Origin of the sequence: Cohnella pontilimi, from assembly GCF_005049045.1 — a bacterium.
Taxonomy (GTDB): domain Bacteria; phylum Bacillota; class Bacilli; order Paenibacillales; family Paenibacillaceae; genus Cohnella; species Cohnella pontilimi.
Genome location: NZ_SUPK01000001.1, coordinates 287966 through 403308, shown reverse-complemented (window position 1 = coordinate 403308; position 115343 = coordinate 287966). Strand labels below are relative to the sequence as shown.

Here is a 115343-nt window from a genome sequence, read left to right as displayed (position 1 = left end):
GACAGATGGGGGAAGGAAACATGTCCACACCGACCGGATTTATGGAATATAAAAGAGAACTTCCCAGCGACCGCGATCCGCTCGAGCGGATCAAGGACTGGAACGAGTTTCATAAAATGTTCTCGGACGAGCAGCTGCGAACGCAGGGCGCACGCTGCATGGATTGCGGCACCCCTTACTGCCATACGGGCATCGAGCTTTCGGGAGCCGCATCCGGCTGCCCGATTCATAACTTGATTCCGGAATGGAACAATCTCGTCTATCGCGGGCTTTGGAAGGAAGCCTACGAGCGTCTGATGAAGACGAACAATTTTCCGGAATTCACCGGCCGCGTATGCCCGGCGCCGTGCGAAGGCTCCTGCACCGTCGGACTGATCGGCGAGCCGGTCACGATCAAGACGATCGAGCAAGCGATCATTGACCGCGCATTCGAGGAAGGCTGGGTCGTTCCGCAGCCGCCGCAAAACCGCACAGGCAAAAAGGTTGCCGTCGTCGGATCCGGCCCTGCCGGACTCGCGGCCGCCGCTCAGCTTAACAAAGCCGGTCATACGGTAACGGTATTCGAGCGTTCGGACCGCGTCGGAGGCTTGTTGATGTACGGCATCCCGACGATGAAGCTGGAGAAACACATCGTACAACGACGCGTCGATTTGCTGGAAGCGGAAGGCGTTCGTTTCGTGACGAACACCGAAATCGGCAAAGACATTCCTGCGAAGCAGCTCACCGAAGAGTACGACGCAGTCGTACTTTGCGGCGGAGCGACGAAGCCCCGCCCGATCGGCAACGTGGAAGGCGCAAACCTGAAGGGGATTTATCCCGCGATGGATTTCCTGAACAGCACGATCAAAAGCTATTTGGACACAGGCTTGCAAGAGGGCACATACATTTCCGCGAAGGATCAGAACGTCATCGTCATTGGCGGCGGCGATACCGGAACGGACTGCGTGGCGACGGCATTGCGTCACGGATGCAAGACGGTCACCCAGTTCGGGACCCATGCCAAAGCGCCTCAGCAGCGCGATCCGATCAACAACCCGTGGCCGGAGTTCCCGAACGTGTACACGCTGGATTATGCGCACGAAGAAGCGAAAGCTTTGTACGGCGAAGATCCCCGCGCATTCTCCGTGCTGACGAAGAAGTTCGCAGGCGACGAGAACGGGCAATTGAAAGAGCTGCACACCGTTCAAATCCGTCGATATGTAGACGAGCAAGGCCGGAAAATCTATGAAGAGATTCCGGGTACCGAGAAAGTATGGCCGGCGGATTTGGTGCTGGTGGCCGTCGGATTCGAAGGTCCGGAGCAGACGCTCGTTGAGCAGCTTGGCCTCGAAACCGACCGCCGCACGAACGTCAAAGCACGTTACGGCAAGTACAACACCAACGTGGATAAAGTGTTCGCAGCCGGCGATATGCGCCGCGGACAAAGCCTCATCGTCTGGGCCATCAACGAAGGCCGCGAAGCTGCCCGCGAGGTCGACAAGTTTTTGATGGGAAGCAGCATGCTGCCCTAATAATCTTCATTGCAAAGGGTTGTTCCGCTCGCTCGGGGCAGCCCTTTTTTTGAGGTAAGAATGGAGTAAAGAGAGGTGAATGTCGATGATCCGATACGGCGATGAAACTTGGTGGGAGCTGACGTTCTCGGCTTTTTATCCGCGGGTGGAGAAACGGGACAACCAATGGATCGACGTCGAGCTGCGCGTCGAAACCGCCGCGGCTGCTCCGCTGCCGGACGATTTGATCGATTTCTCGATATTGGCGATCTGTACGCATAGCGGTTATCCCGTGCAACTCGTACCGATGGATGAAGGCTGCGACTGCGAGTACCAGCTCACCCAAGGCGAAAAGGATCAAGTGGAGGCCTACCTGCTGAGCGAACCGCTTCAACAATTGATACGGGAAGCTACGGAAAACACATGAAATAAGCCGTTGGACCTGCTTCCCCCAAAACTTTCCTGTATGTTACACTGATTGCGAAACGTACGTTCGGGCATGGAACGACCACAAACCGTGAATCGCAATCCGAAGGGCGGGTACTGGGGAAGTGGAAACCGCGGCGCTGCTCTCTCCGGCGGATGTCAACGTCATTCGCCGCTATGTGCAAACCAAATATGCTCCGCTTCCGAACGGCAAACGGGCCGAGATGGTAGCGGACGCCATTCGCCGTACGTTGGAACAGCGGCTCCCGGATTTGCCGGCGGAGATCAAGAGCAGAATGTCCACCGACTTGATTCGGCGGTGCTTACTGAGTGAGCGCAGGGAAGTAAAGCCCGACGACGTGCTCGATTTTTGCGCCGAGCTGGAGCTTCCCGAAGAAGAGTCGGAGAAACTGCTGGTTGAACCGATGCTCCGATGGATGAATGAAAGGACTCCGGGGCTCTGGAGTGCGGATCATGTCGCTTCACGCATTGTCCGGAGCAAAGTCATCCCCATTCCTACGCCGATGATGCTGCAGGAGGAATCGGTTGCCGACGTAGACGGGCCTGAGGCTGCCGAGGCCGAGCAAGCGGCCGCATTATCGGAACCGGCGGGCATCGCGGATCCGTTGCAGTCGCCGTTGAAGCGTCCCGGATTCGCCGAGAAGCTTACCCGTCTGCCCCGCAAAGCATGGGCTGCCGTTGCCGCTATTGCCGCGGCAGGGGCAATCACTGGGGTGATTGTGCTCTCGTCCTTCAATCAACCGAGTACCGAGGCGCCTCAACCTTCGCCGATCGCCGTCCCGATTGCGGACATCGGAATGCCGTCGCACCTCCAATACCGCGACATCAACGAAGAAGCGGTTAAAGCTTATATGCGGAGCCGTGACGGGTTAATGGCGGAGGAGCCTTATTTCAGCGCCGTCGTGGCAAGCGCCAAAAAACATGACGTCAACCCGCTGCTGTTGTTCGCGATCGTCGGGCAGGAGCAGGGCTTTGTTCCGAGATCAAACAAAAACGCCGAAAAAATCGCCAACAACCCTTTTAACGTGTTTCACAGCTGGCAGGAGTATAATACCGATATCCGGGATTCGTCGGACATCGCGGCCCGCACCATATCCAGACGGGGGAATGCACGTCCCGAAGGTCATGAACCGTTCGATTGGTTCAATAAAAAATATGCGGAAGATCCGAATTGGGGAGCCGGAGTGAAGCGGCTTTTTGATAAATTGTCCAGTTTGTCTCCCGCTCCGTAAGACCGCGAAGATGGCCGTCTTCCCGGTCTTTTTCGCTTTAATCGAAGGAGGAATTTAACGATGAACCATCAAACGATCAGCATTCAGAACTTGATCGATGGGATCCTTCAGGATATTCCCGGAGAACCGATTCACGGCACCGTGGACACGGTGAAAGCCGGAGATACGGTACAACCCGTAATGGGGGTCATCGTCACCTTTACCGTTACTTTCGAAGTCATGCGCCGTGCGGTGGAAACCGGAGCGAACTTCATCATTACGCATGAACCCACGTTTTATAACCATCGCGACGAAACGGAAAAATGGGAAGGAAACCCCGTTTATGAGGCCAAACTCCGTTATTTGCAGGGCCACGGATTGACGGTGTGGAGATTCCACGACTACGCGCATTATACGAAACCTGACTTGATCCTTGAGGGAGTCGCGAAGGATTTGGGATGGTCGGATTACCTCGATCCGGCAAGGCCGGCGATGGCTCATGTTCCCCCGGTCAGCCTGCAGGATCTTTTCCGTGAGTTGAAGCGCAAGCTCGGAGTGCCTCATCTTCGATACGTCGGTGATCCTTCCATGACGTGCCGAAACATCGGCATGATTCTCGGGGCCGCCGGCTCGGGCAAACAGATGGAATATTTGGCACGGGAAGATGTAGACACCGTCATTTGCGGAGAAACGAGCGAGTGGGACGCTTGCGAATATGTCCGGGATGCGATGTCGATCGGGCAATCGAAAGCGTTGATCGTACTCGGGCATTTGATCAGTGAGGAAGGCGGCATGCGGCATGTGGCCGATCTCGTCCAATCACGTTTGCCGGGCATTCCGGTGGAGTACGTTTCCGCCGGGGACCCCTATCGGTGGGAATAATCGTAAGGACGGATAAGAACGCATGAGCATCGAGTTAACGGAACAGACAATCCAATCCTATTGCGGCCGTTTCGCCTTTGAAAGAGGAGAAGCTTATTTCAGGGACGGCCGCGTCACCTTTACAAGCCATTACGAGGATGACGAAACGTTCCGATATGAAGCCCTTGTGGAAGGCAAACGCACTTATGAGGTAACGGTGCGAATGGAGCCGGACGGGCAGCTGCACGCGAACTGCAGCTGTCCGGCCTTTGACTCCTATGACGCATATTGTGAGCATATTGCAGCTGTTCTGCTCCATGTCCGGAATTACCAACGGGGCGGTGTGCTGCCGTTGCAGCCGGAAGAATCCGGCTTTTCGTTCGATCGTGAACTGGCTGACGGTTTGTTGGGATTGTTCACGGACCACCGGCCGGGCTTCAGCCGGGTTCGCATGCTGGCCGACGAACGTGCGAAGCTTGGTGCGGAATTCACCTGCCGGGCGGTCCGGTACGGCCTCAATCGATACATGTTCGGCATCGAGATGAAAATGGGTCCCAAAAAGCTATATGCGGTGCAAAACATCAGACAACTGCTAGAACACATCGAACGTGGCGAAGTTCACGTTTTTTCGAAGCAGTTTTCCTACATTCCGGAGCTGCACGGTTTTGAACGTTCCCATGAAGAGCTCATTCGGGAACTGATTCGTATTTATCGCCACGAGCAAATCTATCGCGAATCGGCCGGCGGCATCCGTCCGGCAAACCGGCTGATCGGCGAAAGAACCTTGCTGATTCCGCCTATGGCTTGGGAAAGCCTTGTTCCGTTATTGATCCGGGCTCCTTCCGTACGCACAGAGCTGGATACCGGCGTCTTCGACGGCATCCGTTTCTCGGACGAGCCGGTCCCGCTTCAGTTCGCGTTCGATCAACACGAGTCGGGCGATTACACGTTCGAGGTCCGTGGCCTGGAAAACCTGACGGTGATGGAACCTTACGGTCTTGTGTTATGGGAAGGGAAGATGTCCAGACTGGCGAGCGAATCCTGCAGCCGGTTGTCGGAGCTGAAACGATTGATGGAGTTGTCCCTCACGACTCAGGTTCGGATTCCGCCGGAACAGGTGGAGCCTTATATCGCCAAAGTGCTGCCGGGGTTGATGAAGCTCGGCCGGGTTCGAGTCGCGGACCGCGTGTCCGAACGAATGCTGCAAACGCCATTGAAAGCGAAGCTGTTTTTGGACCGGGTGAAAGACAGGCTGCTCGCCGGACTGGAGTTTCAATACGGAGACATCGTCATCAATCCGTTGGAAGATCAGGGCGCCGCACGCGGATCCGACCGCATTCTCGTCAGAGACGGGGAGAAGGAGCACCGCATTTTGGAGTTCATGGAACGGAGTGCGTTCGGCCGGACGGAAGCCGGGTACTTCATGGAAAACGAAGAGGCGGAATTTGATTTTCTTCATGACACCGTTCCTCAACTGGAGAAGCTGTTGACGGTTTATGCCACATCCGCCGTCAAAACAAGATTATACGTAGGAAATCCCCCGCTCACAGTGAAAGTGGATGTCGACGAACGAACCGACTGGCTCGAGTTCAAATTCGATATGACAGGCGTTGCGGAATCGGAAATTCGCAAGCTCCTTCAGACACTGGAGGATAAGCGAAAATATTACCGTCTTCCGAGCGGAGCTTTGCTGCCGCTGCAAAGCGAACAGATACAGCGAATGGCCCGGTTCTTCAATGAAGTCGGCGTCCGAAGCGCCGATCTGACGGGGACGAAAATCCGTCTTCCCGTCGCGCAGGCGCTTCATTTGACGGATTCCCGCGAAATCGGATCAACGGTGCAGCTCGGCAAGTCGTTCCGAATGCTGCTTGAACACATGAGAAACCCGGACCATCTGGATTATCCGGTGCCGGAGAAGCTCGCCCCCGTGCTCCGGGATTATCAAGCGTTCGGATTCCAGTGGCTGAAGACGCTTGCGCATTACCGGTTCGGCGGGATTTTAGCGGACGACATGGGACTGGGCAAAACGCTGCAAAGCATCGCTTTTCTCGTCTCTGTCCTGCCTGACATCCGAAGCCGCAATCAGCCTGCTCTGGTGGTTTGTCCTTCTTCTCTGATGTACAACTGGCTGCAGGAATTTCAGAAGTTCGCGCCGGAAATCAAAGCCGTCATCGCCGACGGCACCAAAACGGAACGGATCCGGATGCGAAACGGCAAAGGGCAGCCGGATGTGTGGATTACCTCTTATCCGCTTCTGAGAAGAGATTTAGATCTGTATGCGCCGCACCTGTTTCACACGTTGATTCTGGATGAAGCGCAGTCGTTTAAAAACCACGCCACCCAAACGGCCCAGGCGGTGAAGTCAATTCAAGCCGTTCATAGATTTGCGCTGACGGGAACGCCGGTCGAGAACCGGCTTGAGGAGCTGTGGTCGATCTATGATGTCGTGTTTCCCTCTTTGTTCCCCGGCAGAGCCGAGTTTCACAACTTGCCGAGGGAAATGGTGGCCAAGCGTGTTCGGCCGTTTTTGCTGCGGCGCGTCAAGTCGGACGTACTCCAAGAGCTGCCGGAGAAGATCGAGTCGATCCAAAGCTCGGTGCTGCTGCCGGAACAAAAAAAGCTGTATGCTGCATATTTAGCCAAACTCAAGCAGGAAACGCTGAAGCATTTGAACGAGGATACGCTTCACACAAACCGCATCAAAATATTGGCCGGCATTACACGGCTTCGGCAGCTTTGCTGTCATCCGGCCTTATTCGTCGATGGTTATACAGGCAGTTCGGCGAAATTCGAGCAGCTGATGGAGCTTGTGGACGAATGCCGCAGCGCGGGCAAGCGGGTGCTGATCTTCTCTCAGTTCACCGAAATGCTGGGCATGATCGGCCGGGAGCTTGGGTATCTAGGAGTGCCGTTCTTCTATTTGGACGGACAAACCCCGAACGCCGAACGTGTGCAGCTTTGCGGACGGTTTAACGAGGGGGAGAGAGACGTGTTCCTCATTTCCTTGAAAGCGGGAGGAACTGGACTTAACTTGACCGGCGCGGACACCGTCATTCTTTACGACCTATGGTGGAATCCCGCCGTGGAGCAGCAGGCCGCCGACCGGGCCCACCGCATCGGCCAGACGAACGTGGTCCAAGTGATCCGGCTTGTCAGCCAAGGAACGGTCGAGGACAAAATGTATGAGCTTCAGCAAAAAAAGAAGCAGCTTATCGACGAGGTGATCCAGCCCGGTCAGGAGACGTTGTCCGCGCTCACGGAACAGGATATTCGCGAGATATTGGCGCTGTAAAAGAAAAACCGTCCGAGGATATCCTCAGGACGGTTTTGTAATGGGAAGAGCATCGGAAGTTTGAAGCAGATACCGGTGGATGGCCGGCGGAACCTCCGACAGAGCATGAAGAGTGATGAACGCCCCGCGCGGCTGCGCTTCGATCGGAATCAAATTGTAATTCCACTCATTATCCTGCTTCAAATAGACGGAGTGAATACCGCATTGTAAGGCGGGCATCACATCCGTGCGAAGCGAATTGCCGATCATCCATGTCAGGTCCCGGTCAAATTCGCCTTTGCTCAGAATTTGCTCCAAGGCCTGAATGTTTTTGTGCTGACGGATATAAATGCGGTCTTCGAAATAGCGCTCCAGCTTCAATCGGTCGATTTTACGCTGTTGGATCGCCAGTTCTCCTCCGGTATAAAGATGCAGTTCGTGACCTTCCCGCCTCAACTGCTCCAGTGTTTCTTCCATGTAGGGATAAGGCTCGACCTCTTGCTCATAGACGCTGATGCCGAGCTTCCAGAGCTGTTCTTCTTCCTGCGGGGAAGGACGTCGTCCCGTTAAATCCGTGAAATACCGATATGTGTCGACGAACGATTGCGGGAAGTGCTCGCTTTTGAACCCAAGTTGGTTAACGCCGGCGATATCGATTTCCGTATGCTTGCTCATGATCTCCTTCGTCGGGATGCCGTAAGGACCGAACCAACCGGTCATTTCATCCGCAAATTGATCGACAATGAGATTGAAGTACTTGTTGCAGTGGATCAACGTGTCGTCCAAATCGAAGAGTAGGATTTGTTTCATCTCTGTAACTCCTTCTTGAATGGCGGCTGGTTATCCTAGCACATCTATTGTAAGCGAGGAATATTACGACTATATTACCCCAAATGAGTGATTTCATTATGGCCCGAAGGCCGATGTTTGTAAATGCCATGATTGAGAAAAACTACATACAAAAACCCTTCCCGGTAAAGGAAGGGCGGGAGGTGAACCGATGCCGCACAACAAAAGCACGAAAGCGGACGACCAGCGCAGGGAAGCCCGCTTCGGCGCCCGGCCGCTTACGCCAAAACTAGAAAAGATGGCGAGGCTGCCGGCGAGCTTGAACAACATTAACAAAAACTTGCCGTGATGTCGTGGCAGATAGCGATTAAGCGTACTTGGCGATCTTGGCATTCAAGTCCCGCTTGATGAAGGCGATTCTTTGCCGAACGTAGAAGTCATAGCTGCCCCCGCTTAATTCGCGGGGGTTTATTGTTGTCCCGGTGTCATTGTCGATGATCTCCAATTTGCCGTCGGTGAAAAATTTGAAGGTTAAGTCCCTTGGCGGCCTGGATCCCCTGGAAGGTTCCATATATCGGATATGTTCGCAGTTCACCATGCTTGATCCCACCTTGAGAAAATATGGTCGGAACGTATGTTCCCATTCCTATTATAGCAAACATTTGTTCGTATGGAAAGGTGTTCCTGAATGAAATAAACTAGAATCATCTTGTTTTGAAGGAGTTTTTGTCACTCGATGATCACCATACGCGGATTAACGCTTAAGCTTCCGGAAGGGAAAACGGTTTTGGACCGAATAGACGCGCATCTTCCGCAGGGACGGTTCGTCGCTGTGGTCGGCGCAAGCGGCAGCGGCAAATCGGCATTTCTACGCTGTTTGGCGATGAAGGATCGCTGGACCTCCGGTGAGTATTTGGTCGACGGCGAGGATATTTTGAAAGCCGGTGCGCTGACCCGGTTGAAATTCCGCCGCAAAATTTCGTACTTGGAGCAGCGCCCCATTTTATATGAAAAAAAATCGGCGCTCAAAAACGTCCTGATCGGCAACGTCGAGCAAACGCCTCTTTGGCGCAGAATCACCGGCATGGTGCGGAACGACGATTACATGGGTGCTATGGACATGCTGGAGCAGGTCGGATTGCTCGAACATGCACACAGGCAAGCCGAAAAATTGAGCGGGGGAGAGCGCCAGCGTGTGGCCATCGCACGTTCGCTCGTTCACGGCGCGCGGCTGTTGTTTGCGGATGAGCCGGTATCGGGTTTGGATCCGCATTCGGCTGAGGCGATGATGGCCACGATGAAAAAGCTGTGCGCGGATCATGGAACGACCATCGTTGCAGCCTTGCACAGGATCGAATTGGCGGAGAAGTTCGCGGACGAAATTTGGGGGCTCAAGGACGGAAGGCTTGCTATTCAAGTGAGCGGCCGGCGGCTTACCGCGGTGGAAAGAAACGGCTTGTCGTAACGGCTTTGAGGGGGAAATCGTTTGAGGGCAGATTTGACGGTATTGGATAAGATTCCTCTTTTATCATTGAATCGAGGGCGCGCACAGACTTCCTTCTTCAAAGGCAAAGAAGCGAAGTCGGCGATATTCAAAGAACCGGCGGATAGAGCGCTCGAGCTCGGATATGAAGGAATTGAAGGGGACGAGCAGGCGGACCGCGTTCATCACGGAGGACCGGATAAAGCGGTGTGTGTTTACAGCCTTGTGAATTATCCGCACTGGGAACAAGTGCTGGGGCGGCAGCTTCCCTTCGGAGCGTTCGGTGAAAATTTCACCATCGGTTCGTCGACGGAGGAGGATGTGTGCATAGGAGACGTGTTTCGCGTCGGAACAGCCGTCGTACAAATCAGTCAGCCCCGTGTTCCTTGCTGGAAGCTCGCGATGAAATGGGGCTTGGACGGATTGCCGAAACTCGTGGCGGACAGCGGAGCGACCGGTTATTATTACCGTGTACTTGAACCGGGTTCCGTACGGGCGGGAGATGTGCTCGTTCATGATAAAAGGCATTTCGCCGGCGTGACGGTTGCCGAGGTGAACCGGATTCTTCACCGGAACAAACAAGATATTGCCGGAATTGAGCAACTGCTTCGTTTGGACGATGTATTGGCACGTGTATTATTGGATATGCTTGAAAGTCGTTTGGCACGGCTAAAGACTGGAGAGTGATCGACTTGTTCGAAGGACAGACCGTCCTGATCACGGGCGCGGCAGGCGGGATCGGAAGTCACCTCGTGCGGGCCTATTCGGAGAAAGGCGCGAATGTTGTCGCGACGGACTTGCCGGAAAAGGGTGGAGAGCAATTCGCAGGCTGGTTGGTCGGAGAAGGCGGATCGGCTAGATTCAAGGCGGCTGATCTGAGGAAGCCTGAGGATATTGTCGCGTTGTTCGCATTTGCGGATGAATTATTCGGCGGCATAGACATTCTGATCAACAATGCGGGATACGGAGTCACGAAGTCTCCTCTTGATTTAACGGTAGAGGAATGGGACGGCGTGCTGGATTCCAACTTGCGCGGGACGTTCCTCTGTTCGCGTGAAGCGGCACGCAGGTGGAAGAATCGGGAAAAGCACGGTTCCATTGTGAATATTGCCTCGACGCGTGCGCTGCAGTCGGAAGCCAACACCGAAGCATACGCCGCTTCTAAAGGCGGGATCGTATCTCTTACGCATGCGATGGCCGTTTCGTTCGGTGAATTCGGCGTCCGGGTTAACGCGATCAGCCCCGGATGGATAGAATTCGGCGACTACACGAAGCTGCGCCCCGAAGACCATCGGCAGCACCCGGCCGGCCGGGTGGGCACACCGGAAGATATCGTGCGCGCATGCTTCTATTTAACCGATCCGGCGAACGACTTCGTCACCGGAATTAACCTCGTGGTCGACGGCGGCATGACGCGTAAAATGATCTATGTGCCGGACTAACGCTATCACGCTTAAACGTTCCTTCGGGAGCGTTTTTTATTTGCGCGACATGTACTCTTTACCTTCTAGCAATGCCGTGCCCTTGTGATCATATAATGATACGAAGGAGGCGCTGAGCCTGCACTCAACGAACGGACGAAGACGGCATAAACTGTGCGGACGAATGAGCCGATTTTTCCATGGTGTGGCAGGATTTTCATAAAAGATCTCGAAAATGTTAAATGATATCGTTTACAAAGTTCTCATTAATCTACGCTCATTTAACGCGAAAGGGGACGAATCTACAGCATGGTGCAGTTGCCCAAAGTGAACGAGCTAGGTTTTTTCGAAATCCGGCTGGAATCGATCGGCGGACTCGGCGCGAATCTTGCCGGTAAAATGTTGGCCGAGGCCGGCGTCATGGGTGTGGGATTGAACGGAGTCAGCTTCAGTTCGTACGGCTCCGAGAAGAAAGGCTCTCCCGTCAAGGCACATATCCGTTTTTGCGACATGGATGCCTTGATCCGGGACACTTCTCCCGTTGAACGTCCACATGTCATCGGCATTTTCCATGAGAACTTGTCGAAAACGAACAACGTCATTTCGGGGATGTACGAGGACAGCATCGTCCTGGTGAACTCCAAAAAAACGCCGGATCAGCTGAAGCAGCAGTTGAAACTGAAAGGCGGCACGATTGCGGTCGTCGACGCGACCGGCATTTCGATGCAAGAGAACAACCGCGTGAACATGGCCATGCTCGGCGGTTTGTTCCGGTTGTGCGGCTTTCTGGATCCGGAGTTCATGAAAGGCGTCATTCGCAAATCCCTTGAGAAAAAATACCCGGGCGCGGTACAGCCGGCGTTAAATACGTTTCAGCGCGGTTATGACGAAGTGAAGTTCCAGTTCTTCCAACTGGCGGAAGGCGACCGCATGCCCGATTACGTGCGGATGGACACGCCGGTTCTCGGCTACGAGACCCAGCCGATCGGCGGCACGATCACGAATCCGGGGAACAGCATTCTGAAGGACTTAAGCATCTCCAGAGCGGGCATGATGCCGCATTTTCTCGAGGACAAATGCATCCATTGCGCGGCTTGCGATAACGTGTGCCCGGATTTTTGCTTCGTGTGGGAGGAGCTGCCGGACAAGAAGGGGCGTCCTCAAATGTTCCTCCAAGGTATCGATTATCAATATTGCAAAGGCTGTCTGAAATGCGTGCAAGCCTGTCCGACGGACGCGCTCGAAAGCGAGATCGAGCAAGAAGGCTATGCGGAAGCCAACAGGGTCGCACATCGGTTCAAGCTGGCACTTTAATCCAGCAATCTTCCCAGGGAGAAGAGAGGCGAATAAGCAATGGCGATCGACATTCGCAAGGAAACGGGCCGCGCCGGTACCGTCGAACAACGCATCGTGTACGAATCGGGCAACGAAATGGCCGCTTATGCCGCACATCAGATTAACTACCACATCATGGGATACTTTCCGATTTCCCCATCCACCGAGGTGGCGCAGTTCCTTGATTTAATGAAAGCGAACGGGCAGCACGACATTGTATTGATTCCGGCCGACGGAGAACACGGCTCCGCAGGCGTCTGCTACGGCGCTTCCACCGCAGGCGGCCGCGTCTTTAACGCCACAAGCGCCAACGGTTATTTGTACATGTTGGAGCAGATGCCCGTTCAGTCCGGCACCCGCTTCCCGATGGTCATGAACCTGGTGTGCCGTTCGGTGTCGGGCCCGCTCGACATTCACGGCGACCATTCCGATTTGTATTTCGCGCTGAACACCGGCTGGCCGATCGTGCTGTGCCGGGATCCGCAAGCCGTCTACGACATGAACATCATCGCGCTGAAGCTGGCGGAAGATCCGGAAGTCCGGCTGCCCGTACTGGTGGCGTCGGACGGCTACTTCACGAGCCACCAGAAACGGCGAGTCATGACGTTCGCCGATCGGGAAGATGTGCTCAAGTTCGTCGGCGAGCGGCCACCGGAAGGCTTCGTACACGTGCTGGACCGCGAGAACCCGATTACCGTCGGACCTTACATGAACGAACCCGATTACATCAACAACTGCTATCAGCAATCGATGGCGATGTACAGAGCGGAAGCCGTGTTCGACCGGATTCGCAATGAATACGCCGAACTCACGGGACGCGATTATCCCGTTCTGGACCTGTACCGGATGGAAGACGCCGAAGTGGCGGTATTCCTGCTTAACTCGTCCGCAGAAATTATCAAGGACGTGGTCGACCAGCTTCGCGCTCAAGGCGTGAAGGCAGGATCGATTTCTCCGAACATGATTCGGCCATTCCCGGCGAAGGCGATCGCCGAAGCGCTTCAGAACGTGAAAGCCGTCACGGTCGGAGACCGTGCGGATTCATACGGCGGCCACGGCGGCAATATGGTGATGGAAATCAAAGCGGCTCTTCAAACGTACGGCAACCATAACACCATGGTGATCAGCCGGATTTACGGCTTGGGCGGCAAAGATTTTTATGCGGAAGACGGCCTCAAATTGTTCGAATACGCGATCGACGCGGTAGAGAAGGGGCACGTCGAGAAGCCGTTTGATTATCACGGTCATACGCCTGGCGACGCTGCGAAGGCGCCGAAGCGTGTGCTTGAGCCGATGAAATACGAGGATCTCAAGACCGGGTTGATTACGGTGACGCCGGATGAAGAGACCGGCAAACTCAATGTGCGCGTACCACCGCTGCGTTCCCTCACCAAGAAGCCGAAGCGCATTGCACCGGGACACGGCGCTTGTCCGGGCTGCGGCATTTTCTCGGGACTCGAGCTGTTTTTCAAAGGCATTGAAGGGGACATCGTCGCGTTGTTCCATACGGGCTGCGCGATGGTCGTAACGACCGGTTATCCGTACTCCGCCCACAAAGCCACCTACATTCACAACCTGTTCCAGAACGGAGCGGCCACCTTGTCCGGCGTCGTCGAAATGTTCCAAGAACGTAAACGCCGCGGAGAACTCGATCATCTCGGCTTGAAAGACGATTTCACCTTCGTCATGATTACCGGTGACGGCGGCATGGATATCGGGATGGGGCCAGCGATCGGCGCGGCTCTTCGGAATCACCGCATGATCATTCTGGAGTACGATAACGAAGGCTATATGAACACGGGCGCTCAGCTGTCCTACTCCACTCCGATGGGGCACCGTACCTCCACGTCGAACGTCGGCAAGGCACAGGGCGGCAAAGTGTTCCACCATAAGGATACGGCGCAAATTATGGCGGCCACGAATATTCCTTACGTGTTCACAGGCAGCGAAGCGAATCCGCAGGACTTGCTGCGCAAAGCGGCAAAGGCGCAGTGGTACGCGCAAAATGTCGGCATGGTGTACGGCAAAATACTGATTACCTGCCCGCTGAACTGGCTGTCCGACGACAAGGACGGCTCTACGATCATCGAACAGGCGGTGAACTCCTGCTTCTTCCCGCTCTATGAAGTGGAGAAAGGGGTCACCACGATCACGTATAACCCGGAAGAGAAGGGCAAGCGGGTGCCGGTGTCGGAATGGCTGCAGATGATGGGCAAAACGAAGCATCTGTCCAAACCGGAGTATGCCGAAACGCTGCGCGAATTCGAAGACGAGATCGAGCGCCGTTGGAGCCGGCTGAAGGCAAAGCACGAAAATCCGTATTTGTAAGGCGGGATGGCGGGCGATGCCCTATACATTGAAGCATTCGCAGACCGGGACGCTGCTGGCGGGGTTCCAGGTGAACGGGTATGAGCTGGCGTATTACGGCATTTATCTCTGGGATTCCGAGCCTGGTGCGGAACAAATCTCGGCAGCCTTGTCCCAAGCTGGCATCGACGCAGAAGATGCGGCCTTCCAACCGGAACAGTGGGAATCATTCGAATTATCGGAGCATGAGGCCAAGATGGCCAACGTGAAACTGCGCAACGATGCGGGCAGAATTGTGTATTATCGGGAAGGAGCGCTTCACGCGGTTTCGTTAGGATGACAAACGCGAAGAACCACCGGAGCTGAAAAAGCCCGGTGGTTCTTTATTTAATGACATAAAGTATTTTAAAACATCAGCTGACGAAACAGCCGGAGAGGCAGGAAAGTATCTTTGTATAAGGTACTGGCAAAGGTAACGACGATTCGGAGGTCAGGCACGACAAAGATGTATTGACCGCCATAGCCCATGGCAAAAAAGACGTAAGGATCGGTGACTTGGTCATTTTCTTGGGTCAACACCCACCAATGGTAGCCGTAGGAACCGACTTTATCATAGGTATGAAACCGCCGTTCGGTCGAGGAGGCGACCCAGTCCTCGGATACGATCCGGCGTCCGTTCCACACGCCTTGGTCCAGCATGAGCCGGCCGATCGTGAGCAGATGCTGCGCGGCAAACTCCAATCCGAAACCGCCGATGGTCGTTCCTTTCGGGTCGCTGTACCAACGATACGCGTCAATGCCCAGTGGGCCGAACAAATGCCGTTCCGCATATTTGTCCGCGGTCATGCCGGTCGCTTTCTGGAGGATCGCGCTGAGAAGCTGAGAACTGCCGGAATCGTACCGCATCCGCATGCCAGGCGGCTCCAGACGTTCCCGCGACATAATAAATCGAATCCAATTTTTGCTGTTCTGCATCGGCTGCGGCCGTCCGCCCCAATCGCCCCATTCCGGCCAGCTCCAGCCGGGCGTCATGGTCAGCAGATGGCCGACCGTAACGTCCATCGGGGCGTCCGGAAACCATAAGGAGAGCGGCGAATCCACGCCGTCCAGCTCTCGGCGGTCGATTGAAATGCCGATCAAGAGGGAGAGGACGCTTTTGGTTACCGAATTAAATTTATGCAGCCTGCGTTCCGTCACCGAGTTTCGGGCATGCGAAAAAACGACCCTATCCTGGTGAAACACCTGACAGTGGTCGATTTTATGCTTCTTCACCTGTACGGCAAAATGCTCGAGCTTGTCCGTATTCAGTACATTTTCCATAACCTTCATGTCGGTATCACCTGCTGTCCGGAGTCCGATTTCTCAATCCTCGGGCCAAATCGAAGCGTTTTTACTTCCCGACTTGCTCAGAAGCCGGGTCACTTTCTGCAGCCGAAGAATCTCGTTGGGCTTCAGATCCTTCTGAAAATAAGCGTACATATAAGCCGCTTCCGTGAAAGAGAGACCGGGATAACAGACCACCTGCTGAGGCAAATAAGGATTGTCCAGCAGCACTTGCCATTCACCCATGCGCTCGGCAGCCGTCACCGCGTTTAATGCTTCATTTTTGGCATGAAACAACTGATCCAGCTCTTCCCACAGCTTGTCCCAAGACGGACTGAACCGGCCGGGACTCGGAAAATCCGCTCGCGCTCGGGCGAGAAGACCGCCAATTTCTCCGATTTCTTCATCCGCGTATGCTTTCAATGTACCCCGTAAATCCTCGATAAACGCAAAAAAGGCGTAATAACCTGCCGCTTGCATTTCCTCCCGGAATGATGTGCGCTGCTCGGGAGTAGAAATCAATCGATAGGCTTCCAACGTCGGCTCCGTCATCCCCGCGATTCCGTCCTTTCGGTGTTCGTAGGCTGAAAAGAGGAAACAATCTCCGCTTATTATAACGTAAAGGGTGGCTTCACGTCCTTCGTTTTATGATATAATGGGAAACAATGCGCTACACGGTTCTAGAGCTTTGGGAGGGACTGACGAACAATGAGCCGGCGTTTTGTCATCGAGGCGGTTATGATCGCCATATATGGGCAACTGCTTCTGCCGAAACGTCCTGTCGAATACAGGATTCCTTACTCTACGGTAATGGAGCTTTACGACCTCAAAGAGAGCCAGGAGCCGATCATGCAGGACCCGGATGACGAACGTCATGTACGGATGAAAATCGGGGAAATGATCGCATTCTTTGAGGATCCGTTTAATAAAAAGAAGCTTGAGCGCGCGCTTGCGGCTCCGTGGCGGGAAAGTCCGCCGCTGCCGATTAATGAAAATGTGACGTTCGTTGTGGTAAATGCGGTAGAGAACATGCAGTATGGGGAAGCGTTCGATCCGATCGAGACGGAGATGATTTTGTCTTCGCTTCGGCTGCAAAGCCCAGTGCTTACCGACCATGTGGATTTCCAGGACAAAATCGTACAGAATGGCATGCCGATTCAATTGTATGATATCGATGATTTTGAATTTGCCGTAGAGCAAGGCATCGATACGACCGATGGTTATTCACAATAGCAAAGCTGCCGATCCCTCGGCAGCTTTTGTTGTCACCAGGGAGGGAAGAGCATGTTCCGTTATTGGGCCCGTTGGATGGCACATCGTTCTTGGCGGAAAGGGCAAAGGAATCGTGCCCTTCGTTGGTTCCGGCAAGCCGGTACGTCCATGCTGACGCCGCAGGATCAAGTCCGTTACGCCGGATTGCTGCACGAGAGCGGCGATTCGGACCAAGCTTTGCGTATTTTGAATGCCTTGCTGCTCCGAAATCCCGATCCCGCGGCGCATGAACGGCGCGCCCATATCTTCAGCGAGATGGGGCGCGATGCGGAGGCGATCGCCGATCTGAACGAAGCGATCCGGCTTGATCCGGAACCTTCCATGTACTGGTATGCGAGAGCGATCGCGCATAACGAGCAGGGAGCATACGAATTGGCGGCCCGCGATTTTACGGAAGCACTCAGCCGCAATGACGACACGAAGATTTCTACGTATTTCGAACTGGGCAGCGTCTATATGAAGCTCGGCAAAATCCCGGAAGCCGAAGCGTGCTACCGGTTGGCTGCGGAAGATCCCGAACTTGTGATTCCCCATTACCATCATCGTCATGCCATGGTGCTCGAAGCGATGAACCGGGATGAAGAAGCACTGGAAGCAGTGAGAAAAGCCGTCCGGCTGTATGACACTTGGAGAAACATGCCGGACCGGGGAGCGTCGGAAATCAAGCGGCGTACGAACTATTCGCCCGCGGGCGTCCGCAGTTTCCTGCAGGGAGCGGAAGAGGAATACGGTTTCCGCCTTTACGAATCGCGACTGCTTGAAAAAATGGAGTGCTGGGATGAGGCACTGGATGCGTTGGAAGCTGCGCTCAGCATCTATCCGGGTGCAGCCGAGCTGTTGTTGCGCAAAGGAATCATGCTCCGGCAAAGCGGACGTCCACAGGAAGCGGAGAAGCTGTTCCAAGACCTGAAGTTTCAAAACCCCGTCTGGCTGCCGGCTTATCTTGAGCTTTGCACCACTTATCGACAGCTGGAGCAAGCGGACGATGCGATCTCCATTCTGCATGAAGCGAAGGCGCATTTTCCGGACAATATGATTATCCGTTATTGGCTGGCCGACGCGCTTCGAGAGGCCGACCGGCTTGAAGAGGCGCGGATCGAGAACCGTTTTCTTACGGAACTTGAACCGGGTGATCCGCTGAATTGGAAGCAGAAAGCCGAGATCGCGATCGATTCCGACCGGTATGAGGAAGCGGTTGAGGCATATACCAAAGCGATCGAGCTGGACGATAAGGCCGATTATTACATGCGCCGCAGTTTCACCCGTTACATGATCGACCGGTATGAGGAAGCGATGATGGACATCCAGGCTGCCGTGGAGCGGGATGCCTCGCTGTTGTTGGACAGCAAGACATCGTACGCGATGGGGGAATTGTACACGGGCATGGAAAACTGGGAAATGGCGGAGGCGGAATATTCCCGCGCCATCGCCACCGAACCGGACAATCCGCAGCTGTACGAGCGCCGCGCCCGCTGCCGCAACGCCGCGGATAAACTCGCGGAAGCGATAGAGGACTGCAACAAAGGCTTGGCGCTGGACGCTTCGAACGCGCGGCTGTTATGGCTGAGGGGATATCTCTATTACCGGATGGACGAATATGAGGCGGCGTTAACGGATTCGTTGGCCTACTTGCTGCTTCGCCCGGTCGACCCGAAGGGCCATTACAATATGGGACTCATCTACAAGCAGTTGAGCCGGTGGGACGATGCGATCCGTTCGTTTACGAAGGTGCTCGAGCTGAATCCCTTCGAACCGCAAGCCTACCTGGAGAGAGCGAAAATCCGGTATCATCATTCGTTCGACCGGATCAACGCGGCCGACGATTTGGCGCAATGGCTCATTTACGCGGGGAGCACCGCGGGTCCTGCCGATAAGACCGGCCCCGACCTGCTCGCTGAATTGCCTGGGTTCGACGATGAAATGAGACAGCGCGCCATCGAACAATTCCGCAACGTATATGAATCCGGCCGTTACCTGTCCTGACCAAGGGCAGGTTTTTCATTGTTGCGCTTGTCGGCGCTGTGCTACACTAAGCTGGAAATCCAATTAGAGGAGGAAACGGCATGATTGTCACCACCACGCCGAGTATAGAAGGATACCGCATTACTTCGTATTTGGGGATTGTGAACGGAGAAACCATTATGGGCGCCAACATTTTTCGCGACTTCATGGCTTCGATAACCGATGTTATCGGAGGTCGTTCCGGTGCATACGAAAACAAACTGAAAGAAGCGCGCGACATCGCGATTTCCGAAATGACGTCGCAGGCCCAGCGGCTTGGAGCGACGGCCATCGTTGGAGTGGACGTGGATTACGAAGTCGTCCGCGAAGGCATGCTCATGGTCGCGGTCAGCGGCACCGCCGTTCGGATCGAGCCTTAACCCGCTATGACCGATCGAACGATTCCGGTATACGTGTTAACTGGATTTCTCGGCAGCGGCAAAACGACTTTGCTCAGACGCCTGCTGGATGATGCGAAGAGCAGGGGATGGAAACCCGCCGTGCTCATGAATGAGGTCGGCGAGGTCAATCTCGACGGCATCATGGTGGATGCCAGCGTGCCGATGGCCGAAATGCTGGGCGGATGCATTTGCTGTACGATTCGGGGCGATCTTGGGGTGGAGTTGACCAACCTGGCGAAAGAGCACAAGCCGGACGTGATCTGGATCGAGTCGACCGGCGTCGCTCAGCCTCTCGAAATCCTGGATGCCGTAACCGAGGCTTCGATGTACGGAAAGCTGGAGCTGCGGGGTGTCGTCACGTTGGTGGATGCGCGGCATTTGTTGGACCGGCTTCGCATCGGCTCCGGCAAAACGTTCCGCCTGATGCAGGATCAGATCCGGGTGGCGTCGCTTGTCGTGCTGAACAAGACCGACTTGGTGGGAGAACCGGAAAAGGCGGAACTTCAGGAGCGCATCGCCGAATGGAACCCGGCGGGGAACATCGTCTCTACAGTGAATGCGGAGCTTGATCCGCGTATCATTTACGATGAGCCGGCAGCGAATTTTGAGACCGGTCATCCGCACGGGCCACATGACCACATGGAAAGTCATCCTCACCATGATCACGATCATGTCCATGTGTTTACCCATTACCTCCATGGCGCTATGGACAGCCACGCATTCGAACGCTTTTTGCGTGAGCTGCCGGAAGGCGTGTATCGGGCAAAGGGCATCGTCACTTTCCGCGACACCGCCAACCGATATTTGTTCCAATACGCTTACCGGGAGACCGATTTTCTGCCCATCAGACCGCAAAAAACGGTCCACGATGTGGCCGTCTTTATCGGAGAGGATTTTTCCAAAGCGGATATAGGGTCCAAGCTCGAAAAACTATCAGGTAGAACCGAATAATACCAAACCCGTACCTCATTGGCTAATGAAGTACGGGTTTTCTTTACGCCTGGTTTGCGGCTTCCATACGATCGCAGTAAAGATGCATCGCTTCTTTCATGAATTGCGCCAAGCCGGGCTTGTATTTGTCGATGTTGGCCGTGAAGCGCTCATCGTCGACATACAGGCTGCCGAGCCCGCGAAAGATCTCCAGCGTGCAATCGTAAAAATGATCGGTGATATACTGCCGCCACTCCGCGACAGCCTGTTGAGCCTCCGAATCGGAAGGACCGTACGCCATACGGTCCGCAAGACGGTTGTAGATGCCGCCCATGACCCCATGCATCTCTTTCCATTTTTCCTCCGAATAGCCTTCCACTTTCCGCTCCGCCGCTTCCACGATCTCTTTGCCGTATAATCTCCGCGCTTCCTCACTGTATTTCGCTTGGTGCTCTTGGATTTTGTCCATGTCGAAGCCTTCGAACAACTCTTTGTCCGCCATTTGTGTTCCTCCTTCAATGGATTGCAGCGTGCGGTTCACCGTTTCCAGCATCCGGTCCATCCGTTCGCGCTTCTCGAGCAGCAGCTCCCGGTGGGCCGTCAACGCTTTGCGCCGGTCGAATCCCGGACTGTCCAAAATTTCTTTAATTTCCTTCAGACTGAAACCGAGCTCTTTGAAAAACAAAATTTGCTGCAGTCTCTCCAGGTCGGCGCCGCTGTAAAGCCGGTATCCCGCCGGTGTCACGGAGAAAGGAACGAGCAGGCCGATCTCGTCGTAATGGTGCAGCGTCCGGACACTGACACCCGCAAGTTCGGCCACTTCTTTCACTTGCAGAGCCATCGATTCCTCACCTCCCAAATTCATCCTAAAGCATCACGTAACGTGAGAGTCAATTCCTATTTTATCGCATATCGGACAAAGGGGAACGCATAGGTTGGGGCGAGGGGAGTGTGCGGACCGATGAATGGAAACCAGGCGAATGCCGTGTTATACGAACACCGGTTTTGGCTGCAAATTATGGGGGATCACGGGAGATTCATTCTGAATGCTCTGTCGCCAAGCGAGAAGGGGGCGATCGAAAGAGCGGAAGCGTTTATCCGGATCTTCGATCAGCTGCTCGGACAGGCGAGGGCCGCGGCCGCTGGATCCGATTTGTCGGCGTTGAATCGTGAGGCTATGAACCAGGTTACGGCTTTTCGCGCTTATAAACTGGACCTGCTGGCCAGACTTTTGGTCGGGAAATTGAAAATCATGCTGACGCCTACGTTCCTCAATCACATGGTCAATGAGTTGGAGGAATACGCGCGAGTTCTGCAAGCCGTGCTGGCTGGACAACCGGTTCCGGCATTTGATCCGCTTCATCATGATTTGTTATGGCTGCCGGACGCCGCGGGTCACGCCGGTGCGATAGCCGCCGACTTGGATATGGTGGAGAAGAAGCTGATTCACAAAAGCAAGGACTTCGAGAAACACTTTAATTCGTTTTATTTGAAAGCGATCGAAATGGGAGGCTACGTCCGGACGAATTTGACCGATTTTCCGGCTTTTCGGCGGTTCCATCGGGAGGTCGGCCTGGAGATACGGTTTTTCATGGCGTTTTTGGCGGAACTGTTGGATGCGGAAATCACGGCTGAAGTGCTGGGTCGGATTTCACCCTTGATTCCCGATCATATGATGCGGGAGGAATGTTATTATTTATCGAAGCTGTCCGCAAGCGGCTTGATCGCCGATCCGAGATGCGACCCGACTCGAACCCGGGTGGAGGCGTAGGTACGCTTGTTCGCCATTTATCCGTTGCGCGTGGCCTTGGTTTTTCGGTATATTGAGGTCATGTTGAGGACGGAAGGAAGATCATGATGGAATGTTATCGCATTACGACAGAGGAACAACTTCAGCAAGCGTTCGCCATACGCAAGGAAGTGTTTGTGGAGGAACAGAACGTTCCCGTGGAAGAGGAGATCGACGAATTTGACGCCTCTGTAGAGGCTTGCCGGCATTTCCTGGCCCTGGCTGACGACGGAACACCGATCGGGGCGTCGCGTTGGCGGGAGTATGAGCCCGGCACAGCCAAACTGCAGCGAATTGCGGTGCTCGAGCGCTATCGCGGCACAGGTGCGGGGAAACTGCTTGTCCTGTCGATGGAGAAGGACGCAGCCCAAATGGGTTATCACCGGTCCATATTGGATGCGCAGTGTTCGGCCGAACAATTTTATCGCAAGCTCGGTTACGCCACCATCTCCACCGAACCCTTCCTGGACGCCGGCATTGAGCACGTACGGATGAGCAAAGACATTACAGGGTAAAGTCGTATTGCACATGGATAGAGGGATCCGAAAAAGCTGATTCTCTATCCATTTTTTATGCCTGTGCTATAATCTTCTCAGTTTCTCATTTCATTCATCAGCATGAGGAGACAAGCACATGAAAGCTCGCAGTCGGATGATTCTCGGTTTTTCATTTTTTATAGGTATATATGCATTGATTAATGTTTTCATAGGTTGGCACGGATGGTTGTTTCTTCATCAATTGGCGCCATCTTTTCCGCAGGCTGCTTATTGGATCGTGTTTTCCATCGTCGTGTTTGCTTATTTGCTGGGCCGCGTACCTTTGCCGGGGCCTTTGCGTCCCGCGGCTCGGCTCCTTAAGGTCATCGGCTCGTATTATTTTGCGATAATGGAATTCGGCTTGCTGCTGATTCTGGCCGCGGATATAGTTGCATGGCTGCTCAGTCTGGCCGGCATGAAACCGTCCAACTATGTGCTGCTGGCCGGCTGGATTGCGATCGGCATCGTGGCGTGGCTGCTGCTATGGGGTTCGCGAAACGCTTGGAGCCCTGTTGTTCGCCAATATCCCGTCAGCGTTCACAAGCGGGTGGAGGGGATGGACAAGCTTCGGATCGTCGCCGCGTCCGATATCCACCTGGGCAACATCGTAGGAAAGCGGCATTTGCGGCGGCTGCTTAAGAAAATGAACGAGCTGCAGCCGGATCTCATCCTGCTTCCGGGCGATGTGATCGATGACAGCATTGAACCGTTCGTGCGCAACAACCTCAGTGACTTGCTCCGACTGCTCAGGGCGAAGTATGGAGTCTACGCCGTGCTCGGCAACCATGAGTATTACGGAGGACACGTCGAAGAATACGTGCGGCGAATGCGCGAGATTGGGGTCCCGGTGCTGCGGGACGAGCGGGTGGTGATTGCAGGGGGTATTGTGATCGCCGGCCGGAAAGACAAGCAAGCGGAATCGATGGATCCTGAAGGAAGAATCAGCCATGAGGCATTGCTGGAAGGCGTGGACCGTGCGAAGCCGATCATCATGATGGATCATCAGCCGTATCATTTTGATAAAGCAGCCGAAGCGGGCGTCGATTTGCTGCTCTGCGGGCACACCCATCGCGGTCAGTTCGCGCCGAACCACTGGTTCACCAAGCGCCTGTTCGAGCTCGATTGGGGTTATATGCGCAAGGGCAGCATGCATGTCGCGGTCTCGTCCGGTTTCGGCTCCTGGGGCCCGCCGATACGCATCGCAAGCCGGTCGGAAATCATGCTGATTGACATGACGTTCGAAGGTTAATAATAAATAAGAACCAGCCTGTGTAGAGAAGCCACTCTCTACCGGGCTGGTTCGTTGTTGTTCCTTAAAACACCTTCGTCGTCCAAGACTCGCAATTCCATACTTCGGTGGCGACATCGCGGTAAAATTCCGGTTCGTGGCTGATCAGCAAAATGCTGCCTTTGTATTCCTTCAAGGCGCGCTTCAGTTCATCTTTAGCGTCGACGTCCAGGTGATTGGTCGGCTCGTCAAGAACCAGAATGTTGGTCTCGCGGTTGATCAGCTTACAGAGACGTACTTTCGCTTTCTCGCCGCCGCTGAGCACCGACAACTTGCTTTCAATGTGCTTCGTCGTAAGGCCGCATTTGGCGAGTGCGGCGCGGACTTCAAACTGCGACATGGCGGGAAAGTCCTTCCACACTGTTTCAATGCAAGTCTCGTCCAAATCGCCCCTGGTTTCCTGTTCGAAGTAACCGACGAACTGATTGTCTCCGCGAGAGACGGTCCCGCCAAGCGGCTGGATTTCACCCAGAATGCTGCGCAACAGCGTCGTTTTACCGATGCCGTTCGCTCCGACCAAAGCAATTTTTTGGCCGCGTTCCATTTTCAGATCTAACGGTCGGGAGAGAGGCTCGTCGTACCCGATGACCAATTGCTGCGTTTCGAAAATCATTCGGCCTGATGTACGCGCTTCTTTAAATCGGAACTCCGGCTTCGGTTTTTCTTTGGCCAGCTCGATGACTTCCATGTTGTCGAGCTTTTTTTGACGGGACATGGCCATGTTGCGCGTCGATACGCGTGCCTTGTTGCGGGCGACGAAATCCTTCAATTCGGCGATTTCCTGCTGCTGCCGCTTATAAGCCGATTCCAGCTGCTGTTTCTTCGCTTCGTGCTGCTGAAGGAACGTGTCATAATCGCCGACGTAACGGTGCAGCTCCTGATTTTCGACATGGTAGATGAGGTTGACGACGCTGTTCAGGAACGGAATATCGTGAGATACGAGAATAAACGCATTCTCGTACTCTTGCAAATACCGCTTCAGCCACTCGATATGCGCCTCGTCCAAGTAGTTGGTAGGCTCGTCCAGCAGCAAAATGTCCGGTTTCTCCAGCAGCAGCTTGGCGAGAAGCAACTTCGTACGCTGACCGCCGCTGAGATCGGTCACGTCCCGCTCTAGCCCAATGTCGCCGAGACCGAGGCCGCGCGCGATTTCTTCCACTTTCGCATCGATCAAATAGAAGTCGTTGTTGTTCAGCGTATCTTGAATGGTGCCGACTTCTTCGAGCAAAGTTTCCAATTCTTCCGGCGTGGCGGAACCCATTTTCTCGTACATCTCGTTCATTTCGGCTTCGAGATCCGTCAAATAGCGGAAAGCGCTCTTGAGCACGTCACGAATGGTCATCCCTTTTTGCAAAACTGCATGCTGATCCAAATAACCGACCCGGACCTTTTTGGACCATTCGATTTGGCCGGCATCCGGTTCCAGGCTGCCCGTAATGATGCTCATGAAGGTGGACTTGCCTTCGCCGTTCGCCCCGATCAGCGCGACATGTTCGCCTTTCAGCAGCCGGAAAGAGACGTCCTGGAATATTCCTCGGTCCCCGAATCCGTGGCTCAAATTTTTAACCGTCAATATACTCATGGTTTAGCACCTTTTTCGTGAAATTGTAGGAAAGCACAACATTTTATATTATAGAGCGGTACCTGTAAAAAGGGAATTGAGAAATGAGGCTATCGGCCCCTGTGCTGCGGATGTATAATAATGGAATTGGGAGCGGGGAGGAGCAAGTATAGAATGACGAACGATATTGAGGTCATACGTGCAGGATTCGAACATATGGAGTTGGCCGCTCCTTTGTTCGATAGATACCGGCAATTTTATGGCCAAAGCTCGGATATTACGGGTGCCAGAGCATTCTTGGAAGAGAGACTGCGCCACGAACAATCGGTGATCTGCCTGGCGTTGGATCAGGCTTCGGGTAAAGGTGCCGGTTTCATGCAGCTTTATCCAACATTCTCCTCGGTTTCGATGAGGCATACCTGGATCTTGAACGATTTGTTCGTCCTGCCGGAGTTTCGCGGCCGGGGAGTTGGGAGAAAGCTGCTGGAAGCTGCTAGGAAGCATGCCATAGATACGGGAGCCAAAGGACTGTCGCTGTCGACTGCGGTTGATAATGTAACGGCGCAGAAGCTCTATGAGTCTTTCGGTTTTATTCGGGATCGCGAATTCTATCACTATGATTTATTGATTTAAAAGGTGGGATCGCGGATTCTCCTGTCCGGCCAAGCGGTAACGACGCTGGAAGGACAGTTCATTTCAAAATAAAGGAGTTTGGGAACATGACGGAAGATCTGCGTTATCCGGTGGGCAAATTCCATCACGAAGGAGATATCACGGCAGCGCACAGAGAGGCTTGGATGCGCGATATCGAGCAGCTGCCGGACAAACTGGCGGCCGCGATCCAAGGGCTTTCGCCGGAGCAATTAAACACCCCTTATCGGGATGGAGGCTGGACGGTAAGGCAGGTCGTTCATCACTTGGCGGACAGCCATATGAACGCCTTCATCCGCATGAAGCTGGCGCTGACGGAGGAGCGGCCGACAATCAAGCCATATGAGGAAGGAGATTGGGCGGCGCTTCCGGACAGCGTTTCCGCGGAACCGCAGCTTTCTTTGGACCTCCTGAAGGGGCTTCATGCGCGTTGGATCCTCCTGCTGCAGTCCATGTCCGATGCCGACTTTGCCAAAACATTTTTTCACCCCGGGTCCCAGCAGGTCCAACGATTGGATCGCACGCTTGGCTTATATGCCTGGCACAGCCGCCATCACGTGGCTCATATTACGTCGCTGCGCGAAAGAATGGGCTGGTGACGGCCGATGATGGCGGTAATTCTCTGGATTATCACCACCGGCATCACTTTAATGGTTTTGTATCTCATCATTCGTGCTGCCGTTAACCACTCCGTGTTGGCCGAATTGTACGGAGAAACAAGGCAGTTGTATGAACAGCAAAGCCGCAACGAGAAGGCGATCGCAAAATTAACCGATGAACTTGTGAAAATCCGACAATTCATGGAGCAAAGAGGGGATCAGGCGAAATGACGGATGTCATCAGTTTGAGGCAGCAGTTTGAAGGATGGGCAGATTATGTCCGCTCGCTCGATTCGCTCCCGGAATCGGACCAGTTGAAGGCGGTCGCAGAGGGCAAATGGGCTGTTAGAGACGTCATCGCCCATATGTGGAAATGGGACATTTTCTTTTGGGAGCATGCCGTCCGGCCCCTGATCGAAGGAACCCCGTTAACCTATCATAGTCTAGATTTCAACGCGTTCAACGAAAATGCCAAAAACGAATGCCGTCCTCTGTTTTGGTCGTACCTCATCGAACAAACCGCGAATACGCGTGATCAAATCGCAAATGCCGTTCGTCAGTTTCCCGAAAGCGAATATGAACGAACGGAGCGGGATGCCGACGGAAATCCATTCTCCATGAAGGCCTACCTGGAAGACTTCATTCATCATGACGCCCATCATCGCCTACAAATCGAATCTGTGCTAAGCGGAAAATGAACAGGCATCCTCCTCGGACGATAACCGGGGAGGTTTTTTATGACCATGGCCTTGAAATGGTACAATGGAATCGCGTTGTGAAAGGGGATGAGCGGAATGCCGGTTCAAAATGAAAAGGTTCGCGGGCGTTTCGCTCCGACACCTTCGGGACTGCTGCACTTGGGTAACGCGGGAACCGCACTGTTGGCCTGGCTCCAAGTCAGATCGTTGGGCGGCACCATGGTGTTGCGTATTGAGGATCTTGACCGGCCGCGCTGCAAACCCGAATGGACCGCCCGGTCTCTGGAAGACATGCGATGGCTCGGATTGGACTGGGATGAAGGGCCGGACTCCGAAGGCCCGTATGCTCCCTATGAGCAGAGCAAAAGAGGCGGCCTGTACACTGCGGCATTGGACCGGCTGGAACGAGAGAGCTTGCTATACCGTTGCTACTGCAGCAGGGCCGACTTATTGTCAATTGCGAATGCCCCGCATGGTTTGTCCGCGGAAGGACCGGCTTATCCCGGAACTTGCCGTGGATTATCAGATAAGGAAAGGGCGGAGCGCGAAGCGGGCAAAACGCCGTCTCTGCGGTTTGCCTTGCCGGACAAGCCGGTTCAATTCGAGGACGGGATTGCGGGGTTGGTACATTTTACTGCGGGGTCAGGAGGAGACTTCGTCGTAAAGCGTGCGGACGGGATCGTCGGCTATCAATTAGCTGTGGTGATAGATGATATGGCGATGGAGATTACCGATGTTTTACGAGGATGGGATTTGCTCGAATCGACGCCGCGGCAGTTGCTTTTGTATGAAGCGCTTGGCGGCGTGCCTCCCAGATTTGCCCATGCGCCTCTGATGAGAGGGCCGGATGGCAGCAGGCTGGCCAAACGACATGGCGACATTGCGTTGAACGCTCTGCGCGAATCGGGCGTTTCTCCCGAGCGGATTGTCGGTTTGATGGGATGGCTTTACGGCCTGCTGGATCTACCTCACGCCGTGAAAGCAAAGGACTTGATTCCGGCGTTCGATTTGAGTCGCATTCCGAAAGAATCGGTTGCGCTGCCGGCCGATTGGAGACGAATTGTTGGTTTGATATGATATAACGGCATTATAGACGTTGAAGGAGATGCCTACAGATGGAATCGTGGATGGATGAACGTTTAACCCGGCAAATCTCGTTTATCGCGGAGATCGACAAACTGAAAGGGGTACTGCGGCGCACGCGGATCATGGACGCCTCACGTTTCGAAAACACGGCCGAACATAGCTGGAACATTGCCGTCTTCGCCATGTTGATGCATGAATATGCGGAAGAACCTCGTCCGAACTTGGACCGGGTCGTTCGTATGCTGCTGATCCACGATATTGTGGAAATCGATGCGGGAGACACGTTTGCATACGACTCGGCCGGCTACGTGGATAAAGAAGAAAGAGAGCAAGCCGCTGCCCGGCGCATTTTCGGGCTGCTGCCCGACGATCAGCGCGACGAGTGGACGGAATTGTGGAAAGAATTCGAAGCTGTCGAGACGAAAGAATCCCGCTACGCGAACGCCATGGACCGCCTGCTCCCGTTAGTACACAACTATTACACCGGAGGCGCCAGCTGGGTGAAGCATGGAATCGTGCGGTCTCAGGTGGTTCGCCGGGTTGCGCCTGTAGAATCTATCTGTCCGCATTTGTGGCGTTTTGCGATGGAGCTTTTGGACCGGGCCGTTGGCAAGGGGATTTTAAAAGCGGATGCAGTGATGGACTAAGTTCGAGTTTCGCAAAGAATATACATAACATTCATTATGTTAACAACGACGGCGAGATCATACGAGAAGTGGGGGAAAATACATGCCAGCACCGCAGGTGAAGATTCAACCTTGGAGTGATGCTGATCTAGATTTGCTACGGCTTCTAAACACATCTGAGATGACAGAACACCTGGGTGGCCCGGAATCGGAAGAGCAGATCCTATCACGCCATAAGCGGTACTTAGAAGTCGGTGGAAGAGGTACTGGCCGTATGTTTACGATTGTGCTGCTTCAGAGTAATGAAACCGTCGGTAGTGTCGGCTATTGGGACAAAGTCTGGAATGGAGAGAACGTGTGCGAGACAGGATGGGGTGTCCTGCCCCGTTATCAGGGCAGGGGAATCGCAACCGAAGCTGTCGCGGAAGTTATTAAACTAGCAAGTGCCGAAAAAAAGCACAATTTTATACATGCCTTCCCATCCATGTATAACTCTGCCTCAAATGCAATATGCCGAAAGCTGAACTTCACGCTTTTGGGTGAGTGTGAATTTGAATACCCACCTGGCAGCATCATGCGATGCAATGATTGGCGGTTGGCATTGACTACAGCAAAATAACAATGAAAATGGCGTGTCTAATCGGCAGATCGATCGGACACGCCATTATTTTTAGTCCTTTATGCTTTCGACCGGGAGGAATCCTTTTGCTATAATACTATTAAATTTTACAACTTCTGCATGGGAGATTGAGAGAATGAACAAATGGGGAAAGTGGTTGGCCGCGGCTTCGCTTGCCGGCATAACCTTTACGTGCTCCGCAGGGAATATGGCGACAGCGGCTCCGAAGCCCGTCACCGTGCTGCTCGACGACGTTTCGTTGATCTTTACCGAAGCTGCTCCGCAAATTAACCACGATATCACGTTCGTTCCGTTCCGCGCGATCGCCGAACCGCTCGGGGTCGAGATTGAATGGGATCAATCGACCAAAACGATCACCGCGACCCAAAAGGTGGAAGGGGAAAGTAAAACCGTTGTTTTGCACCTCGGGAAACCGACTGCGGAAGTCAACGGGCAGCCTGCGAAGCTGGTCGCAGCACCTTTCACCTCGAACAATCGGACTTTAATCCCGCTCAACTTTTTCAGCACCCAGTTCGGCGCGAAAGTAGGCTGGAACGGCGCCACACGCACCGTCTCGATCGTTTCGCCGGTCCGGCAGATGCATCTGCGGGGCTTCTATGCCATCAGCTCTTATGCGGAGCGTGAGAGAATTCAGGATATGAACTCCGTTGCGTTCGGATGGATCCGGGTCGATCAGAACGGGGAGCTGACCACTTCGGGCAAAGATTTTTACTGGCCGCCCGCAGCCGGGTCCGACACGCCTGAAGCGATCGTATCGAATACCGCATCCCAAGGGAAGACGCCCTATTTAATGGTTTATGGCTCGGACGGCAATCTTGAATTGACGAAACTGTTAAGCGACGAGACGCTCCGTTCCCGCTCGATTGAAAAGATCGTATCGCTGGCTGCAGAAAAAGGATTCCAAGGCGTTATGCTCGATTTTGAAGGTCTAGGTTTCAAACTGAACGCGGCGGAGCAACAGAAGCTGCTGAACGACTACGCACGGTTGCTGGCAGAACAACTCTCGCCTCAGGGAATCAAGCTCTCACTCGCGGTACCGCCTCCGAACAGCAATTATAAAGGCTACGATTACCGTACGCTCGCGGATTTAGCCGACGATCTTGTCATTATGGCCTATGAGTATCATCCGATTGGAACGGTGAAGCACACGCCTCAACCGAACGCCAAAGTGGATGCCGCACTTACGGCGCTCCTTAAGGCGGGCGTTCCTGCGCAGAAACTGCTGCTCGGAGTCGACCTCAACAGCGAGACGCCGGCTTCCATCGATGATAAGCTTGGACTGGCCAAACGTTATCATCTGAAAGGTGCGGCTTTCTGGAGAATCGGTCTCTATTTCTACTACGGTCAAGAGTTCCTTGATGCGATTAACCGCTCTGCCGTGAAGGAAGAATAAGAACCGATAGGATACCCGAAAAGGAGCCGAAAGAGATGGCATTTGAAAGCGAACACGTCCTCGTTTCCGAAATCGCGCTTGCCGTACGTGACAGGATTCGGGCGATCACCCGCGGTCTGCCCGAGGCGGAAGAGAAGATCGACGGTTTCGGACACACGACTTTCAAGGTGCGAGACAAATCGTTCGTCATGATGGGAGAAGGAGAAAAGGGTGAAGGCGGCTCGCTCAGCTTTAAGAGCGACAAGGAGACCCAGCAGCTTCTGATCCAAAAAGGCCCCTATTACCGCACGGCATACATCGGTCAGCACGGCTGGGTTTCGATCAACTGCAAAGAAATCGAGGATTGGAACGAACTCAGCGAGCTGATTGTCGAAGCCTATTTGCGCGCCGCACCGAAACGCCTCGCTCAAGCATATCGTAATAAATAGCATTGGATTGCGGTACGATTAACATTCCGTGGTTCGTTTTCATTCCAATCGTCATTTTCGTTTTTTGGCTAGCCTCGAAACAGAGCAAAAAATGAGGAGACTCCACCGAGTCCCCTCATTTTTTTGTTCGGCCGCTTACCTGCGGTCAATCGCTTCTTCCATCGTTTTATCGGTCAAATGAGCGTAAATTTGTGTTGTTTCCGGTGATGCGTGGCCGAGCTGCTCTTGGGTTTTGTAAAGATCGTTGCGCAAGTAATAGTCTGTCGCGAACGAGTGACGAAGCTTGTGCACGGATAAGTAAGGCTTGCCGAACCTTTTGGCGTATTTCATCACCATTTCCTGAATGGCCCGCTTGGTCATGCGCGAGCCTTCTTTCCGGCCGTTGGCGATCGCCAGGAACAAGGCTTTTTCGCGTTTAGGCGCTTTATAGCGGGATTCCCGCTGCGCCAAATACTCCTCGATATCATCGACGGCATCCTGACGGAAGTATACGGGCGTTTTAAAAGAATCGTCGTTTTTCCCTTTGCGGTAGACGTATACCAGCTTTTTCTTCAAATCCAAATCGTCCAGATTGAGATTCACCAACTCGGAAACACGAAGTCCGGAATTGAGGATGAGGCTGACGATGCAGCAATCCCGTATATGGTTCAGCTCATGCGCGTAGGTCGCCTGCTTGTTCGCCGCCACATCATGCGCGTAATCGTGACGGATATAGTTGATAAACTCGATAATTTCCTGCTCCTGAAGCAGCTTTCCTTCGAGCTTGGCGGCCGTATCCTTCGGCTTGTGGGTTCGTTTCACTGACACCTTCGCCATAACATTCCGCTTTAACAGCGGATAAAAATTGTCATCCTCGGCAATTTGACTGAGATAGTGAAAGAGCGACCGAAGAGAAGAGAGCTTGCGCGAAATGGTGGTTTTGCCGTTCGTCTGTTCTTTGCGCGTTGCGAGAAACATTCGAAAATTGTCGACACTGTCCATGTGCAAATGTTCCAAATCTTCAATCGGTATGGCGCTGATGGAAGAGGCGGAGGTCAGCCCTTCCGCCAGCAGCCAGGAGAAAAACGTCTCATAATCCCTCACGTATTCAAGTAAAGAGGATGGGGAGAGGTCGGGCAGCTTATAGTTGATGAATTTTTCGACGTACCAGGGCATACCCGGAATGTGCTTTTCGAGCTCTTCCCGGTCTTTGATTTTCTGAATGTTCACGCGGGACTCGCCCCTTGTTTACATAATATAAATTATGTTCTTTATTCGTCGAGAACGCCTTACTCTTTTACTGTAACGTGTAGGGGATCTGCTGACAAGAAATAGTTAACCTCATTAATTAACTTTACTGCCGTATCATTTTTTCAGGTTTGACGATCTCATCGAATTGCTCCTCCGTCAACAAGCCGCTTTTCAATGCGGCCTGCTTCAACGTGAGGCCTTCTTTATGCGCAGTTTTGGCGATCATGGCCGCATTCTCGTAGCCGATCAGCGGATTCAGCGCGGTGACCAGCATGAGCGAACGCTCAAGGTGTCCCTGAATGACCGGCATATTCGGCTCTATTCCGACCGCGCAATGATCGTTGAAGGAGTGGATGGCGTCGGCGAGCAAGCGTGCGGACTGCAGGAACGTATGGGCGATGACCGGCTTGAACACATTGAGCTCGAAGTTTCCTTGACTTGCGGCGAATCCGATCGCAGCATCATTGCCCATGACCTGGCAGACGACCATCGTCATCGCTTCCGACTGCGTCGGATTCACTTTGCCCGGCATAATCGAGCTGCCCGGCTCGTTGGCAGGAATCGTAATTTCTCCTATGCCGCTGCGGGGACCGCTGGAGAGCCACCGGACGTCGTTGGCGATCTTCATGAGATCGGCCGCGAGAGCTTTCATGGCGCCATGAACAAACACGAGCTCATCGTGGCTTGTGAGCGCGTGGAATTTATTCTCGGCACTAACGAACTTTCGTCCTGTCTGCTTGCTGATTTCCGCGGCCACACGCTCCCCGAATTCCGGGTGGGCGTTAATGCCGGTGCCGACGGCGGTTCCGCCGATGGCGAGCTCACGCAGATTTTCGGATGAAGCGCGAATCATGGCTTCCGATTTGCCGAGCATGCGAACCCAGCCGCTGATTTCTTGGCCGAGGGTGAGTGGAGTGGCATCCTGCAAGTGGGTACGTCCGATTTTAATGATATCTGCGAAATGACGGCTTTTGTCCTCCAGCGTTTTTTTCAACACGGCAACGGCAGGGAGCACCCGGTCTTCAACGGCGGTGAGTGCCGCCATATGCATCGCGGTAGGGAAGGTGTCGTTGGAGCTTTGGGACATATTCACGTCGTCGTTGGGATGAACGTTAACGGCACCCTGCGGCGAGGCCAAATGGGCGATCACTTCATTCACATTCATATTCGACTGGGTCCCGCTGCCCGTTTGCCATACGGCGAGGGGGAATTGATCGTCCCACTTGCCCGAGATGATCTCGTCGGCCGCCCGAATGATCGCCGTTGCTTTGTCGTCGGCGAGCTTTCCGAGCTCAAGATTCACGACCGCTGCGCTTCTTTTTAATATCGCCAACGCGCGAATGAGCTCGATCGGCATTTTCTCGGTTCCGATGCGGAAGTTTTCCAAGCTGCGCTGCGTTTGGGCGCCCCACAGCTTGTCGGCAGGCACGGCGATTTCTCCCATCGTATCTTTTTCGATCCGGAATTCCATGTTTACATCCTCCTTGTTCTCGCATGACTTGATTATGTCTCATTACCGTATATAGTAACGCTCAAACGCTTCGGACACAAAAAGGGAGGGAGGGGGGGCTTCCCTCTGAGCAAGCCATGGACTTCCCTTTTCAAAACAAATTGAGAATAATGGCGAATTTTGCGCCAATATTTTTGTTAGATATTTGTTATTCTTCCGTTAGAAACCACGACAGGAATTAAGATAAATATTTACGAATACGTTTTCAATTGCTAAAAATTGCCCTTCCAAAGGAGGTCGCCTCGTAGAGAATGTTCTGGGTGATTAGCAATCAGCACGAGTGACACCAGCATTCGAGAACACGATGCACTAAGAATTGATCACATTGTTTAGGGAGGAAGCAAATTGAGACTTCGTAAAATGGCCATTGCATGCACGCTGTCAGCCGCACTAACGTTAGGCAGTTCTTCGGTTTTTGCCGCTTCTCTGGATGATACCGCCGGCTTGCCGGGAGAGGTATCGATGAACAAACTCGTATCGCTTCACGTGCTGCCCGCTTCAGGTACTTCTTACAATCCGGATGCTGCATTAACTCGCGGCGATTTTGTGTATGCGCTTACACAAGTTTTGAAGCTGAACGCGCCTAAAAGCGTGAAAATTAAAGATGTATCGAGCAATAGTAAAGATTATGCCTCGGTGGCCAAAGTTATCGGCAACGGTCTGCTGAAGCTGGACGCCAAAGGCAATTTTAACTCGAAAAAAGCGGTCACTTACGCGGAGTTCAGCCGGGCGCTTGCAGCAGGTCTCGGTTTGAAATTAAGCTGGTCGGACCGTCCGATCGATTATTTGTTCTATCTCGAGCGCAAAGGCGTCCTTGATATCGATACCGATCTGGACGCTGTCGTCACGAGAGGAGCCGCAGCGGTGGCCATCGATCAGGTTATCACGCTCAAAGGCACCTTTAAAAGCGACAGCGGTGTAGTCGTCGAATTGAAGGGCGACGATGCGGTCGTATTGAATAACGGTCGGGAGAACGTTACATACAAGCTCGACAAGGATGCGTCTTTGTTCCTCAGCGGGCAAAGCGACGATCTATCGTCCTTCGGGCCTGGTACGGCGGTTCAGGTCTTGCTCAACGCCAAGGGCGAGATCTCGTTCTTGTCGGGCCACAGCCTGTTACTTGAGGAAGGCAGCATCGTTTACAAATCCGGCAAGGTGAGCATCAACAGCACACTTCGCAACATCGATCTGAGAGCCGTTGTCAATCCGTTGCCGAATGATCCGAACGGAACGTTCACATTGAAAGGCTTCGGCAACTACAGCGGAGCAGGCGTGACCTTTGCCGGCGGTGCCTATGTGAACAACCAAAACGATGAGGTCACGCTGCTGGATCTTCGGGTAGCCAAGGCGGAAGAGAAACCGTTCACGGTTGGTTTCAACGGCTTGACGCTCGATTTCTCGGACGACGCACTTGCCAATCTGAGCTTCAAAGTTGCCGACGACGTAAAAATTACGTTGAAAGCGGCATCCGCAACGGACAAAGACCAAAAGCTGACCCTCACTGAACTGACCGCTCTCCAAACCGGCAACACGCTGACTGGAACGGTCGAAATCAACTCCGACGGATTCGTGACTTCGATCGTGGCCACGGCGGAGAAGAAAACGGAGAACAAATAATCATCATCACTCATAGGAGGATCAGTTCATGATCAAAAAACTGACAGCTGTCACAATTGCGGCAGTATTGCTAATATCGCTGCTCAGCGGCGTTTCCAGTGCTGCGAGATCCGGTTTCGATCCGAAAAAAGTGGGCGGAAAAGTGGTGCTCACCTCTTTCTCGGATGCGGTGACGCTCATTCCGCTTCGGGCCAACGACCAAGCTTCCAATGACATTATCGGCATGGTTTTCGACTCGCTCGTCCGTAAAGACTTTTACGGCCAGCCGATTCCCGGAATGGCCGAGCGTTGGACTTACGACGCGAAGACATTAAGCTACACGTTCTATCTCCGCAAGGGGATGAAATTCCACGACGGAAAACCGGTGACGGCCAACGACGTGAAGTTCTCATTCGATATGTATACGCATCCCAAAACGCTGAACACATATAAAGCGGATTTCACGGATATCCAGAGCGTCACCGTGGTGAACGATCTCACGGTAAAATTCACCCTCAAGAAAAAGAACGTTTTCTTCCTGACGAATGCCGCAAACTCGGGAGCCATTCTTCCGAAACACCTGTTCCCGAGAGGCATTGACGATTACAATGCCGACAACAGCTATTTCTCCCGTCATCCGGTCGGCACCGGCCCATTCAAGTTCAAAGAATGGAGAACCGACGAACGCGTTGTCGTGTCGGCATTCAACGATTACTGGAATGGACGTCCCTATCTGGACGAGGTTATTACCCGGATTCTCCCGGATAATAACGTAGAGTCCATCAATCTGATCAAAGGCGACGTTGATTTTGTGCAAGTTATTTCACCTAGAACCGTCGCAGATGTAGAGAAATCCTCGAATCTGAAAACGGTTGTTTACGACCGCGGACGTTTCGATTACATCGGCTGGAATAACGACAACCCGCTTTTCCAAGACAAGAAAGTTCGTCAAGCCATGAACTATGCGATGGACCGTCAAGCCGTCGTATCCAAAATCATGCTGGGCCGCGGTTATCTCGGCACCGGTCCGTTCCATCCGAAATTGCCTCAGGAAAACAAGAATGTTAAGCCTTACCCGCTGGATCTGAACAAAGCAGCCCAGCTGCTCGCGGAAGCCGGCTGGAAGAAAGGCTCTGACGGCATCCTGGAAAAAGACGGAAAGAAGTTCGAAATTGAAATTGCCTACAACAACGGCAACGTAACACGTCCGAAGGTTGCGCAAATTTTGGCGCAAAACCTGAAAAAGCTGGGCATCAAGGCATCGGTTCGCGGCTATGAATGGTCTCTGTTCCTGGATAAACAACAAAAAGGCACGCTGGATATGTACGTTTTAGCTTGGGGTGGGTATGACGGTAACGTCGAACACTACGGCATCCTGCATTCCTCCGCGATTCCGGACAAAAACGGTGACGGCGGCAACAATGCATGGCACGTTCATTACTCGAAGGTAGACCAGCTGCTGGAAGCTTACCTGCAAGAAGAGGATTCGTCGAAACGCAACAAAATTTATCAAGAGCTGCATGCGTTCCTGGCCGATGAAGCGATCGCCATCTTCACCCACCATCCGAAACTGACGGCCGGCATGAACAAAAATCTGTTGGGCGTACGGATTTCGTTGTCCAGCCCGTACTTCAATATCGAAGACTGGTATTGGAAGAAATAATCGGCGATCATCGTGACCGGTAGAACAGCCGCCGTCGACGACTTCGAATCGTCGCGGCGGCTGTCATTATGACAGGAAAGAAGGGTGTGCCCTGTTTCCCTATATTCTGCGAAGAATCGTACAAATGATCCCGTTGTTGTTCATTATTTCGATCGTATCTTTTCTCTTGATGACCATGGCCCCCGGCGATCCGACCGCCATGTTCGTCAATCCGGAGTCCTCCAAAGGTGCAGAGCAGGATTTATCCGCCATACGTGACAAACTTGGAGTCGACAAACCGATTTATGTTCAATACGCGAAATGGATCAAAATGATCGTCCTGGATGGCGATTTCGGCTATTCGTTCCAGGACGGCAGACCGGTGTTGGAAAAAATCGTGGAGAGAATCCCGGCAACGTTGCTTCTCATGGGGACCGCTATATTCATATCTTTTTTAATCGCGATACCGATCGGAATCTATTCCGCGGTCCGGCAATATTCTCCGCTTGATAATACGTTTACGTTTTTGTCGTTTTTGGGCATATCCATTCCGTCCTTTTTCTTTGCGATCATGATGATGCTCGTATTCTCGTTAAAACTCGGATGGTTCCCGGCGAGCAACATGCGGGGTGACGGGGGGAACCTGCCGACTGCTCTTGATATTTTATATCATTTGATTCTACCGGCATCCGTATTGGCGTTCGGCCTTGTCGCCCAGTACTCCCGGTTCATGCGGTCCAGCATGCTGGAGGTTATTCACCAAGATTATATTCGAACGGCTCGTGCCAAAGGGGTAACCGAAGGCAAGGTTGTATTCAAGCATGCGTTCCGCAACGCGCTGCTCCCGATCATTACACTCATCGGATTGCAGCTGCCCCATTTGTTCGGCGGGGCGCTGATCATTGAGCAAATATTCGCATGGCCGGGTATGGGCAGGCTGGCGATCGGTTCGATCTTTATCCGTGATTACCAGGTTATTATGGGCGTCACCATGGTTACAGCCGTGCTGGTCGTCATCGGAAACTTGCTTGCGGATATTCTATATGCTGTCGTTGACCCAAGGATCCAGTACGGGAAAACCTAAAACGAGGTGAACACGGAACGTGAGCCAGCAAAACGCGGTAATCGATCAAGGTCTGGCCGCCGAGCGGCAAACCGAGTGGTCCCAGCAAGGCAAAATGCAAACGAGAGCGGCAGCCGTTTGGAACAGGTATAAGCGAAACAAGTTCGCGGTTGCCGGATTTATTGTGTTCACGATCTATATTCTGGCAGCCATTTTTGCTCCACTATTCTCTCAATATGATCCGGAATCTTTCGATATAATGGACGCCGACCTCGCGCCGAGTTTAAGCCACCCGTTCGGCACCGATTCCATGGGGGCAGACGTGTTTATCCGCGCGCTGTTCGGCGCCCGCATTTCCTTATCCGTGGCCGTTATCGCAACCACCGTTACCGTTGCTTTCGGTGTGATCTATGGGGCGGTCTCCGGTTATTTCGGGCGAGCCGTCGATATGATCATGATGAGAATCGTCGACGCTTTACAGTCGATCCCGTCCTTCTTCTTGCTGCTCATCATCGCGGCGATAATGGTTCCCTCCATGTGGTCTACTATTATTGCGCTAAGCACTTTCGGTTGGCTCAATATGGCACGGATCGTGCGAGGGGAGATTCTGTCGCTTAAAGAGAGGGATTACGCCACTGCGGCGCTGGTGACCGGGGAGCCGAAGAGGGCGATCATTTTTTATCACATTCTCCCGAATGCTATTGCACCGATTATCGTCATCGCGACGCTGGATATCGCCAATAACATTATCGCCGAAGCGACGCTCAGTTTCTTAGGCTTGGGGATCCAGCCGCCGACGCCGAGCTGGGGAAACATGCTTTCTTCCGCCCAGGAGCTTGTTACGTTAACGACGTATCCTTGGACGGCGCTATTTCCAGGATTGTGCATCATGATTGCGGTTCTTGCCGTGAACTTCATCGGCGACGGTCTGCGGGACGCGCTCGATCCGAGACAAAAAAACAAGTAGGAGGGCCGCGATGATGACGAGGTTGCAGAGCCATCCGGATCCGATTGTTCAGGTCAAAGGGTTAAAGACGTATTTCTATACGGAAGAAGGCGTCGTTCCAGCCATTGATGGAGTCGACTTCGAGGTGCTGCGCGGGGAAACGCTGGCTATCGTGGGCGAGTCCGGCAGCGGTAAAAGCGTGACGTCATTGTCGATTATGAGATTGATCCCTTCCCCTCCAGGCAAGATCGTGGAAGGCGATATCACATTTAACGGAGAAAGTCTGCTCACCAAAACCAATGCGCAGATGAGACAAATCCGCGGAAATAAAATCTCGATGATTTTCCAAGAGCCAATGACTTCGCTAAATCCGGTCTACCGGGTAGGAGACCAAATCGCAGAGTCACTGAAGCTTCACCAAGGCATGAAGAAGAAGCAAGCGTTAAAAGAGGCCGTGCGATTGTTGGAGCTTGTCGGCATTCCCGAGGCGGAGCGGCGTGTCAGCCAATATCCCCACGAGCTCAGCGGAGGCATGAGGCAGCGGGTGATGATCGCCATCGCACTCGCCTGCAATCCCGAATTGCTCATCGCCGACGAGCCGACAACGGCGCTGGACGTCACGATTCAAAATCAAATTCTGCATCTCATGAAGCAATTAAAAGAAAAAACAAACACATCTATTATTCTGATCACGCACGATCTCGGTGTCGTGGCCGAAGTCGCCGACCGGGTTGTCGTTATGTACGCCGGACAGGTGGTGGAACAGGGAGATGTTTACACGATTTTCGAAAATCCTAAGCATCCTTATACCATCGGCTTGCTGGAATCGATGCCGAGCCACAAGAAAAGAACCGGCAAACTGAAAACGATCGAAGGCGTTGTTCCGAATCCGCTTCACCTTCCGCCGGGCTGCCGGTTCGCGCCACGCTGTGAATTTGCGACGGACTTATGCCGGTCCGAAGTACCCGCAGTCATTACCGTCGGCCAAGAAGAGACGGTTCGCTGCTGGAAGTACACCGAGCGTTGGGAGGGCAATCTTAATGAGCATAGCGCTGTTTGAAGCCCAAAAGGAACAAGAAACGAAGACAGATGAAGTCCTTCTGAGTGTTCGAAACGTCAAGAAGTATTTTCCCGTAAAGGGCGGGTTATTCGACCGCGTCTTAGCGCATGTGAAAGCGGTCGATGATGTCAGCTTCGACATCCACCGAGGCGAAACGCTTGGTTTAGTAGGGGAAAGCGGCTGCGGCAAATCGACGATCGGCAAAACAATGCTGCGCATTCTTAATGCGTCAAGCGGAACCGTGGAATTTGAAGGGCGCAACATTTTCTCGCTGTCCGAGAAAGATATGCGCGGCTTGCGCAGAGATATGCAGTACATTTTCCAGGATCCGTTCTCTTCCTTGAATCCCCGGTTAAGTGTGGGGGAATCGATCGCGCGGGTGCTGCGCATTCATGGAATGAGCCGGAAATCCGAGCGTGAGCATCGTGTTCAGGAGCTTCTTGAGATGGTGGGATTAAGCCCTTACCACATTCGCCGATACCCGCACGAATTCAGCGGCGGACAGCGTCAAAGGATCGGAATCGCAAGAGCGCTCGCTCTGAATCCGAAGCTAATCGTATTGGATGAGCCGGTGTCCGCCCTCGACGTATCGATCCAGTCGCAAATCATTAACTTACTTGAGGATCTGCAGAAACAATTTAACCTTACGTATTTGTTCGTTTCGCACGGCCTTAACGTCGTTCGGCATATCAGCAGCCGGGTGGGCGTCATGTATCTCGGTAAACTTGTCGAGCTTGCGGAAACGGATACGCTGTTCGCTAAGCCCCAGCATCCTTATACGCAGGCGTTGTTATCGGCCAATCCGGTGGCGGATCCGAGGCAAAGAGACGAGAAGAAAATGGTGCTGGAAGGCGATGTGCCCAGTCCCATCAATCCGCCGTCCGGCTGCCGTTTCAGGACACGTTGCCCGTTTGCCACACAGAAGTGCGCCGAGGTAGAACCGGCGTTCGCGAAAGTTGCAGATAACCATTTCGTCGCCTGTCATTATCCATTGAACTAAAAGTGAGAAAAATTTCATAAACCCGGCTGATCCAGAAGGAGTATCGAATGTATAAAGCGAATAATTATGGAATTGTAACCGCTTTCTAAAGGAGTCGGAGGGACAATGTCCGAGCAGGAAACGCCGGCGGGGGAGCGCAACCATTTGAAAACGATGCTTGTCATCGATGATGACGAACATTTTTTGGAGCATACCAGCCGTTACTTTCGTAACTGGATCCGCGTGGAGTGCGTCCCGGATGGGCTTAGCGGGCTGGTTCAGACGATCAAGCTGGAGCCGGACATTATTCTCCTTAACTTTCGTGCGGCCAAAGTGAACTGTGCGGAACTGTGCAGGAAGATTCGCGATATCTCCAGCGGGCTTTTATTTGTCCTTGCAGACGAGGGAATGGGGGGAGAGGAGCGCATCGCTTGCTTTGAAGCCGGTGCGGACGATGTGATGTCCAGCTCGTTCAACTGGAAGGAACTGATGCTGCGCATTCAAGTGCTGCTGCGTCGAGGCTCATCGATGGATGCCAAACAGGATGCCGCTTCCGTGCTTCATTTCGGACCGCTGCGCATGGATCGAACGACCTTTCGGGCATTTGTGTTAGATCAAGATTTGATTTTGACCCGCAAAGAGTTTTCCATTCTATGGGCCATGGCGGCCAAACCCGGCGAGATCGTGAGCAGACAAGAGCTTCTTCGCCGGGTTTGGAATTACAATCCCACGGACGACGATCGAATGATCGATACCCATCTGAACCGGCTCCGTAAAAAGCTGCATCGTGCATCCGAGCGTATCCGGATTAAAACGGCCTGGGGAATCGGTTATAAACTGGAGTCGTTGAGTATTGCGGCTATGCTGATCCTCATGCTTCAATGGTGTGCCGACATGCTTTAATCATGTAATGCGTTTAATCCCTGACGTAATTCGTCAGGGATTTTTGTTTGCAGGCGATGAGGGTAAAGACAATAAGATAAAGGAGAGGAGGGATCGCCATGCATACCGGCGCCGGTTATGTGGTTTTATGGATCGTATTGACGTTTTTTCCGATCATGACGGCTTGGAAAAGGAAATGGGCAGCGTTCACCGTGTATTTGGCGGGTTGGATCCTTTTCCTGTTTTCCGTATTGGACCGTAAGGACGGCTGGGACGATTTGGCGGGTATCGCAACTTTCATCGTGGTGATTTTACCGATCTATTTGGCAGCGTCCATCATCTGGCTGTTGAGTTTACGGGATCACCGAAGAATGAATAAATAATTTGTCACATAGTTTACATAATTAAAATTATGTTCATTTGTTTACGAAGCGAGATTCAACGAATTGGCTGCTGCCGCTTCCTTGTTGCGGTATTTTCCAGATACAATGGTAAATCCCATTGCCCCATATGCAAGCCCCCAGAAAAGTGCGAACCAGCTCTCCAATCCCGGAACGCCGAACGATACCAGCATCACCACAAATAAAAGCACGTTCCAGAGTGGGAACACTTTGGCGCGAAACGTAACAAAAGCCAGCAAAATCGTCCCCAGCATCATCCCGATCCCCACAAGCATGCCGGTAATGTCTACGAACAATCCCTCTTTCGCATAAGCGCCGTAAGCCCAAATCCCGTACTGCTGTCCGGAAATGATGATGTTGCCGGCTGCCGTAATGAATACCGCGGCGAAGCCGAGCTTTCCGGTTTCCTTCATCTGAGGTAAATACGAAGCGATCGAACTGAAAGCCATCAGGATAGCGGCAATATATCCGCACAACAGTTCCTGATGAGTGTCACCTCCCCAAATTAGCGCTGCCGGAGTCATCCCCATCCTCGCGATACCGGCCAAAATCACCGGAGGAATCGGCATTCATTCCATTCGGGAACGGGCTGCAGAGTTGGGAGGTTATTGCACCGTAGAATCGCCGGACATCGGAGGGACCGTTATTAAGGCTGTGATCCCATTAGCCGCCAAGGGAGAGGAAAAGGATATTGCTGGCCGACGATCACCCGCTTTTTCGAAGCGGCGTTCGAAATTTGCTTCAAATGACGGATGATCTGGAAGTGGCAGGGGAAGCCGCAACAGGGGAAGAGGCGGTAGATCTTGCCGTCCGACTTGAACCTGACGTGATTGTGATGGACATCCGGATGCCTGGCATTAACGGTATTGAAGCGACACGCCAAATTAAATTGAAGAAACCAGGTATAAAGATCTTAATCGTAACCATGCTGAATAACGACAAGTCGGTGTTTACAGCCATGCAAAACGGAGCACGAGGTTACGTATTGAAGGATTCCGGCGAACTGGAACTGCTACAGTCGATTCGTACGGTAGGTCACGGCGGAGCTGTGTTGAGCAGCGACATTGCCGCCAGGATGATGGATTATTTTACGGTGACACAGCCGAATGCCGTTCGAAATCCGGCATTAGCTGAACTCACGGCAAGGGAAATGGAAATTTTGGAACTCATTCAGCAGGATTACACAAATGCACGGATTGCCGCACAGCTTCACTTGAGTCCCAAAACGGTTGCGAACCATATATCTAACATCCTGAATAAACCGCAAGTATCCGATCGACATGAGGCAAGCAAGCTATATAAATCCGTGGACGATCTGTTAAATCATGACGGTGAAGACAACTGGGAGACATACACATGAATATCGCAAGATAAGTAATTGCATTGCACCAATCTGCTAATTTGCGTATTCTTTTTCACAAAACCCGTATTTTGTACAGATGTCTTCATTGAAGTGTAAGCATCAAGGTTCCTTATATCTTGTTGCTCGAACCCGGTCTCGTAGCGATACAAATGTTAATGTCTCGGGACCCAAAGCATGATGGATACGCCTAGCAAGCAAACTGTGGCACCGATCAAGTCGTACAAGTCAGGCGTCTTGCGATCGATCAGCCAGCCCCATAACACTGCTAACACGATAAACCCTCCACCGTATGCCGCATATACCCGGCCAAAGTTTGGGAATTTCTGAATCGTCGGAATGATTCCATATAGTGCCAGCACGATTGCACCAACCGTGCCATACCAGAGCGGACGTTCCTCCCGAAGCCAAAGCCAAATAAGATAACCCCCGCCGATTTCAGCGATACCTGCGAGAAAAAACAACAGGATGGCGGTCAGCACCCTTTTCCCCTCCCCTGTCGCATGTCCCATCCAAACTCACATTCAGAAAACACTCGTCCCACGACAGGCAAGTACATCGCAGTCCTCGGTCGAGCACCTCCTGCATCAGAACGAGCTCCCTTTGCTTTTCTTCGAGCTCCATACGCTTCTTCTGTGCCATTTCCCGCCAACGTTCGGACGGTGGAACGTTTGAATCGAAACCCTCTAAGAGCGTCAAAATTTCGTTCACCTGGAAACCAGCCTGCTGGGCCATTTTGATGACCCTGATCCGAAACAGGATGTCGGGCGAGTACCGCCGCTGCCCGCCCTTTCGCTCTGCAGGCGGAAGCAGTCCCTCCTTTTCGTAATACCGCAGGGCACTTGCCGGAACACCACTCTGATCCGCCACATCACCGATTGACAGCATATAATCACCCCTTGACTTAAAGTGAACTTTAAGTTTTATGCTTGCACTATACACGAAACGGAGGTGATTTGGCAATGAAAAAATGGCTCGCCGGCTTCGGGCTGATCGCTGCTTGCAGTCTGTGTTGTGCCTTTCCTTTTCTATTCGTGGGGGCAACGGGAATAATCAGTGCAAGCGCTGGGTATTTGGTGATCGGGGGAATTCTACTGCTTGCGGCTTTTGTTTACTACCACCGCTCCAGGCAGAAACATGCATGTTCGATTGACTGCAGTTGTCAAACCGTACAAAAGAGGTGATTTCACTTGACCGAGTCCTGCTCCATAGCCTGCCACAAGCTATCCTTCTCTCCAGATGAAAGTAAAACGTACGAAACGCTTCGTGAAGCGTTATTCCGTGATCTCATCAACATTAGCGAGCAGATCGACGGCTATGCCTTCCTCTTCCCCTTCGATGCTCAAATTCTAAAGTGCATCGCCGACTGGATCCCACTGGAGTTGAAGTGTTGCCCGTTTCTTAGAGTGGCAATCTCCATTACTAACGATAGCGGGATCACACTCAAGCTATCAGGGCCGGCGGAGGTAAAGACGTTCCTGCTTCAGGAATTGAAATTGGCGGAAAGCGATCTCTAGGGGCTGATGACCATCATTAAAATCCAATCTAAGGATTGCATGCAGTTCGTTCCCTAACAAGTTTTGATATATAAACTTAATGGGTAACAGTACGGCGAAGCCATCGGTTTATGGCTCACGCCGCCATATCTCCGCCACATGCTCCCCTCGATTGCTTCAACGCCATGCCCATGCGGACCGGTCGCTATAATGCTCACCGCACTTGGCGCGTCAGGAGCGGCACCCGGTTTTCACGTTTCGCCCGTAACGCGGCAAACAATGCAAATTCTTGTCCTCAATCGGGAAACGATGTAAGTTCTTGTCCCGGCACAAGGACAAGAACTTACATCGATAAAATGAAAAAGCCGCGCTGCGCGCGGATTTGAATGAATGTATGTTCTTGTCTCCCGACAGGTTTTTATACGTTCAAGGTTTTGTATTAGGTGTCGGCCGTTTTTTTCATCGTGGTATCCGCGGACTTCAAATCAAATTGGCATTGACCGCTTTTTTGTTCAAACAGTGGATAACGTGCATACTCGGCCATGCTGCGGTACAGTTCGGACTTCTCGCCTATCCCTTTAGAGAGCTGGCGGAAAGCAACCGGACCAGCTTCACGTATGAATATATGGCTCATCCGGTGGCATGCGCTGTTTTTATCGTTTACTATCCGAGCCATCGGAGCCGTTGGATTCAAATAGGTTACTACGTATTATTCTGCACCGTTTTAACCGTCGTGGAGATCGTAATCCAACGTTATACGGACCTGATTCGTTACATTCGTTGGAATTGGTTTTGGTCGTGGGGATCGCTCTTTCTCACCTTCATGGTGACCCGAGTGTTTTGTGTCCTCTATTTTAGGACGATGAATCAACAAAAAAACGCGGCTACTGTGCCGCGTTCCTAAATGCATCACCAATTTACGCATCACTATAAAGTGAATTATTAATCAAAAGGTAGGAGCAGGAAATTCATCAATTTTTATGCGAAGTAAACTATAAGGTTTTTGCCGCAGGTCTTTTCCATAATGGAATCTTGCCTGCCGATGCAGTTGGTTCACGATAAAATATAAATATTGGTCCGGACCAATAGAAAAAGTATCCGGCCATAAAATTCTCGGATCATGTGCGATGGTTGCCATTATTCCATTCGGCAATATCTTTCGAATACTATTGTGTTCATAGTCTCCGGCGTAAACGTTTCCTTTTGCATCGGTTATCATTCCGTCAGACGCGCCTTTTTCTCCCCAATATCGCACATAATCATGTAAATTGGAATCCGGTATCCTTATGTCTCTTAGGGCTTCTGTTGAGATCGAGTATAGATGACGACTGCTGAGCGGACAAAAAAATAAAATCCTTCCATCGGGGGAAATCGCTATACCATCAGAGGCCAATCTAAAAGGTGAAGTGGTGCCGTAAGGGATTCGATTCAACAAAATTTTACCTTCCACTTTCGGTAAAAAAAATGGATCGGGTGAAGTGGAATTTGCTCCATGCAACCGTCTAAACGCATTTCCATTTTCCAAATTTACGACTATGATCGCGCCTGGACCTCTAGAAGATGAATCCGTTATATATGCGTAACCTGATTGACCAACCCGAAAATCAAATCGGACATCATTCAGATACGTTGTCGGCAAGACTACATTTTCTGCAAACGTATATACTTTTCTTATCGTATTTGTTTTTAAATCTACAGCGACTAATTTTGCCCCTCCTTTAATGGGTTCGGAAAAATTCGGTGCCGCCGTATCCAGTACCCAGAGGGTTCCCCTTCCATCCGCAATTACACTTTGGACACTGATGAAAGACATCGTGATATTCGAAGGGTTCATTAAATTCGTTTCCAAATTTGGATAAGGCTTCAACTGTCCCCCAACAATTTCCGCTACCGTAAATTTAACGTCATCTCCCCATCTCGGAAAGCAAACGAAGATACGCCCGGTTTCTGATACACTAACGCCAGTAGGCATAGCCCCAAAAAATGAATAAACGAGTTCTAACTTGCCGAAGTATTCTTCAGTAGGTAACATGGGTTTTATGATATCCTCCCCAACATTTTGAACGGATATCACCTATATATGTTGAAATTTTTATGCTAATGCCTGGTCCTCCTACAAGTTATATTGATCTACTACTAGGGTTCGGGAATCCGTGTGATCGCCGCGGCAGCAGGACGACCGTTAGGATTCCCCCTCGCTCGCTCCGCATCCTTCGACGTCCCGCCCCCGAGCTCCCTCTCTCCATACGTATCCGCACGATCGCCGTAGTGCTTGCTGCCGAAGCCCAGGGTCTGGGCTCAACTAGATCAGGCTATAAGTTCCACTTTATATTACCTTGCGACAATGTCCCCAATTTTGTGTCGTTAGCCTACAATGTCAGTACATTTGTGTCGTCACTCCGCGACACAAATGTACTGACATAAAAACAAAAAAGCTTGATTTCTCAAGCTTTCGGGTGATCAGTTATGTCGCTGGTTTTGTGTCGTTAGACACATCGGGTCTTTTGGCAGTACCGTTATTTTTATCGATGTTGATCGAAAAGAATTTGATTACCGTCCGGATCCTCAATGATAAAATGTGCTGGCCCTTCACTTGCTTCATCTGCTTCAGTCAGCATTTTCATTCCTTTTGCTTTAAGTTGCTTTTGTATTTCTCGTATATCCGTAAACTGTTCGAGATTTTCATTATCTTGGGTCCACCCTGGATTAAAGGTGAGAATGTTCTTTTGTATTATTCCTTGAAATATTCCAATTTCGCAATTTTCATTCTTCATAACAAGCCAATTCTGTTTAATGTCACCGGCCCAAATTTGAAATCCGAGGTTCTCGTAAAAAGATTTTGATACATGAATGTCTTTTACGCTTAAACATACAGAAAATGCACCTAGATTCATATTTTCTTCTCCCTTACTGTTATATTCCATGTCATTAATATAACCTTAATCGCAGTTCGTTTCTTTGTCCATTTTCATAAATTGAAAAAACCGCGCAGAGCGCGGATTCCAATGGCTGTACAGTAAGCTGCGTTATGATTGAGCTGTTGCCCCAAAAAAACGCCCATACATATCAGCATGGGCGTTTTGCTTCGGTCGCTAGATTTTGTTCCAGGCTTTATCATCTTCGGTCCGCTCGTATTCCTCGTGCAACTCTGGACTCTCGCGCTCGGCATCGTTTTGTTGCGCAGTCGAACTGTAGTCACCTCAATGCAGTGAGGATTAAAAAGAAAACGAACAGAGAGATTACTTAATCATATAAAAAAAGCTTGGTTATCCAAGCTTTTTCTCATCATCGCCCGCAAGTTAAGCCTGCGTTTGTGTTGTTGGCTGTGTCATATTGTTGACGGGCTGGCTTCTAAATATCACTTGCCCTGTTTGCTGGCCGACTGCCCGCCCTACCTTGTCACCGAGTACGCCCCCGATAACAGCACCAACCACGGTACCTAAGCCGGGCAGCATCGAGGTTCCAAGCAAAGCTCCGTATTCCACACCCGCCATGACGCCAACGGCCCCGGTTGCATTTTCTGCCGTATGGACGGCGTACTCCCTGCCGCTCATCAAGCCTTTATTGTAGTTCTTCGTATGCTGAAACTGTGACATCACCCCGCTGACGACCCCCGCCCATAGAGAACCTCCTTGAAACATCACACTCTCTCCCCCTTTCTTATTTGCATTGCTTATTTTTTGTCCGTTGTCGTTGTAAACAAGTCCTGAGAAACGGATTGTATTCTGTTTCGAGCTTCTCCGCCTGCCTCTTTCGCTTGCTCACTTAGATCCAGTACATATTCCGTTGCTTTGACTGCCCACTTTCGAGCTGTTTTTCTAGCATCCGGCGACAACGCCAATAATAATCCCACCGCGCCTAAAGCCACGCCCCAAGGCGATTTCAGCATGGCTAATTCCTCCTAGACCAATTTAATTCACAGCGTTAATATGGGTACCAAACTTAAGAAATATGCATGTCAAAAAGCGCCGCGTTGAGCGAATAGATATCACCTGCAAGCAAATACTACCCGACATGACAAAAAGACCGCGCATTGGATACAAGGAGAGTATGGTCATGAGTGCTGCCGTGAAAGGTGAAAGGTTCCTGCGCGCTTGGCCCGGAAGGATCAGGATCGAAGTATCCGGTCTTATGGGCAGCCAATCGACAGCAGCGACGATCCGGACAACTTTCAGCGCCTTAAAAGGCGTATTGAATGTGCATCCCTGCACCGACACGGGCAGAGTGCTGGTCATATTCGACGAAAAGCAACTCTGCGTGAATGACATCTTTCACATGATCCTGAACGTGGAGCGGCAGACTTCACCGATTTCACATCCGGAAAAAGCCGATGAACAGCACTCGTCGTGTAACCGAAGCTCGATTCCGGTTGGTGCTTATCAAGAAGCCGCAGTAACACAAGACCTCCTTATAACACGAACAGAGGAACAAGAGCATGATCCTCCGGATGTTTCTCCTAATGGAGATGTGACGAAGCATATCAGAATGCTTCCACCGGCGAACGGGGCTAGAGCGTCACCGCCCTCTCCCATTCCGCTTCCGCTAAGTTTGGCCATGGGGGGACTCGCGTTTCTAGGAGCTAAGCAGCTGATATTCGGAAAATCAGCATTGGCAAGAAGTCCCGTTCCCTTTTACCTGTCAGGCTTGGTTTCTGTCGTTACCGGATATCCCTTTATCAAACGCGGTGTGACGGAGTTCGGTAAGGAGAGAAAAATCAACACGGATTTAGTGCTTGGCGCCGGCGCTCTCGCGCTGGCTTTGGTCCGGGAAAACTTGGTCGTTCTTGCGGGTCTCAGCATCTTACAATACGTCAACTGGAGGCGAAGCGGGCAGTTCCAAGCCGAACACCCTGTCGAATTGTCCCCGGAAATCAGGCGGTACAGCGAGAAGGCAGGCAAACTTGGTATCGCAGCAGCCGGTCTAACCTGGGCATTGACACGGGACCCTCTTCGAGGCATCGCCGTCCTGCTTGCCGCGAACCCTCGGCCGGCCTCCATTCCTGCCGAAGCTGCCTGGAAGCAGGCGGAGGTGGAGTTCAGAGAACAGTGTGCGGACACCCCTTATCATGCGTCGCTGTCCCGGCTTCCACGAACACGTACTTTGCTGCTTGAAGACACCTCTTTGATGTTTGGTGCAGAACGTAATGAGTTAGATTGTGTTTCTCATGAAGATGAACCGGACAGGGTACTCTGCAGCGCCGCTTCCCTCATGGAAAAGACGGAACACCCGTGGAAGGAGGCGGTGTGGCGGAAAGCCAAAGAGAGCTGTCGAACGATCCGCACCGCGTTTCATGTAACAGCAGAAGAAGACGGGATTACAGGTACCGTCCAGAATACGCGTTACAGGTTGGGTACTCTTGCTTATTGCCAAAAGCATGAGGCCGCCATCGGAAATTATTATTTGGAAGCAAAGCGATTACAGAAAAAAGGCTTTGACGTGCTGTTTGTTGCCAAACACACGAATAAAGGGCTTATTTGTGTTGGCCTTATCTACAGACAGCAAGAAATTGACCCGGAAGTGCGACTTTATGTGGAACGGCTTCGTGATCAGGGATTTACATTGGCCCCCCTTAAGCACAGCGCAAATGTACGACCAGAGCTCGTAGCTGAGTTAGGCATGGACCCCAGTTGGCTTGATCTGTCCGAAGGAGATGTGATTGAAAGGAGTGCCGAGCTTCATCAAAGGGATGAGCACGTTCTTCTTGTGACCGGGAAGGAACCGGATCACTGCGCCTCTTATTTGAAGGAAGCTGGCGTTGCCTCGTCGTCTTTGGATCAACTGGATTCCGTTCTTGCTGCTATTGAGGGTGCCCGAAAGATGGAGAGCACGGTACAGGAGCATCTGCAAATTACTAAGAAATGGAATGTGCTGGGAACCGCATTAGCCACATTAGGCGTTATAACGGCTCCTCTCGTTAATCTTGCATCCGATGCGCTGTCGCTGCTCTTTTTGTCGCGCTCACAAAAAACGGCTGTTGCCGCATTTCCCCCGGTTAACGTCGCAGCAAGCGAGATGGCAACCGCTGCGGAAGCTTTAATATGGCATTCCGCTCCGTGGTCTGATATCTCAGGAAAGTTTAACGTGAACGAAAGCAGCGGACTTTCCCTCGAGCAAGTACGAACGAGAAAACGACAATTCGGCCCGAACGAATTGGAACGAAAGCAGCCTGTGCCATGGATCAAGTCTTACTTAGGTCAATTTAAAGAATTTACAACACTCGTGCTCGTCGGTACCTCCCTGCTCGCTTTTGTGACAGGCGGTATGTTCGATGGCTTGGCAATGGGCGCCGTTCTGCTTGCGAATGCAGCCATTAGCACCTACCAGGAACGCAAAGCTGAAAAGGTTCTTGAAGACCTGAATCGGTTTCAACCTTCAGAATGCACTGTACTTCGAGGCGGACATCAGGAACGCATTTCGGCAGTCGGCCTTGTTCCGGGAGATCTCGTCATGCTGGAAGCGGGTGACCGAGTCCCAGCCGATCTGCGGATTGTCCGTGCCTGGAACCTTGAAGTCAACGAAGCGGCTCTAACCGGTGAATCACTTCCCATTGCGAAGAATGAATCGGTTGTGAATGAGGATCGTCCATTATCAGAACGATCCAACATGCTCTATATGGGGACCGATATCAGCCGCGGCAAAGCATTAGGAGTCGTCGTAGCAACCGGTATGGGTACCGAGATCGGTCATCTCATGTCCCTGTTGAAAACAGAGGACAAGGAAGTCACACCTCTGCAATCGAAAGTGACTTCCATCAGCAAAACGTTCATCAAATGGGCATTCCTTGCGGGAAGTCTAGTGTTCGTCACCGGATTGTTACGAGGCATTCCTTTGACACAGATGATTTCAACTTCCATCACTCTTGCAGCCTCGGCGATTCCTGAAGGTCTTCCGGTGACCATCACGATCGCATTAAGTGCCGGAATTTTCCGGATGGCCAAGAAAAATGTGCATGTCCGCAAGCTCTCCGCTCTCGAAACGTTGGGTCGAACAACTGTCATCTGTTCCGATAAGACAGGTACTTTAACCAAGAACGAAATGACGGTAAAAGAGATCGCCGCCATCGGGCATACCTGGTCCGTCGCTGGTAATGGTTATAGTCCTGAAGGAACGATTTACGATAAAGCAGACAAACAAGAAACGCCCTCCCATTCTGACTCACAGCCGGAATTGAGGCGGATTATGCAAATAGCCGTCCTTTGTAATAACAGTGCGATGGAGATGCAGGATCAGAGTTGGACTGTGCGCGGAGACCCGACAGAAGCAGCCCTTCTGTTCATGGCCGCCAAAGCCGGTATCCGAGCCGAAAATATGAAGGATTGGCATAGATGCCAAGAGATTCCGTTCGACTCGGGAACCGGCAGAATGAGTGTCGTCTGCAAACACGCCGCATTCGAACGGGAATGTTACCTCTTCTCTAAAGGAGCGGTGGAAAATATTCTGGAGCACTGTTCTATGTACCAGGTGGACGGTGCAGTTATGCCGATTACGGATGACATCCGCAGTCGGATTATTAAACAAAACGAGACGTTGGCGGGCGATGCCCTTCGTGTTCTCGGCTTCGCCTATTGTTCCGTTGATCCGACCAATATCCCCGGCCCCGACGTGGTTCACAAGCAGATGATCTATGTAGGGATGGCCGGAATGATCGATCCTCCCAAAGCTGGAGTCGAACAGTCCATCAAAGAAGCACGTTCTATCGGGGTTAAACCGGTCATGATTACCGGTGACCATCCGATTACGGCTGTCGCCATTGCGAAGCAGATCGGTATTGATGACGAGAACTGTAAGGTGCTTTCAGGCTATGAGCTGGACCGTTTGACCGACGAGGAGCTGCAGCAAAGAGTTGAAGAAATTACCATCTTTGCTCGGGTAACGCCTGAGCAAAAGCTCCGCATCGTGACCGCATACCAGCAGCTGGGGCATACGGTGGCCATGACTGGAGACGGCGTTAACGACAGTCCTGCCATTAAAAAGGCGGATGTCGGTATTGCCATGGGCAAAACGGGAACGGATGTGACGAAAGAAACGGCGGATATCGTGCTGCAGGAAGATCATTTCGGCTCTATTGTGGAGGGAGTCAAAGAAGGCCGCAAAATTATTGGCAATATCCGCAAAGCGCTAGGTTGTCTGCTAACCGGAAATTTAGCCGAAATTCTTGTGACGAGTGCAGCAGTCATGGTAGGCCTGCCCATCCCTCTCGTTCCGATCCAAATCCTGCTGATGAATTTGCTCACCGACACCCTGCCGGCGATGGTTCTAGCCATCAATCCCGGCAATAAAGCCAACCAGGAGAAACGGATCGACATCGTTGACAAACCGCTGTATCAAAAGGTGATCACAAGAGGCGTTCTGCTGGGCGCCGGCTCTCTTGGCCTGTTCACTCTGACTCTTGCCGGCGGTGCTTCCGTACAGGTTGCACAGAGCGTTGCTTTCGCGACACTCGTTGCGGGGCAGCTGATCCAGACGATGAACTGGCGCAAGGAAGGATCGAAAGAAACGGTGAGGGACATAAGCAAAGACCGCTTTATGCTGGGAGCGCTTGGAGCTTCTTGGCTCGCTTTGTTAGCCGCTCTGTATGTACCGCCGGTCGCCCGGTTTTTTCACACTGCCCCCCTTTCGTTCAGCCACTGGACACTGATTCTTTCGGTTGCCGCATCCGTCTCCATGCTGTCTAAACCGGTGCTGACTTATTTCTCTAAGTCCACATCAGCCGATGCGGCAGCTCCTGTTACAGCCTATGCCGCAGCTTGATTGCGGCATAGGATTTTATGAATCCACATCAGAGGGAGGTGAAATGCACAATATGGAACGTAACGTGGAAAGACTAATTGTCGGCGCTGCATTAGGACTGGCAGCCTCTACTCTCCTTCCCATCCTAAAGCCTCTAGCCTCTGAAGGGATTCAAGCATTTGCGGGATTGGCAGGCCGTGTCAAGTACGCGGCACAAATCATTCGTGAGGAAGCAGAGGACATTGTCGCGGAAGCGCAGTTCGAACGAATGAGAAAAAAGCTGGACCGTGAAATCATGTCCGAACCCTGATAGTCCATTACCACAATTGGAGCTGATCATAAAGTGCACGAGGAAAGTATCGACCATCATTTAAGACAAGCGTTAAGCCATCTTGAAATCGCGTTAAATCAAAGCATACATGCTGTCTTGGAAAATCAGGATGCCAAAAAGGAAGTCGCTCCGAAGTGGGAATCTTTCCTCGGGCAATTTATGCATTTACTCAGGGAAAAAGGCAAAAAATCTAGGACGAACCCTCTCAGCTGGATCTCTTTTGCAAAACTGCGCTAATCTCGACACGGGGGGAACGTGTAATGTCGGACATGCAAAGTCCAGAAAATAACGATAATTGTATACCTATTAAATACAGTATCACATGGGGGCTGATTCAGCGTGTTTCCCGTTTCTTAGCAAACCGAATGCCGTCACGCCGACGGGAAAGCTGACCTAGATCCGACCGTAACTAGGTTTTCCAAGTATCAAGATCCATGGCCAGCAATTGGCTGCGCACAGACGTCACAGAATCCGTCACTCGCCTATAACCGCCTTTGGCCAGCAGCTGCCTGGCCTTTACATTGTCATGCAGCATAATGTCGAGCAACCTGATCAGCATCCTCCGCAGTCGCGGATCATAGACAGGACATAACAATTCCACCCTACGGACTAAATTCCGCGTCATCCAATCCGCACTGGATAAATATACTTCTTCCTCGCCGTGCCCCGATACCACAAGCAATCGCGAGTGCTCCAAAAAACGGTCCACAATGCTGATCACCCGAATATTGTCGCTCAATCCTGGAACGCCCGGCCGCAGACAGCAAATTCCTCGAACGATGAGCTCGATTTGCACACCCGCTTGTGAAGCTTCATATAATTTGTCGACCATCTCCTTGTGGGACAAAGAATTCATTTTCGCGGTGATACGTGCAGGCTTACCGGCCAAAGCATGCTGGATTTCACGATCGATAAGCTGAAACAGCTTTGGCTTCAACCCTGTCGGTGCAACGGCAAACGAACGCCAATCATGAGGTGTCGAATATCCGGTCATCTCGTTGAAAAGCGCGGTCGCGTCGGCTCCAATATCCTCGTTGGATGTAAACAGCCCGGCATCGGTATAAACCTTGGCCGTATTTTCGTTATAATTGCCCGTTCCGACATGAACGTAGCGCCGGAGCCTGCCACCTTCCTTGCGGACAACCAGCGTGATTTTCGCATGCGTTTTTAACCCGACCAAACCGTAGACGACGTGACAACCGGCTTTCTCCAGTTGACGCGCCCAGGCAATGTTCCGCGCCTCGTCAAATCTGGCCTTAATCTCTACGACAGCAGTTACCTGTTTCCCTGACTCCGCGGCTTTCGCCAAAGCCAGAAGAAGCTCGGAATTGACATTTACCCGATACAACGTCATTTTGATCGCAAGCACATCCGGGTCCTCAGCAGCTTCCCATATAAAATCATTTACAACCTCGAAGGATTCGTACGGATGGTAAACCAGCACATCCCGCTTCCTAACCACAGAAAGTACGTCCTCTCCCCTTTTGAATTCCGCAGGGTATACCGGCTCTATAGGGCGATAGCGCAATGGATCGAAATTCAGAAGACTGCCCGCTAATTTTGAAAGAAAGGTCAAGTCAAGCGGACCGTCATTGAAGAAAACATCCCCCTCAACTTCCAATTCATCCATGAGCCGCGTCATAGCGTGGCGGGGCATTCCAATCTCAACTTCCAGGCGGACCGGAAACCCTCTCCGGCGGCGGCGCAGTTCTTTTTCCAACTCTTCAAGCAAATCCTCGGCACCCTCTTCATTCAGGTCCAGATCGGCATTGCGGGTTACCCGAAAAGCGTGGACGCTATCGGTTGAGTAACCGCTGAATAACAGGCCTATTTGCTCCTTAATAAGATCTTCCAAGAGAAGGAAATGGTGCTTCCGGCTGCTCAGAATCCCAGGTACCGGAATGGTTCGCGGAAGAATCGAGGGGACCTGGACAATGGCGAATACCGAATCTTCCTCCGTAACCTCTTGCCGCTCGGAATGACAAAGTATAACCGCCAGGTAGAGCTCTCTATTATGTACGAGAGGAAATGGACGGCTTACATCAACCGCCATAGGTGTCAATACAGGATAGACGATTTCCTGAAAATAGTCTTCCATCCATCTCTTCTGATCGCCGGTAAGTTCGCTCCATGAAACCTGCACAATACCTTCATTGGACAGCTCGCCCATCAGGTCACGGTAGATCTTATATTGACTGTGTACCAGACGGGAGGTGCGCCTCATTATTCTTTTTAACAGTCCATGCGGCGTATATCCTGTAAAATCGGGTGTCTTGTATCCCGCCTTTATTTGATCTTTAATACCCGCCACTCGCACACTCATGAACTCATCAAGATTGCTGGACACAATAGATAAAAACTGGAGCCTGTCCAATAAAGGAGTTGTAGGATCCTCAGCTTCCTCCAACACCCTCTTGTTAAATTCGATCCAGCTTAATTCACGGTTAATATATTTTTTCATGGGTTCCACTGCCGGCAGCCACCGTCAATTATTCTCCCTTCAAGTTTGTATGCTTTAACTAACAAACGCGGACACTTATTAGCATATACGATTTGTTCGTCGGCTAAACTGCTTGTGGAGGGATCCACATACATGTCAACCAGCGAAGTGACAGGAATAATTGATATCGGCTCCAATACCGTTCGACTTACCGTTTACAAAATCAATGATAAAGGCGCCTATAAGGCGATCGATCAAGGCCGGTGGCCGGCAAGGCTGAGCCAGCGCCTATCAGCAACAGGCAACCTCAGCCAGGACGCAATAATGGAGCTCTCACAGGTACTCTTGAATTTTATTAGAATATGCGAAAAGCACAGGGCAGCCACCATTCGTGCGGTAGCTACCGCTGCAATTCGGCAATCCGTGAACAGGGATGATATCGTTAAATATTTGTTTGATACTACCGGAATCCAAGTAGAAATATTAAGCGGAGCGGATGAGGCGCGCATCGGAAGCATTGCCATGCTGGGCTCGCTGCCTATATCCGATGGATATGTCGTGGATATCGGAGGAGGAAGCACGGAGGTCAGTCTGTTGCACAATAGACGGCTCAGTTCCGTAATATCGCTTCCAATAGGCTCCGTGAACACTTCTGTCCGGTTTGCCGCCGGTGAAAATCCTGTGTCTCCCTCGGTGCTCTCCAACATTCAATCCGAGATCCGCCGCCTTCTGAGCAAACAGAAATGGATCCGCATGAACCCCGATTTGCCTCTCATCGGATTGGGAGGCACCGTACGGGCTCTTGCCAAAGTTCATAAAAGCCAATCCGGGTACCCTTTTCCTCTCTTGCACGGTTATCAGTTAAGCGAATCGCAGATATCCGATACACTGGAACAACTGGCCCGCATACCTGCGGAAAAGCGGCGGAAACTATCCGGTATTTCCAAGGACAGAGCCGATGTTATTGTCCCGGGTTTAGCGTTGCTTCTCGGTGTGTTCCGCCAAACCTCCGCTTCTCAATTAACTGTATGCGGCGCAGGCTTGCGCGACGGTTTATTCTATGAGACATGCCTCCCCCATCTGCGATGGGATTCCGAAGACCAAGTACTTGAAGAAAGTCTGCGGAATTTAAAGGCGTTATACCAGACCGCACCCGAAGATCATCTTCGCCAAGTAAGCAAGTTGTCATTGGTACTTTTTGACCGTCTAGTCGCTCTACATCAACTGCCCGCCTTCTCCCGGCAAATGTTGGATGCCGCAGCTCAACTATATCGAATCGGCGGCGTCATTGATTTCAACAACATCGCCGATCATACATTCTACATTCTTCTTCATAACAATTTGAAGGGACTCTCGCATCGGCACATGCTGATAACAGCGGGAATTGCCTCATTCCGTGGAACAAATCAATTACGGCAAAAGCTTAAACCCTATCGTTCTTTGTTGTTGGATGGGGATTATGAACTGATCACGAAACTCGGCGCATTGCTTCAACTTTCTTCCGCTTTAGACCGCAGTGAATCGCAAGCAATCACGAAGATGGACGTAGCGGTAGCCGGCCGTCGCCTGGAAATGACGGTTGAAGCACAGCATCCCTTGCCTCTTGAACAAATGGAGGTCAAAGCACTTATGAAAGACTTTAAAAAGATATGGGGATTGGATCCGATCCTTAAGTTAGAGATCTGACCTTTCCGTCAGGTCCGATCAACTTCAGATCAATTTGACGGCTTCGAGCAATTTCTCTGCATCGGCGCTCTTTTTCATGCCAAGCGAGCGCAACTCGCAACAATGTCCTTACTTTTGTGTCGTTTGATTACAATGTCCCAACATTTGTGTCGTCTGTCCGCGACACAAACGTTAGGACATAAAAACAAAAAAGCTTGATTTCTCAAGCTTTAGAGCGTTCAGTTATGTCCCCACTTTTGTGTCGTTAGACATGAAACGGTTCTCAAGAAAATGATCTGTTAAATCGCAAGAACTTGTTCTATTTTCTTATTTGTCTCCACATCGTCCACGGTCTGTTAGTCAACAAGCAGTGTTTTGAAAAATGAATTGTACATAATACATGCCTTTGATAACTCAATTAAATTAATATCTCTCTCAGAGAATCCCCAGTACTTAACTCAAGTACCGATTTCGGATGACCCCCATGTGATGAAGTTCGTGTCCCGCGATGCCGTACGCGAGGGCGCGCGCCGTAATGCTTACGTTGTTGGCTGTGCCCTTGCGGGACCACGCCTCCGCCGGCAACCCGCGCAGCAGCGTGATCGTCGATTGCCGTACGGCCCGGTAGTCTTCGGCCAATTGCGCGATTGTCCAGCTTTCGAAAGGAGGCATGAACAATTCCTGGTCGAAACCGGACAGAGGCGTCTGATCCCCTCTTGCGAACCGGAGTAGGCGGTAGGTCATAACGCGTTCCCCGTCCGCGATGTGGCCCACGACTTCTTTCACCGTCCATTTTCCTTCCGCATACCGATACGCGCCCTTGCTTTCGGTCAACGATGCCAGCAGCTCGGTCGTTTGCTTTTCCTGGGTGAGCAGAATGTCGATGATGTTGCCTTCCGGCACCAACCGGATATACTCGCCGAAGTCCCCGGCGTATTCTTCTTCTGACGGTCTTTGGTTCATGCGTGGTCCCCTCTCTATGGAGATATAGAAAATTATAGCACACGCGTGGGCTCAACTAGCGACAATGTCCCTGCTTTTGTGTCGTCAAACATCAATCAGATCGTGAAATTGAATTAGACAAAATTGGCCCATCACCTATCGTGTAATGGGCATTTCTTTACATATAATTAGTTTTATCACTGTAATTCTTTCCGGTAGCGTCAAATCCTACAATTAGCGACTAGCGACGTACCGGCTCCCTTTTTTACGTTTTTGCACGTGCATCATCCGTGAATAAGAATCTGATGCAGTACAACCCGCTAAGTCCGACTAAGATATAAACAATTCGACTGAACCAAGAGGATTCCCGATGAGAATCTCCTCCGAGCAACGCTGAGACCAGGTCCCACTCAAACAAACCGACGAGAAGCCAATTCAGTGCCCCGACGATCACTAGTGTCAACGCGACTTTACCCATACTTTATCACCTTCTGTGGAAATTTGCTTACTATTGACAATATGCGTTTTTTTTCCGAATTCCATACCTTAAAGCTTATGACGTTGAATGATTCGCTTAGAGCTCGAATTGATGCGTTCGCTGAATAAAAGCTGCTGATCGCCTTGGTCAGCAGCTTTTATTGTTCAATGTGTGATAGTATCCTGGAGGCCACGACCGCCAGCGCCTATCCCGCTTGGAAAGCTTCGAAACTGCTGACCCTCGTTCTTCCGAATACGCAAGATCGTGATCTCGTCGTATCGGTCTATCGAAGCATGCATATCCTGGCTGCGGGACCGCTCAGAACGACGACGTTAGTCGCGATTTTGTCGGGAGGAGTATTGGCCGTCCTGACCCGCTGGGGGTTGTTTCGATTTAACTGGATCATCGCTAAGCAGCTGCTCTCGATCGTGGTGATCGGAATCGGATTGATCGCGATTTATCAATTGACTTTGAAAGGCGTAACGATCGTAGAAGGAGACATTGCGGATGGAGGTTCCCGGCTTGACGTGAACAACCACCGTTTGTTAGTGGGAGCCGTGTTGCAAATGATCTCGCTATTTGCCCTTTATGTGATCTCCGTTTTCAAACCCTGGGGCGAGCGAGGAAAAAAGAAAGCAGCCTAAGGTCAGTCGGGAAACAATGCAAGTTCATGTCCTGGCTGAATGGCATGAACTTGCATTCATAAAACAAAAAACCGCGCAACAGCGCGGATCATACTGAGCCATGCTTATATTTTCTTTGGATTTCCGACCAATATTATGATCCCTGCGATAATAAAGAATATATTTGGTATGGCAGCGAACAACGAAATAAAACAGCTGACGACTGATAATATTATTAGCATCCATCCTACAAGCTTCTGATTCCGATTGCTTTTCAACAAATAAATAGCCAGTATCCCTAGTATAAGGCCAATGATTCCAGGGAGAACAAACATCATCCCTGCTTGACTCAACTGATCAAGTGTATAATCATTTTGGCTTTTACTCCAACTTTCATCCAAATATTTCAGAAAATCTGCATTATCTTCGAGGTATAAAAAAACAAGCCCTGTTCCTATCATGAGAACATTTCCTATAACTCCAATAATATTTAATATATTTATTACAATTCGTTTCATACGCCTATCCCCTTTTGATAACAGACTTGTTGCATGAGTTCTATATCGAAAATATATCGGAGAAAATTGAGGGTCAGCCGGTACGACGCGAACCGGCCAGCGTTATCCCAGCGATGAACATGCTAATCAGCCCCAACACTATGGCAAAGATGGCCCCGACTCGCCCGTCACCGGTGCCGGGACCACCAGGAAATAAGGTCACATGCACCCCAGCGTAGACAATGACGATCAGCCCCACCACCATGGCCACGACGGCCCCGCGTCGCCCGCTGCCGGTACCGAAACGACCAGCGGAACGGGCCAGAGACAGCCCAGCGAGGATCGCGCTGATCAGCCCTATAACCGCGTCCATTGTGGCCCAGAATCGCCCGGTGGTAAATCCGTATCCGACATTACCGTCGGTCACTTCAGCAGAGGCAATAGTTGGCGCAAGTATAAATGAACAAAATATTACGAATGAAACCAGCTTCATCTTCATTAGTTAATACCTCCTCTATTTCACACCTTTCACAGCCAGTTTACACTGCAAATGTCGAGAACTTATGCAGATCTTCCACACTTTTCGTGGAGTCTTTCAAATACGGAGCACAATCATCAACACCGCTGCAGATATGGCAATCGCGCTGCTAGTACTAAAAGCAACCACAGGACCGAACGTTTCCCATAAGTATCCTGCCATAACACTGGCCGGCAATGTGGCGATACCGATCATCGCATTATAAGTTCCCATGGCCATTCCTCGCTGCCCTTGCGGTACAATGTCAGCGATATATGCCTTTTGGATCCCCTCGGTAAAAGCATAATAAAGGCCGTACAAAATGAACAAAATCCAGATCCATTTCACGCTGTTTGCCCTGCCAAATCCAAAATAAATTAACGCAAAAATCGCAAACCCCGAAATAAGTACCGGTCTCCGGCCAATACGATCCGACAACATCCCGATCGGCATCGAAAAAATACTGCTGGTCATGTTAAAAGCAAAAAAAGCAAGTGGCACGAGCGCCGCATTCATTCCCGTATCTTGCGCACGCAGCGCTAAGAAAGCATCGGAGAAATTTCCGACCGTAAACAAAGTTGAAATCAAAGTAAACCATATAAACCGTCGACTCATATTCCGAAAACGAATCCGGGGGATGCTCGCGTGATTTCCATTGCCTTCTTGTTTTTTGTCTTTTAAAAAAATGAGGATAAGCGCCACGGCGATCACTCCCGGAATCACGGACAGCCAAAAAACAAGCCGATAATTGTTCGTAAATACCGCCAGTACACCAAAAGCCGCCAAAGGACCGAGGGCAGCTCCTAACGCATCCATCGAACGCCGAAACCCGAATGCCTTTCCCCTCTCCTCTTTCGTGGTGGAATCGGCAAGTAATGCATCCCGTGGCGATGTTCGGATTCCTTTCCCAAACCGATCTGCAAATCGAATGAGCAACACCTGACTCCAGGTGCCGCTCATCGCAAAAAATGGTTTGGTTAAGTTGGACAATCCGTATCCCATCAACATTAAAAGCTTGTGCTTTCGCGTGCGATCTGTTATCCAACCGGACAACAACTTCAATATGCTTGCGGTACTTTCGGCAATTCCTTCAATAATGCCAATGGATCCAATCTGCACATGCAAAACAGTCGTCAGATAGATCGGCAGAATCGGTACGATCATATTGCTGGAAAGATCGGTAAACAAACTCACGAGGCCAAGCACTAGAATAACCGGATTCATCTTCCGCTTTTTCTTATTCGATGGTTCTTCCAATCAGTACTTCCTCCCACTGTTCAGCTTTTCAAAAGCTTCCCGAATGCATCGATGAAGTTCTTCATCCACCCATTAAAACAGCCCGCCTGCAGCGGGCTTCAGCAGCTTATTATGCCTTTTCCTTACACTTTGAGACGGTATCCTACTCCCCATACAGTCTCAATATATTGCGGATTGGAAGGGTCCGGCTCAATCTTTTCTCGAAGCCTGCTTATATGCACAGTGACGGTGGCGATATCGCCCAGCGAGTCCATTCCCCATATTTTCATGAACAATTCGTCTTTACTGAATACATGATTGGGGTTTTGCATCAAAAATAGAAGGAGATCATACTCCTTGGAGGTTAAAAACACTTCGGTTCCATTAACGGTCACTTGTCTGGAGCGTTTGTCAATGTGAATCGCCTTGGTTCGAAGTTCGTCCTTTTTGGGGGCATCGGATTGAGTCAACCGTTCGTAACGGGCAAGATGCGCCTTTACTCTTGCCACCAGTTCACCCATATTAAACGGTTTGGTCACATAATCGTCCGCGCCGAGCCCGAAACCCCGAATTTTATCGATTTCTTCTATTTTGGAGGATACGATGAGCACCGGTATGTTTTTGCTTTGGCGAACTTGCTTGCAAATTTCGAATCCATCGGTTTCCGGAAGCAATAAATCCAGAATGATCAAATCATATTCTTCGTTAATGGCTTTCTGCAAACCGATGTCACCGCTTTGCGCGATATCAACCGAATATCCGCTTGCCTCCAAATAATCTTTTTCCACTTCTGCAATGATGTCCTCATCCTCGATAATCAGGATCCGCTTCATGACCGTCCCCGCTCCCTTTGGGTAATGTGAAGAAAATGGCGGTTCCTTCCCCTAACGCGCTTTGCGCCCACACTTTTCCCCCATGCTCCTCCACGATTTGTTTCACGATCGCAAGTCCCAAACCGCTGCCTCCGGTCTTTCTGTTTCTTGAATGTTCTATTCTGTAAAACCGATCAAAGACGTGGGCAAGCGCGTCCTCGGCAATTCCTGTCCCGTTGTCTCGTACGCTCACCGTCACTTCATGTTCTTGATCCACAAGTTCGATCCGGATTTCTTTAGGCTCTCTGACCGTATATTTCATGCTGTTATCCACAATATTCACCATAACTCTGCGCAGCTTCTCCAAGTCAACCATCACATAAACCGGATGACTTCCGTCGTGTTGAAAGTCAATCAACACCCCCTGCTTCTGCGGGTCATGCCTCAGATCGTCCGCAAAGTCACGCAAATAATCCAAAATATCAATTTTCACAAAATGAAACGGCAATCGTTTCAGATCAAGTTTGGAAAACAAAAATAACTCATCGATTAATTGGTCCATTTCCGTCGCTTTTTTGTAGGCCATCTTCATATACTTATTGCGCTTTTCATCCGTATCCGCGATGCCGTCGAAAATACCGTCAATACAAGCCTTAATGCCGGTGATCGGCGTTTTTAAATCATGCGAGATATTTGAAATCAATAGTTTGCGATTTTCTTCGTACTGAAGCTGTAGATGGATGGATGTCTTTAACCTGCGTCTCATCTCTTCGAATGCTGCGCCCAGCTTACCGATTTCATCTTTTCTTCTCACATTCACCTCAAGCTCTAGATCTCCGTTCTGAATATGTTCAGCCGCCTTTTTCAACGCATATAACGGTTTGATAATGCTCCGGGAAACAAGGAACGTCAGCAGGCCGTTCGTGAGCGTGATCGCGACAAGCAGAGACAGTAGAATAGCAGGGAAAAATTTCGAAATAAATCCGAAAAACTGTTTATAATCCGCCAAGACATAGACAGTTCCGGGACGATGATCGCTGAAATTGAAATCAATCCGATCCACTGAATAGGTGTTCTTTATATTTTGTCCCCAGCGATTCGTATCTGGTTGCTGAAGCTCATCATTCAGATTGATTCCATCCGCTAGATTGGAGGCAAACGTTACACGATCATCGGTTACGACGACAAGCCCTGCTCGCAGATTCCTCAATTGTTCGTCCGTTTTCGTTAAAAACAAGTAGTCCGCCAATCGGTCGGGATCGTATTTTGCCAAAAATCGGATTCCCCCGACCAACTCATTCTTTTTATTGAAATAATTGCTGACGATTTGAAACCAGGGCTTTCCGGTGTTATCGGATGAGGCATCCTCAAGTGACTTGATGTCTTTGTAAAAAACAGCAAGAAGCAAAGCGGCGAACAGCACGAAAATCATGACAGGGACCAGAAACATGGCGATGTAGGAGAGCAAAAGTCTCAATCTTATGGACATCGTGTATTCTCCTTGCATGTGGTTGATTGCTGCCGGATGTTCCTTAGCATAATCATCCAAAAGATACACTACAGCCTCGAATACGGCAACCAAAAAGCGGATAGTCGGGAACCTTTTTATACTTTTGTAACAATTGATTTAGAAAGGGTTTAGACATGGAATTTATGATGAATCCATGAAAGCAACGTAGTCGTCCAACAATAAACTGAAGAGGTGAATTTCAATGAAAGATTTGTTTAATGAGGAGAACCAGCAGGATCTTAATCGAAAGTTACGAAGGATTGCCGCATTTTTTCTGATTGTCGGCAGTATGGTCATCCTGATATTCCGCGGAATGCATGGAGATCTTCCAGCCGGTGATGCTCATGCTTCCATGCTATTCATCGGGGAGCATTCGTTCTATAAGGGTGTCCATTTGGGTGGAGTTATCGGTGCCGTTCTTACATCTGTTGGATTCGTCGCGCTTACCGGCTCGTTCACAAGCCGAATCGCCGAAACGATAAGCCGACTGGGTGTAGCTGTGGTCCTGGTGGGTGCAGCTGTACACATCTTCGAGCACTCCACCGATGGCCATGCCGGTCAAACGCTCGCTGACGCTTGGAAAGCCGCATCGGTGACGGATAAGCTCAATATCGAGCATTCGGCCACCACTGTATTCACGGCGCTTCACGGCCCGTCGCTTTTCTCGATCAGCTTGCTTTGGGGTCTCGGCATTTTCCTGTTTGCACGTGCATTGAAGCTTGAGAAATTCCCTTCATGGCTATTTTGGATAGGATCGATTGTGGGCGCTTTGACGTTCATCGCTGCCAATTTGCAATTCCTTTACCCGGATCTTGTTCCTGGTTTTATCATCTTCGGGCCGCTCGTGTTCCTCGTGCAGCTCTGGACCCTCGCGCTCGGCATCGTTTTGTTGCGCAATCCCAGGAACAATTAATAGAAAAACGAGTCCTCATCGTCGGAGGACTCGTTTTTTTATGTGTACTTGAAATGTGATTGTCTCATAATCGTTTGTTACGCGGCTGTATGCATTCTTCTGCACGCTTCAGCACATCGGAAACAGGCTTCCGCGCATTGTTGGCAATGTGAAGAGTCGTGTTTTTTACATTCGTTGCCGCAAGCTTCGCAAACTTTCGCGCACAACTGGCAAAGTTCATGGGCATTTGCGGACATGTTCAGCCATTACAATATTTCTATATACCCTTCTGTTCCGTGCACGCGAATTCGTTGCCCATCTTTTATCAGTTTGGTGGCATTATCCACCCCGACAACTGCTGGCAAGCCATATTCACGTGCGATAACTGCTCCATGGGTCATCAGTCCGCCAACTTCGGTGACCAAGCCTTTTATGGATACAAACAATGGCGTCCAGCTAGGGTCTGTAAAGGTGGTGACTAATATATCTCCATCTTCCAGATCAGCATCTTTCATGTTTAAAATGACACGTGCTCGTCCCTCTATAACTCCGGAAGAAACAGGCAGACCTACAATAGCTTCAGCTGGGAGATTTTCTCGTTTGTACTCACCTGCAATAATTTCACCATCAGACGTGATAACACGCGGTGGAGTTAGTTTTTCATATAATTTGTACTCGTCTTTTCGTTTGCTGATGATCTGGTAATCCAGTTTCTTAGTGCGCACGACTTCGTGAAGCTCTTCAAACGTGAGATAGTAAATATCTTCTTTTTCATGAATAACGTTGGCTTGTTCGAGTTGTTCGGCTTCTTTCAGTAAAGCCTGTTTATAAACGAAGTAGCGATTAATCATCCCGTATTTTGGATATTCTCGATAACCGATGAAATTCCGGATGAAGTCGATCATTCGTTTTGTTTCTTTGGCTTTTTGTTCACCATCCGGTAATTGCTTCAATCGATCTAATAACTCTTGTTCTTTTTTCAAAGCTTCCTGTCGCCCTTGCTCAAATTTCCGATGGCTGGCATTAGGCTCAAAGTTTTTGATGTTACCCAGAATCATGGGGACAAGTGTAATTGGTTTTTCTCTCCATCGAGTTCTAGTAATATCGATTTCTCCGGAACATCGCATTCCGTATTTGTTGAGAAAAGCATAGATAGCGTCTTGTGTTTCCTGTCCACCATCAAACTTAACCAGTTCATCCCAAAAGTTATCATCTTTTACATGTTGTAAATAATTAATGACTTCCGGATAAGGACGAATCGCATCTGCGACATCCAATAGCGCCAGACCCATTTCCGAAGTAATATTGTTTTGCACAGATTGGGAAAGCGTGTCTGCTGCGTTTTTTTCACCTAACCACTCGTTCATTTTTTCATTGATCCATGATGAAGCATCCATAGCAGCCGTAATCAAACTCAAACTTTGTGGGTCAAATAAAATCTTCTTTAATTGCTGGATATCTTCCAGGATAAAATCAAATAAATCCGATCCTGATTTCGTTTGGATGTTTTGTTTTAAAACTTCTATCGATGTTTGACTACGCTTAATCAAATCAAAAACGATTGTCGGATCGTTTTCGATTTGTGCTTGAAAACCGGCAGACGACATACCATTATTGCTTTTACCGGAACTCGGTTCTTTTTTATCATCTGGTAACGATTTAATAAAATCTCCTCGCTCAATGATGGTCATAAGTGCATCTTTTATGAGCGGATCGGATTTTCCCAGGGCATCCAATGTCATCTTTCTGCCGACAGGTGAAGCCAAATGATTTGTAACATCAACAAACAGCCTTCCACCAGCTTTCCGCATGGGTGAAGTAGTCGTTAACAGGAAAAAAGACAGTCCCAATGGTTTCATGAGGTCGGTCATCATTTGTTGGTGACCGACGGATACATAAACGTGATTTTCTTGATCATTCGCTTCAGGGATTGGGTATAAAGTCGTGATTGGCCGACTCTGGACAATGTAAAATGTATCATCAACCAAACACCATTCGATATCTTGCGGCTGGTCGAAATAGGCTTCGATCTGTCTTCCGATGCGTGCCAGTTGTAAAATTTGTTCATCAGTAAGTGTTTGAGTTTTTTGCTGATCAGGATCGATCTGCTTTGTCTCTGTTCCGCCTTCTTTTCGTCCATAGATAGCCAGTTTTTTGGTTGCTACCCTCTTATCGACGATTTCCCCATTCCGTACTTTATAACAATCGGCAGATACCAAGCCAGAGACCAGCGCTTCTCCAAGTCCAAAACTGGCATCGATTGATAGCAACTTTCGGTTGGAGGTAATGGGATCAGCGGTAAATAAAATCCCTGAAGCCTGTGGGAAAACCATCCTTTGAACGATTACGGATAAATAAACTTGACTGTGGTCAAATCCATTTTGCATACGATAGATTACCGCGCGATCCGTAAATAAGGAAGCCCAACATTTGCTGATATGCTGCAAGATTGCTTCTTTGCCGATGATATTTAAATAGGTGTCTTGTTGACCGGCAAAAGAGGCATGTGGTAAATCTTCAGCAGTCGCACTAGAACGCACTGCATAAGCATGTTCATCACCGAACTGGGAGAGATAGTGAGTAACTGCTTTCACAACATCGGAAGGAATTTCTGCTTCCATAATGATTTGTCGAATCTTCCTGCTGATTTCACCAATTTGATCTCGCTGTTCTACTTTTAGCATTGTGAGTCGATCCAACAAAGCATGATACATTTCGTTGTGTTCGATGGCCTTTTGATATCCCACTGTTGTAACACAAAATCCTTCTGGTACGTGCATTCCTTCCATTTTTGATAATTCTCCTAAATTTAACCCTTTTCCGCCAACGAGCAAAAGCTGCGTTTTTTCCATCTCCTGGAAGCCGAGAACCAAAGAACTCATTCAATATCTCTCCTTTGTATAAACTGATCGTCAAGATCAGAAGGACGTGTTGGACCGGCTTTTGCGGAACCAGCAGGACATAGGCAATTTGATCAAACCTTATTACGGGGAAGCCGCCGGCAATAAGCTGGCTGATCTTCTGAGAGAGCATATTCTGATCGCAGAGAAAATAGTAGCGGCTGCCAAAGTGGGCAATTCGGCGGGTGTGAAAAAGTTAAAGATTGTAGACCCTAGGTTTCTGCCAGCCACTCCTGTAAACGTGACTGGACAAACTCATCATCGTTTAGATGTGGATAATCTTGACAAACTCGGGTGATTTCCTCCGCCTGGCCGGAGGACAATGTTTCCTCCGCTTTTAAACACCAAGTCCCTTGTAGCAGGCCTTGCCGGCGAAGGACTTCATGGATTCCTGGAATGCACCCGGCATATTGATGCACAGGGTCGAAAATAGCAGCATTGCTGTCTGTAATTTGCGCGTTCAGAGTCAGCCACTCTGCATCCAGGAGGCTGTTTCTTCGGCATTGCTTGATCCGTTCCAGCAACTCCACCGCTTTTCGGGTCCAGACCGCCCAATGACCCAAAAGACCGCCGACGATGCGTTTCTCCACTTCCACACCTTCCACAATAAACCTATATGTTGTAAGCAAATCGTTCACGATATTATCGTCATTGCCCGTGTATAACGCAATATCATCACGCCTGACAGAATAACAAACAGCCCGGACCACGTCGATGGTTTGATAACGATTGAAAGGCGCGATTTTGATCGCCACGACGTTCGGAATGTCTGCGAATGCCCGCCAAAAGTCGAAGCTGAAGATTCGGCCTCCTACAGAAGGTTGCAAATAGAAGCCGATCACCGGCATGAATTCCGCAATCGTTTGGGCCCGTTTCAGAATCTCTGTTTCCGACCAATCAGTCAAACCGCCCATGCTGAGCAAAACGGCATCATACCCGAGTGCGGCCGCGATTTCAGCTTCTTCCAAAGCTTGTTCAGTCGGACCGCATACACCGGCCACCCGGATGAACGGCTTTTGCAGCCCGGCGTTATCCACCTCTTCAGCCGCCAGCCTAAGAACAGGTTCGAACAGACGAATGCCCGGATCGCGAATCTCAAATTGCGTTGAATGCACGCCAACCGCTATTCCTCCGGCGCCTGAAGCAATATAGTACCGGGTTAGAGCTCTCTGATGCCGAACGTCCAACTTGCGGTTCTCATCCAGCGCCAACGGGTGCGCTGGTATAACCAGGCCGTCATGAAGGGCTGTGATTTGCTCGGAAGTAAGCGTTTTCCTAGTCTCGGACACTAAAACTTCCCCTCTCGTTCTTGGAAGTGCGTAGGTTTGTTCCAGATAACACCTCCGGCTTGCACCCAATCCGACACCCATTCGATCATTTTCAAAAGTGAGACTCTCGGATACCCAAACCATTGATGTGATCTGGATGCGTTACTCAGAAGCGCGGTTTCGGATTCCAGTCCATGAAATATAACTTCTTTCCCCATTCGTCTCGCAAATTCACCCGCGGCAAAGCGAATCGACAAGGTCTCTGGACCGGTCACATTGATCACCGAAGGTGGGTTTGTACATTTTGTTAGACATCGTAACGCCATTTCGTTGGCATCCCCCTGCCAAATGACGTTCGCATGTCCCATAGTCAAATCAACAGGTCGTCCCTCCCATACGGACTTTGCCAGTTCGAGAAGCACTCCGTAACGCATATCAATCGCATAATTCAGTCGAAACATGACCATTGGGGTGCCATGCAGGCGAGCAAAGTATTCAAACACACGCTCCCGGCCAAGGCAGGACTGCGCATATTCTCCAACCGGCGCCGGCGCTATTCCTTCGTGAGCGCCGCCGCTTCCTACCGGGGATAACGGGTACACGTTTCCGGATGAAAACACGACAATGCGGGAGTTCCGGTATTTCTCGGCCACCCTGCCCGGCAAATAAGCATTCATTGCCCAGATAAAGTGTTCCCGGCCTGTGGTTCCGAATTTATTGCCGGCCATATACATGATATTTCGGGATTCGGGCAGATTTTGTAGTTCCCGGTCATTCAGTAAGTCACAAGAAATGGTCTCGACACCTGCGCCTTCCAAATCGCGTCTGGTCCCTTCATCCGAAAATCTTGAAACTCCAATTACGCGTTTATTCAACCCACCTTCCCGAATCGCGTTGATAGCAAGCTTTGCGAGGCTCGGTCCCATTTTCCCGCCGACACCCAAAATGAGGATATCTCCGTCTACTGATTTTAAATCGTGAATCAAATCAGCCGAGGGCTCGGCTAATTTGGCCTCCAACTCAGCAATCGTTTTCATTCGTCCGTCCTCCTACAAAGTTATTTGGGTTCCTGAGGCCGATGATTGATACACAGCTTCTATAAATGCAATGGCCCGAAGTCCGTCAACGCCTGTGACGTAAGGTTTTACCCCCGTTTCAAGTGCGTGAATGACGTCCATGAATTGCTTTTGATGATAGGTATGTGAAATGCTTTTAGGATCGGATACACCAACTTCGGAAGCCGATGTTTCATATCTTGGAATCTCCATGCCGGGCACAGTCCAATGCTTGATTTCCTGACCTTCGATTTTGATCGTTCCGAGTTCACCGTACAAATTGATCGTCGGTAAAAAGCCGGGTTTCGTGCTGGTTGAGGCCATTAAAGTGCCGTAAGCGCCGTTCCTGAAATGGATGAGTGCGAGTCCAAGGTCCTCCGCTTCCATCCGATGTGCTTGAGTGGCTGTTTTGGCAACTACGTGATTCACTTCTCCGGCAAGCCAAAGCATGACATCGATGATGTGGATGCCCTGATTCATTAGCGCTCCGCCATCCTGCGAGATTGTCCCCCGCCATTCCGCAGAGTCATAATAAGCCTGTGTGCGATAATACGGGCTCGTCACTTCCACGAGCAGCAATTTTCCCAGTCTGCCGTCCTGCAGGGTCAGTTTGACGATTTGAAAGGGTTCTTCGAACCGCCGCTGTGAGATGACGGATAACAGGAGTCTTTTGTCTTCGGCGAGCCGGATCAATTCCCGCGCTTCGTCACCGGTCATCGCCATCGGCTTTTCGATGACCAAATGCTTACCGGCCCGGAGTGCGTCGAAACCGATCGAAGCATGAGAGCCGCTTGAGGTGGCTACGATTACGATATCAACTTCCGGATTCGCAAGCAGCTCATGATAGTTTGTCGTCCAACTGCACTGCTCTCTTTCCCCTATGGTTTTCGCCTTCTGTTCCTGCCTGCTCGACACGGCAACCAGTTTTGTATTCGGAATGTCATTCAGAGCGCGAATATGAAATTCAGCGATCATCCCGCAGCCGATAATCGCAAAACCCCAAGTTCTCATGTCTCTCGCCTCCCCTTTCACGCTTGATAAACTAGCTTTCCGTCTTTATACGTTTCCTTGATGCATAGGTTATCGCTGTCTTGTTTCATAATCACCACATCGGCGTTCGCGCCTTCCGTCAGCCCCGTTGGATCGGCTACGCCCAAAAACCGTGCGGGAGTGATGGATGCCAAGTTCCATGCCTCCGAGAGGCTGCATAATCCTGCATTCACCAGATGGTTGATTCCCCAGGGAAGCATTTGGGCCGAGCCCGCCAGCAGCTTCGGATGTTCGGCTACATGAAGTCTTCCTTCCGGAGTGAAAACCACTTTTCCGCCAATCGGAGTTTCATACTCGCCAGGCTCCATGCCGGACAACGCCACGGCGTCGCTTACCAGAATCGCACGCGCCCCTTTTACTTTAAGAATGACTTTTAACACCGAATCGGGTAGATGAAAACCGTCCGCTATGAAACCGGCCCACAACTCATCCTCAGCCAACTGGTCCCAGATATAGTTGGGATGACGAGGCAGCATCGGATGCGAACCGTTGCCGAGATGGGTGGACATTCTGGCGCCTGCATCGACCGCTTCCCGGAGTTGAGCCGTTGTCGCGTTCGTATGACCGATGGACACCTGTACACCGCTTCTCACACAACTTGAGATGAAGTCTGCCGCTTCCGGCCATTCGGGCGACAGGGTGATCAGTCGTATTTTTCCTCGCGCCGCTTCTTGCCAACGTTGAAACAGCCCCCAATCCGGAGCGGTGACGTAAGCTTTGTTATGAGCGCCGCGCGGGCCGTCCTCCGGTGAAATGAACGGTCCTTCCAGATGGATACCGGCTGCGCACCTCGATACCATTTCATCGGACAAGCACGCTTCCGCAATGACGCGCACGCTGTTCTCAATAACTTCACGCGATTGGGTGATGACCGTAGGCAAATAACGGGTTACCCCTTCTTTCCACAACGCTCGCGTTAGTCGGACGACCGATTCCGTGGAAAGAGGCGGATCATTCAAATCCATGCCCATATAGCCGTTTATCTGAAAATCAAACAAGCCAGGCGCAACGATTCCGAGCCCCACCTTATCGTCGTCTGGCTGTAATGGCCGGGATTCGATGCGCGCGATCCTCCCATCCTGGATATGAAGTTGGATGAAATCTCCCGTTTCATAATGGATGCCTGTAATCGATGAGTTCATAAAATGACCCCGTCCTTAAAGATGGCGATTTCGCGGAATCCGTTCTCTTCGTTGTGGGTCCATTGCGTTCCTGAAGCCAATTGAATGACGTAGTCCAGCAGTTCGTTCGTCAGAGCATTCATGCTCCTGCCTTCTAAGAGTCGGCCAGCGTTAAAATCGATCCAATTACGTTTCTTGAGCGCCAGTTCCGAGTTGGTCGACAGCTTGACGGTGGGGACGGGACCGCCGAACGGCGTGCCTCGGCCGGTGGTGAACAGCACGAGGTGCGCGCCGGCCGCCGCCAATGCGGTGACGGATACCAAATCGTTGCCGGGGCTCTGGATGAGATTCAAACCGGGCGTCACGGAACGGACAGCATACGGAAGAACGTCCGTTACGATGGCCTGTCCGCCTTTCTGCGTACAGCCAAGCGATTTTTCTTCCAAGGTGGTAATTCCGCCTGACTTGTTGCCCGGAGAAGGATTTTCGTAAATTTCCTGATTGTGGCGAATAAAATACTGCTTGAAATCGTTGATCAGCCCGACCACTTTCCGGAATACCGCTTCATCCTGCGCGCGATTCATCAAGATCGTTTCGGCGCCGAACATCTCCGGCACTTCCGTGAGCAGAGCGGTTCCTCCTTCCGCAACGATCGCATCCGCAATTGTGCCGACCAGCGGGTTGGCCGTAATGCCGGAAAACCCGTCGGATCCCCCGCATTTGAGGCCGATTTTGAGTTTGGACATCGGCATTGTTTTACGCTCGAACGTTTCCGCGTAAATTACCAATTCCTCAAGCAGTATGAGTCCGGTTTCCAGTTCATCTGCTTCCTCCTGGCATTTTAAAAACCGAATCCTTTTACCGGATGGATCGTCGATCAGCCCCTTCATCGCGTCGATCTGATTGTTCTCGCATCCCAAGCCTACGATCAGAACGCCGGCCGCATTGCCGTGCTCGGCAAGCGACGTCAGCAGGCGCTGCGTGAACGCCAAGTCGTCTCCCAATTGGGAGCAGCCGAACGGATGGGCAAAGTGGAACACGCCATCGATGCCTCGTCCATGAAACTGGTTGGATGCCAACCTGGCCAGTTGCTCACACGTTTTATTAATGCATCCTACTGTGTTGAGAATCCAGATTTCGTTTCGGATCCCGGCTTCCCCGTTTGCTCTTTCATAACCTTCAAATGTAAGCGACTTGGAAGGAAGCGTTCCCGGTACGATCGGCTCGTACTGATAGTCCAGCAGCCCGGATAATCCGGTGCGTAAATTATGGGTATGAACCCACTCGCCTGCCGCGATATCCTTTTGAGCCAAGCCGATGGAATATCCGAACTTATGCACATGCCGACCCGCACTGATCGCGCGAATGGCCACCTTATGTCCTTTGGGTATATCATTCGATAGATGCAATACCAACTCTTTGCCTTCTACATCCACGCTCACCGTATCTCCGCCCGCTAGGTCACAAAGCGCAATGGCCACATCGTCCTTGGGGCTTAAAATCAAGGTGCCGCTCATCCCGCAACTTCCTCCCAACCCATCCAATGTCGAACGACGTTTTCAACCAACCCGGGGATTTGCGTCAAATCCTCTCCCCAAAGCTTCGCTTCACTCAAAATGCATGACAGCGACATCTCGAGGGCAGGTTCTTCCCCATCGACTCTCGGTTGCCACAGGCCGCCTATCAAGAGCAGCAGTTCCGGGTCGTCCCGAAGCGGAAACAAATTTCCATTCAGCAACATTCCGGCGGGCTCTTCTGTAACAGAAACCGGTTTATACAACCTCAGCAGTGAAGCCAGCGATTCGGTCAGCAGCGGGGGCAACTGCCCCGTTCGAGTCACAAACGCCTTCAAAGAGGGAAGCAGCCGAACTTTCCACTTGGACAGGCTGTTCATCGCAATATCGGACAAGCGGTGACGGATGAATGGATTTCGGAATCTCTCCAACGTCTCCTCTACGTAATGCGTTATTTCGCTTCGATCCAACGGTACGCCCGGAACAATTTCATCAAAAACGGCTTGAACGAATTTGGGCCCCCATGTCGGATGTTCCAATGCTTCCCGCACTTCCAGCAACCCGTGCAACAAGCCGATGGAAGCCAACATCGTATGTGTGCCGTTCAAAATACGAACTTTGCGAAGCTGATAGGGAGCCAAATCATTCACCCAATGCACGTTGAGACCCGCTTTACGCAGCGGCAGCCGGGCATCCAGCTCTGCCTCTCCTTCAATCGCCCACAAATAATAGGGTTCCGCCGTCGTGAGGAGCGGATCGGAATAGCCCCATCTTCTAAATAATTGTTCCGCTTCCTCTGCCGGAAAGCCGGTTACGATCCGGTCGACAAGGCTGTTGAGAAACCGGTTGCAGGAACGAACCCATTCTATGAACTCCTGTGGAAGCTTCCAATCCCTCGCATGAAGCCATACGATTTCTCGCAGCCTATCTCCGTTACGCTCCAACAATTCGCAAGGAAGATGAATCAAGCCCTTGTCGGGATCGCCCGAAAATCGCATGAAACGGCGGTACAGAAAGACCGTAAGCTTAGCCGGAAAAGTAGCTGCCGGCTCGTGCGGCGACCAATCACAAGGTGTATAGGTTAACCCGGCTTCCGTCGTGTTCGACACGATCAATTCGAGATCCGGGTTATCGGCCAGCTCCAGAAACTGATCCCATTCCCCGTAAGGATCCACCGTACGCGAGATGACGGAAACCGTCTCTCGTTGTTCGACGCGTTCTCCATTTATCAACCCGCGGATGAGCAGCGTATAGAGACCCTCCTGCTGCCTCAGCTTGCGCAGATTCCTGCTGCCGGACGGCCGCGGTTGAGAGACCGCCACAGAGCCGTTAAACAGCCCTTGCTTGTTGCTGCAGTGAAGCATCCAATCCGCAAACCCTCGTAAAAAATTGCCTTCACCGATTTGTAATACTTTGACCGGCAGCTCTTTCAGCCGGTGACAATACCCCGCATCTTCCGGGGAAAGAAGATGGGATCCGATTAACGGTAAGTCCCTTATCGAAAAATGGCCCTCCGGCATATCGAATCCGCTCCTTCGCTTCAACTGACTGGGACGTTTCTCACTTGTTGAACAAACTGATCCATATTCACGGTTTGACCGGTTATGCGCGATTGTTCGGCTGCAAACACAATCAAGTGACTCAGCGCGGATTCCACACCGGAAGTAATTCCGCCGCTCACATCTCCGCTCTCGACTTGGCGGATGAAATTTTGCATAATGATGGCGTCGGCCCCGCCGTGGCTTCCTTCATGCTCTTCCGGTCGAACGATTTCCGTTTTCCCGCTGAAGTGGCGGATTTCGATTTCGTTTGTTTTGGAATGACCGAGAAGCTCTCCAGTTGTGCCCATGATTTTGAACGATCTGCTGACATCGCGGGTGAAGGCGGTCATCGTGAACGCGACCGTCACTTCGTTAGCAAATTGTAAATTGACCACCTGATGATCAACCACATCGTTATCGCAACGATACACACAGCGTCCGTAGGGGCCTTCTTTCAATGCTTTCATGCGCGCTTCCAGCGTCGGTTCCAGCGACACGACCCGCTGCGGCCAGTCCTCTTTGTCGTTCAAATACAATTTGATCGCCGAGTATACACATTCATGCTCCACTTTGCAGCCATCCGTGCATCGCGCGGTAGAGCCTTCCGGTGCTTGATCTTCACGAAAGTGAGACAGCGTGCCGAATGAGGATACATTTTCACATTTGGAATTCACGATCCATTTGAGATAGTCCATGTCATGGCAGCATTTTTGAAGCAGCATCGGGCTGGATAAGCCGCTGTTTCGCCAGTTCCCCCGGACGAAGCTGTGAGCCTGATGCCAATATCCCACATTCTCGGTCCACTGGATGGTCATCATCCGGCCGATCGCCCCTTGATCCAGCAGTTTCTTCACGTTGCTGAAATAGGTGGAATAGCGCATTCCATGGCAAATCGTTAAAATGCGGTTTCTCATTTCCGCTTCCTCGGCCATCAACAACGTCTCGCGTGGATTCGGAGACATCGGTTTTTCAAGGAGAATGTGATAACCCGCCTCCAGCGCTTTCATCGTCGGTGCGAAATGGTCTTTGTCCATGGTCGTGATGACCAGCGCCTCACAAAGCTTGGGCTGGGCAAGAAGCTGCTCCCATCCGGCAAACTGCATATGTTCCGGGATGTCGTACATTTCCGAAAATTTGCGTCTGCGTTCCTCATTCGGTTCGGCGACGGCGATAAACTTCAGTTCGTGCGGCTTTCTAAGCGCGTAGGATCCCAGGTCGAACATACCTCTGGATCCGGCGCCGATGACGGCTGCGTGAATCATGGAAAACCCTCCTTATCCTATTGACTCGCGTTTGTTGAGTTGTTCGAGGCAAAGCATGCTGTAAGAACGGCTCTTTTCCGTGCTGCCGATCTCTTCCCGATATAGCTCGTGGTATCCTTCGCGGAATTGCTCCAAAGCGGCGTGTTCTTGTCCCAGGCCGGCTAAGACCAACCCTTTGTAATATTTGATGTCCGACAAAGGGGTGCCCGAGTGCGGTCCGTAATGGAGTCCTTCCGGGTATACATCCGCTCGATCTATCCAATAACGGGCGCGCTCGTAGTCACCCTGCTCCATTTCTTTACGGACCCTATGAAGAATGGCGTTACGATAAGTCGCGCCGCTCGTTTCCCGCCCCTCCCAATTCTCAAACTCTTCGTTCTCGAGAATATGAAACGCTTTATCCTCTTGGCCTGTCTGCATATAAATTTCGACGAGCCGCTCAAGAACGAGCGCACGGTTCCTTGCCTGCTCCATCAAGGGCACAAGCTCCGTCCTTTTGTACAGGTCACCGGCTGCAGCGAACAGTTTATCTAAGTATACGAGCGTCTCCGTGTTAGCCGTTCCGTTGACGGCCGCATCCTCCGACAAATATTTCTCAGCAGTGCTCGGTTCTTGCAGCACATTAAGATAGATATAACCAAGGCTATGCAGTAATGCGGTATATCTCAATCCTTTGTCGTAGGAGGATCGATACCGAGCTAGCCCAGCTTCCCTGTCGCCAGCTGCATACAGAAACATCCCCAGCAAATAATCGGCTCGGCCGGAGCCATCGGCTGACTCCAATTCCATCAGCAGCCGCATCGTTCTCGGATCTTGAGGAAACACGTAATCGAGAGATTGCTGCTGAAGAACGGTTAACATGTTTGTGATCCGCTCATTACCATCGGCTTGGCACGAAGCGAAAATCAATTGTGCCTGTAAACCCGGTGTGCGAATCAACTGGAGGAGTTCCGAGGCATCATCGCGGAGACCCATCTCCAAATACTCCAAAGCTACAGCCACGATGACCGACTCATCACCGCCTGTAAATGCGACGAATGTCTCCTTGGCTTCATTGGATCGCTGTTGAAGATACTGTTCGGCGAGTCCATATTCATCGGACATCCATTCGTCTGACTGATTATCATGGTGTAAATGTGCGCGCAAGTCTTTTCGTCTGCTTATCGAGCCCAGAAAACGTGCGTACGCATCCGCCGGTCCCAGTTGTTCGCACAGCAGCCGCGCTTCACGCCCATAACCGAACAGCAAATTGAGCTTAATCAACTCGATGAGGGATGCACGGTAATACTCCGCATCGGCCGCGATATCTATAAACAAACGACGGGCGGTTTGAGGATGTCCCCTTTCTTTCTCTGTGACGCCTAAATAAAAGCGAGCCTGAGAATTGCGATTATCGTAAGCGAGTACTTTACGGAAACAATCCGCCGCACGTTCGTATTGCATGCTCTTCAAGTAAAGATTTCCAAGACGGTTCATGGTCAAGGTGCAAGTTGGGTGTTCCTGAAGATTGACGCGATATAAATCGAACGCCTCCGCCGTCAGTCCGAGCGATTCGCGCCACTGGACATGCTTAAGCGTCTTGTCCGGATCCTGATTCAGCATGTTCACTCTGGAGTCTTCATAGATGTCGGTGTCCGGATACTCGTCGGTATACTCGTTACGTTCTCCGATGGCCGCAATGTGGCGATCACCGCAATACACATCGAGCTTGATTTCATGCAGATGAAATGAACCTTCCACTTCAAATTCCATAACGGAAAGCTGAAGCGGGCTGAAATCCGCTTTCCGCCGCTCTGTTGCACCATTCACCGTGAAAATCAATTCGCAATCCCGTAAATTTTCTGTCGCGCTTAAACAGAAGGACACGCCTTCTGTGCTGCGCTTGAAGTTGACGGCAAGCTCCTTGGACGCATACTTGAAACCGCCGCCCATTCCGGAGACCGGGTACCAATATTCGCTCCAGGCGAGCTCCTGATGAGGCTTGAGAAACTTGTATACCATTTGGCTCTCGAACGGTCCGCTTTGAATTTCGATATATTGGGAATCGCCCTCGGTCAAACAACGGTTCCAGGCTTCGGCATTCGAATCGTTGCCCCAGATGAAAAACTTGGCCCCTTTTACTTTTTTCCGATCCGCGTGGTGTACGATGCCGTGGTCTTGGTCCACGTTGTAGGCGCCGAAAAAATCTTGGGTCAACAGTTTACCGAACGTTTCATAGGCATAGGGGATTTCTTTGGGATTGCGGCAGTCCATCTGCTTGTAATAAGGCCATTTGACATACTGCGTATCGAAGTTGATGCACCAGTCGAACGGATAGATGAGCTTTACACTCTTGTCGTACTCCACCGCAGTGTTCGTCCAGAAATAAAACCTGCTTTCCCGCGGGGCCGGGTTGTAAAGGCTTACCTTTTGCTCCATGTAGGTTTTTCCCGGGTACAGCTTCAGTTCTACCTTCCAATTCATGCCCGAGATCCGCTCGATATTGCCGAACGTGACGGAAGCACTTCCGTCGGGGCCATGATGGATTCGATAATTGACGCGGTCCATTGTGGTCGGAGAATGGCTGATCGGAAAATTAAATTCCATGCCTCCGGCAAACCATGCGCCTCTTGTGCCGATCATGCGGGGTCTGATCACGGGGTTGCGATAAAGAAATTCCCGGCCGATTCTCTTGTCGACCGCACTGTACAGCCTCCCTCCGAGCGATGGAATGACGGTGAGTCTGATATATTCGTTTTCCAGCACGACCGCTTCGTACTCTTTCTCCACTCTGACACCGGTTTTATGGTTTTGTTGCGTATAAGGGTAAGGATTCAGCCGTCTATCCAAAATCGGATTGATATCGTCCGTTCCGAGCTCGTAAGTGGGGATGGTCACCGTTCCGATTCGCGCTGATGCATCCGGCATCACTGCATCACTCCTTCCAACACTTGTATCAGCTGACTTCCAGTATAAATGCGGTTCTTGCCCTAAAATACGAACGATTTTTTCACTCATTCACTCTTTTCTAACAAAAAAGTAAAGGACACCCATTTAACAGAAGGAATATGCGACGCTACCGTTGAAATTGACAGTAAAAGTCTTTGCGTTAAGGCAGGTGCTCGATCCATGAAATTGACAGGAAACATGAAAGCGTTATCAACATGGAGAGCGAAAACGCCCCCGTCTCTGTTTATCTGGCTGTTAACCTGCTTTTTGGCGATCGTGCTGCTGCTCACCTCCTTTCTCCTATATTCGCTTTTCTTTTTTCGCGGCCATATCAAGGAGGAAATCATCCGATATAACGAAGTCAATTTGAAAAACACGACGGGTAGCTACGAACACCAATTAGAACTCATCAAAAACGCCGTGCTCACCTTCTCGATGATCGACCGGCTGTCCAAACTCGACAACCCGGATTTTGATTATGCAGAAGCTCATTTGCTGATGGAGGACATCGATAATTTGGTCGTGAATCCGTCTCTTTACCTGAACAATTTGATCATCCATTTTGAAACGAATGGGATGATGCTGGAGAGATCCCGCGGCTCCGATGCCGAGAAAATGATTGCCCGTTATTTGAACAGCCCGGGTTATCCGGATGGGTTCAGGAAATCCGAGCTTGATCAGCCACCGCATTTGCGGGTTTTACCGAGCTCCGAATTTGCTGAAGTGGATTATAACAATCGAAGATCCAATTCGAAGCAGCTGATGCCTGTAATCATCAAAAATCATAATCATCCTTCGGTCAGCTTGATTGCCATGGCGGATACGGAAAAAATGTATCAAGCCTTTCACCGCTCCATTAACGACAACTTTTACATTCTCGATGCGGCCGGGCGCCAGCTTTACGACAATAAGAGCATGGATTCCGTTACGTTCCCCGCATTCTCCGACGTTCAAGGTTACGTCAAACAAGGAAAGTACTACTTTTTTTATAAAAAAGGGGAAATTTCCGGCCTTACTTACGTGAACATCATTCAAGACGATAACATCGCATCGCAGATGAAGTGGAACGTCACTTTTGTCGTTCTGTTAATCCTATCGATTTTGATTGCCGTTGCAGCTTCCTTCATGTTCAGCGTGAAATTGAACAAACCGGTTCGCAAAATAGTCGATTCCATTGCGAGGCTCCAATTCAGTGTTCCGGACAGAAGCCATATCAAGGAATATAAATTGATCCAAGAGAAAATCGAGCATATTTTACAAACCAATCGCGATATCAGCCACAATTTACAGATCAACCACTCCCTGCTGCGTCATTATGCGTATATCACCAAGCTTAAAAAAATCCGGGGCAACGTGAACTTCCTTTCGGATCTCATCGATGCGAACAAGCCGTACCGATTCGTATTATTTCAATTGACATTTAAGCCTGGCCAACTGGAAGAGATCGAGGTAGATGAAGAACGTGCCGCTTCGTATATCAGTGAATATATCAATCAAGTCATGTCCGAATATTGTCCGAGCTCTCTTACGTTTCAGATGGAGAACGACCAGATTTTATCCGTTGTTTACGAGGAACAGCCGCAAAGAAGCTTGCTCGACGCATTGAAAGAAATTGGGCACGTGTTGAAGCTGGACTATGCCTACTGTTTTGTGACGATGGCCGTGGGCTGCCGGCGTGAAGCACAGGAGGCGTTCGACCTGTCTTACCATCAAGTAAAAGACCTGCTGCTGTGCAGAAAGTTTGATGACGATGTCCAGTTGTTGTTCCAAAACGAGACCAAGCCGGCACATATTCATTTTCTTCTGCCTGTCCAAGAAGAAGAAATCGATCTCGGATTCCGTAACGGCAACGAGGCTCACTTGCTGCAAATCGTGAAGAAGGAACTCGCGGACTTAAAGAAAAAAGCGGCGACCGAATTCGAAGTGAGGTCCTTTGTCGGAGGCTTGATGCTCAAAGCCAAAAAGGCTTACATGCTCCATCGCTTGGACGGAGATTCTCTGGATGTGGCACATGACCTTCTGAAGCATTGTTATACGTTCGAAGAACTGGAGTCGCTGCTGGAAATCTGGATGTCGAAGCTCTCGGAACCGATCCGATCCAAAAAGGAAAAGCGGGATCATATTACCAGCTTCGTCTTCGAGTATATAGAGAAACACTATCAGCAAGATGTTTCTTTGGATACGTTGGCTGATAAGCTGGGCATAACACGCAGTTACCTATCGACTTATTTCAAGGAAAAAACCGGAATCTATTTCGTGGATTACGTCAATAGGGTAAGAATCAATCTGGCCAAGGAGCTGCTCATGAACACGGACATCAAGATCCAGGAAGCGGCGGCCCGGGTCGGTTATCAAAACATCAATTCCTTTAACCGGATGTTCAAAAAGTTCACGGGCGTAACGCCGAGCGAATATCGCAAAACGGAACTTACCGGCTGATTGTGAATCCGTCACTTTGGAGCAATGTCCGCAATCCGTTCAAACACAAAGCAGCACCTTCCCGAGCCGTGCCGCCCTGCGGAATGTAATGGGGCTCAATGATAAATAAGCCGGGATAACCATCCTCTAGAATTCGGGCCAACTGTTCTCGGTAGGCAACAACCCCCGAACCGATCGGAACGCATTCCGGCAATCCGTTCGAGCCGGGTCGGACATCCTTCAGGTGAACGTGCGCGACGATATTTTTGACCTGTTCGTACCCGTCCGGATAAGCGGCTCGTCCAGCAAATTGTTCGTTGCCGGGATCCCATACCACACGTAATGCGGATGAATTTACACGGTTGACGAAATAAGCGGTTTCCGGTGCCGTGCCGCCGTTGCAAGACGGTTCGTTCTCAAGCAGAAGCAGCATATTCTCGGCTTCGGCCAGATCCGCGGCACGGCGCAAATGTTGAATAATCTTTTTACCCACCGGCGCCGGATCGGATTCCCGCCAGAACGAAAATATCCGTATCATCCGCGTATCCAGCATTTTCGCGATTTCCATGGCCCGCTTTAGTTTCTCAAAATGAGCAGAGACGCTTTCTTCCTTGTGACCGAACGTATCCCCGACAGCCACAGGACGCAGCGGATCCAATGCGCATTTAAAAACGGGTGAAGCGACCGCCGAGACGGATAAGCCTCTTCGATCCAACTGTTCTTTTACGTTAATAATTTCTGAATCCGACAGTTCCATGATGTTACGGCCGTCGACCATACGGATTTCGGCATACCTCAAGCCGTGCTCCACCATCCAGTCGAGTGATTGTTGCAGACTTGCCGAGACTTCATCGGTGATGATGCCGAGCCGTTCCCAGATCGTCAAAGCGATGCCCTCCCTTTCAAGGCCGATGCCGATTCGGTATCCAGATAAAGCGTCCAATCGGGGTGAGATCTCAAAGCGGTCGAGGGAATCGCTGGGCTGACAGGCTGTTCCACAGTAGCTCGAACCGCTTCCGCCTTCACTTTTTGAGGCACGCATGAGATGATGCAATCACTTTGAAGGATCTGATGAACACTCATCGTGATCGCCTGGCTCGGGACTGCAGCAACCGAGTCGAACCAGCCTTCCCGTACTTGCTGTCTTTTGCAGGCTTCGTCGAGTTCGACCACGATGTATGGCTGGTCGGTTTCGAAATCTGCCGGCGGGTCGTTAAACGCAATGTGGGCATTTTCACCGATGCCGATCATCGCGAGGTCGACGCGCTTTTTGCTGATTTCCGAATTCAGCAGCCTAATTTGCTCGGCGATGTCGCCTTCTCCATCGATATAATGGGCCTTCTTCAAATTCGCTTCATCGATGAATCGTGTCTTAAGATAAGCGCGAAAGCTGGCCGGATGGCTCTCCGGCAAACTGACGTACTCATCCAGATGAAACATCTCTACCTTGCTCCAGTCCACTTCCATGGTCACGAACGACTTGAAAAATTCGAATTGGGAGGCGCCGGTCGACAGTACGAGCCGGGCTTCCCCGTTCTCTAAAATCCTTTGCTGCAGAAATCGAGAAGCGTGCAGAGCCGCCACCTGGCCCAACTGTTCGGCGCTTTCCAGTACTTGAATACGCATCATCCATTCCTCCTTTAAAACATATCGGTGAGAAAGGGTACGGCTCCGGGTATCCATCGCTCTAAACGTTCGACACCGCTTTCACCTCCGCCCAGACAGCCAAGCTGATGAAGTTTCGATGGTCGTACGCGGCCGATCATCATGCTGGAGAACGTTTGAATATCGCAGCTGACATCAGCCGTGTCAGCGTCGAAGCTTCGTTGGATGTTTGCGATGCCATCCTGTTTTCTGCTTATTTCCCAGACGCCTCTGTTCCAGGCGGCATGCTCATCCGACAATGAAACGCGTATCGTCTCCTCCTGCGAAGCTGGCAATAATCGGCATTGCCGGAGAAACGAGCCGACGTCCACGATACGAAACATGAAGTTGGGATGGACTCTTTGACCTTCCCCCGGTTCGTACAGCGTGTAAGCAAACGGATCGTCAATCGGCGTCTGGAACGACAGCTGCCGGACCTTCGAATCGTGATTGCCGATAAACTGCCAAAGACCTCTCCTCGATTCCTCGTCCGTATAGACGAACTCATGGATTTTCATGAAATCATCCGTTACCGTATACAGCATGTACCCCGCCGGCACGTCATCTCTTTTATAGTAGACCGCCAAATTCCCGAGCTTTCTCGGAAATACGCTGTCAAGCCAGTGGTCGCGGCTGCGGATGAGCATGCCGTTGTATCGGATGGCAAATGTATCGTAAAGCTTATGAACCAATTCCCAGTCCTGCGTTTTTTTCCGGAGGATGTATCCGTCGCAATCCCGATAACGGGGGACACTGCTCATTTTCAGCTGAAACGATTGGATTTCGGAAAAATATTCCCAACCGTATTTGCGATAAAAAGAAAAGCTGAAAGGATTGAGCAGCGACACGGTTTGACCGTTCCGCTTCATCACTTCAAGCGCGTTGACCATCAGTTTGCCGACCATGCCCTGCCTCCGAAGCTCCGGATACGAAGCCACGTGCGCGATTCCGCCCATCTCGAAAGGAATTCCCTGTATGTAGATACGCAGCGGAAGAATCGCCAGTTGGGCGGCAAGGCGATTTTCAATAAAGTAGCCCCAGAAGTGTTCGGGGACGATCATCTTCCGCCTTTCCTCCAGCTGCGATTCGGTGAATGTGACGAAGAAAGCGGCTTGCGTCAATGCGAGATGCTGGTCGATATCATTTTGCGTCAGTTGTCTGATCATCGTCGCGTCTTCCCCTCGTCGTTACTTTGGGATAAACCGATAATTGTTGTTACTATCGAAAAATATGATCATTGAAGCTCCCGAAACCGGCATGTTTAAATGATGGCGTAAGGTCATTTCGGGAAGGGAGCGGATGCAATTGCAATCAACAATTGCGGGCATTTGGGCAGTGAACGATGGAGAGAAAATCCGGCGCGAGGATACCGGAAACCCGAACAAAATCGGCAACAGCGTCTGGGACGGACAACGAATCCGAATTTTCGGCGGAAGGAACGAAACCATCGCGTTTCAACTGATTGTAGCAGCCGGCGCATCCGGAATACGGCAGCTGCAGGTCGATATGTCCGGGCTGACGAACCGGGGCAGCTCCTCTGCAAGGATCGTGAACGAGGAGCCGTATCCGGACGATCCGAACCATTACGTCGGCAGGCGAATCGAAGTGTTTGCCGAGCATTATTTGTTTGTTCCGCCGGAGCTGAGTACCAAGCCTCAATGGTTTTACGCCCCATCCGCCCCGCCTCTTGCCCGTTCCGGCTGGATTCCGGACGCCTTGATCCCTCACCGAATCGGCCGAAAGGGCGGAATACCGGATATGAATGTTCTGCCCGGGATGAACCAAGGCTTCTGGGTCGATCTTTACATTCCGGACGATGGATCGCTGCCCCCTGGTTACTATGATGGATACATTACGGTAAGCGCCGAGGGGGAGCAGGCTGCACAAATTCCGGTGGAGCTGCTTCTGTACGACTTTACCCTGCCGCACGAAAACCATAGCACCTCGATGGTATATGCGGCCGACTATGCCAGCTACTTTCCCGGACTGGACAACTGCGATGATGCGCTTCGCAAGATGGCCCACAGACACCGGTTCGATCTGGTGGGTTTCCCCATACACACAAAGCCTTTTGACAAAGAACATTTAGAGCGTAATAAGCCCTACCTCAACGGAGACTTCTACTCGCGGGACAACGGCTATGAAGGCCCGGGAATCGGCCAAGGCGACCGTGTGTTCCCGATCGGCATGTACGGCGCGCGCGTGCTGGGCAACGATCCTGCACAAATGCAGGCGGAGGCCGACAAATGGGTCGATTGGTTTGAACAATCAGCATGGAACGGCCGCTACTTCCTTTATCTCATCGACGAACCGAGAGCGAGCAAGTTCGACTGGATTAACGAACAAGTCGCGATCATTAAAGGTTCAGCCGGTGCCGGTCGACGTTTGCCGTTCTTTACAACCCGCACCTATACGGCCGAAATCGAGCATGCCATCGATATTTGGTGCGCGGGCATGTTCAATCGCGAGGAAAAGTCAAAATGCGATGAAACGGGCAAACAGATGTGGTTTTACAACGGTTATCGTCCTTCTCACGGCTCGGTGATATTGGAGGGGGACGCCGTCGATATGCGTGTCAACGCCTGGATCCAGTGGCAGCATCGGATCGACTTGTATTTCTTATGGCACGCCACCCACTGGCAGCATAATTCTCAAGGTCCCCGCGGCAGATGGCACCAGAACGTATTCGCGTATCCGGTAACGTTTATGCATGTGTCCGACCGGGAAGACCCGTTTTATGGAGATCATGGTGTCCATTGGGGGAACGGGGACGGCATTCTCTTCTATCCCGGAAGAGAACCGTATTTCCGGGAACAGGACCGCGGCATCGACGGGCCGATCAGCTCGATCCGGATGAAAAACATGCGCCGGGGCATTCAGGATTACGAATACTTGTGGCTCTTGTCCCAAGGGGGCCGAACATCTGAAGCGGACGCCGTCGCCCGACAAGCGATTCCCAAGTCGCTGCATGAAGTGTCAATGGAAGAACAAGTTTCCTGGTCAACCAATGGAAGCGATTGGGATGCGTACCGGAAAACGCTTGCCGTATCTCTAGCTCAGTAACTCCGGCTCTTCAGCGTTTCCTCCAGTCCAAGATGACGCCGAGCGCCTCCTCTTTGCGGTTCAGCAGCATGTCATAGGCGCCCGGCGCTTCATCGGCCGAAAGCTCGTGAGTAATGAGCGGTTCCACCGAGAGCTGGCGATTGGCGATCAAACTCAGAGCATACCGCCACATTTCGGCTGATGAAGGAATTCCGTCGATGGCTTTGACGTTGGCATGCGCACCGATCAGCGAAACTCCCTTGCTGTGAATGTGCCGATAAATATCGATTTCCGCCGTCCCTCTGGGAGATCCGAGCAAGATCACTTGTCCGTGCCGTCGCACCAGATTCAGGGATACGTTCACCAGTGACGGAGTTCCCGTCGCTTCGACGACGATATCCGGCAGACGTCCGCCCGTCGCCTCTTTCACCTGTTCTTTCAGATCCATATCTTGTGCGGGACATATCGTATTTGTAATGTTCGAGGCTTTGGCCATGTTCAGCCTTTGTTCGATCAAGTCTATAGCGATGACACGAGCTCCTTGCAGCGCGAAGAGCTGCGCCGCCAAATTGCCGATCAGTCCCATCCCGATCACGGCAACCACATCGCCGGGCCTGAATCTCGCGCATTGAAGAATCGCGCTGGACGAGATCTCAGCAAGTCTGGCGAACAGCGCATGCCGCGGATCTAACTGCTCCGGAAACGGCAGAATGAATTCCTCCGAATAAGGGATGAAGTCGTAGTCCGCATGATGACCGAGCGCAAGCACCTGGTCGCCGGCACGTACTTGATGTACCGATCGGCCGATTGCGATCACTTCTCCGACAGAAGCGTAGCCGGGATAAAACGGCAACTTGGCCCATGTGTTGAGCAGATTGTCGATATCGATATGCGTGCCGGTGTATAAGGCGAGTTCCGTGCCGGGACTGATCAAACTGAAGTCGTTCCGGATCAGGACGCTGTCGTCCGGCACGGCTGAAGGCATCCATTCCGAAGATTCGAACGTGCACTGGAAGGCTTCGGGAAACACCAATCTCCTGCCCATCAACTTCGCATCAGTACCATTCATACGCTCCCTCCTTTTTCATATGGTCCAGGACACCGTGCACTTTCACTCGATCTTTCGGCAGAGCGGAAATCACATCGCCGATATCCATACGCTCCGGCAGACCAAGCACGAAAATCGCCGGTCCCCAAGCATGCTCACCATGCTCGGCTATGAGTCGGAAGCTGTATAGTAAACGGTCAAGCACAACTCCATCGGCGTCGCCTAGTGCGGCGGCATATAAGGCTGTTAAGGCGTGTTCTTCCTTGCCGTATAGTGAAATTTCCGCGTTCTCATAGCCGGGAATCGTTTTCGCTAGCCGCATGGCCGCCAATACATCCGTGACCCGCATTCCTTGCAGCGTTTGACCCAACATGCGCATATTATAGTTGCTAGCAGTCTCGGGATCGAATATGCCAAAGCTGCTGCGTGCGTTGGGCTTGGACGGTCCGGTTCCGCGGGGATGGACCGTCATCACCGCCGAGAAACCGGCGGAAACTTCCGCCGCGCGTAATTCATCCGGTTCGCCGACGATAAGCAAAATGTTTTGCCCAATCTCCGCCTTCTTCTTCCACGATGCGACGATGTTCAGTCCTGGTTCCGGTGAAAGGATGATTTCCTTCTCCCCTTCGGCATCCGTCAGTTGCGTCTGTACCACCGGCTGATGAAGAGTGATATTTAACCGTTCTGTGAGCGTCTTTCGGATTTGTTCCCGTGTAGGATTTTCCTCCAGGTGTGATTTTCCTCGTTCGGTTGACCGGCTGCGAATCCAATCCTGCAGAGCTTTCTCCGCTTCCGGAACGGCCGATTGATCCGTTCGGCAGAGCAATTGCTCCTCGCCGGGCAGCCGGGCATAGTCAATCTCAACGCCCGGGAACTCCGAATGGAAGTGATGCAGCACGAAGCGGATCACCTTTTCTCTCATGTCTCTCCACATCCCGTGCCCCGCAATCGACACGTGCAGATCAAGCCGGTCCGCGGCGCCAAGCAGTCTGTACATCTTTTGTGCTTCTATGAAGGCATCACGGGTTCCGTCGATCGGAAAAAAGTCGAACATGGCCGAGCCGATCAAATAAGGCTTAGGAGCCGCAGCCGTCACCAGATCGCTGTGATCCAGCCCTTCCAGCATGAAAGACGGAAGGCACTGCTCTGCATCCTGCGCCAAAATCCGGTACAGCAACGCACGAAGTTCGGTGATATAGCAGCAAGGCGCCACAACCTGGATTCGATCGTCATAAGCGCCCATGTAGGCGGCCATCGTACCGCCCCCTGAGTTGCCTGTCACCGCCACCTTCGCCGGATCCACCTCGCTTCTCGACAGAAGATAATCCAGCGCTTTGACGTTGTCCTTCATCATCAATTGAGCCAGATGCCCGCCCGACAAACTGAGCTGCCGGTCCAGCTTGCAGTGGGCTTCCACCGGATCCAAAAAGTCTTCAGCCCCCGTGCCTTCTCCCGTATTGCGGAGACGCCGTTCTCCTTGACCCACCGGATCGAAAATGAGCACGCAGCAGCCGTTCATCGCCGCTTCCACGCAAAAGGAAACATAAGGCACTGCAGCCTTGCCCTCAGACGCGTGACCGCAAAGAAACAAGAAAGCAGGCAGCGGAGCCTTTACCCCTTTGGGGTAATAGAAATTGGCCGTCAAGAATTGCTCCGGAATACTTTCAATATAAACGGTGTCGATCATGTAGCCGCCCTGATCCAGCGTTTTCGTCACGTATACGCGGTCGGCCCGCCCGCCGGGCAGCGAACCGAGGCAGCGTCTGAACCGTTCGCGAACGTCAGCCGCGTAAGCTTGCGCTTTCTCGGCTGTATCGATGGACTTGGTCATTCGTTTGCGGGCGACCAAGTACTCCGTATTTCTGCGGTCCAAGTACTTTAACAATTCGTTCTGGTGATACTCCTCTATTTCCGGGTACGCGTCGATGTATGACATCTCTCTCGCTTTGGTTGCCGATTCCTCCCAATCCGATACTTTGAACATCGTATCACCCCCTCCTCGCGGTTCACACGATTTCATATTCGGACTCAGCCGTCACTCCGGTTGCCACATCTTTGACGCGAATTTTCCATTTGCCCGTTGTTTCATTAAAGGGAATCGCAAGCGTGATATAGCATTCATCTCCAGTCACAGCGCGGTTCTCGGAATAGATCCATTCATACTCTCCAAGCGGGTTATAAACATTGACGCTGATTACGTGCCGGTGATTCTCCTCCGGATGATCCGACGCGATGCGGATGAACGTATCAACCGTTTGTCCTCGGTTGATCGTATGCGGAACGCCCAGTTCAATCCCGGTCACGCGATAGGGCAATACGGCAAAAATGCAGGTGTCTCCTGCCGTGATCTCCGTGCGGATACTGTTCGTATATCCGAGATAGGTCTTCCGCCGCACATCGTAAACATTTCCCGCCGCGGCAAATTCTACGGTTAGCGTCTCCGAGCGCTCCACGGAATCCCGTCCGGCCCCGACAGCGAGGCCGTCATGACCCAGCGCCTGCTCCTCTAGCCGGCTCTGGATACATACATACCTCACATCGCCGTCGCGGTAATAGACCGATTCGTAACCTTGCTCAACCGGCGAGCCGTCCGCCCGCTTCAGGCTCGAGGGTTTTTCGACACCGGCGAGTCCAAGAACATGCTTCAGCAGTTCACGAAGAGCGAAGCCTCCTCTGCTGCGAAGCGCCGGATAGCGGTCTACCGCCAGGTTCAAATATACCCCCTTACCTCGCCCGTACTCCCTGACGACCACGGAAGCGACGGTTCGCATAAAATCGTCGAAGTACGCGGCTTTCCCTTCCTTCGCCCGGGTGCCGAATTCCGCCATCTTCAAATCGGAATCCTCGTCTTCTCTTCCCGGAATATGCGCCAAGTTGAATTCAAAATACGGGAAATCGGCGTTCGTGCAAAAGCCTTCATTGATGTAGAACGGCCCTGCTTTCGTTGACAGCCGCTCAATACCGAACAAATCATCGAGTTTCCCCATCTCTGACTGTACGCAATGCTCGTCCATGATGCCGGTTTGAAAATCCCCCACCACGAGGCCTCCATGATTCGCAAACCGCTTGATCTCCTCCGCTTCGCGGTCGCTAAGCGCAATGGAGTAAGGCAAAATGAGCAGCCGGTATCCGTCAGCGATCAAGTCTCCGGCTTCGATCTGCTGCGTGGCAACGAAATTATACTGAAAGCCCAAATCCTCCAGGACATCGATCCATCCCTGGCGGTTCGATTCGAAACGCGTCGTATCTTCTTTGATGCGGGAACCGTGTATGGAAGGCATGGAATAATGGACCGCGATGCCGAGGGAATCTCTTTGGGCCCCATACAGCAGAAGCTTCCCGATTCCTTCCCGCTTGATTTCAAGGAACGCTTCGCTCATATCCCTCGCACTTCGGCTAAATGTAAAATCAGGATTCAGGCAGCTATATTCCCAAAAAATACTGATCAGCGTGAGATTGTGGTAGACGGCGTTCCAAATCCGGTTCTGGACCGCCTTCCCCTCAGCTCCATAGCCAAACCAGCCCCCGATGATGGTGCCGGGATTGGCAAACGACCGGTGGAATTCAAACTGGTTGCCGACGCCGTAAGCTTCAAAATAGCCGACATGACGGTGCAACTGGTAATAGTCATAGCCTGAATAAGCGGTGGATGCTTGGCAACCCGACATGCGGATGACGCCTGACGGATCGGCTTCCCGGATGAAAGCGAGTATTTTGCGGTAAGCCTCGGCGAAGGTGTGCTCCATGAACCGCCTGTGGTCCCCCCAGGGAGCGAACCGGCCGGAATTTTGCGCTTCTTCCAGCGTGTAAGGAACGACGTCCTCCCAACCGGTGAAGCCGGTTCCCCAGACGCCGTTCAATTCGTTCAAATCCTCGTATTGTTCCCGCAGCCAAGTCCTCATCTCTTTCATGCAGTGCGGACAAAAGCACAAATCCAATTCATCCACGTAGCAAGTCAGCGATCCCTCATCATTGGCGAAATAGGAGACGGGGCCGTATTTCCTGTATTTGCGAATCGTCTCTGTAATCCGAACCTGCATTTCGCTCCAAAACTCCGGGTCATTCAAACACGGAATCCGATGCAGGAACAATTTGTCCTTGGTCCGCCAATACGATTCTTTTCGCTGTACATAGGCATGCCGATGGTACCAGTACACACCTAGTCCCCGAGCCCCGGACATGGTCAACGTTTTGGAGCTGCCCGGGAACAGCCCGGTTACCCCCATCTCGCGAAATAACTGCCCGACGAGCGGCAGCCATTCTCCCTGACCCCGATTCTGCGGGCTCATGAACACCTCGAAGTCGTCGAGAGAGCGCTTTGCCGGTGTAACCACGACCGGCTGCGATTCCACCCTATGAATCATATGGCCGTCAACGAACAGTTCAACCCGGACACGAACATGAAGGGATTTCACATGCGTTGCGGTATAGCTGAATGGAAGACGTGTTTCGCCATCCACACTAAACCATTGCTGTGCGGCGATGCGCTCGAAGTCATCGACCACCGATAATTTACATTCGCTCTTCGCGCCGGTCACGTATACTTCTGCTTCCAATGTATCACCGGCACGAATAGAATCCGCACCGACTGAAACTGCCGCAATGGATGCGGTCAGCGGATATTGTACCGGTACCGTGGCCCAATCCGACAAGCAGTCCCCGTCCATCAGAGACAGCTCCACCCGGTACGATCCTCCGAGCGCGCAGGCCTCCGGCAGCGTAAATGAGTTGGAAGAGACTTCACCCTCGGCCATGACCGAATCGTATAAATCTTTGATCGTGTAACGTATGGACAATCCGGTGTTCTCGGACGGTTCAATCGTAACCTTGCCGCCGGTCACCGCAGCCTCAGCAATCAGACGCTCCGGTGTTCTGCGAGTCGTCCAGATGATGCTTCTGTATAGGAGTTCATAGAAGTATTCAAGATACGGAAAAGATCCGCTGTGTTTCGCTCCGCTCCATCCGTCGATGATGGCGTCGTAGGTTGATTCTTTGCCGGTAAACGCGCTGTGCTGCGGGAGAATGTCACGTGGATTATAACCGAACGCGGCAACCCTTCCTTTGCCGTACTCTTTCACAGCGGCGATCGGATCACCTGACTCACTGCGGATAATGACTTCTCCGGACGAATCATACGGATAATAAGCGATTTCCTGGTAGGGAAAAATTTCGAACGGAATCCCGTCGGTTATATAATGTTTCTCCGGCTTCCAATTGCTGGTCTTCAGCAATTCGAACGCGATGCGGGGATATCCGCCGCCCGCGTTCGAGTCCTCGCCAAATCCCTCTTCGAACCGGTTGATGAGCGGCGACAGAAGCTCGAGTTCCTCCGCCTTCTCCATCCCGCTCCCATGAAACGGCTTGACCAAAACTAATCCGGCTCCCGCTTCCACACGCCGCAGAATCGCCTGCCGGGTTGGCTCGGTGAAATAAGACCAACCGTTGATCCCGGGTATGACAAGCGCGTCAAAATGTTCGTCTGAAGTGAGGAGCCGCTCCAGATTGGCCAGAATGACACGGAAATCGCCGATTGCGGCTCTGATGTCGTAAAAATCGCCGATTCCCCATTTATTTAAATCCCATGCCCGGTCATAGGTCACGGTGTCGTAGCCGAGTCCTGTTCGTTGAATAAGCTCCACAACTTCCCGGCCATAATGGACGCTCGGCACGAAAAACACTTTCATATCCGCGTTCAAGAAGCTCTTCAACTTGTCTGAATGCCCGGTTTCAACCCGGGTCGAATAGTCGATGTCATAAGTTTTTTCCGCCATCTCCCCACCTCCAGAACATCAAGCTTTCCATTGGAAAAAGGGGAGTTGCCTCCCCTTGATCGACCCTTACTTCCATTCCCCGGTCACGCCAGCTTCTTGCATTTTCCGATTGACGTCGTCAATGATATCCTGGCCGCCTTTTCTCAAATATTCCTGAACCATGTCATCCCATTTGTCTAAGGACTCTTGTCCTACGATCATCCTCGTTTGGTGGTCGTTCACCGCTTTGTCGAGTTCGGAGACTTTGGCGTCCAATACTTCGGAGTGGATGCGGTCGATCGGGTTGAGATAAAATTTCGACGTTTTGAGCAAATCCACTGCACCTTGTATGAAGCTCTTCGTGAACGGATCCTGAATGACCGCAGCCGGTTCATTCGACTCATCATCCGGAGCCCATCCGCGATCGATAATGTAAGATTTGGGCTGGAGATCGGTGACGTTTTCCTTATCCACGGCGATCCCGTTTACCATTGTATAGGCTTTGTCGACAAATCCGTTCATCCAGTCAAAATCGGCGTTTTGCGGATTTCTGTCGGCCGGCGGGATGAACGTTCTGAAATAGTCTTCCATCTGCAAAATCCGGTCGATCTTATCCGGATCGTCTTTCAGGTTTGCGTTCAGGCTCATTAATTGATAGTAGCCGGAAAGCCCCGGATATCCCTGCTCGCCGTCCTCCTGAGCGAAAGCCGGGATGACCGCGAGTTCAGCGGTCGGATTTATCTTTTTGAGATCCTTAAACCGGGTTTCCGAAATATCGTATGGCTGCTCGTACCAAATCCCGAATTTGCCGGCAAAAAAGTCTTTGCGCATGTCCCCTACCTTGGTTACCGCCCAATCCTTATTAATGGCGCCGGCTTTGTAGAGATCACGAAGCACGGTGATTTGTTTCTTGAAGCCTTCCGAGATGTTGCCCGGAATGTACTGGCCTTTGTCATTTTTGTAATACCAGACGTTGTCGTAACCGGCTCCCATCCAGCCGCCATAGACGATCAATTTCCCCATTCCGAGTCCGTAAGTGTCTTTTTTGCCGTTCTTGTCCGGATCGTCATTCGTGAAGGCGATGGCTGCCTTTTTCAGTTCCTCGTAGTTGGTGGGCATGGGAAGACCGAGATTATCGAGCCAATCCTTGCGAATAATCGGCTTTTTTCCGTATTTTACAGGGAAATACTGCGGAATCGCATAAATCTTGCCATCGACAGTTACCGCATCCCATACGCTCTTCGGCACCGCCTTTAGCGTCGGGTATTTATCGATGTAGTCGTTAAGCGGCAGGAAAGCTCCCTGCTTGGCCCATTTCACAAAATTCGCGTCCACACTCTCCATGCCGATCATATCCGGTAAATCGCCGGCAGCCATAATCACCGGAAGCTTGTTGGTCAATTCGTCATAAGGGATGAATTGAGGCTTCAAATTGATGTTGAACTTCTCGTTGATCATGTTCACTCCTTCTCCGGTTGGAGACGGAAGCGGGCTGGCCCATGAACCGTTGATCATCGAGATGGTCAGTTTCTTAGACTCCGGCGGCTGCGATGCTGTCTGGGTGGATGTCGCTGCTGAGTCTGCCGGCGATTTCGAAACCGTGTTCGTATTCGTATCCGTATTTTTCGATGAGCTGCAGCCAATGACGACAAAGATCAAAACCGCGATCGTCGAACTTTTAATCCAATTTTTCGAATGCATGTTTTCCCCTCCCATATTGATTCCAATCCATCAATCAAGCGGTAGATCGTCTATGCGAGGTCACGAGGTCCGACAGACGGTCAGCCTTTGACGGAACCGAGCATCACTCCCTTGGCAAAATGCTTTTGCAGAAACGGATAAACGACAAGAATTGGTACCGTGGCGAGCAGGATGGCAGCCATGCCCACCGTTTCTGGCGGCGGCAAGTGAGCGGACCGCGCCGCTTCCCTAGTAGCGGAAGCAAGTGTGTTGGTTGCGTCGTTGAGAATAACGATTTGTCTCAGCACCACTTGAACCGTCCACTTCGTCGGATCGTTTAAGTAAAGAATCGCGGAAAAATAAGCGTTCCAATGTCCAACCGCGTAGAACAAGCCGAAAGCGGCTAATGCCGGCTTGGACAGCGGAACGATAATCCTCGTGAATATTTGTAATTCGTTCCCTCCGTCGATATAGGCGGCTTCGATCAACTCTTCTGGAATGCTTAGGAAAAATTGCCGCATCACGATCAGAATGAACGAACTAATTGCGCCGGGGATGATCAGCGACCAATAACTGTCGATCAGCCCGGTCGCTTTCACGACGAGGTAGGTCGGGATCAGTCCGGCGCCGAATATGAATGTGAACAGTACCAGAAAGAGATAAAACCGCTGCCCCCAAATCCGGCGGGTAAGGGAATAGGCCATCGTGGAGGTCATCAACAGATTGAACAGTGTCCCGACGATCGTCACATACACCGTAACACCGATCGAGCGGATGAATTCCTTGGAGTTGAAGATGAACTGGTAGGCGTCCAGAACCCATGTTTTAGGCCACAAGATAAGGTCGGACTGCACAAATTCCTCATAGGACGTGAACGAAACCGCTACGATGTAATAAAAGGGGAAAAACATGACCAGCCCGATAATCGCCAGCATACTGATGTTGACCGTGTCAAAGACCCGTTCCCCAAACGTTCTGCTCTTGAGCATGACCGTCCCTCCTCCCCTTTTAGAAGATACCGTCTTCACCGATTTTTTTGGCCAGCCAGTTTGCGGAAACGATGAGAATGAGACCCACAACGCCTTTGAATAAGCCAACCGCGGTGCCGAAGCTGAAATCGGACTGCTGAATCCCTTTGTAATAGACGAACGTATCCAGTACGTTGCCGACTTCCATCGTGAACGGATTGAGCATCAGGAAAATTTGTTCGAAGCCCGAATCCAGCACGCTTCCAAGGGTGAGGATGAGCAAAATGACGGTTGTTCCCCGAATCGCCGGCAGCGTGATGTGCCAAATTTTCCTCCAACGGTTGGCGCCGTCCATGATCGCGGCCTCGTACAGGTTGGGATTGATACCGGCCAGTGCCGCAAGGAAAATGATCGTCCCCCAGCCGGAATCCTTCCAAATGCCCTCCAACACGATGAGAGGCATAAACCAATGCGGCTCCTGCAGGTAGGAAATGGGCTCCATTCCGAACAACGTAAAAAGCACCTTATTTGCCAAGCCTTCCGTCTTGAGGAAAATGGTGACGATGCCGATCACGACGACCCAGGAGAGGAAATGAGGCAAGTATACGATGGATTGAACGGTTCGTTTGTAGCGCTCGCTTCTGATTTCGTTCAACATCAGGGAGAGCACAATCGGAACCGGAAAAGCGAACACCGTTTGAAGGAAAAACAAGAGGAGCGTATTGCCAATGACGCGTACGACTTCCGCATCTTCGAAGATGCGCTGGAAATGCTTCATGCCGACCCAGGGGCTGTGAAGGAAACCCTGAAACGGGCTGTAGTCTTCAAAAGCGATAATATTGCCCAGCATCGGAACGTATCGGTACACGATAAAGTAGAGGAGTCCTGGCAGCAGCAGCAAAAAGCAATACCGTTCCTTCCACAATCGGGAACCCAGGCTCCGCTTTGGGACGGTTAACGCCGCACGGGATACGACTTCGGTGTTCAGAGTTGCGTTCTCCATCCGCGCTCCTCCTCTTCCTGTGACAGTAGATTAAAAGTTTTGACGCCGGGTAAATTCCGGATTTTGGCGAAAGCATTCTTCGATGACGGCGATTTGCTGTCTGACTTCCGGAACGGTGATTTCAAGCGGCGTTCCTTCGGTCAAAGAGAGGTGAAGCATGCGGTAATAACACGCGGCCATATACGGGTACATCTGTTGCGCCTCTTCCCCCGACGCTTCCCAGCTCTGCTCATGCCACACGAGCTCTTCCCGGCAGTACGCCGGCGTGCCGTCCGCTCTGGACAATGGTTCGACCACCAGCTGCTGCTCCGGCGCCTCCTCGGGAAGGAAGTATTTCCATTGCAGACGGCTGACGGAACCGCTGATCCCGCCCCGCGTCCCCTGAACCAGAAAGGCAGGCTTGGGAAAGGCGTCGCAGGAGGAAATTTCAAGATCGATAACTGGCCTGCCTTCTCCATGCAGAAACACCTTGACGTAATCCTCCGCGTCTCCGAAAGAGTTGGCACGGTCCATCCTGCAAAACACATTCGGCATCGCATCCGTTCCGAATAGCTGAAGAGCCTGGTCAAGCGGATGGGATCCGTTGTTTAGCAGGTTGCCTCCGTTTTTGTCCTGCAGCGTCTGCCAATCCCATCTCCGTGAAAATCCGCTTGTGGTGAAAGAGGCTTGCACGACACGTCCGATTTGACCGGAAGAAATGATCTCGCGGATTTTTACAAACGCAGGCGAGTAGCGGGACTGTTGGAAAACCGCCAGTGTTTTTCCTGCGGCACTCGAAGCTTCCATCAATCGGTCGACTTCTGCGGCTCGTCTCGCCAGCGGTTTCTCGCACAACACATGGAATCCGCGTTCCAAGCATTCCAGCGATACGGGGACGTGCAGGTTGCTGGGCGTGGAGTTCACGATCAGATCCACATCGTCCCTTTCGAACAGCTCGGCATAATCGGCTACCGCGGCACATCCCAATTCGCGTTCCGCCTTGATCCGGCGTTCTTCCAGCTGATCGCTGACTGCGACGATCTTGTACAATTCAGGCAGCCTAATCAGCGCATCCGCGTGAATATCTCTTCCGCTTCTTCCTTGGCCGATGATGGCTACATTGATCTGCTTAGCCATTCCCGCTCGCCTCCTTATGGCATGCTTTTCATATGCCGGATGAATTGCGGGAGGGCAACCTCCGGTTCCTCAATATCCGGATGCCACCTTTTCTCCCACTCGAACGAGAGCCATCCTTCATAGCCGTTGTTCCGCAGAATGGATACGCATTCCGAGATGGGAACATCACCTTCGCCGGCAAGCATTATTTTGGCCGCCGGACCTCTTCCGAGCGTATCCTTGATATGTGTGTGTTTAATATGGCGGCCCAGTTTGTCGTAGGTTTCAATCATCGTTTCTCCAGGCTCGTATTTGTAAGGATTGTTGATATCCCACAAAACACCGAATGCTTCGCTGTCCACGGCGTCAATGACGGCGAGCATCGCATTCGAGTCGGCGAAGTCTCCGTGCGTTTCCAACAGTACCTGAACGCTTTTGCCTTCCGCATAGCGGCTCAGTTCCGCCGCCCCGCGAGCCACTTGCGCGATGGTCTGCTCCCTTCGATCCGAATACGGAATCGCGTCTCCGAATATCCGGATATAAGGAACGCCAAGCGACTGGGCCAAATCGATCGTCGCTTTCCCTTCTTCCACAGATGCGTTGAAATTTTGTTCGTTGTGAAACACGCAGGACGTATCCAGGCAGCATATTTCCAATCCTTTGGATTCCAGTTCCTTCATCGTGCGGGTCCGATTCTCGGGAAGAAACGGCGCGCACTTAGGCAGGAACATTTCCTTTCCGATCCCACGGACTTCAATTCCGTCGTAACCGAGACGCGCGGCTTCCTCGACGATTTTTTCCCATGACCAATCGGGACAAGCCAATGTAGTAAACGAGATTTTCATGAACGTTCCCCTTTCGCCAACCGAAAAGAATGCGCTTTCATAATTTTGTTAATCAGGCGTTTATGTCCGTAGTTTACGAAGAATGAACAGATAAAGAAATGACCGATTTTCTCGTTATTTCATCGTTTTTGCGTTGGCTTAACATTTAGGTGAACTTCCATAACAATGACTATCAAAATTAGGGAGACAACAACTCCTTGATCGTAACGGGTTTCTTGGTGTCGATGGACAAATTCGCGGCAGCTCCGATGAGAAGCGACATCGCTCCAGCCCAAGATCCTGCTTGCTGGCCCAAGGAATCGGAATCGTCCCCTGCAAATATCGCTCTTCGCAATTTCTCGTCGCTTCCTCCATGATCACCTTCCGCACTGTTCACCGGTATCGTTTGTAATCCGCCCTTTCCGTCGTACAGCCGAATCTCCTGAACGGTCTCGCCGCTGTGAACTCCGCTAAAATACTCTTCCGCTTCCAACCGGCCTTCCGTGCCGATGAGCACCGCCTTCCAACCCTCGTATGGACTGTAAGCGGCAAGAGAGTAAGTAAAAAGCGCGCCGCCGGAATAGCGAACGTTGACCGACATCGTATCGTAAATGTCAATGTCCTCGCTGAATACGCAGCCATCCCGCATGTAGCCGTCATGATGCTCAGCCTGTAAATAGTAAGTATCCGTGAAGGCGTTCGCAGTGATATCAAAGTAAAACTCGCATGAGGCTTGATAGCGGCAGTTCAAGCAGCGGATTCCCCGCTCGTCTCTGGTTGGGCCATAGAACTTCCTTGCACCGAATGCGAATACTTCCTCCGGTTCATCGTTCAGCCACCAGTTCACCATGTCGAAGTGATGCGTGGATTTGTGTACGAGCAAGCCTCCGCTGTTATCGAGCTTACGATGCCATCTCCGGAAATAATCGGCTCCATGCGACTGATCCAGCGACCAATCCAGCTGTATGCTTAAGATGTCGCCGATCACATTTTCATCGAGCAGGCGTTTGATCTGGGCTACGTAGGGAACAAACCGCATATTGAAGGTGACGACAACCTTTTTTCCCGTCTTCCTCTCGGCGTCGAGAATCGCTCTGCACTTCTCTGCATCGATGGTCATCGGCTTCTCCGTGATGACGTCGCAGCCGGCTTCAAGGGCACGGATGATGTAAGCATGATGAGTGCTGTCTATGGAGGCAACAATGACGACTTCGGGCTTAACGGCTTCGAGCATCCGGTCAAAATCGTCAAAAGCAGGAATGCCTCCGCACTGTGTGCTCATCGCTTCCGCCCGGTGCCGATTGATATCGTAAATACCGGCCAACTCGGCGCAGTCCTTCAATTCCGAAACAAGCGGGCGCGCAAACATGCTCAGCGCCCTTGAACCAGCGCCTACGATCGCGTATCGTTTCAAAGACTCTCATCTCCATAATTGGATTTTAGATAGAAAAAAACCCGAGATTTAGGAATGATCCTAACCGGGTCTCATCATGATGACATTATTGCGAAACCAATTCGAATCTATTTCATCTCCGCATAACCCCTCTATGGCCGTAAAACCGTGATCATAACCTTCCAGTTTTATCCTCATTTTATCATGAATGAGTAGTGTTCCTCTTGATTGCCGGTCAGAAATAGGAAAAGAAATTTAACTCTCAATGCACCCCCCGGAAACAGAGGAAGCGTACCGCAGCCTTGGTAGGCGGGGTTGGAGTCAACAACATGGGATTGGTACACAACGGGAATTATCTCTATTAAACAAAAAAACCGCGCTGTGCGCGGCCCTTAGGATATATGTTCTTATCATTTCAATAATGGATAACCGAGCAGACTCGATATTTGGGCCGCCACTTGCTTAACTGCCTCTCCGTATCGAATGTTTGCTTCTTCCGTAAATTCCTGAGAAAAGCCTAGGATCGTAATGCTTCCGATCACCCTGCCGAACCGGTCGAAACACGGCGCCGCGACGGCGCTGACGCCCGGGTCCAATTCTTCGTGCGACTCGGAATACCCTTTGGTGCGGGTGATGGCCAGCTCCTTCTCCAGCACGTCACGGTCCGTAATCGTATGCTCCGTATACGCCTTTAAAGGCTGGGCATTCAAATGCTTCTCCCGCTCCTTCGGTTCCATAAACGCCAGAATGGCTTTTCCGGAAGATCCTGCATGCAATGGGCTTAGCCGCCCCAGTAAATGCGTCACGTGAACTGCGGCGGTACTGTCCACTTTGTCCATGCATTGAACCTGCCCATTCGTGAGAATGGAAATCGTGACCGTTTCATTCACGTTGGAAGCCAGCCGCTCCAGCTCGCCGCGGGCAATCCGCTGAAGATTTATTCTTCCGGACAAGCGATCCAAAATGAACTGGAAGGTTTCCACGCGCACCTCGTACTTGCCGTCCGGAAGCTGGGAAACGAAACCGCGCCGCTGAAGCGTACGGAGAATCCGGAAGGTGGTGGATTTATTGATGCCGGAGGCAGCCGACAACTCGGCGACTCCGCAAGCCCCATTGGAATCGACCATCCTCATGAGAATGTCCAGCCCGCGATCCAAGGTTTGCAGCAAATCGGCATCCGTTTCCGACATGACTTACCCTCCTTCCGTACAACCGCTGTAACCACGATTTCGATTATTTCAGCAGGCCTTGCTCCGTCAGGAATTGCTTGGCGACATCCTCTGCTTTTTGTTTTTCGTTATCGACTTTTCCGTTGAGCACTTGCATTTGATCATCGGTTATTTTGCCTGCGAGTTTATTCAGGACGTCCTTCAGCTCCGGATGCTTTTCCAGAACGGAATCCTTAATGATCGGAACCGCATCGTACGGAAGGAACAAATGCTTGTCATCTTCTAGCACCTTGATCTTGTTCGCGGGAATTCGGCCGTCCGTCGTATAGACGATGATGGCATCCACTTGTTTTTGCGACAGAGCCTGGTAATCCAACTGAGCGCCGAAAGCCTTCACGTCTTTGAACTTCATGTTGTACTTCTCTTTAATCGCAGGCAGTCCGTCCGGACGGTTCAGGAATTCTTGTGCGCTTCCGAATACGAATTTGTCCGACTGCTCGGCCAACTGAGAGGTGGTGGTTATACCGTATTTGTCGGCGTCCTCCTGGCGGATGGCCAATGCGTAAGTATCGTTGAAGCCGATCGGCTCGAGCCAAGTCCATTTGTATTGCTCTTTATAAGCCTTGTAAACTTCGTCATATACTTGCTTATCATCATAGAGCGGGTCTTTCTTCAGATATTGCAGCAGCGCGGTGCCGGTATATTCGACATACGCGTCAATGTCGCCTTTCTTGAAAGCTTCGAACAAAACATTATCGGACAGGTTGTTTTTCAGGTTGACCTTGATGTCTGTGTTGTTTTCCACGAGCAGCTTGACCATATTGGCCAGGATATCCTGCTCCGAGAACCCCTTGCTGCTAATCGTGATCGAATTTCCTTTACCGCCTCCGCAAGCCGTTAAGAGCAGCATCAAGACTGCGATAACAGCTGCGATCAACCCTTTTTTCTTTAATCCAACCATGTTGTTCATCTCCCTATAGGAATAAGTTCTTGAAACCGGATTAACGCTTGCGGAGGCCTTTCGGCATCAGCAACTTGCCCAGGCCCAGAAGCAGCAAGTTGACAACAAGGACGAGAACGCAAACCGGTATGGCTCCCTCCAGGATCGATACCGTATCGATCATCGCTATGCCGCGCGTGATGATATCTCCTAGCCCCCCTGCCGCGATATAAGTGGCAATGGTGGCGCCGCTAATCGTTTGAACGGCAACCAAACGCACGCCGGACATGATAAAACCCGTGGCGATCGGCAATTGAACCATCCGGAGCACCTGCCATTTCGTCATGCCCATCCCGCGGCCCGATTCAATCAAGGCGGGGTCGACTTCATTGATCCCGACATAGGTGTTCTGAAGGACGGGCAGCAGGGCATACAGAGTTAGCGCGACCGCGGCCGGCAGCGTTCCGATCCCGAACAGCGGGATCATGAACCCGAACATGGCTAAGCTGGGGATCGTCTGTATGACGGATACCACGCCGAGAATAGGCTGAGCCAACCTTTTGTGGCGGGTCAAGTAGATCCCCATCGGGATGGCGATGATGCATGCCGCCGCCACGGCAATGAACGAGAGGATGATGTGCTCCTGCGTTCGGGCGAGAATATTCTCCCAATCGATTGCAAACGCGTGCCATAAACGATTCATTCTTCCACATCCTCTTGCGACGTAGGCTCAGCCGGCTTCTTACGGACTTGCCATTCTGCTTCCCGAAAACGCTCTTCTCCGACGAACTGGCGGATGAAGTCGTCCACTGGCTCGGCCAAAAATTGCTGCGGCGCGGAGGACCGGACAATTCGGCCGTCCTTCAGAAGCACGATCTGATCGGCGATCTTCAAAGCTTCGTCGATATCGTGTGTGACGAAAACAATCGTTTTCTTCACGGTCTGGTTCAACCTCATGAGTTCATTTTGCAGCTGTACCCGGCTGATCGGATCGAGCGCGCTGAACGGCTCGTCCATTAGGATGATGGAGGGCTCCGCCGCTAATGCCCGGGCGACTCCGATTCTCTGCTGCTGACCTCCGCTTAACTCATGCGGATACCGGTGCCGGAACGAATCGAAATCCAACCCGATCATTTCCATCAATTGCGCCGCGCGGCCAATTAGGCTTTTCTTGCTTTCTCCCTTTAACCGGGGGACTACGGTGACGTTATCCTCGATTGTCATATGCGGGAACAGCCCGATTTGCTGAATGACATACCCGATTTTTCTTCTTAGGGCGACTGGATCGATCCGGCTGTTGTCGGCGCCTTCCACCAGAATCGTACCCTCGTCCGGCTCCACGAGCCGGTTGATCATCTTCAGAAGCGTCGTCTTTCCACAACCCGATGGTCCGATCAGTGTGACAATCCGGCCGCTGGGAATGGAAAGATTGAAATTGTTCAATACTTGGCCGGAACCGTAGTTTTTGCCGATCCCTATGAATTCCACAGCAGACGCTGCGCTCAACCGATCCGCCTCCAATCCTACAAATTCCCATTACTTTTCCAGCCTTTTATAAGGAAGCCGCTGATTAGACGGCAAAGACCACTTCTGGCCGTCTACGTACAAAGCATCCATTTCTTCACTGTAGAAGCAGACGAGCCCCGCGATCTCTTCCACGGCTCCGACCGGCTTCTGATAGCTCCAAACCGCGTCCTTGTACACCTTGTCTCCTACCTTGACATCCCAATAAGTCGCTATGCCTTTGTAGGGGCAGCGCGTCGTTTTTTCGGACGGAATGAGCACGCCGGGACGGACATCTTCAATCGGAAGATAGTAACGCGTAACCAATCCCGTTTCGAAAACGATGACCGGCCGTTTACTGTCGGCGATCGTTTCTCCGCCGGCCACGACCTGAATATGCCGCGAGCTCGGAATCGCGTCCACTCGGGTATACGGATCGCGCGCGTGTACGAATACCTCGGTTTCCTCCTCGAACCAAGCGTCTGTACGGCTCCAATAGAAGGAGATATAGCCCTCGATTTCCTTCGCGGCAGGATTAGGTGTCAAATAGCTCCATGCTGCGTTCTCCGAGACCCGATCTTTCACGCGAATGGACCAGTAACTGGCGATTCCTTTGTGCGAACATGCGTATTGATAATCGGAAGGAACAAGCAGATCCATCCGGACGTCTTCCTTCGGGAAATAATAGACCGGAAGCGATCCCGTTTCGAAAGCCAGCAGCACGCGTTTACTGTCCGCAATTGTTTCCCCGCCGAATTTCACGCGCACCCATCTAGGGGAAGGTTCTGTACGAAAGCTCCATGGCGCTCCGGTATCCGGGAGCTCGCATGCTGAAAGGTCGTTATTATCCATCAATCTATATTCCTCCCTTAGGTTTCTGTGTTTCTATAATAGAAATGCATGTTTCTATTATAGATTCGTTTATTAGCATATTAGAGGATAGGTCGTTTTATGTCAATAAATACTATGAGTTTACTGGGGATTAAATTAGAATCGGCACATGCATGAAATAAAAAATCCGCGCACTGCGCGGAAGTCAAAAAAAGTTATATCAGATTTTTGATCATTATATAATCAAAATCTTCACGGCCGCACTTTATTATTTTTACAAGTATACTAATCATTTAATCCCTTTCCATTGAGAATTTGCGGAATATATTTTTCAACCCTTGACTCCCGAGTCTTGGATTGTTTGGGCCCGGAAAAATGAAGAATGTACGCTCTTTGCCGTCCCGGCGTCAAGGCTTCAAAAGCCGTTTTCAAGTCAGGGATCTCAACGAATTTATTTTCTAATTCTTCAGGAACGATGTATTCCGCATGCTTTTTAAAGTCCACCTGCAAACCGGCATTTTCAACTTCAATGGCTTCATCAATATAAGTTTTCAAAATAAGCTGCATCTCATCTATTTCTTGAACATTGGTGAACCGAATCTGGCGCGCCGACTGTACATTCTCCGTTTGTTGGATAAGGATTCCATGGGGATCTTTTAATAAGGCGCCTTTGTGAAACAGAAGCGCGCAGTACTCTTTAAATCCATGGATTAAAACGATGTTTTTATTCTGAAACGTGTAGCAAGGATGCATCCACTTAAATTCTTCGGTCAGTTCGCAGTCAAGAACGATATCTCTCAACTTCGCAAATTCTTCCTTCCACTTTTGCGCCTTGTTAAAAAATGGATCAATTTTAGGATTCCTTTTCCCTTTTGTCATTTAGGAACCCCCCTTTTCAATTTTTCAAGTATCTTCCCGTAATCGACTGCTTTGCACGGATGATCTGCGCAGGGGTGCCCTCGAACACCACTTGACCGCCCTTGCTGCCTCCGTCAGGTCCCATATCGATGATCCAATCCGCTTGGCTGATTACATCGAGGTTGTGCTCGATGACGATCACCGTATTACCGGCATCCACGAGGCGGTTCATGATCCCCAGAAGGTGACCGATGTCTGACATATGCAGGCCGGTCGTCGGCTCGTCCATCACATAGATGCTGCCCTTCTTATGCAGTTCGCTTGCCAGCTTGATGCGCTGGCATTCCCCGCCCGAGAGCGTGCTGAGCGGCTGGCCGAGTGTAATATAATTCAGCCCCACGTCACTCATCGCCTGGAGCTTGCGCACAACCTCTTTTAGCTGAAAAAAATCCAATGCCTGCTCCACCGTCATCTCCAGTACTTCTGCAATGGATTTACCATTCAGCTTGTACGCGAGCACCTCATCCTTGAACCGTCTGCCTCCGCATACTTCGCACGGCAGTTTCACGCTGTCGAGGTATGCAAGGTCCGTATACACAACACCCAGCCCTTGGCAGTTCTCGCAAGCCCCCTTGGAGTTGAAGCTGAACAAGCTTTGATTAACCTTGTTTACGGAAGCAAACGCCTTGCGAACATCATCCATAATGCCTGTATAGGTCGCGGGATTCGAGCGTGTTGACACGCCTACCGCCGATTGGTCGATGACGATCGCGTCCGGATGCTGGCTGAGGAATATATCGTTAATCAGCGTACTCTTGCCTGAGCCGGCGACACCCGTAACGACTGTCAATACTCCGGTTGGAATATCTACACTCACGTTCCGCAGGTTATGCAGTGTAGCATCCTTGATGGACTGCTTGCCGGACGGCTTCCTGCAATCATGCTTCAGTTGGAGCGGCCGCTTCATATGGGTGCCTGTCAGTGTACCAGCCTCCAGCAGACCTTGGAAGCTTCCTTCATACACGATGGTACCACCGTGGCTGCCGGCGTGAGGCCCGACGTCGACAATATGATCCGCCACCTTGATCACATCGGGATCATGCTCGACGACAATCACGGTATTACCCTTGTCGCGCAGCTTCTGGAGCAATTCATTCAACCGGTGTACATCACGGGGGTGCAAGCCAACGCTGGGCTCATCGAAAATGTAAGTGACATCCACCAGACTGCCGCTCAGGTGCTTTACCATCTTGACGCGCTGAGACTCGCCGCCAGACAACGTGTCCGTCTCACGGTCCAGCGTCAAGTAGTCAAGTCCGATATCCACCAGATGCTGCAGCCGCTCCGTCAGCGACTTGACGACCGGCGCGGCGACGGGATCGTCAATCTCCCGAATGACGCGGATGAGCTGTCCAGTCTCCATGGAGGACATCTCCGCAATGCCCAGTCCATTGATTCTGCAATTGAGCGCGGCCTGACTGAGTCTAGCTCCGTGACAGCTGGAGCAGCTACCCTCGGTGATGTACGGCGCAACAGCTTGTTGTGTGCGCTCAGACATCGTCTTCAGATCCCGCTTGATGTACTTGTTGGTGAACTTCTCGATGAAGCCTTCCACCGTAATGTTCACTGTCTTCCCGCCGAACTGCGTCGCCACTTTCCTGGCCTTGCCGTACAGCAGTTGTTCCAGTTCCTCCTCCGAGTAATCGCTCAGCTTCTTATCGGGATCGAAAGACCCCGACTGTAAGAGCATTGTCCAATCGAAGCTGTTCACCGTGTAGCCCGGCAGCAAGATTGCCCCTTCATTCAACGACTTTGATTTGTCCAGCGCCTTGCTCATGTCGACGCACAGGCTGCGACCAATCCCGTTGCACTCGGGACACATGCCTTGCGGATCGTTAAACGAGAACATGTGCGCTGGCCCAACATAGGGCTGACCCACTCGGGAGAAGAGAAGGCGGAGAATGGGTGAGATATCGGTAATCGTGCCCATCGTGGAATGGGAACCGCCGCCCAGACGCTTCTGATCCACAATAACAGCCATGCTCAAGTTCTCGATCGCGTCTGCATCCGGTTGTGGAACACGCGGCAGAAAGTTGCGGACGAACGTGCTGAAGTTCTCATTCAGCAATCGTGTGGATTCTGCGGCGATCGTATCGAACACGATTGACGATTTGCCGGAACCGGATACCCCGGTAAAAATGGTAATTTTGCGCTTGGGAATGCGCAAAGATACATCTTTAAGGTTATTTTCCCGGGCGCCGCGGAGTTCTATATATTCTTGCGTCATCAGATATCATCCTTATCCGGTTATTGTTACAACACCTTTTCAAACTCGCCGCACCATTTACTCCAGCCATACTTAGCTACATTGAGTGCTTGTGCATTTGAGAGTCCGGTTTGTTCGAGTTGAAGGTAACCTTTCTTTGGTGTCGTGTCAACAACAAAAAAAACCCGCGTGGCGCGGGCGATTACTACTGCGAGGCGGTTTTGCATTATGGAACGACTTCAAATACAGTACCTTGATTAAAATCGGTCACTTTCATAGAGCCGTAAACCCCTAAATATAGTCTGGTTTGGTCCAAATTCGTTCCCAAACTGACATAATAAGCGGATTGAGATCCGAAATCATAATCGGTTTCAATAACACGAAAATCATGGAGTTTACCATCTGTTCTTACCCTGGTATAAGCTAAAACCCCTCTAACCGGAGGCCCGGATTGTTCATCCCTGGCAAGATCAGTAAAGACAACGCTTCCCGTTAACTCGGGGATTCCATTCCCCATATACGCCTGTACTCCTGTAAGTGCAGTTCCTCCAAATTTATCGGGCCGGGGATCTTTTTGAAAATAACTCGTTAAAGGCTGAAGACGCCTCACTGATGTTTTTACTGCTTCATTGTAATAAACAATTGTTTTCTCGTCCAAGGTCGGATTTGCAGAGCAGCCCCTTATAATCGAAGTAGGAAAAGCACCTTCCCACCCTCGCCAGCCAAAGTTTATAAATCCATCTTGATCAGGTTCAGTGTTCATTAAAAAAGCTTGAATCAGTTGAGTAACCGGTATGGGTTTATAATGAACGAATGAAAAAACCGACTCTGCCAAATCCTGTCCGACATTCCCCACATATTTGATATAGTGATGATTAAAACTTTGAAATGAGATGCCTGGAATATTGCGAACCCCTTTGGCAATTACCGTTAGCGTTTCCTGAATAGGTACGGGAAGTTCATGAAAACGTGTGACGACCGGCGGATTATTTATAAATGTATTTTTCGCTACATCAATTTCGATGATTTTACCCGCTATTTCCATATCGTCCTGGCTTAAATTAAATGGATCATAGCCTGAGCCGCCATCTCCGGTTGTTAACACAAGTTTTCCTGATTCAGGTGAAAAGTTTAAGCTGTTGACACCATTATGATTGAAAAACGGTCTTCTTAAGTTTAGTAATGTCCGTCGTATTTGCGGTTGACCATTCGATTGTAAAATCCATTCTTCAACTGTATCAATATGATCATATTGCGCTTCTCTATTTAACCACCTTAAATTTAACGTTTCGGGATCACAAGGGTTTGGCTGAAAACGTTCAGAAAGAGCACCCGGGCCTTCTGTTCCAACCATTGAATAATGAAGATAAAACAGACCGTTATAATAAAAATCCGGATGAAACGCCAGCCCCAGCAAACCCCGTTCATCATACCCACCCCTGGCAGCACCTAGTTTTATGATTCTCGGGCGGATATCTAACAAAGTCCTGATCACTCCGTCTCCTATGTAAAAGATCTCTCCTGCCTGGGTTGCAATAAATAATCTTTCAATGGAGTCACCCGGGAGTCTGGTCGTTTTCATAACAGTGGGTAGATTGATCCTACTGACCATGGGCCGTAAACTAACCTTAACTTTTATCAAATTAATTTAAGCCCCTTCTTATTGATTTCTTTGATCAGATTATGATTGGAACTGTTCTATTAGTACCAACCAAAGCAAAATCCGGCTCTAATTGTGAGCCGGATTTATTCCTTAATGAAATAAATTCAATTCGTGAACTCCTCAATTCGAAGATGTCTTAACTTCTCCGGATTCGCAACGCTGTAGATAGCTTGGATTTTTTGATCTTGATAGGCAAAAGAATAAACGTATTGAATCCCATCATCCATTTGAATTCGGATCCCAGGGAGTCTATTGACCATGAGGAAAGAAAGCGTAAATTGGCCCGCATACATGTTGAGTAGATTTTGATGCAATTTCATGACTTGCTGGAAACCGACAACCGGGAGAAGTGCCGCTCTCACTTTGCCGCCGCCGTCCGCGTAGTAAACAACATTTTCACTGACCAGTTCAAGAAGCTTCGCTGTATTTCCTTGCACCAGCAATTTCACGAAATCGTTAATCTTCTCCTCCGCAACGGAAATCGACGGGAGTTGGTCCGGATCGAAGTGAATGCTTTTTTGGGCGCGATGGAAAATTTGCCGGCAATTTGCATTGCTTTTCCCGACCATATCAGCAATTTCTTCGAACGTATAGTCGAATATTTCGCGAAGAAGAAAAACCGCCCTTTCCATCGCATTGAGTTGCTGCAGAAGCAAAAGGTACGCCGTCGAAATGGACTCTGACCGTAAATAAGCATCGGACGGGTCGCCATCCGGAGCTCCTTTCTCCACGAGGGGCTCCGGGAGCCAAGGTCCGACATATAATTCCCGTTTTTTGGCGGACGATCGTAAAAGATCAAGACAACGATTCGTTACCATTTTGTATAAATAGGCCCTTTCATTTCGAATGGCACCGAGATCGGAGAGCTGGTCATAGGTCAAGAAGACATCGTGTACGATATCCTCAGCATCCATAACACTTCCCAACATTCGATAAGCCAACGAAAAAAGCGGCGTTTTATAATCCTTATATAATTCCTCTATGCTCATCAAGAATGTTCCTCCCCTTGCCCTCAAGATGGAGCATGTGCTGTATGGCTCTTTTGGCGCTTGCCGTCGCGGCATCCACTAATAGTTCACCATGCGACGCCCATTCCCCTGCTACATATAAACCTTGAATTTCCGGAACAGCAGGTCCGGGATTTTCACGGCGATTGATATGCATGAAATCGTGGGAAACGGTTATTTTGGGCAAGTATTGTTTGACCATTAATTGTTCCCGCCATCCCGGCTGCGCCAAATCCAACATGCCTTCAAGCTCACGCAACTCTTCGTCCGGGTCGTTTTCTTTTCCTTGGTACTTGATGAGAGATATGACTTGCGCCCCATCGTCGCTTAGATAAGCCGCCCGCGATTGATTGGTAAGGAAAATCGTTTGGTCGATCCCGTATATAAACTGTTGTTTCGGCTTCGGAAGACGACGCAAGGCAACGTCCAAGCAGGCGGCCGTAATTTCGATCGCTTGTTCTTTCCACGTTTGAAGGGCGGTTTTTTCTGAAAAAGGCACCAGCTGGTGAGCGATAGAAGGCGATGTGGCCAGAATGACATTGCGCGCGGCAATTCTCGTTCCATCCTCACAAACGACCTGCTGCACAATGCCGTTGCGGATCTCGACAGTCATCACCTTGTTATGGGTTATAAACCTCACTCCGAGTTCGGATGCAATTTTTCGTAATTCTTCGACCAACTCGCCCCAGCCGCGATCCAGATATTTCACGCCGTTAAGTGCGTTTTGAAGCTGTCTGAGAACAGGACCCGCAGCCGGCAAGTCCGGCCCAACCACATAACTGGCGGTTCGTAATAAAGAATAAAAAAGATGACGCACCATCGGATCACGCACATTCCCTTCCATCCATTCGCGGAGACTGATTCGATCGTAGCCGTGAGTATCCATTTTTGTGAATTTCATAAGCCAGGAAGCAAGCTCCATTTTCCCTTTCCAAGATAGGAGCTGGGTTGTGAACAGAGATTTCAAATCCGTCGGCAACGTAATCAATTTCCCTTTCCACAGGCCATAACCGTTAGCCGAGGGTTGATTGCCCCTCACGTTCACACCCAATTCCATGAAAGTTTCGTGCGCATGCCCCTTATATAAGGCATGCCCGCCCAAATTGAAGTAAGCTCCGTTTTTCTTATTCGAAATAGCCCGCCCGCCTAAACGATCCTGTTTTTCAATAACGATTGTTTGCTTTCCTGCCTTTGCTGCATAAATGGCAGCTGTCAATCCCGCAATCCCTCCACCAACAACCGCTGCATCATACTTTTGCATCGTTCATCATCCTTTCGAATTTTACCTGTATGACGGGGAAGGGTCTCGAGATGTGACAGAACAGAAAAGATCGTACCTCCAAATAAAAAAAGATCCAGCCGAAGCCGGATCCCATAAGGTTTATCTTAATCTTCTTTGGACATTTCACTATACTTTTTGAAATTGTCCAATATGGCCTGCCAGCCTGCTTGTTGCATTTCTGCGGAGTGGATAGCTTCTGCCTCAAAAGTTTCAACGACCTTCGTGTCGTTACCCTGGTCGATAAAATGAATCGTAACTTTTCTTCCGTCTTCCATTGTGTAAGAAATCAACTCATTTGTTCTCACTTCATCATAAACACCGCCAAAATCAAAACCCGCACTGCCGTCCCTTGCTTCCATTCTGGTTACAAACTTGCCGCCAACCCTTAAATCATTCTCGGCAGTTGGTGCATGCCAGTCATCAGAAGCAGAACACCATTGGGTTATGTGCTGCGGCTGCGCCCAATATTTCCATACTTCTTCCACCGGTTTATGAATGATGGCTTCTACCGTTATGTTTGCTTTGCTGCCTGTTTCCATTTTATTAATCCGCCTCTCTATAATAAATTACACGCTTACTGTGACTGCTCCTGTGGGACATTCACTTGAAAAGTAACCCCGAACTTGTCCTTTACAATCCCGTACAAGGGGCTCCAATCTGTCTTCTGAAGGGGCATGATGACTTGTCCGCCGTCTTCCAATGCGGCGAAGATTTCTCTCGCCCTTGCCTCTTCACTGGGATGGATGGCAATTTGAACCGTATCTCCACCTGCCTGATGAGGCATGCCCGGGAACGTGTCGGAGAACATGAGATCCGCGTCGCCGACTTTCAATTGCGCATGCATAATGAGATCTTTCATGTCTTCCGACATCGGATGATTCGGGTCTTCCGGCATATCTCCGAACCTCATGATGCCCAATAATTTTCCGCCCAGTGCTTTTTCGTAAAAGTAGACTGCTTCTTTCGTGTTGCCCTCAAAATTCAAATACGGGTTCAGCTTGATCGTCACGTTAAACAACTCCTTTGGAACGATTTGGATATTCCCACTCCATTATATCAATTGGACGCTTTATGGATCTTAAAGAAATCAAATTTGGCCGGAATATTCCTTCCACTTACGGGAGAAATAGCGAACAATCCGATTTGTTCATTGCCGTAGGAGGCTTGAAACGGAATTCCTACCGAACTCCACTGATCTCCGTTCCCGCTTGCGAAGAAGGTGTAAGTGTTCCCTTCCTTCTTGATTTTCAGATACACATCATCCCCTATATCATTCGGAGAAGTAGTCCCGAAATAGCGGCCTTCCGATTCCATGGCCGTCTCAAATACTTTCCGATCCGTATAGACAAATGCTAGCTTGATGAAGTTATCCGGGCCGTTCCAGATCGTCAGTCCCGCCTGTTCAAACCCTCTCTCGGGAGAGAAATCAAGCTTGGTCGTAAACTCATAGTCTCCCTGGGGAGCTTGGCGCAGGAAATAATTCAGCGGTTGATTTCGTCCTTGGTAAACGTCCGAATCCTGAGTCGTTATGGTCAGAAATCCTTTGTTCGCGTTCAGTGACCAGAAGTCGGGATTCGCCTGACCTTCGCCGGGACCTACAATCCAATGGTTACCCAGAATCGGGTCATTGAAGTTATCTGTCATA

General features: G+C 51.1%; 103 protein-coding genes and 2 pseudogenes (1 of these 105 cut by a window edge). 47 read left to right on the top strand and 58 right to left on the bottom strand.

What is annotated here, in order from left to right:
- Nucleotides 1–20 precede the first annotated feature (20 nt).
- The 5 genes from E5161_RS02035 to E5161_RS02015 all read left to right on the top strand — a co-directional run bounded on the left by E5161_RS02035 (nucleotide 21) and on the right by E5161_RS02015 (nucleotide 7301).
- A complete protein-coding gene (locus E5161_RS02035; protein ID WP_136775928.1) occupies nucleotides 21–1511 on the top strand; it encodes a glutamate synthase subunit beta in 1491 nt (496 codons plus the stop codon).
- An 85-nt stretch (nucleotides 1512–1596) separates the two neighbouring features.
- Nucleotides 1597–1917 carry a hypothetical protein gene (locus E5161_RS02030; RefSeq protein ID WP_136775926.1) on the top strand — a complete coding sequence of 107 codons (321 nt, stop codon included), beginning with the start codon at nucleotides 1597–1599 and terminating at the stop codon, nucleotides 1915–1917.
- A 124-nt stretch (nucleotides 1918–2041) separates the two neighbouring features.
- Nucleotides 2042–3169 (top strand): glucosaminidase domain-containing protein, encoded by a 1128-nt coding sequence (locus E5161_RS02025; protein ID WP_136775924.1) that lies wholly within the window; start codon nucleotides 2042–2044, stop codon nucleotides 3167–3169.
- A gap of 60 nt (nucleotides 3170–3229) precedes the next feature.
- Nucleotides 3230–4030 (top strand): Nif3-like dinuclear metal center hexameric protein, encoded by an 801-nt coding sequence (locus E5161_RS02020; protein WP_136775923.1) that lies wholly within the window; start codon nucleotides 3230–3232, stop codon nucleotides 4028–4030.
- A gap of 22 nt (nucleotides 4031–4052) precedes the next feature.
- Nucleotides 4053–7301 (top strand): DEAD/DEAH box helicase, encoded by a 3249-nt coding sequence (locus tag E5161_RS02015; RefSeq protein ID WP_136775921.1) that lies wholly within the window; start codon nucleotides 4053–4055, stop codon nucleotides 7299–7301.
- A gap of 24 nt (nucleotides 7302–7325) precedes the next feature.
- On the opposite strand, the gene E5161_RS02010 is transcribed toward E5161_RS02015, so the two are convergent.
- A complete protein-coding gene (locus tag E5161_RS02010; RefSeq protein WP_136775920.1) occupies nucleotides 7326–8090 on the bottom strand; it encodes an HAD family hydrolase in 765 nt (254 codons plus the stop codon).
- Nucleotides 8091–8280: 190 nt separating this feature from the next.
- Between E5161_RS02010 and E5161_RS20645 the strand changes: the two genes are divergently transcribed.
- Complete coding sequence (locus tag E5161_RS20645) at nucleotides 8281–8418, top strand: hypothetical protein (RefSeq protein ID WP_169306550.1); 138 nt, start codon at nucleotides 8281–8283, stop codon at nucleotides 8416–8418.
- 18 nt (nucleotides 8419–8436) lie between these two features.
- On the opposite strand, the gene E5161_RS02005 is transcribed toward E5161_RS20645, so the two are convergent.
- On the bottom strand, nucleotides 8437–8667 hold the full coding sequence (locus E5161_RS02005; RefSeq protein WP_136775918.1) for a hypothetical protein: 231 nt from the start codon (nucleotides 8665–8667) through the stop codon (nucleotides 8437–8439).
- A 138-nt stretch (nucleotides 8668–8805) separates the two neighbouring features.
- Here E5161_RS02005 and E5161_RS02000 point away from each other — a divergent pair, with 138 nt between their 5' ends.
- The 6 genes from E5161_RS02000 (at nucleotide 8806) to E5161_RS01975 (ending at nucleotide 14955) form a co-directional block, all read left to right on the top strand.
- Nucleotides 8806–9534: a phosphonate ABC transporter ATP-binding protein gene (locus E5161_RS02000; protein WP_136775916.1), complete on the top strand. Its 729-nt coding sequence runs from the start codon at nucleotides 8806–8808 to the stop codon at nucleotides 9532–9534.
- Between the two features lie 21 nt (nucleotides 9535–9555).
- The gene (locus E5161_RS01995; protein WP_246042063.1) at nucleotides 9556–10239 is read left to right on the top strand and encodes an MOSC domain-containing protein; all 684 of its coding nucleotides are present in this window, start codon (nucleotides 9556–9558) and stop codon (nucleotides 10237–10239) included.
- A 5-nt stretch (nucleotides 10240–10244) separates the two neighbouring features.
- Nucleotides 10245–10994: an SDR family NAD(P)-dependent oxidoreductase gene (locus E5161_RS01990; protein WP_425456427.1), complete on the top strand. Its 750-nt coding sequence runs from the start codon at nucleotides 10245–10247 to the stop codon at nucleotides 10992–10994.
- A 288-nt stretch (nucleotides 10995–11282) separates the two neighbouring features.
- Nucleotides 11283–12287 carry a 2-oxoacid:acceptor oxidoreductase family protein gene (locus E5161_RS01985; protein ID WP_136775914.1) on the top strand — a complete coding sequence of 335 codons (1005 nt, stop codon included), beginning with the start codon at nucleotides 11283–11285 and terminating at the stop codon, nucleotides 12285–12287.
- Nucleotides 12288–12326: 39 nt separating this feature from the next.
- The gene (locus E5161_RS01980) at nucleotides 12327–14636 is read left to right on the top strand and encodes a thiamine pyrophosphate-dependent enzyme (protein WP_136775912.1); all 2310 of its coding nucleotides are present in this window, start codon (nucleotides 12327–12329) and stop codon (nucleotides 14634–14636) included.
- A 16-nt stretch (nucleotides 14637–14652) separates the two neighbouring features.
- Nucleotides 14653–14955 carry a hypothetical protein gene (locus E5161_RS01975; protein WP_136775911.1) on the top strand — a complete coding sequence of 101 codons (303 nt, stop codon included), beginning with the start codon at nucleotides 14653–14655 and terminating at the stop codon, nucleotides 14953–14955.
- A 65-nt stretch (nucleotides 14956–15020) separates the two neighbouring features.
- Here E5161_RS01975 and E5161_RS01970 read toward each other — a convergent pair whose 3' ends face one another.
- Nucleotides 15021–15944: a serine hydrolase domain-containing protein gene (locus tag E5161_RS01970; RefSeq protein WP_136775909.1), complete on the bottom strand. Its 924-nt coding sequence runs from the start codon at nucleotides 15942–15944 to the stop codon at nucleotides 15021–15023.
- A 33-nt stretch (nucleotides 15945–15977) separates the two neighbouring features.
- Nucleotides 15978–16490, bottom strand: coding sequence for a hypothetical protein (locus tag E5161_RS01965; protein ID WP_136775908.1), 513 nt, complete (start codon nucleotides 16488–16490; stop codon nucleotides 15978–15980).
- A gap of 156 nt (nucleotides 16491–16646) precedes the next feature.
- Between E5161_RS01965 and E5161_RS01960 the strand changes: the two genes are divergently transcribed.
- From E5161_RS01960 to E5161_RS01945, 4 genes are all read left to right on the top strand, one after another.
- Nucleotides 16647–17171, top strand: a complete 525-nt coding sequence (locus E5161_RS01960) for an ADP-heptose synthase (protein ID WP_136775906.1) — start codon at nucleotides 16647–16649, stop codon at nucleotides 17169–17171.
- 51 nt (nucleotides 17172–17222) lie between these two features.
- Nucleotides 17223–19193 (top strand): tetratricopeptide repeat protein, encoded by a 1971-nt coding sequence (locus tag E5161_RS01955; RefSeq protein WP_136775905.1) that lies wholly within the window; start codon nucleotides 17223–17225, stop codon nucleotides 19191–19193.
- A gap of 80 nt (nucleotides 19194–19273) precedes the next feature.
- Nucleotides 19274–19591: a YbjQ family protein gene (locus E5161_RS01950; protein WP_136775903.1), complete on the top strand. Its 318-nt coding sequence runs from the start codon at nucleotides 19274–19276 to the stop codon at nucleotides 19589–19591.
- 6 nt (nucleotides 19592–19597) lie between these two features.
- Entirely contained in the window at nucleotides 19598–20563 is a 966-nt protein-coding gene (locus tag E5161_RS01945) for a CobW family GTP-binding protein (RefSeq protein ID WP_136775901.1), read from the top strand.
- 43 nt (nucleotides 20564–20606) lie between these two features.
- Here the strand turns inward: E5161_RS01945 and E5161_RS01940 are convergent, their stop codons facing one another.
- Nucleotides 20607–21383: a MerR family transcriptional regulator gene (locus E5161_RS01940; protein WP_136775900.1), complete on the bottom strand. Its 777-nt coding sequence runs from the start codon at nucleotides 21381–21383 to the stop codon at nucleotides 20607–20609.
- A gap of 120 nt (nucleotides 21384–21503) precedes the next feature.
- Between E5161_RS01940 and E5161_RS01935 the strand changes: the two genes are divergently transcribed.
- The 3 genes from E5161_RS01935 (at nucleotide 21504) to E5161_RS01925 (ending at nucleotide 24116) form a co-directional block, all read left to right on the top strand.
- Nucleotides 21504–22313: a DUF2935 domain-containing protein gene (locus tag E5161_RS01935; protein WP_136775898.1), complete on the top strand. Its 810-nt coding sequence runs from the start codon at nucleotides 21504–21506 to the stop codon at nucleotides 22311–22313.
- Nucleotides 22314–22399: 86 nt separating this feature from the next.
- Complete coding sequence (locus tag E5161_RS01930) at nucleotides 22400–22846, top strand: GNAT family N-acetyltransferase (protein WP_136776392.1); 447 nt, start codon at nucleotides 22400–22402, stop codon at nucleotides 22844–22846.
- Between the two features lie 118 nt (nucleotides 22847–22964).
- Nucleotides 22965–24116, top strand: a complete 1152-nt coding sequence (locus E5161_RS01925) for a metallophosphoesterase (protein ID WP_136775896.1) — start codon at nucleotides 22965–22967, stop codon at nucleotides 24114–24116.
- A 64-nt stretch (nucleotides 24117–24180) separates the two neighbouring features.
- Here the strand turns inward: E5161_RS01925 and E5161_RS01920 are convergent, their stop codons facing one another.
- Complete coding sequence (locus E5161_RS01920) at nucleotides 24181–25737, bottom strand: ABC-F family ATP-binding cassette domain-containing protein (protein WP_136775895.1); 1557 nt, start codon at nucleotides 25735–25737, stop codon at nucleotides 24181–24183.
- 153 nt (nucleotides 25738–25890) lie between these two features.
- Here E5161_RS01920 and E5161_RS01915 point away from each other — a divergent pair, with 153 nt between their 5' ends.
- The 9 genes from E5161_RS01915 (at nucleotide 25891) to E5161_RS01875 (ending at nucleotide 31837) form a co-directional block, all read left to right on the top strand.
- The gene (locus tag E5161_RS01915; RefSeq protein WP_136775894.1) at nucleotides 25891–26349 is read left to right on the top strand and encodes a GNAT family N-acetyltransferase; all 459 of its coding nucleotides are present in this window, start codon (nucleotides 25891–25893) and stop codon (nucleotides 26347–26349) included.
- A gap of 86 nt (nucleotides 26350–26435) precedes the next feature.
- Nucleotides 26436–26966, top strand: a complete 531-nt coding sequence (locus E5161_RS01910) for a YfiT family bacillithiol transferase (protein ID WP_136775893.1) — start codon at nucleotides 26436–26438, stop codon at nucleotides 26964–26966.
- Between the two features lie 6 nt (nucleotides 26967–26972).
- Nucleotides 26973–27197, top strand: coding sequence for a hypothetical protein (locus tag E5161_RS01905; protein WP_136775892.1), 225 nt, complete (start codon nucleotides 26973–26975; stop codon nucleotides 27195–27197).
- Entirely contained in the window at nucleotides 27194–27664 is a 471-nt protein-coding gene (locus tag E5161_RS01900) for a DinB family protein (protein WP_136775891.1), read from the top strand. The genes E5161_RS01905 and E5161_RS01900 overlap by 4 nt, the downstream gene beginning before the upstream one ends.
- Nucleotides 27665–27760: 96 nt before the next feature.
- On the top strand, nucleotides 27761–28741 hold the full coding sequence (gluQRS, locus tag E5161_RS01895) for a tRNA glutamyl-Q(34) synthetase GluQRS (RefSeq protein ID WP_136775890.1): 981 nt from the start codon (nucleotides 27761–27763) through the stop codon (nucleotides 28739–28741).
- A 38-nt stretch (nucleotides 28742–28779) separates the two neighbouring features.
- The gene (locus E5161_RS01890; RefSeq protein ID WP_246042062.1) at nucleotides 28780–29397 is read left to right on the top strand and encodes an HD domain-containing protein; all 618 of its coding nucleotides are present in this window, start codon (nucleotides 28780–28782) and stop codon (nucleotides 29395–29397) included.
- Nucleotides 29398–29479: 82 nt separating this feature from the next.
- Nucleotides 29480–29995 (top strand): GNAT family N-acetyltransferase, encoded by a 516-nt coding sequence (locus E5161_RS01885; protein ID WP_136775889.1) that lies wholly within the window; start codon nucleotides 29480–29482, stop codon nucleotides 29993–29995.
- 136 nt (nucleotides 29996–30131) lie between these two features.
- Nucleotides 30132–31409 carry a stalk domain-containing protein gene (locus E5161_RS01880; RefSeq protein WP_136775888.1) on the top strand — a complete coding sequence of 426 codons (1278 nt, stop codon included), beginning with the start codon at nucleotides 30132–30134 and terminating at the stop codon, nucleotides 31407–31409.
- A gap of 35 nt (nucleotides 31410–31444) precedes the next feature.
- Nucleotides 31445–31837 carry an MmcQ/YjbR family DNA-binding protein gene (locus E5161_RS01875; protein ID WP_136775887.1) on the top strand — a complete coding sequence of 131 codons (393 nt, stop codon included), beginning with the start codon at nucleotides 31445–31447 and terminating at the stop codon, nucleotides 31835–31837.
- A gap of 135 nt (nucleotides 31838–31972) precedes the next feature.
- Here E5161_RS01875 and xerS read toward each other — a convergent pair whose 3' ends face one another.
- A complete protein-coding gene (gene xerS / locus E5161_RS01870; RefSeq protein ID WP_136775886.1) occupies nucleotides 31973–33046 on the bottom strand; it encodes a tyrosine recombinase XerS in 1074 nt (357 codons plus the stop codon).
- A gap of 124 nt (nucleotides 33047–33170) precedes the next feature.
- Nucleotides 33171–34538: a class II fumarate hydratase gene (gene fumC, locus E5161_RS01865; RefSeq protein WP_136775885.1), complete on the bottom strand. Its 1368-nt coding sequence runs from the start codon at nucleotides 34536–34538 to the stop codon at nucleotides 33171–33173.
- Nucleotides 34539–34922: 384 nt separating this feature from the next.
- Between fumC and E5161_RS01860 the strand changes: the two genes are divergently transcribed.
- The 8 genes from E5161_RS01860 (at nucleotide 34923) to E5161_RS01825 (ending at nucleotide 43128) form a co-directional block, all read left to right on the top strand.
- Nucleotides 34923–36194 (top strand): S-layer homology domain-containing protein, encoded by a 1272-nt coding sequence (locus E5161_RS01860; RefSeq protein WP_136775884.1) that lies wholly within the window; start codon nucleotides 34923–34925, stop codon nucleotides 36192–36194.
- A 28-nt stretch (nucleotides 36195–36222) separates the two neighbouring features.
- Complete coding sequence (locus tag E5161_RS01855; protein ID WP_136775883.1) at nucleotides 36223–37836, top strand: ABC transporter substrate-binding protein; 1614 nt, start codon at nucleotides 36223–36225, stop codon at nucleotides 37834–37836.
- A 91-nt stretch (nucleotides 37837–37927) separates the two neighbouring features.
- A complete protein-coding gene (locus E5161_RS01850) occupies nucleotides 37928–38899 on the top strand; it encodes an ABC transporter permease (protein ID WP_136775882.1) in 972 nt (323 codons plus the stop codon).
- Between the two features lie 19 nt (nucleotides 38900–38918).
- Nucleotides 38919–39845 (top strand): ABC transporter permease, encoded by a 927-nt coding sequence (locus E5161_RS01845; RefSeq protein ID WP_136775881.1) that lies wholly within the window; start codon nucleotides 38919–38921, stop codon nucleotides 39843–39845.
- 10 nt (nucleotides 39846–39855) lie between these two features.
- Nucleotides 39856–40884 (top strand): ABC transporter ATP-binding protein, encoded by a 1029-nt coding sequence (locus E5161_RS01840; protein WP_211246668.1) that lies wholly within the window; start codon nucleotides 39856–39858, stop codon nucleotides 40882–40884.
- Entirely contained in the window at nucleotides 40865–41884 is a 1020-nt protein-coding gene (locus E5161_RS01835) for an ABC transporter ATP-binding protein (RefSeq protein ID WP_136775880.1), read from the top strand. Before E5161_RS01840 ends, E5161_RS01835 begins: the two co-directional genes overlap by 20 nt.
- A gap of 105 nt (nucleotides 41885–41989) precedes the next feature.
- Entirely contained in the window at nucleotides 41990–42766 is a 777-nt protein-coding gene (locus E5161_RS01830) for a response regulator transcription factor (protein ID WP_136775879.1), read from the top strand.
- A 98-nt stretch (nucleotides 42767–42864) separates the two neighbouring features.
- Nucleotides 42865–43128, top strand: a complete 264-nt coding sequence (locus E5161_RS01825) for a hypothetical protein (protein WP_136775878.1) — start codon at nucleotides 42865–42867, stop codon at nucleotides 43126–43128.
- A gap of 41 nt (nucleotides 43129–43169) precedes the next feature.
- On the opposite strand, the gene E5161_RS01820 is transcribed toward E5161_RS01825, so the two are convergent.
- Complete coding sequence (locus E5161_RS01820) at nucleotides 43170–43715, bottom strand: hypothetical protein (protein ID WP_136775877.1); 546 nt, start codon at nucleotides 43713–43715, stop codon at nucleotides 43170–43172.
- A 122-nt stretch (nucleotides 43716–43837) separates the two neighbouring features.
- Here E5161_RS01820 and E5161_RS01815 point away from each other — a divergent pair, with 122 nt between their 5' ends.
- On the top strand, nucleotides 43838–44506 hold the full coding sequence (locus E5161_RS01815) for a response regulator transcription factor (protein ID WP_246042061.1): 669 nt from the start codon (nucleotides 43838–43840) through the stop codon (nucleotides 44504–44506).
- 155 nt (nucleotides 44507–44661) lie between these two features.
- On the opposite strand, the gene E5161_RS01810 is transcribed toward E5161_RS01815, so the two are convergent.
- On the bottom strand, nucleotides 44662–44988 hold the full coding sequence (locus E5161_RS01810; protein WP_136775876.1) for a YnfA family protein: 327 nt from the start codon (nucleotides 44986–44988) through the stop codon (nucleotides 44662–44664).
- Nucleotides 44945–45394, bottom strand: coding sequence for a MerR family transcriptional regulator (locus tag E5161_RS01805; protein WP_136775875.1), 450 nt, complete (start codon nucleotides 45392–45394; stop codon nucleotides 44945–44947). The genes E5161_RS01810 and E5161_RS01805 overlap by 44 nt, the downstream gene beginning before the upstream one ends.
- Before the next feature lie 302 nt (nucleotides 45395–45696).
- Between E5161_RS01805 and E5161_RS01800 the strand changes: the two genes are divergently transcribed.
- Complete coding sequence (locus E5161_RS01800) at nucleotides 45697–46023, top strand: hypothetical protein (RefSeq protein ID WP_136775874.1); 327 nt, start codon at nucleotides 45697–45699, stop codon at nucleotides 46021–46023.
- A 373-nt stretch (nucleotides 46024–46396) separates the two neighbouring features.
- Nucleotides 46397–46906, top strand: a complete 510-nt coding sequence (locus E5161_RS21260) for a CBO0543 family protein (RefSeq protein WP_281279833.1) — start codon at nucleotides 46397–46399, stop codon at nucleotides 46904–46906.
- 42 nt (nucleotides 46907–46948) lie between these two features.
- On the opposite strand, the gene E5161_RS01795 is transcribed toward E5161_RS21260, so the two are convergent.
- From E5161_RS01795 to E5161_RS01780, 4 genes are all read right to left on the bottom strand, one after another.
- Entirely contained in the window at nucleotides 46949–48034 is a 1086-nt protein-coding gene (locus E5161_RS01795) for an L-dopachrome tautomerase-related protein (RefSeq protein WP_136775873.1), read from the bottom strand.
- A gap of 490 nt (nucleotides 48035–48524) precedes the next feature.
- Nucleotides 48525–48896 (bottom strand): VOC family protein, encoded by a 372-nt coding sequence (locus tag E5161_RS01790; RefSeq protein ID WP_136776389.1) that lies wholly within the window; start codon nucleotides 48894–48896, stop codon nucleotides 48525–48527.
- A 405-nt stretch (nucleotides 48897–49301) separates the two neighbouring features.
- Nucleotides 49302–49643, bottom strand: a complete 342-nt coding sequence (locus E5161_RS01785; protein WP_136775872.1) for a glycine zipper domain-containing protein — start codon at nucleotides 49641–49643, stop codon at nucleotides 49302–49304.
- Nucleotides 49644–49675: 32 nt separating this feature from the next.
- Nucleotides 49676–49891 carry a hypothetical protein gene (locus E5161_RS01780; RefSeq protein ID WP_136775871.1) on the bottom strand — a complete coding sequence of 72 codons (216 nt, stop codon included), beginning with the start codon at nucleotides 49889–49891 and terminating at the stop codon, nucleotides 49676–49678.
- A 242-nt stretch (nucleotides 49892–50133) separates the two neighbouring features.
- Between E5161_RS01780 and E5161_RS21255 the strand changes: the two genes are divergently transcribed.
- Together E5161_RS21255 and E5161_RS01770 are read left to right on the top strand one after the other, a co-directional pair.
- Complete coding sequence (locus tag E5161_RS21255) at nucleotides 50134–54753, top strand: HAD-IC family P-type ATPase (RefSeq protein WP_136775870.1); 4620 nt, start codon at nucleotides 50134–50136, stop codon at nucleotides 54751–54753.
- 52 nt (nucleotides 54754–54805) lie between these two features.
- On the top strand, nucleotides 54806–55042 hold the full coding sequence (locus tag E5161_RS01770; protein ID WP_136775869.1) for a DUF5132 domain-containing protein: 237 nt from the start codon (nucleotides 54806–54808) through the stop codon (nucleotides 55040–55042).
- A gap of 430 nt (nucleotides 55043–55472) precedes the next feature.
- Here E5161_RS01770 and ppk1 read toward each other — a convergent pair whose 3' ends face one another.
- Entirely contained in the window at nucleotides 55473–57524 is a 2052-nt protein-coding gene (gene ppk1, locus E5161_RS01760; RefSeq protein ID WP_136775867.1) for a polyphosphate kinase 1, read from the bottom strand.
- A 132-nt stretch (nucleotides 57525–57656) separates the two neighbouring features.
- Here ppk1 and E5161_RS01755 point away from each other — a divergent pair, with 132 nt between their 5' ends.
- Entirely contained in the window at nucleotides 57657–59189 is a 1533-nt protein-coding gene (locus tag E5161_RS01755) for a Ppx/GppA phosphatase family protein (RefSeq protein ID WP_136775866.1), read from the top strand.
- 432 nt (nucleotides 59190–59621) lie between these two features.
- Here E5161_RS01755 and E5161_RS01750 read toward each other — a convergent pair whose 3' ends face one another.
- Nucleotides 59622–60131, bottom strand: a complete 510-nt coding sequence (locus tag E5161_RS01750) for a DinB family protein (RefSeq protein WP_136775865.1) — start codon at nucleotides 60129–60131, stop codon at nucleotides 59622–59624.
- A gap of 244 nt (nucleotides 60132–60375) precedes the next feature.
- A complete protein-coding gene (locus E5161_RS01745) occupies nucleotides 60376–60588 on the bottom strand; it encodes a DUF378 domain-containing protein (protein WP_136775864.1) in 213 nt (70 codons plus the stop codon).
- 167 nt (nucleotides 60589–60755) lie between these two features.
- Here E5161_RS01745 and E5161_RS01740 point away from each other — a divergent pair, with 167 nt between their 5' ends.
- Nucleotides 60756–61232, top strand: a complete 477-nt coding sequence (locus E5161_RS01740; protein ID WP_136775863.1) for a hypothetical protein — start codon at nucleotides 60756–60758, stop codon at nucleotides 61230–61232.
- A 104-nt stretch (nucleotides 61233–61336) separates the two neighbouring features.
- Here E5161_RS01740 and E5161_RS01735 read toward each other — a convergent pair whose 3' ends face one another.
- The 5 genes from E5161_RS01735 to E5161_RS01715 all read right to left on the bottom strand — a co-directional run bounded on the left by E5161_RS01735 (nucleotide 61337) and on the right by E5161_RS01715 (nucleotide 65762).
- On the bottom strand, nucleotides 61337–61729 hold the full coding sequence (locus E5161_RS01735) for a DUF4064 domain-containing protein (RefSeq protein WP_136775862.1): 393 nt from the start codon (nucleotides 61727–61729) through the stop codon (nucleotides 61337–61339).
- Between the two features lie 73 nt (nucleotides 61730–61802).
- Nucleotides 61803–62207, bottom strand: coding sequence for a DUF6223 family protein (locus E5161_RS01730; protein WP_136775861.1), 405 nt, complete (start codon nucleotides 62205–62207; stop codon nucleotides 61803–61805).
- Nucleotides 62208–62303: 96 nt separating this feature from the next.
- The gene (locus E5161_RS01725) at nucleotides 62304–63482 is read right to left on the bottom strand and encodes an MFS transporter (RefSeq protein ID WP_246042060.1); all 1179 of its coding nucleotides are present in this window, start codon (nucleotides 63480–63482) and stop codon (nucleotides 62304–62306) included.
- Nucleotides 63483–63604: 122 nt separating this feature from the next.
- Nucleotides 63605–64294 carry a response regulator transcription factor gene (locus tag E5161_RS01720; RefSeq protein ID WP_136775860.1) on the bottom strand — a complete coding sequence of 230 codons (690 nt, stop codon included), beginning with the start codon at nucleotides 64292–64294 and terminating at the stop codon, nucleotides 63605–63607.
- On the bottom strand, nucleotides 64266–65762 hold the full coding sequence (locus E5161_RS01715; RefSeq protein ID WP_136775859.1) for a sensor histidine kinase: 1497 nt from the start codon (nucleotides 65760–65762) through the stop codon (nucleotides 64266–64268). The genes E5161_RS01720 and E5161_RS01715 overlap by 29 nt, the downstream gene beginning before the upstream one ends.
- 223 nt (nucleotides 65763–65985) lie before the next feature.
- Here E5161_RS01715 and E5161_RS01710 point away from each other — a divergent pair, with 223 nt between their 5' ends.
- A complete protein-coding gene (locus E5161_RS01710; RefSeq protein WP_136775858.1) occupies nucleotides 65986–66696 on the top strand; it encodes a hypothetical protein in 711 nt (236 codons plus the stop codon).
- 77 nt (nucleotides 66697–66773) lie between these two features.
- Here E5161_RS01710 and E5161_RS01705 read toward each other — a convergent pair.
- Both E5161_RS01705 and ppsA read right to left on the bottom strand, forming a co-directional pair.
- Nucleotides 66774–66920 (bottom strand): annotated as a pseudogene (locus E5161_RS01705) (four-helix bundle copper-binding protein); the annotation flags it as partial.
- Nucleotides 66921–66941: 21 nt separating this feature from the next.
- Complete coding sequence (gene ppsA / locus E5161_RS01700) at nucleotides 66942–69557, bottom strand: phosphoenolpyruvate synthase (RefSeq protein ID WP_136775856.1); 2616 nt, start codon at nucleotides 69555–69557, stop codon at nucleotides 66942–66944.
- Nucleotides 69558–69579: 22 nt separating this feature from the next.
- On the opposite strand from ppsA, the pseudogene E5161_RS21025 reads away from it, so the two are divergent.
- Nucleotides 69580–69777: pseudogene (locus E5161_RS21025) on the top strand (glycosyltransferase); the annotation flags it as partial.
- A 10-nt stretch (nucleotides 69778–69787) separates the two neighbouring features.
- On the opposite strand, the gene E5161_RS01690 reads toward E5161_RS21025, so the two are convergent.
- From E5161_RS01690 to E5161_RS01655, 8 genes are read right to left on the bottom strand one after another with little or no spacing between them, the layout of a single operon-like run.
- Nucleotides 69788–70864 (bottom strand): dihydrodipicolinate synthase family protein, encoded by a 1077-nt coding sequence (locus E5161_RS01690; protein ID WP_246042059.1) that lies wholly within the window; start codon nucleotides 70862–70864, stop codon nucleotides 69788–69790.
- Nucleotides 70864–71880: an NAD-dependent epimerase/dehydratase family protein gene (locus E5161_RS01685; protein WP_136775854.1), complete on the bottom strand. Its 1017-nt coding sequence runs from the start codon at nucleotides 71878–71880 to the stop codon at nucleotides 70864–70866. The genes E5161_RS01690 and E5161_RS01685 overlap by 1 nt, the downstream gene beginning before the upstream one ends.
- A 12-nt stretch (nucleotides 71881–71892) precedes the next feature.
- Nucleotides 71893–72909, bottom strand: a complete 1017-nt coding sequence (locus tag E5161_RS01680; protein WP_136775853.1) for a Gfo/Idh/MocA family protein — start codon at nucleotides 72907–72909, stop codon at nucleotides 71893–71895.
- A gap of 17 nt (nucleotides 72910–72926) precedes the next feature.
- Nucleotides 72927–74090 carry an N-acetylglucosamine-6-phosphate deacetylase gene (nagA, locus tag E5161_RS01675; RefSeq protein WP_136775852.1) on the bottom strand — a complete coding sequence of 388 codons (1164 nt, stop codon included), beginning with the start codon at nucleotides 74088–74090 and terminating at the stop codon, nucleotides 72927–72929.
- Entirely contained in the window at nucleotides 74087–75586 is a 1500-nt protein-coding gene (locus E5161_RS01670; protein WP_136775851.1) for a UxaA family hydrolase, read from the bottom strand. The genes nagA and E5161_RS01670 overlap by 4 nt, the downstream gene beginning before the upstream one ends.
- Nucleotides 75583–77103, bottom strand: coding sequence for a tagaturonate reductase (locus E5161_RS01665; protein WP_136775850.1), 1521 nt, complete (start codon nucleotides 77101–77103; stop codon nucleotides 75583–75585). The genes E5161_RS01670 and E5161_RS01665 overlap by 4 nt, the downstream gene beginning before the upstream one ends.
- A 20-nt stretch (nucleotides 77104–77123) precedes the next feature.
- Nucleotides 77124–78386, bottom strand: coding sequence for a Gfo/Idh/MocA family protein (locus tag E5161_RS01660; RefSeq protein ID WP_136775849.1), 1263 nt, complete (start codon nucleotides 78384–78386; stop codon nucleotides 77124–77126).
- Nucleotides 78387–78398: 12 nt separating this feature from the next.
- On the bottom strand, nucleotides 78399–81293 hold the full coding sequence (locus E5161_RS01655) for a DUF5107 domain-containing protein (RefSeq protein WP_169306549.1): 2895 nt from the start codon (nucleotides 81291–81293) through the stop codon (nucleotides 78399–78401).
- 201 nt (nucleotides 81294–81494) lie between these two features.
- Between E5161_RS01655 and E5161_RS01650 the strand changes: the two genes are divergently transcribed.
- Nucleotides 81495–83753 (top strand): helix-turn-helix domain-containing protein, encoded by a 2259-nt coding sequence (locus E5161_RS01650; RefSeq protein ID WP_136775847.1) that lies wholly within the window; start codon nucleotides 81495–81497, stop codon nucleotides 83751–83753.
- Here the strand turns inward: E5161_RS01650 and E5161_RS01645 are convergent.
- The 3 genes from E5161_RS01645 to E5161_RS01635 are packed head-to-tail and all read right to left on the bottom strand — an operon-like array spanning nucleotide 83743 to nucleotide 86542.
- Entirely contained in the window at nucleotides 83743–84618 is an 876-nt protein-coding gene (locus tag E5161_RS01645; RefSeq protein ID WP_246042058.1) for a sugar phosphate isomerase/epimerase family protein, read from the bottom strand. The two genes, E5161_RS01650 and E5161_RS01645, sit on opposite strands and share 11 nt — an antisense overlap.
- A complete protein-coding gene (locus E5161_RS01640) occupies nucleotides 84615–85361 on the bottom strand; it encodes a glucosamine-6-phosphate deaminase (protein WP_246042057.1) in 747 nt (248 codons plus the stop codon). The genes E5161_RS01645 and E5161_RS01640 overlap by 4 nt, the downstream gene beginning before the upstream one ends.
- 11 nt (nucleotides 85362–85372) lie before the next feature.
- Complete coding sequence (locus E5161_RS01635) at nucleotides 85373–86542, bottom strand: GNAT family N-acetyltransferase (RefSeq protein ID WP_136775846.1); 1170 nt, start codon at nucleotides 86540–86542, stop codon at nucleotides 85373–85375.
- Nucleotides 86543–86675: 133 nt separating this feature from the next.
- On the opposite strand from E5161_RS01635, the gene E5161_RS01630 reads away from it, so the two are divergent.
- Entirely contained in the window at nucleotides 86676–88439 is a 1764-nt protein-coding gene (locus E5161_RS01630) for a DUF4091 domain-containing protein (RefSeq protein WP_136775845.1), read from the top strand.
- A gap of 10 nt (nucleotides 88440–88449) precedes the next feature.
- On the opposite strand, the gene E5161_RS01625 is transcribed toward E5161_RS01630, so the two are convergent.
- The 22 genes from E5161_RS01625 to E5161_RS01515 form a co-directional block, all read right to left on the bottom strand.
- The gene (locus E5161_RS01625; protein ID WP_136775844.1) at nucleotides 88450–89487 is read right to left on the bottom strand and encodes a zinc-dependent alcohol dehydrogenase; all 1038 of its coding nucleotides are present in this window, start codon (nucleotides 89485–89487) and stop codon (nucleotides 88450–88452) included.
- Complete coding sequence (locus tag E5161_RS01620) at nucleotides 89474–91450, bottom strand: alpha/beta hydrolase family protein (protein WP_169306548.1); 1977 nt, start codon at nucleotides 91448–91450, stop codon at nucleotides 89474–89476. Before E5161_RS01620 ends, E5161_RS01625 begins: the two co-directional genes overlap by 14 nt.
- 22 nt (nucleotides 91451–91472) lie before the next feature.
- Nucleotides 91473–95237: a beta-galactosidase gene (locus tag E5161_RS01615; RefSeq protein WP_136775842.1), complete on the bottom strand. Its 3765-nt coding sequence runs from the start codon at nucleotides 95235–95237 to the stop codon at nucleotides 91473–91475.
- A 66-nt stretch (nucleotides 95238–95303) separates the two neighbouring features.
- Complete coding sequence (locus E5161_RS01610) at nucleotides 95304–96917, bottom strand: extracellular solute-binding protein (RefSeq protein WP_169306547.1); 1614 nt, start codon at nucleotides 96915–96917, stop codon at nucleotides 95304–95306.
- Between the two features lie 80 nt (nucleotides 96918–96997).
- Nucleotides 96998–97885, bottom strand: coding sequence for a carbohydrate ABC transporter permease (locus E5161_RS01605; RefSeq protein WP_136775840.1), 888 nt, complete (start codon nucleotides 97883–97885; stop codon nucleotides 96998–97000).
- A 19-nt stretch (nucleotides 97886–97904) separates the two neighbouring features.
- A complete protein-coding gene (locus E5161_RS01600) occupies nucleotides 97905–98867 on the bottom strand; it encodes an ABC transporter permease (protein ID WP_136775839.1) in 963 nt (320 codons plus the stop codon).
- 30 nt (nucleotides 98868–98897) lie between these two features.
- Nucleotides 98898–99983: a Gfo/Idh/MocA family protein gene (locus E5161_RS01595; protein WP_136775838.1), complete on the bottom strand. Its 1086-nt coding sequence runs from the start codon at nucleotides 99981–99983 to the stop codon at nucleotides 98898–98900.
- 14 nt (nucleotides 99984–99997) lie between these two features.
- Entirely contained in the window at nucleotides 99998–100807 is an 810-nt protein-coding gene (locus E5161_RS01590) for a sugar phosphate isomerase/epimerase family protein (protein WP_136775837.1), read from the bottom strand.
- Between the two features lie 178 nt (nucleotides 100808–100985).
- Nucleotides 100986–102200, bottom strand: a complete 1215-nt coding sequence (locus tag E5161_RS01585) for a Gfo/Idh/MocA family protein (RefSeq protein WP_136775836.1) — start codon at nucleotides 102198–102200, stop codon at nucleotides 100986–100988.
- Nucleotides 102201–102589: 389 nt separating this feature from the next.
- Nucleotides 102590–103369, bottom strand: coding sequence for an IclR family transcriptional regulator (locus tag E5161_RS01580; protein ID WP_136775835.1), 780 nt, complete (start codon nucleotides 103367–103369; stop codon nucleotides 102590–102592).
- Between the two features lie 43 nt (nucleotides 103370–103412).
- Nucleotides 103413–104309, bottom strand: coding sequence for an ABC transporter substrate-binding protein (locus E5161_RS01575; protein WP_169306546.1), 897 nt, complete (start codon nucleotides 104307–104309; stop codon nucleotides 103413–103415).
- Nucleotides 104310–104349: 40 nt separating this feature from the next.
- Nucleotides 104350–104991, bottom strand: coding sequence for an ABC transporter permease (locus E5161_RS01570; protein WP_136775833.1), 642 nt, complete (start codon nucleotides 104989–104991; stop codon nucleotides 104350–104352).
- Entirely contained in the window at nucleotides 104988–105794 is an 807-nt protein-coding gene (locus E5161_RS01565) for an ABC transporter ATP-binding protein (RefSeq protein WP_425456424.1), read from the bottom strand. The genes E5161_RS01570 and E5161_RS01565 overlap by 4 nt, the downstream gene beginning before the upstream one ends.
- A gap of 30 nt (nucleotides 105795–105824) precedes the next feature.
- Nucleotides 105825–106643 (bottom strand): DUF427 domain-containing protein, encoded by an 819-nt coding sequence (locus tag E5161_RS01560; protein ID WP_136775832.1) that lies wholly within the window; start codon nucleotides 106641–106643, stop codon nucleotides 105825–105827.
- 264 nt (nucleotides 106644–106907) lie between these two features.
- Entirely contained in the window at nucleotides 106908–107501 is a 594-nt protein-coding gene (locus tag E5161_RS01555) for a YdeI/OmpD-associated family protein (RefSeq protein ID WP_136775831.1), read from the bottom strand.
- A 16-nt stretch (nucleotides 107502–107517) separates the two neighbouring features.
- A complete protein-coding gene (locus tag E5161_RS01550; protein WP_136775830.1) occupies nucleotides 107518–109767 on the bottom strand; it encodes an ATP-binding cassette domain-containing protein in 2250 nt (749 codons plus the stop codon).
- A gap of 205 nt (nucleotides 109768–109972) precedes the next feature.
- Nucleotides 109973–111388 (bottom strand): PQQ-dependent sugar dehydrogenase, encoded by a 1416-nt coding sequence (locus E5161_RS01540; protein WP_136775829.1) that lies wholly within the window; start codon nucleotides 111386–111388, stop codon nucleotides 109973–109975.
- Nucleotides 111389–111513: 125 nt separating this feature from the next.
- Nucleotides 111514–112398, bottom strand: coding sequence for an RNA polymerase sigma factor SigJ (gene sigJ / locus E5161_RS01535; protein ID WP_136775828.1), 885 nt, complete (start codon nucleotides 112396–112398; stop codon nucleotides 111514–111516).
- A complete protein-coding gene (locus E5161_RS01530) occupies nucleotides 112376–113677 on the bottom strand; it encodes a phytoene desaturase family protein (RefSeq protein WP_136775827.1) in 1302 nt (433 codons plus the stop codon). The genes sigJ and E5161_RS01530 overlap by 23 nt, the downstream gene beginning before the upstream one ends.
- Nucleotides 113678–113802: 125 nt before the next feature.
- A complete protein-coding gene (locus tag E5161_RS01525) occupies nucleotides 113803–114237 on the bottom strand; it encodes an SRPBCC family protein (protein ID WP_136775826.1) in 435 nt (144 codons plus the stop codon).
- A gap of 35 nt (nucleotides 114238–114272) precedes the next feature.
- Nucleotides 114273–114707, bottom strand: coding sequence for a VOC family protein (locus tag E5161_RS01520; protein WP_136775825.1), 435 nt, complete (start codon nucleotides 114705–114707; stop codon nucleotides 114273–114275).
- A gap of 47 nt (nucleotides 114708–114754) precedes the next feature.
- A protein-coding gene (locus E5161_RS01515) for a family 43 glycosylhydrolase (protein ID WP_169306545.1) crosses the window boundary here: on the bottom strand, nucleotides 114755–115343 show its 3' end. 1478 nt of this gene lie beyond the right edge of the window; 589 of the gene's 2067 nt are visible here — the last part of the coding sequence; its start codon lies beyond the right edge, outside the window — the gene reads right to left on this strand; its stop codon occupies nucleotides 114755–114757.

What these genes read in the sequence shown, in the direction of transcription:
- E5161_RS01835 (WP_136775880.1), top strand. Translation starts at nt 40,865, where the DNA reads ATGAGCATAGCGCTGTTTGAAGCCCAAAAGGAACAAGAAACGAAGACA.
- E5161_RS01560 (WP_136775832.1), bottom strand. Translation starts at nt 106,643, where the DNA reads ATGGATAATAACGACCTTTCAGCATGCGAGCTCCCGGATACCGGAGCG.
- E5161_RS01525 (WP_136775826.1), bottom strand. Translation starts at nt 114,237, where the DNA reads ATGGAAACAGGCAGCAAAGCAAACATAACGGTAGAAGCCATCATTCAT.
- ppk1 (WP_136775867.1), bottom strand. Translation starts at nt 57,524, where the DNA reads ATGAAAAAATATATTAACCGTGAATTAAGCTGGATCGAATTTAACAAG.
- E5161_RS01745 (WP_136775864.1), bottom strand. Translation starts at nt 60,588, where the DNA reads ATGGGTAAAGTCGCGTTGACACTAGTGATCGTCGGGGCACTGAATTGG.
- E5161_RS01945 (WP_136775901.1), top strand. Translation starts at nt 19,598, where the DNA reads ATGACCGATCGAACGATTCCGGTATACGTGTTAACTGGATTTCTCGGC.
- E5161_RS01610 (WP_169306547.1), bottom strand. Translation starts at nt 96,917, where the DNA reads ATGCATTCGAAAAATTGGATTAAAAGTTCGACGATCGCGGTTTTGATC.
- E5161_RS02015 (WP_136775921.1), top strand. Translation starts at nt 4,053, where the DNA reads ATGAGCATCGAGTTAACGGAACAGACAATCCAATCCTATTGCGGCCGT.
- E5161_RS01570 (WP_136775833.1), bottom strand. Translation starts at nt 104,991, where the DNA reads ATGAATCGTTTATGGCACGCGTTTGCAATCGATTGGGAGAATATTCTC.
- E5161_RS01855 (WP_136775883.1), top strand. Translation starts at nt 36,223, where the DNA reads ATGATCAAAAAACTGACAGCTGTCACAATTGCGGCAGTATTGCTAATA.
- E5161_RS01580 (WP_136775835.1), bottom strand. Translation starts at nt 103,369, where the DNA reads ATGTCGGAAACGGATGCCGATTTGCTGCAAACCTTGGATCGCGGGCTG.
- E5161_RS01960 (WP_136775906.1), top strand. Translation starts at nt 16,647, where the DNA reads ATGAGCCGGCGTTTTGTCATCGAGGCGGTTATGATCGCCATATATGGG.
- E5161_RS01555 (WP_136775831.1), bottom strand. Translation starts at nt 107,501, where the DNA reads ATGACAAAAGGGAAAAGGAATCCTAAAATTGATCCATTTTTTAACAAG.
- E5161_RS02030 (WP_136775926.1), top strand. Translation starts at nt 1,597, where the DNA reads ATGATCCGATACGGCGATGAAACTTGGTGGGAGCTGACGTTCTCGGCT.
- E5161_RS01935 (WP_136775898.1), top strand. Translation starts at nt 21,504, where the DNA reads ATGAATGGAAACCAGGCGAATGCCGTGTTATACGAACACCGGTTTTGG.
- E5161_RS01655 (WP_169306549.1), bottom strand. Translation starts at nt 81,293, where the DNA reads ATGCCGGATGCATCAGCGCGAATCGGAACGGTGACCATCCCCACTTAC.
- E5161_RS01785 (WP_136775872.1), bottom strand. Translation starts at nt 49,643, where the DNA reads ATGTTTCAAGGAGGTTCTCTATGGGCGGGGGTCGTCAGCGGGGTGATG.
- E5161_RS01740 (WP_136775863.1), top strand. Translation starts at nt 60,756, where the DNA reads ATGTGTGATAGTATCCTGGAGGCCACGACCGCCAGCGCCTATCCCGCT.
- E5161_RS01575 (WP_169306546.1), bottom strand. Translation starts at nt 104,309, where the DNA reads ATGGTTGGATTAAAGAAAAAAGGGTTGATCGCAGCTGTTATCGCAGTC.
- E5161_RS01920 (WP_136775895.1), bottom strand. Translation starts at nt 25,737, where the DNA reads ATGAGTATATTGACGGTTAAAAATTTGAGCCACGGATTCGGGGACCGA.
- E5161_RS01755 (WP_136775866.1), top strand. Translation starts at nt 57,657, where the DNA reads ATGTCAACCAGCGAAGTGACAGGAATAATTGATATCGGCTCCAATACC.
- E5161_RS01590 (WP_136775837.1), bottom strand. Translation starts at nt 100,807, where the DNA reads ATGAAAATCTCGTTTACTACATTGGCTTGTCCCGATTGGTCATGGGAA.
- E5161_RS01890 (WP_246042062.1), top strand. Translation starts at nt 28,780, where the DNA reads ATGGAATCGTGGATGGATGAACGTTTAACCCGGCAAATCTCGTTTATC.
- E5161_RS01820 (WP_136775877.1), bottom strand. Translation starts at nt 43,715, where the DNA reads ATGCCGATTCCTCCGGTGATTTTGGCCGGTATCGCGAGGATGGGGATG.
- E5161_RS01600 (WP_136775839.1), bottom strand. Translation starts at nt 98,867, where the DNA reads ATGGAGAACGCAACTCTGAACACCGAAGTCGTATCCCGTGCGGCGTTA.
- E5161_RS02005 (WP_136775918.1), bottom strand. Translation starts at nt 8,667, where the DNA reads ATGGTGAACTGCGAACATATCCGATATATGGAACCTTCCAGGGGATCC.
- E5161_RS01905 (WP_136775892.1), top strand. Translation starts at nt 26,973, where the DNA reads ATGATGGCGGTAATTCTCTGGATTATCACCACCGGCATCACTTTAATG.
- E5161_RS01780 (WP_136775871.1), bottom strand. Translation starts at nt 49,891, where the DNA reads ATGCTGAAATCGCCTTGGGGCGTGGCTTTAGGCGCGGTGGGATTATTA.
- fumC (WP_136775885.1), bottom strand. Translation starts at nt 34,538, where the DNA reads ATGGAATTCCGGATCGAAAAAGATACGATGGGAGAAATCGCCGTGCCT.
- E5161_RS02000 (WP_136775916.1), top strand. Translation starts at nt 8,806, where the DNA reads ATGATCACCATACGCGGATTAACGCTTAAGCTTCCGGAAGGGAAAACG.
- E5161_RS01670 (WP_136775851.1), bottom strand. Translation starts at nt 75,586, where the DNA reads ATGAGCGGCACCTTGATTTTAAGCCCCAAGGACGATGTGGCCATTGCG.
- E5161_RS21255 (WP_136775870.1), top strand. Translation starts at nt 50,134, where the DNA reads ATGGGCAGCCAATCGACAGCAGCGACGATCCGGACAACTTTCAGCGCC.
- E5161_RS01885 (WP_136775889.1), top strand. Translation starts at nt 29,480, where the DNA reads ATGCCAGCACCGCAGGTGAAGATTCAACCTTGGAGTGATGCTGATCTA.
- E5161_RS01735 (WP_136775862.1), bottom strand. Translation starts at nt 61,729, where the DNA reads ATGAAACGAATTGTAATAAATATATTAAATATTATTGGAGTTATAGGA.
- E5161_RS01840 (WP_211246668.1), top strand. Translation starts at nt 39,856, where the DNA reads ATGATGACGAGGTTGCAGAGCCATCCGGATCCGATTGTTCAGGTCAAA.
- ppsA (WP_136775856.1), bottom strand. Translation starts at nt 69,557, where the DNA reads ATGAGTTCTTTGGTTCTCGGCTTCCAGGAGATGGAAAAAACGCAGCTT.
- E5161_RS01950 (WP_136775903.1), top strand. Translation starts at nt 19,274, where the DNA reads ATGATTGTCACCACCACGCCGAGTATAGAAGGATACCGCATTACTTCG.
- nagA (WP_136775852.1), bottom strand. Translation starts at nt 74,090, where the DNA reads ATGAACTCATCGATTACAGGCATCCATTATGAAACGGGAGATTTCATC.
- E5161_RS21260 (WP_281279833.1), top strand. Translation starts at nt 46,397, where the DNA reads ATGTTCTTGTCTCCCGACAGGTTTTTATACGTTCAAGGTTTTGTATTA.
- E5161_RS01805 (WP_136775875.1), bottom strand. Translation starts at nt 45,394, where the DNA reads ATGCTGTCAATCGGTGATGTGGCGGATCAGAGTGGTGTTCCGGCAAGT.
- E5161_RS01550 (WP_136775830.1), bottom strand. Translation starts at nt 109,767, where the DNA reads ATGACGCAAGAATATATAGAACTCCGCGGCGCCCGGGAAAATAACCTT.
- E5161_RS01880 (WP_136775888.1), top strand. Translation starts at nt 30,132, where the DNA reads ATGAACAAATGGGGAAAGTGGTTGGCCGCGGCTTCGCTTGCCGGCATA.
- E5161_RS01635 (WP_136775846.1), bottom strand. Translation starts at nt 86,542, where the DNA reads ATGATCAGACAACTGACGCAAAATGATATCGACCAGCATCTCGCATTG.
- E5161_RS01900 (WP_136775891.1), top strand. Translation starts at nt 27,194, where the DNA reads ATGACGGATGTCATCAGTTTGAGGCAGCAGTTTGAAGGATGGGCAGAT.
- E5161_RS01650 (WP_136775847.1), top strand. Translation starts at nt 81,495, where the DNA reads ATGAAATTGACAGGAAACATGAAAGCGTTATCAACATGGAGAGCGAAA.
- E5161_RS01875 (WP_136775887.1), top strand. Translation starts at nt 31,445, where the DNA reads ATGGCATTTGAAAGCGAACACGTCCTCGTTTCCGAAATCGCGCTTGCC.
- E5161_RS01685 (WP_136775854.1), bottom strand. Translation starts at nt 71,880, where the DNA reads ATGAAAACGATTGCTGAGTTGGAGGCCAAATTAGCCGAGCCCTCGGCT.
- E5161_RS01620 (WP_169306548.1), bottom strand. Translation starts at nt 91,450, where the DNA reads ATGTTCAAAGTATCGGATTGGGAGGAATCGGCAACCAAAGCGAGAGAG.
- E5161_RS01985 (WP_136775914.1), top strand. Translation starts at nt 11,283, where the DNA reads ATGGTGCAGTTGCCCAAAGTGAACGAGCTAGGTTTTTTCGAAATCCGG.
- E5161_RS01680 (WP_136775853.1), bottom strand. Translation starts at nt 72,909, where the DNA reads ATGAGAACTTGGGGTTTTGCGATTATCGGCTGCGGGATGATCGCTGAA.
- E5161_RS01980 (WP_136775912.1), top strand. Translation starts at nt 12,327, where the DNA reads ATGGCGATCGACATTCGCAAGGAAACGGGCCGCGCCGGTACCGTCGAA.
- E5161_RS01665 (WP_136775850.1), bottom strand. Translation starts at nt 77,103, where the DNA reads ATGCCGGAGGGCCATTTTTCGATAAGGGACTTACCGTTAATCGGATCC.
- E5161_RS01710 (WP_136775858.1), top strand. Translation starts at nt 65,986, where the DNA reads ATGAAAGATTTGTTTAATGAGGAGAACCAGCAGGATCTTAATCGAAAG.
- E5161_RS01830 (WP_136775879.1), top strand. Translation starts at nt 41,990, where the DNA reads ATGTCCGAGCAGGAAACGCCGGCGGGGGAGCGCAACCATTTGAAAACG.
- E5161_RS01715 (WP_136775859.1), bottom strand. Translation starts at nt 65,762, where the DNA reads ATGTCCATAAGATTGAGACTTTTGCTCTCCTACATCGCCATGTTTCTG.
- E5161_RS01975 (WP_136775911.1), top strand. Translation starts at nt 14,653, where the DNA reads ATGCCCTATACATTGAAGCATTCGCAGACCGGGACGCTGCTGGCGGGG.
- E5161_RS02020 (WP_136775923.1), top strand. Translation starts at nt 3,230, where the DNA reads ATGAACCATCAAACGATCAGCATTCAGAACTTGATCGATGGGATCCTT.
- E5161_RS01595 (WP_136775838.1), bottom strand. Translation starts at nt 99,983, where the DNA reads ATGGCTAAGCAGATCAATGTAGCCATCATCGGCCAAGGAAGAAGCGGA.
- E5161_RS01790 (WP_136776389.1), bottom strand. Translation starts at nt 48,896, where the DNA reads ATGAATCTAGGTGCATTTTCTGTATGTTTAAGCGTAAAAGACATTCAT.
- E5161_RS01955 (WP_136775905.1), top strand. Translation starts at nt 17,223, where the DNA reads ATGTTCCGTTATTGGGCCCGTTGGATGGCACATCGTTCTTGGCGGAAA.
- gluQRS (WP_136775890.1), top strand. Translation starts at nt 27,761, where the DNA reads ATGCCGGTTCAAAATGAAAAGGTTCGCGGGCGTTTCGCTCCGACACCT.
- E5161_RS01915 (WP_136775894.1), top strand. Translation starts at nt 25,891, where the DNA reads ATGACGAACGATATTGAGGTCATACGTGCAGGATTCGAACATATGGAG.
- E5161_RS02035 (WP_136775928.1), top strand. Translation starts at nt 21, where the DNA reads ATGTCCACACCGACCGGATTTATGGAATATAAAAGAGAACTTCCCAGC.
- E5161_RS01630 (WP_136775845.1), top strand. Translation starts at nt 86,676, where the DNA reads ATGCAATTGCAATCAACAATTGCGGGCATTTGGGCAGTGAACGATGGA.
- E5161_RS01605 (WP_136775840.1), bottom strand. Translation starts at nt 97,885, where the DNA reads ATGCTCAAGAGCAGAACGTTTGGGGAACGGGTCTTTGACACGGTCAAC.
- E5161_RS01770 (WP_136775869.1), top strand. Translation starts at nt 54,806, where the DNA reads ATGGAACGTAACGTGGAAAGACTAATTGTCGGCGCTGCATTAGGACTG.
- sigJ (WP_136775828.1), bottom strand. Translation starts at nt 112,398, where the DNA reads ATGAGCATAGAGGAATTATATAAGGATTATAAAACGCCGCTTTTTTCG.
- E5161_RS01970 (WP_136775909.1), bottom strand. Translation starts at nt 15,944, where the DNA reads ATGAAGGTTATGGAAAATGTACTGAATACGGACAAGCTCGAGCATTTT.
- E5161_RS01640 (WP_246042057.1), bottom strand. Translation starts at nt 85,361, where the DNA reads ATGATGCGTATTCAAGTACTGGAAAGCGCCGAACAGTTGGGCCAGGTG.
- E5161_RS01965 (WP_136775908.1), bottom strand. Translation starts at nt 16,490, where the DNA reads ATGACGGAGCCGACGTTGGAAGCCTATCGATTGATTTCTACTCCCGAG.
- E5161_RS01795 (WP_136775873.1), bottom strand. Translation starts at nt 48,034, where the DNA reads ATGTTACCTACTGAAGAATACTTCGGCAAGTTAGAACTCGTTTATTCA.
- E5161_RS01530 (WP_136775827.1), bottom strand. Translation starts at nt 113,677, where the DNA reads ATGCAAAAGTATGATGCAGCGGTTGTTGGTGGAGGGATTGCGGGATTG.
- E5161_RS01625 (WP_136775844.1), bottom strand. Translation starts at nt 89,487, where the DNA reads ATGAATGGTACTGATGCGAAGTTGATGGGCAGGAGATTGGTGTTTCCC.
- E5161_RS01615 (WP_136775842.1), bottom strand. Translation starts at nt 95,237, where the DNA reads ATGGCGGAAAAAACTTATGACATCGACTATTCGACCCGGGTTGAAACC.
- E5161_RS01930 (WP_136776392.1), top strand. Translation starts at nt 22,400, where the DNA reads ATGGAATGTTATCGCATTACGACAGAGGAACAACTTCAGCAAGCGTTC.
- E5161_RS20645 (WP_169306550.1), top strand. Translation starts at nt 8,281, where the DNA reads ATGCCGCACAACAAAAGCACGAAAGCGGACGACCAGCGCAGGGAAGCC.
- E5161_RS01660 (WP_136775849.1), bottom strand. Translation starts at nt 78,386, where the DNA reads ATGATTCACGCAGCCGTCATCGGCGCCGGATCCAGAGGTATGTTCGAC.
- E5161_RS01750 (WP_136775865.1), bottom strand. Translation starts at nt 60,131, where the DNA reads ATGAACCAAAGACCGTCAGAAGAAGAATACGCCGGGGACTTCGGCGAG.
- E5161_RS01720 (WP_136775860.1), bottom strand. Translation starts at nt 64,294, where the DNA reads ATGAAGCGGATCCTGATTATCGAGGATGAGGACATCATTGCAGAAGTG.
- E5161_RS02010 (WP_136775920.1), bottom strand. Translation starts at nt 8,090, where the DNA reads ATGAAACAAATCCTACTCTTCGATTTGGACGACACGTTGATCCACTGC.
- E5161_RS01925 (WP_136775896.1), top strand. Translation starts at nt 22,965, where the DNA reads ATGAAAGCTCGCAGTCGGATGATTCTCGGTTTTTCATTTTTTATAGGT.
- E5161_RS01910 (WP_136775893.1), top strand. Translation starts at nt 26,436, where the DNA reads ATGACGGAAGATCTGCGTTATCCGGTGGGCAAATTCCATCACGAAGGA.
- E5161_RS01730 (WP_136775861.1), bottom strand. Translation starts at nt 62,207, where the DNA reads ATGAAGATGAAGCTGGTTTCATTCGTAATATTTTGTTCATTTATACTT.
- E5161_RS01940 (WP_136775900.1), bottom strand. Translation starts at nt 21,383, where the DNA reads ATGGCTCTGCAAGTGAAAGAAGTGGCCGAACTTGCGGGTGTCAGTGTC.
- E5161_RS01825 (WP_136775878.1), top strand. Translation starts at nt 42,865, where the DNA reads ATGCATACCGGCGCCGGTTATGTGGTTTTATGGATCGTATTGACGTTT.